This window comes from Actinomycetospora atypica (genome assembly GCF_042653685.1).
GTDB lineage: Bacteria > Actinomycetota > Actinomycetes > Mycobacteriales > Pseudonocardiaceae > Actinomycetospora > Actinomycetospora atypica.
Genome location: NZ_JBHSIV010000008.1, coordinates 1 through 113,159, shown reverse-complemented (window position 1 = coordinate 113,159; position 113,159 = coordinate 1). Strand labels below are relative to the sequence as shown.

Below are 113,159 nucleotides of genomic sequence, written 5' to 3'. Positions count from 1 at the left end.
GCTCTTCCTCGGGCTCGAATCGGTCTCGCTCGGGGTCTTCGTCGCGCTCGACCTCGTGCTGTTCTTCGTCTTCTTCGACGTCTCGATCGTGCTGATGTACTTCGTGATCGCCGGGTGGGGCACGGGGACGCGAGCGCGCAGTGCCCTGCAGTTCTTCCTCTACACCTTCGTCGGCTCGCTGGTGATGCTGCTCGGGTTCCTCTCCCTCGCGGTGGCGGGCCCGCGGATCACCTTCGACATCCCGACGCTCGCGGCCACCGACCCCCTGGCCGGGCGCGGGGTGGCGGGGCTGTTGACGCTCGCGGCGGTCGGGATCGGCCTGGCGATCAAGACCCCGGTGTGGCCGGTGCACACCTGGCTGCCGCCCGCCCACACCGACGCGCCCGCCGCCGGCTCGGCCGTGCTGGCCGCGGTGCTGCTGAAGATGGGCACCTACGGCTTCGTCCGGATCGCGCTGCCGCTGCTGCCCGGCCCGTGGCGCGCCGCGGCGCTGGTGGCGGTGGTCCTCGGCGTGGTCTCGGTGCTCTGGGGCGCCCTGGTGGCGCTGGCCCAGCGCGACCTCAAGCGGATGGTCGCCTACACCTCGGTGAACCACATGGGCTACGTGCTGCTCGCGCTCGGCGCCGCCGGGTTCGTGGGCGCCGGCACGGGGGCCCGCACCCTCGCGGTCACGGGCGCCACCGTGCAGATGGTCAGCCACGGGCTGGTGACCGGGGCGCTGTTCCTGCTCGCCGGGGTGCTGCGCGACCGGGGCGGGACGTCGGAGATCCGGGCCTGGACCGGGGTCGCCGGGCCGATGCCGCGCTGGTCGTGGACCTTCGCCCTCGCCGCCCTCGCCTCGCTGGGCCTGCCCGGGCTCTCCGGCTTCGTCGCCGAGTTCTCCATGCTCACCGGCTCCCTGCCCGCCGTGCCGGTGGCCACCGTGCTCGCCGCGGTCGGCCTCGCCGTCACCGCGGCCCTGTTCCTGCGGGCCCTGCAGACGATGCTCCTGGGCGACCGCCACCTGCCCCGCGCCGCCGACCGGCCCCGGCCCGGGCGCGGCGGGGTGTTCCGCGCCCCGGTCTCGCCCGACCTGCGGGTGGCCGAGACCGCCGCGATCGGCCTGCTGCTGGCGGGGTCGCTGGCGATCGGGATCGCCCCGGCGCTCCTCACGACGACGATCGCCCCCGCGGCGACCACGGTGGTCGAGCTGGTCTCGCGGTGAGTCCCGACGACCTCCTCGCCCTGGCCCCCGAGGCGCTCGTCGCCCTCGGCGCGGTCCTCGGGCTGCTCGCCGGGACGGCCTGTCGCCCCGGCCACGAGTGGCCCGTGCGCGGCATCGGGATCCTCGCGGCGCTCACGGCGGGCGTCGTCGCGCTCCGGGCACCCGGGCCCGGGACCGCGTTCGGCGGGACGTACGCGATCGACGCCGCCACCGTGGCGGTGCGGGTGGTGGTGGCCGGCGCGGTCGTCGTGACGCTCCTGCTCGCGGGGGGTGACCCGTCGCCGCCGGGCACCGGGCGGACCGACACCGCCTTCGCCGTGCTCCTCCAGCTCTCCGCCGTCGGCGCGATGCTGCTCGGCGGCGCGGTCGACCTGCTCCTGCTCGCGGCCGCGTTCCTGCTCGCGGGGCTCCCCCTCGCCGCGCTGGCGGGCCTCGCCCGTGACGGCCGGTCGGCCGAGGCCGCGCTCAAGTACTTCCTGTCCTCGGCGCTGTTCGGGCTCGCCCTGCTCAGCGGGGTGACGATCCTGCTCGGGCTCACGCGGGCCACCTCCTACGCGGCGCTCGCGGGGCTCTCCGGTCCGGCCGCCGCCGTCGCGGTGGTGCTCGTCCTCGCCGGGCTGCTGATGACCCTCGGCGCGGTCCCGGCGCACTTCTGGGTGCCCGACGCCGTCGACGGCACCTCCCCCGTCACCGGGGCCGTGCTGACCACCACCGCGAAGATCGGCGGGCTCGTCGCGGTGTACCGGCTCGTCGTCGCCGTCCCGGGGCTGCCCGGCGAGCTGATCGTGGCCGTCGTCGCCGTGGCGTCGATGACGCTCGGCAACCTGGCGGCGTTCGCCCAGACCTCGTTGCGGCGCCTGCTCGCCTACTCCACCGTCAGCCAGGTCGGCTACCTGCTGGTGCCGATCGCCGTGGTCTCCCGGACGCCGCTGGCCCTGCCGGCCCTGCTCGGCTACCTCGCGGCCTACACCGTCACCAACCTCGCCGTGTTCGCGGTGCTCGCCGCCCGCCCCCACGGCCTCGAGGTCGGCGAGCAGCGCGGGCTGGCCCGGCGCCACCCCGCGCTCGCCGTGGCGCTCGCGGTCGGGCTGCTCGGCCTCGTCGGGACCCCGCCGACCCTCGTGTTCGCCGGGAAGCTCGCCGCCTTCGCCGCCGCCCTCGGCGGCGGGGCCGCCTGGCTCGCGGCCGTGGCCGTGGCGAACTCGGTGGCGAGCCTCTTCTACTACCTGCGCTGGATCGCCCCGGTCTTCACCGCGGGCGACCCCGTGCTGCGCGACCCGGTGGAGCCCCGCGCGCGGGCCGTCGCGGTCGTCCTCGCCGTGGTCTCGGTCGTGGGCACCGTGGCGGTCGCGGCCCTCTAGGAGGCCCTCCGCGCCCGGCTTCTCGGCCGTCCGGGTGGACGCCGGGAGACCGCTCGGCGCGCGGGCCCGAGACCGCCCCGGGCGGCCCTTGACCCTGCCGGAACGCCGTGCCTACAGTCTGCGCCAGTTGGTATATCAGTTGCCGAAGAGGCCCTGGAGCAGGCAGATGTTGATGACGATCGCCCCGGAGGCGCGCCCCCGGCGCTCAACCCTCGACGGGTCGCTGGCCGAGGTCGACCCCGAGGTGCACGCCGCGGTCGCCGCCGAGCTGACCCGGCAGCGCCGGACGCTCGAGATGATCGCGAGCGAGAACTTCGCGCCGCTCGCGGTCATGCAGGCCCAGGGCTCGGTGCTCACCAACAAGTACGCCGAGGGCTACCCGGGCCGGCGCTACTACGGCGGCTGCGAGCACGTCGACGTGGTCGAGCAGCTCGCCATCGACCGGCTCAAGGCCCTCTTCGGCGCGGAGTACGCCAACGTCCAGCCGCACTCCGGCGCCCAGGCCAACGCCGCGGTCATGGCCGCGCTGCTCCAGCCCGGCGACGCGATCCTCGGGCTGGCCCTCGCCCACGGCGGGCACCTCACCCACGGCATGCACCTGAACTTCTCGGGGCGCCTCTACGACGTCGCGGCCTACCACGTCCGCGAGGACGACCACCGGGTCGACATGGCCGAGGTCGAGCGGCTCGCGCACTCCCACCGCCCGAAGCTGATCATCGCGGGCTGGTCGGCCTACCCCCGTCAGCAGGACTTCGCGGAGTTCCGCCGGATCGCCGACGCCGTCGGGGCCTACCTGATGGTGGACATGGCGCACTTCGCGGGACTGGTCGCCGCGGGGCTGCACCCCTCCCCCGTCCCGCACGCCCACGTCGTCACCTCGACCACGCACAAGACCCTCGGCGGCCCCCGCGGCGGCGTCATCCTGGCCACCGCGGACCTCGCCAAGAAGTTCAACTCGAGTGTGTTCCCCGGGCAGCAGGGCGGCCCGCTGGAGCACGTCATCGCGGCCAAGGCGGTGGCCTTCAAGCTCGCCGCCGAGCCCGAGTTCCGTGACCGCCAGGAGCGCACCCTCGCGGGCGCCCGCGTCCTCGCCGAGCGCCTCCTCGCCGAGGACGGCCTCGGCGTGATCTCCGGCGGCACCGACGTCCACCTCGTCCTGGTCGACCTGCGGGCCTCCGAGCTCGACGGCAAGCAGGGCGAGGACCGGCTGCACCGCGTGGGCATCACGGTCAACCGCAACGCGGTGCCCTTCGACCCGCGCCCCCCGATGGTCAGCTCCGGACTGCGGATCGGCACCGCCGCCCTGGCCGCCCGCGGCTTCGGCGTCGCCGAGTTCCGCGCCGTCGCCGACGTCATCGCCCTCGCCCTGCGGCCGGAGGTCACCGACGTCGAGCTCGACGCCCTGGCCGACCGCGTCTCCACCCTCGCCGACCGCTTCCCCCTCTACCCGGAGCTGCAGGCATGAGCACCCCCACCGTCGACGCCCCCGGGGCGCACCTGCCCGAGCACCCCGACTTCCTCTGGCACAACCCCGAGCCGAAGCGCTCCTACGACGTCGTGATCGTCGGCGGCGGCGGCCACGGGCTCGCCACCGCCCACTACCTCGTCAAGAACCACGGCATCACCAACGTCGCGGTGATCGAGAAGGGCTGGCTCGCGGGCGGCAACATGGCCCGCAACACCACGCTGATCCGCTCGAACTACCTGTGGGACGAGTCGGCGGGGATCTACGAGCACTCCCTGAAGCTCTGGGAGGGGCTCGAGGAGGACCTCGGCTACCCGATCCTGTTCAGCCAGCGCGGCGTGCTCAACCTCGCCCACACCGAGCAGGACGTCCGCGACTCGGTGCGCCGCGTCGAGGCCAACAAGCTCAACGGGATCGACGCCGAGTGGCTCGACCCCGACGAGGTCGCGAAGATCTGCCCGATCGTCAACGTCTCGTCCGACATCCGCTACCCGGTGCAGGGCGCGACCTACCAGCCGCGGGCCGGCATCGCCAAGCACGACTACGTGGCCTGGGGCTTCGCCCGCCGCGCCGACGAGGCCGGCGTCGACCTCATCCAGGACTGCGAGGTCACCGGGTTCGTCACCGACGGCGACCGCGTCACCGGGGTCCGCACGACCAAGGGCGACATCGGCTGCGGCACCGTGGCCCTGTGCGCCGCCGGGCACACCTCGGTGCTGCTCGACATGCTCGGCGTGCCCGCGCCGCTGCAGTCGCACCCCCTGCAGGCCCTGGTCTCCGAGCTCCTCGAGCCCGTGCACCCGACGATCGTCATGTCGAACGCCGTGCACGTCTACGTCTCCCAGGCCCACAAGGGCGAGCTGGTCATGGGCGCGGGCGTCGACACCTACAACGGCTACGGCCAGCGCGGGGCGTTCCACATCATCGAGCGCCAGATGGCGGCCGCGGTGGAGCTCTTCCCGGTGTTCGCCCGCGCGCACCTGCTGCGCAGCTGGGCCGGCGTCGTCGACGTCACCCCCGACGCGAGCCCGATCGTCGGCTCCACGCCCTACGCCAACGTCTTCGTGAACTGCGGCTGGGGCACCGGCGGGTTCAAGGCGACGCCGGGACTGGGCTGGTGCATGGCCGACACGGTCGCGAACCAGCGCCCCCACCCCCTGATCGCGCCGTTCGGCCTCGACCGGTTCGTCACCGGGGCCCTCGTCGACGAGCACGGCGCCGCCGCCGTGGCCCACTAGCCCTCGATCACTCGAGCCGGAGAACGCCGTGCAACTCATCGCCTGCCCCTGGTGCGGCCCCCGCGAGGAGATCGAGTTCTCCTACGGCGGCCAGGCCGCCGTCGCCTATCCCGACGACCCGTCGGCGCTGACCGACGAGCAGTGGGCCCACTTCGTGTTCTTCCGCGCCAACCCCAAGGGCGCGTTCGTCGAGCGCTGGTCGCACGCCGCGGGCTGCCGCCGGTGGTTCCGCGCCGTCCGCGACACCCGCACCCACCGCTTCGTCGGGGCCGGCTCGTCCGACAGCACCACGGAGGTGACCCGATGAGCAGGATCGACGGCTACGGCCGCGTCGACCGGACGCGCACGTTCACGATCACCGTCGACGGCGTGGCCTACCCGGCCCACCCCGGCGACACGGTGGCCTCCGTGCTGCTCGCCCACGACACCCACCCGCAGGACTCCAGCGTCAAGTTCGGGCGCCCCCGCGGCATCGGCGGCGCCTGGACCGAGGACCCCACGGGCCTGGTCCAGGTCGAGGAGCCCTTCCCCGAGCCGATGCTGCTCGCGACCACCGTCGAGGCGACCGACGGCCTCGTCGTCCGCGGCGTCAACGGCCAGGGCCGCCTCGCCGAGGTCGCCGACACCGCCCGCTACGACCGCCGGCACACCCACTGCGACGTGCTCGTGGTCGGCGCGGGACCCGCCGGTCTCGTCGCGGCCCGCCGGGCCGCCCGCGCCGGGCAGAGCGTCGTCCTGGTCGACGACCGTCCCGCCGCCGGGGGCACCCTGACCGGCACGGAACGGATCGACGGCCGGCCGGCCCTGGAGTTCGTCGCCGACGTCGTCGCCGAGCTCGCCGCCGACCCGGCGGTGACCCACCTGCAGCGCACCACGGCGTTCGGGCACTACGACGACGGCTTCGTCCTCGCCCTCGAGCGCCGCGAGGGCACAGCTGCAGACTCCGAACCGGCTGCCCACCGCGCCCGCCAGCGGGTGCACCGGATCCGCGCCGCGCACGTCGTGGTCGCCGCCGGCGCCATCGAGCGCCCGATCGTCTTCGAGGACAACGACCGGCCCGGGATCATGCTCGCCTCGGCCGCCCGCGACCACCTGCACCGCTCCGGCGTCCTCGCCGGCCGCGAGGTCGTCGTGTTCACCAGCGACGACGCCGCCTACGCCGCGGCGCTCGACCTGCGCACCGCCGGGGCGTCGGTGCGGGTCCTCGACGCCCGCGCCGAGGTGCCCCCGGGCTGGAGCCGGCGCTGCGCCGAGCAGGGCGTCGAGGTCCACGCCGACACCCGGGTGCACGGCACCCGCGGCGCGCACCGGCTGGAGGCCGTCCTGGTCGGCGACGACCGCCGCGAGCTGGCCTGCGACCTGCTGCTGGTCAGCGGCGGCTGGACCCCCACCGCCCACCTGTTCAGCCACGTCGGCGGGCGCCTGGCCTACGACCCCGAGCTCGGCGCCTTCCGCCCGGCCCGGACCGACACCGCCACGACCGTCGTCGGCGCCGCCAACGGCACCTTCGCCCTCGGGGCGATCCTCCGCGAGGCGGGCGGGCCGGACGCCCCGCACGCCGAGGACGAGGAGATCACCCCGCGGCTGGTGCTGTGGCGCACCGAGGGCGACCCCGACCGGCAGTTCGTCGACCTCCAGCGCGACGCCACCGTCGCCGACATCGCGCGCGCCGTCGGCGCCGGGATGCACTCGGTGGAGCACGTCAAGCGCTACACGACCATCGGGACGGCCCACGACCAGGGCAAGACCTCCGGGGTGATCGCCTCCGGCATCACCGCCGAGCTGCTCGGGCGCCCGGTGCAGGACCTGGGCACCACGACCTTCCGCCCGCCCTACACGCCGGTGGCCTTCGCCGCCCTCGCCGGCCGCGAGCGCGGGGACCTGTTCGACCCCGTGCGCACCACCCCGGTCCACGACTGGCACGTGGACGCCGGCGCCGTGTTCGAGGACGTCGGGCAGTGGAAGCGGGCCCGGCACTACCCGCAGCCCGGGGAGGACATGACCGCCGCGGTGCTGCGCGAGTGCGCGGCGGTCCGCGGTGCGGTCGGGATCATGGACGCCTCGACCCTGGGCAAGATCGACGTCCGCGGCCCGGACGCCGAGGTCCTGCTCGACCGGCTCTACACCAACCTCATGAGCAGCCTGAAGGTCGGGCGCGTGCGCTACGGCGTCATGTGCGGCAACGACGGCATGGTCTTCGACGACGGCACCGTCCTGCGCCTCGCACCGGACCGGTTCCTCGTCACGACGACCACCGGCAACGCCGCGACCGTCCTCGACTGGATGGAGGAGTGGCTGCAGACCGAGTGGCCGGAGCTGCGGGTGCGCTTGACCTCGGTGACCGAGCAGTGGTCGATCTTCGCGGTCGCCGGGCCCCGCTCCCGCGACGTCGTCGGCGCGGTCTTCGCCGACCTCGACGTCTCCAACGACGCCTTCGGGTTCATGACGTGGCAGGACACCGTCCTCGACGGCGTCCCGGTGCGCCTCGCCCGGATCTCGTTCTCCGGGGAGCTCGCCTTCGAGGTGAGCGTCAGCTCCTGGTACGCCCCCGCCCTGTGGGCCCGGCTGATCGAGGCCGGGCAGGCCCACGGCATGACGCCCTACGGCACCGAGACCATGCACGTCCTGCGCGCCGAGAAGGGCTACCCGATCATCGGGCAGGACACCGACGGCACCGTCTCGCCCCACGACCTGGGGATGAGCTGGGCGGTGTCGAAGAAGAAGCCCGACTTCGTCGGGCGCCGCTCGTTCGCCCGGCCGCAGAACCAGGACCCGATGCGCAAGCACCTGGTGTCGCTGCTGCCCACCGACGAGGCCACGAAGCTGCCCGAGGGATCGCAGATCGTGCACTACTGCGAGGACGGCCGGCTGCCGGGCGCCCCGGTCCCGATGCTCGGGCACGTCACCTCCAGCTACCACAGCGCCGCGCTCGCCCGGCCGTTCGCGCTCGCCCTGGTCAAGGGCGGCCGCGACCGCATCGGCGAGGTCGTCCACGTCCCGGTCGGCGACCGGCTCGTCGCCGCCCGCGTCGGCGAGACCGTCCTGGTCGACCCCGAAGGAGCCCGTCGTGACGGCTGAGACCCTGACCCGACGCCACCCGCTCGAGCACCGCCGGGAGGAGCTCGACGCGCTGGGCGACGAGCTCGCCCCCGCGCTGCGCCTCGAGCTCGAGGACCCGGCCGCCGCCGTCGACCTGCGGGTCGACCCGGCCGGCGGGGGTCCCGCCGCCGTCGCCGAGGTGGTGGGCGGTCCCCTGCCGAGCGCCGCCGACACCTGGACCGAGCTGCCCGGCGGGCAGGCGCTCCGACTGGGCCCCGACGAGTGGCTGCTCACCCACACCGCCGCCCGCCCGGAGGACTGGGAGTTCCACGTCGACGAGGCCGCCGCGGCCCACGCCGGGATGGCCGTCGACGTCTCCGCCCAGCGCACCACGGTGCGGCTGCTGGGACCCGCGGCCCGCGAGCTGCTCGCCTCCGGCTGCGCGATCGACCTGCGGCCCGCGTCGTTCGGGCGCGGCCGCTGCGCCCAGACCCTGCTGGGTCAGGCCCCGGTGCTGCTCGTCGCGCACGGCGACGACGACCTGGCGCTGTCCGTCCGCAGCTCCATGGCCGGCTACGTCGTCGACTGGCTCGTCGACGCCGCCCAGGAACTCCGTCCTTCCCACCCCTGACCGACCCGCCCGTCACTGTCGAAAAGAGACGTCATGAGCACCACCCCCCGCGTCGTCGTCATCGGGGCCGGGATCGTCGGCGCCAACCTCGCCGACGAGCTCACCGAACGCGGCTGGACCGACGTCACCGTCCTCGACCAGGGGCCGCTGCCCCTGACCGGCGGGTCGACCTCGCACGCCCCCGGGCTGGTCTTCCAGACCAACGCCTCCCGGACGATGAGCGCATTCGCCTCCTACACCGTGGACAAGTTCCTCGGCCTGGGCGACGTCCTCGGCGGCGGCGACGGCTCCTGGTGCTTCAACCAGGTCGGCGGGCTCGAGGTCGCGACCACCCCGGCCCGCCTCGCCGACCTGCACCGCAAGCAGGGCTGGGCCACCTCGCGGGGCATCCCCGCCGAGGTCGTCGACGTCGACGAGTGCCTGCGCCTGCACCCGCTCCTCGACCCCGCCCACGTGCTCGGCGGGCTCCACACCCCCACCGACGGACTGGCCAAGGCCGCGCGGGCGGTCAGCGCCCTGATGCGCCGCGCCGAGTCGCGCGGCGCCGTCTTCCGCGGCTCGACCCGCGTCACCGGCATCGCCCAGCAGGGTGGCCGGGTCACCGGGGTGCAGACCGACCAGGGCGAGGTCCCCGCCGACGTCGTCGTCTCCTGCGCGGGGTTCTGGGGCCGGGCCATCGGCGACATGGTGGGGATGCGGGTCCCGCTGCTGCCCCTGGCCCACCAGTACGTGTTCACCGGGCAGGTGCCCCAGCTCGTCGGCCGCAACGACGAGCACGTCGAGGCGCGGCTGCCGATCCTGCGCCACCAGGACCAGGACCTCTACTACCGCGAGCACAACGACCGCATCGGCATCGGCTCCTACGCCCACCGGCCGATGCCCGTCTCGCTCGACGAGCTGCCCGACGTCGACGACCGCGAGATGAGCGCCGCCCGGCAGCCCTCGATGCTGCCGTTCACCGAGGAGGACTTCGCGCCCTCCTGGGAGCAGAGCCAGGTGCTGCTGCCCTCGCTGCGCGACACCAAGGTCGACACCGGGTTCAACGGCATCTTCTCCTTCACCCCCGACGGCGGGCCGCTCATCGGCGAGTCGCCCGACGTCGCCGGGTTCTGGATCGCCGAGGCCGTGTGGGTCACCCACTCCGCCGGCGTCGCCCGCAGCGTGGCCCAGCTGCTCACCGAGGGCCGCAGCGAGATCGACCTGCACGGCTGCTCGGTCGCGCGCTTCGACGAGTTCCAGACCGCGGACTCCTACGTCTCGGAGACCTCGCAGCAGAACTTCGTCGAGATCTACGACATCGTGCACCCGCTGCAGCCGCGCCTGTCCCCGCGCGGCGTGCGCACCAGCCCGTTCCACGGGCGGCAGGAGGAGCTCGGCGCGGTCTTCCTCGAGGCCCACGGCTGGGAGCGCCCGCACTGGTTCGAGGCCAACGCCCCCCTGGTCGCCGAGCTGCCCCCCGAGTGGCAGCCGCCGGCCCGCGACCCCTGGGCCGGGATGTTCCACTCCCCCGTCGCCGCCGTCGAGGCCTGGAAGACCCGCACCGCGGTCGCGATGTACGACATGACCCCGCTGACCCGCATCGAGGTCAGCGGGCCCGGGTCGGTCGAGATGCTCGACCGGCTGACCACCGGGAAGATGGACAAGTCGGTCGGGTCGGTGACCTACACCCTGGCCCTCGACGACGCCGGCGGCGTCCGCAGCGACCTCACCGTGGCGCGGCTGGGCCCCGAGCTCTTCCAGGTCGGCGCCAACGGCCGGCTCGACGTCGACCACCTGGAGCGGGCGGCCCGGGAGTACCCCGGGGTGTCCGTCCGCGACGTCACCGGCGGCACGTGCTGCATCGGGGTCTGGGGCCCGCTGGCCCGCGACCTCGTCCAGCCCCTGACCCCGGCCGACCTCTCCCACGAGGGGCTCAAGTACTTCCGGTCCACCCACGCCGAGATCGCGGGCATCCCGGTCACCGCGATGCGGCTGTCCTACGTCGGCGAGCTCGGCTGGGAGATCTACACCAGCGCCGAGCACGGCCGGCGGCTCTGGGACGTGCTGTGGGCGGCCGGGCAGCCGCTCGGCGTCGTCGCCGCCGGGCGCGCCGCGTTCAACAGCCTGCGCCTGGAGAAGGGCTACCGCAGCTGGGGCACCGACATGACCAGCGAGCACACCCCCGCCGAGGCCGGCCTCGGCTTCGCCGTCCGCCCGCAGACCAAGGGCGACTTCGTGGGCCGCGAGGCCCTCGAGCGGGCCGGCACGCCCCGGCGCTCGCTGACCTGCCTCACCGTCGACGACGGCCGCAGCGTCGTGCTCGGCCAGGAGCCCGTCCTCGTCGACGGGCGGCCCGCGGGCTACGTCACCTCCGCCGCGTTCGGCCACACGATCGGCCGCCCGATCGCCTACGCGTGGCTGCCCGCGGGCCTCGAGCCCGGCACCGCCGTGGAGATCGAGTACTTCGGGGCGCCCGTGCGCGCCACCGTCGCGAGCGAGCCGCTGGTCGACCCCGGGATGACCCGCATCCGACGGTGAGCCGGCCTCCCCACGAAAGGCGTCGCGTGCGCAGCGAGACCATCGAGCGGTTCCTGGAGGACCTCGCCACCGGGGCGGCGACGCCGTCCGGCGGCCCCGGGGCGGCGCTGAGCGCCGCCCGGGGGGCGGCCCTGGTGGCGATGGTCGCGCGCCGCAGCGACCGGGCCGGCGACACCGACGTAGTCGCCCGGGCCCGGGACACCTGCGACGGGCTGCGCGAGCTCGCCCTGGAGCTGGCCGAGGCCGACGAGCGGGCGTCGGACGACGTCGCCCGCGCCCGGGCCCTGCCGATGACCACCGAGGCCGAGCAGGACGCCCGGTCCGAGGCCGTCGCGGGAGCGCTCACCGGGGCCGGCCACGTCGCGACCGCGGTGATCGACGTGGCCGACCGGACCCTCGCGGAGGCCGAGGCGCTCCGCACGGTCGGGGACAGCGCCGTGCTCGGGGGCCTCGCGGCCGCCGCCGAGGCTCTGCGCGCCGCCGCGGGCACGGCCCGGGTGGAGGTCGAGCTGACCCTCGCCGGGATCACCGAGCCCGCGGTGCGCGAGGAGCTGCTCGACGCCCTCGACCCCGTCGACGACCTCGTCCTGCGCGCCGCGAAGGTCACCGCCGCCGTGCGGGAGCAGATCGTGCGATGAGCCCCGTGCCGGCCGGGCCCGGGTCAGATGACCGCGCGGACGGCCTTCTCGAACCCGACGACGTGCTGGCGGGCCTTGCGGGCCGCGCCGTCGCCGTCGCCCTCGGCGATGGTGCGCAGCAGGCCGGCGTGCTCCTCGACGTGGGACACGAAGTCGTGCATCCGGTCGAGGAACAGGCAGAAGATGCGGGTGGCGAGGTTGTCGTAGCGCACCAGGGTGTCCTCGAGGTGCGGGTTGGCCGCCGCGCGGTAGACCGACCGGTGCACGCGCAGGTCCCAGCGCATGAGCTCGTCGCGGGTCAGCGCGGGCACGTCGAGCGCCTCCGTGGCGTCGGCCAGCTCGTTCAGCTCGGCCCGGACGGCCGGGCCGGCGCCCTCCGCGGCGCGCCGGGCGGCCAGGGGCTCGAGCTGGACCCGGATCTCGGAGATGTAGGCGAGGTCGGTGATGTCGACCGCCGTGGCGAAGGTGCCGCGCCGGGAGTAGGACACGACCAGCCGGTCGACCTCGAGGCGCTTGAGCGCCTCGCGGACCGGGGTCCGGCCGACCTGCAGCGACTCCACCAGGGCGACCTCGTCGATCGGCGCCATGGGCGGGATGTCCAACATGATCAGCTTGTCCTGGATGGCCGTGTAGGCGCGCTCGGAGAGCGACAGGGGGCCCCGGGAGGTCTGCTCCTGCGGAAGAACGGTCACGGGACGGAGCGTACCTGCTACTCGCGCAGTCTTCTGCATCGTGGTCACGACTGATATATTAACTGCCTCGCACGCTGCCGCGTCGAGTCCGGACCCGGAGCGCTCGGGGGTTCCATGACCATCTCGGTGTTCGACCTGTTCAAGATCGGGATCGGGCCGTCCAGCTCCCACACCGTGGGACCCATGCGTGCGGCCTTCCTGTTCTCCGCCCGCCTGCGCGACTCCGGGGTCCTGCACCGCGTCGACTCCGTGCGCTGCGAGCTCTTCGGCTCGCTCGGCGCCACCGGCCACGGGCACGGCAGCGTGCCGGCCGTGGTGCTGGGCCTCGGCGGGGAGCAGCCGCACCTGGTCGACCCCACCACCACGGGGCCCGTCGTCGCCGAGGTCCGGGCCACCGGCGCGCTCCTGCTCGCCGGCAAGCACACCGTGCGGTTCTCCCCGGACGACGACGTCGTCCTGCACCGCACGCAGAGCCTCCCCTTCCACAGCAACGGCATGGTGTTCACCGCCCGCGACGCCGCGGGGGACGTCGTCGAGCGCCGGGAGTACTACTCGGTCGGCGGCGGGTTCGTGCTCGACGAGGACGAGACCGGCCGGCCGGTGCTGCGCGAGGAGGACGTGCCGGTCCCGCACCCGTTCGCCACCGGGGACGAGCTGGTGCGCATCGCCCGCGCGGCCGGTCCCCGCATCAGCGACGTCGTCCTGGCCAACGAGGCCACCTGGCGCCCCGAGCAGGAGACCCGGGCCCGCCTGCTGCACCTCTGGGCGGTCATGCGGGAGTGCGTCGAGCGCGGGGCGGACACCACCGGCGTGCTCCCGGGCGGCCTGCGGGTGCGCCGCCGCGCCGCCGCCATGCGCACGCGCCTCGCCGAGGACACCGCCGCCCGCGGCGCCACCGACGCCATGGACCACGTCGCCCTCTGGGCGCTGGCGGTCAACGAGGAGAACGCCGCCGGCGGCCGGGTGGTCACCGCGCCCACCAACGGCGCCGCCGGCATCGTCCCCGCGGTCCTGCACTACGCCGCGCTCGTGGTGCCCGGCTTCTCCGACGACGACGTCGTCCGCTTCCTGCTCACCGCGGGTGCGGTCGGAATGCTGTTCAAGCAGAACGCCTCGATCTCCGGCGCCGAGGTCGGGTGCCAGGGCGAGGTCGGCTCGGCGTGCTCCATGGCCGCCGCCGGGCTCGCCGAGCTCCTCGGCGGCACCCCCGAGCAGGTCGAGAACGCCGCCGAGATCGGCATCGAGCACAACCTGGGCCTGACCTGCGACCCGGTCGGCGGCCTCGTCCAGATCCCGTGCATCGAGCGCAACGCCGTCGGCGCGGTCAAGGCCATCACCGCCGCGCGCATCGCCGTCCGCGGCGACGGCACCCACCACGTCTCGCTGGACAAGGCGATCAAGACCATGCGCGAGACCGGGGCCGACATGTCGGTCAAGTACAAGGAGACCGCCCGCGGCGGCCTCGCCCTGAACATCGTCGAATGCTGAACCCCCGAACGCCGCACCGTCGGCCGCTGAGGAGCACCCCGTGACCGGATCGTCGACCCTGACCCTGAGCTGCCCGAACCGCTCGGGCATCGTCCACGCGGTCAGCCGCCATCTCGCCGCCCGCGGCTGCGACATCGTCGAGCACCAGCAGTTCGACGACGCGGCCCGCCACCGGCTGTTCATGCGCACCGAGATCGCGGCGCCGGACGGCGTCGACCCCGGGGACATCGCCGAGGGGTTCGACGAGGTCGCCGCCGCCTTCGACATGGACTACGAGTTCCACCCCGTGCGCGACGTGCGGGTGCTCGTCATGGTCTCGACGCTGGGCCACTGCCTCAACGACCTGATCTTCCGCTGGCGCTCGGGCGGCCTCGGCGCCGAGCTCGTGGGCGTGGTGTCCAACCACGAGACCCTGCGTCCCATGGCCGAGGCCGCCGGCCTGCCCTTCTTCCACCTCCCGGTGACCCCCACGACGAAGGACGAGGCCGAGGCCGCGCTCATGGGCGTCATCGACGAGGTCGACGCCGAGCTCGTCGTCCTGGCCCGCTACATGCAGATCCTCTCCGACCGGACCTGCAGCGCGCTGCGCGGGCGCGCGATCAACATCCACCACTCGTTCCTGCCCGGCTTCAAGGGCGCTAAGCCCTACCACCAGGCCTACGACCGCGGGGTCAAGTTCGTCGGCGCGACCGCGCACTACGTCACCGCGGACCTCGACGAGGGGCCGATCATCGAGCAGGAGGTGATCCGGATCGACCACACCCACGCGCCGCACGCCCTGCAGATGATCGGGCGCGACGCCGAGGCGCTCGCCCTGTCGCGCGCCGTGCGCTGGCACTGCCAGCACCGGGTCCTGCTCCACGGGCACAGCACGGTCGTCTTCCGCTGACCGGACCCCCGGGCCCCGTCAGGGCCCGGGGTAGCCCATCTTGGCCGAGAGCTCGGCCGCGCCCTCCTTGAGCTCGCCGACGATCGCCCGCGCCCGCCGGCGCGGGAGCCGGTAGGCGGGGCCGGTGGCGCTCAGGGCCGAGCCCACGGTGCCGTCGGCGGAGAACACCGGGACGGCCACGGCGTGCATGCCCACCTCCAGCTCCTCGAAGGAGCGGGCGTAGCCCTCGTCGAGCACGCGGGCCAGCTCGACGCGCAGCTCCGGCACCCCGGTGATCGTGTCCTCGGTGAACCGCTCGAGCCGGCGGCGCAGCAGGCGCCGGCGCTCGTCGGGGTCCATCCAGGCCAGCAGGACCTTGCCCGCCGAGCTGGCGTGCAGCGGTGTCCGCCGCCCCACCCAGTTCTCGGAGATGATCGAGGCCGTGCCGTACTCCTGCGCCACGGTGATGCCGACCTCGCCGTCGCTGACCGCGAGGTTGACGGTCTCCCCCAGGCTCTCGGCGAGGCGCTGGCAGACGGGCTGACCGAGCCGGGCGACGTCGAGGCGGCCGGTGGCCGCGGCCGCGAGGCGGACCAACCCGAAGCTCAGGGCGTACTTGCCGCGCTCACCGCGCTGCTCGAGCAGCTGCCGACGCTGCAGCGCCGTGACCAGCCGCGACGCCGTCGACTTGTGGACCCCGAGCTCGTCGGCGATCTCGGTGATCCCCACGTCCCCCCGCTGCGCGACGAGCTCGAGGATGGTGATCGCGCGGTCGACCGACTGGACCGAGCCGACCTTGCCGGCGCCGGTCGGGTTCTCGCTGGGGACGGACATGCTCGGAGGTTCACCTGACGGTCGGGCACGGCCCGGTCCGCGACTGCTGTGGACGTGGGACGTGCTGGGAGGCGGGGACGACGGCGGGGTCGACGCCGGTCGCCACCGTAGAGGCGGGAGCCGGTGGGCTCAGGCGCCGGGCGAGGAGGACGCGTCGGCGTCCATGGCGCCGGCCAGGTCGCGCAGCAGGAACGGCAGCCGGCCGGCGCAGCGGGGGCAGACGCAGGTGCTGCCGTGCACGGCCAGCTCGTCGGCGACGCGGAAGGCCTCGTCGTACCGCGCGGACTCGTCGGTCCGGGGCGTCGCGGGGTCGTCTGCGGCGGCGGTCACGGGGTGCTCCTCGGGCGTGCTCTCGACGGGGGCCGGGACGACGGGCGCCGCGGTGGGCGCCGTGTGCGTCGGGTGCTGCTCGACGCGCTCGCGCACCCAGTCGTGGAACTCGCCGATGTGGTGCTCGCTGGGCACCAGCACGCCGCCGCGGGCGTAGGACCGCGAGCCCATCGAGAGCTGGCAGCGCTCGCAGGCGTCGAAGTCCTGCTGGTTGACCCGGTGGAACAGCTCGACCGAGCGGTCGATGTCGGCGCCGGAGTCGACGACGCCGGGGAGGTAGAGCCAGTCGCAGCGCACGACGGTGCGGTCGGGCCCCAGGGGGAACATGCGGTGGAAGACCACGTGGTCGGGCACGAGGTTGATGAACACCTGCGGGCGGACGGTGATCGCGTAGTAGCGGCGGTCCTGGTCCTCGGCGATCCCGGGGAGGCGCTCGAGCCCCTCGGACCCGTCGACGGTGAACCCGCGGACCTCGTCGCCGAACTCCGCCCCGTGCCCGACGAAGTACTGCGCGGCGAAGCCGTTGGCGAACTCCGGGAGCACCTCGGTCAGCTCGGGGTGGATCGTCGCGCAGTGGTAGCACTCCATGAAGTTCTCGACGATCTGCTTCCAGTTCGCCGCCACGTCGTACTCGATCCGCCGGCCCAGCTTCAGGTCGGCGACCTGGTAGCCGACGATCGCGTCGGGCGAGCCCAGGCGCGCGGCGACGTCGGCGACCACCGTGTCGTCGAACGAGGGCGGCTCCTCGGCCAGGCAGAGCCACACGTAGCCCAGCCACTCGCGGACCGCGACCCGGTTCAGGCCGTACTCGACGCGGTCGACGTCGGGCATGTCCCCGAGGTTGGGCGCGGTGATGAGCTTGCCGTCGAGGCCGTAGGTCCAGGCGTGGTAGGGGCACTGGAAGGACCGGCGGACCGAGCCCTTCTCCTCGGTGCACAGGCGCGCGCCCCGGTGCCGGCAGACGTTGAGGTAGGCGTTCACCGCGCCGTCGCGCCCCCGGGAGACGATCACGCTCTCGCGCCCCACCTGGACGGTCTCGAAGGCGCCGGCCGTCGGGATGTCGGTGGCGAGCACCGCGCAGAACCAGCCGGTCTCGAAGATCCGCTCCTGCTCGGCCGCGAAGATCGCCGGGTCGGTGTAGTACCGCCCCGGGAGCGTCTCCCGCAGGCTCGCCGGGCGCTGCGTCCCGGAGATCGGGGGGACGGACTCGCCTGTGGTCATGATCCGGGCTCCTCGGGATGGCGCGTCGTCGGTCGGGCCGACGGGTCGGGCGCCGGGCTCGCGGAACGGTTCGCGTCCCGCTACTGCTGAGTATGTTGCGAATGAAGCAACTGTGCTCTCATTACGCAACGAAGACGCTCCCCGACCGGCCCGACCCCTGTCAAGAGCTGGGCGGGCGTCGCGGCGGTGAGATCCGTCGGGCTGCGCCCGGCGGGCTCCCGCGTGCGCCCCTTGACAAGCCGACCGCCGTCTTTCACGGTTCGTGTTGCGCATGAAGCAGCCCCTGTGCGCCTGTCGCAACGTCGCGCGTCGTCGCCCACCCGCCCGCGCGGCCCCCGCAGCGAGACGAGGAGCGAGCCCATGGCTCGACCTGCCGGATCCGTCCGACTCCGCGGGGGCCCTCCCCCGCCGCCCCGGGAGGCCGCTCCTCCCGCCACCGACGTGCGTGTCGAGGAGACCCCGTGAAGACCATCGTGATCGTGGGCGGGTCGCTGGCCGGCGTCCGCTCCGCCCAGGCCCTGCGCACGGCGGGCTTCGGGGGCCGCCTGGTGCTGCTCGGCGAGGAGGACCACCGCCCCTACGACCGGCCCCCGCTGTCGAAGGCGTTCCTCGAGGGCCGCCAGGACGAGGCCGACCTCGCGCTGCTCGACGACGACGACCTCGCCGACCTCGACCTGGACCTCCGTCCGGGCACCCGCGCGGAGTCGCTCGACGCCGCGGGCGGCCAGGTCGTGCTCGCCGGCGGCGCCGCGGTCCCGGCCGACGGGGTCGTCGTCGCCACCGGCGGCACCGCCCGCCGCCTGCCCGGGACCGGGGGGATCGAGGGCGTGCACACCCTGCGCACGCTCGACGACGCCCGCGCCCTGCGCGAGGACCTGGGCCGGAACCCGCGGGTGGTGATCATCGGCGCGGGGTTCATCGGCGCCGAGGTCGCGTCCACCTGCCGGGCGCTGGGCCTGGAGGTCACCGTGCTCGACGGTCTCGAGCTCCCCCTCGCCCCCGCGCTCGGGGCGACGATCGCCCGCACCTGCGTCGACCTGCACGCCGAGCACGGCACGACGCTGCACGCGGGCACGGCCGTGGCCGGGCTCGCCACCTCCTCGACCGCCACCGGCCGTCGGGTCACCGGGGTGGAGCTCGGGGACGGGCGCACCCTGCCCGCGGACGTCGTCCTGGTGGGCGTGGGGATCGTCCCGAACACCGCGTGGCTGGAGGGCTCCGGCCTGAAGGTCGACAACGGCGTCGTCACCGACGCCGGGATGGTCACCGACGTCCCCACCGTGGTGGCCGTCGGCGACGTGGCCCGCTGGACCCGCGGCGCGGTGTCCCACCGCCACGAGCACTGGACCAGCGCCGGGGAGCAGGCCGCCGTGGCGGCGGGCAACCTGCTCGCGGGCACGACGACGACCACCGTCGCACCGACCGGCTACGTCTGGTCCGAGCAGTACGGGCGGATGCTCCAGCTCGCGGGCCACCCCTCGCGCGACGACGACGTCGAGGTCGTCCACGGCGCCGTGGCCGACCGCCGGTTCGTCGCCCGGTACACCGACGCGGCCGGCACGACCACCGGGCTGTTCGCGATGGCCGAGCCGAAGATGTTCGCCCGGCTGCGCCGCAGCGAGCTCCCCCGGCCCGGCCGGAGCGCCTGAGCCGACCCCCGGCCCGCCCCCCGGCCCGGCCCGCTCAGGGCCGGGGGTGCTCCAGGTAGACCCCGTCGGGCGAGCGCTCCGGCGGGGGCAGCTCGGCGCTCGAGGCGAGCGGGGCGGCCCCGGCCAGGGGCCGGCCCGCGCTCTCCTCCAGGAACCACACGCTGACCACCCCGACGACACCGGCCGCGACCAGCGCGTACCCGGCCCAGTCGAGGTTCCCCGTGGCCGTGGTGGCCGCGGCGATCGCGGTCGGCGCGGTGCCCGCGAACACCGACACCGCGACGTTGAAGGTCAGGGCCAGCCCGCCGTAGCGCACCAGCGTGGGGAACACCGCGGGCAGCGTCGAGGGCGCGACCGCCGCGAAGCAGACCAGCGCGGCGCCCATGAGCATCAGCCCGCCGAGCTGCCCGACGATGCCCTGGCGCAGCAGCCACACCGAGGGCAGCCCGAACACGATGAGGGCGATGCTCCCGGTCATGAGGACCGGGCGCCGCCCGACGCGGTCGGACAGGCGACCCAGGCTGGTGATCACGGCGAGCATCGAGAGCATCACGACCACCTGCAGGAGCGTCGAGACCGCGGTCCCCGTGCCGGCCTCCCCGTACTCGACGAGGGTGCTGGTCAGATAGGTCGGGACGTAGCTCGTCATCACGTAGTTCGCCACGTTCCAGGCCACGACGAGCCCGCCGGCGACCACCACGCCGCGGCGGTAGCGGACCAGGACGATGCGCAGGGCGCGCCGCAGCGGCATCGTCGACAGGGCCGGCGACCGCTCCATGAGCTGGCGGAACGCCGGGGTGTCCTCGAGGCGCAGCCGCAGGTAGATGCCGGTGATCCCCAGCGGCAGGGCGAGCATGAAGGGCAGGCGCCAGCCCCAGGCGAGCAGGGCGTCGTCGGGAAGGACGGCGATGACCAGGGCGCTGGCCCCCGCCCCCAGCGTGTAGCCGGTCAGGGTGCCGAACTCCAGCCAGCTGCCGAAGAAGCCGCGGCGCCGGTCGGGGGCGTACTCGGCGATGAGGGTCAGGGCGCCGGTGTACTCGCCGCCGGCGGAGAACCCCTGGAGCATCCGGATCGCCAGCACCAGGATCGGGGCGGCGATCCCGATGGCGCCGTGGCTCGGCACCAGCCCCAGCATCAGCGTCGCGGCCGCCATCAGCACGACCGTCACGGACAGGACCTTCGTCCGCCCGATCCGGTCCCCCAGCGGCCCGAAGACGAACCCGCCGAGCGGGCGCATGACGAAGGCTGCGGCGAAGGCCCCCAGCGTGTAGACGGCCGCCCACGGGCCGGCGTCGGGGAAGAAGACCCGGCTGAGCACGGCCCCGGCGAGGTAGGAGTAGAGCCCGAAGTCGTACCACTCGGCGACGTTCCCGATCGCCGCGGCGGCGGCCGCGCGCCGCAGCGTGTGCTCGCCCTCGATCGCGGGCGGCGCCCCGCGCCGACGCCACGGCTGCGCCCGGTCCGTCATGCCCTCACCCCCGAGCCCGCGGCCGAACGGCGGGGTCGCGACCCGAGCAGTGTGGCACCCGGGTCACGGCCCCTCGGTGGGCTGCTCTGACATATCAGTGGCATACCAATAGCGGGAAGCGGTGGCAAGAGTCGGGCGCGTTAACACGGCGTGCACCGCTTGACGAGGAACTCGTGGACAGTCACGCTGTCGTTGCGGATAGCAAGACAGGGCGCGTAGTACGCAACAGGAGTCAGCATGATCTACGTCGGCGAGTTGGCGGACATCCCGGACGGGGAGTCGGCGCGGGTCGAGGGCACGGTGGCGATCGCGGTGTTCAACGTCGAGGGCGAGCTCTACGCCATCGACGACACCTGCACGCACCAGGACGCGTCGCTGTCGGACGGCTGGATCGAGGGCTGCGCGGTCGAGTGCCCGCTGCACGCGGCGTGCTTCGACCTGCGCACCGGTCAGCCCAGCGGCCCGCCGGCGAAGAAGCCGGTCATGACCCACACCGTCACCGTCGAGGACGGGTCGGTCTACGTGCAGGAGTCGGTGCGCGTCGGCGGCCGGGTGCTCGCCCCGGCGGAGTGAGCCCGGGACGTCAGTCGTCGACGAGGTGCTCGATGTCGGCGTTGGGGCCGACGGCGAGGATGACGTCCCCACGCTCCACGACGGTCTCGTTCGTCGCGTAGGTGAACGGACCGTCGCCCTTCTTCACCGCGACGACCGTGACGCCGTGCTTGCTGCGGATCGTCGACTCCGCGAGGGGGACGCCGAGGATCTCCTTCGGCGGGCGGAGCTTGGCCAGGGCGAAGTCGCGGTCGACCTGGAGGTAGTCGAGCACGTTGCCCGAGACGAGGTGGGCCACCCGCTGGCCCATGTCCTTCTCGGGGAACACCACGTGGTGGGCGCCGAGGCGCTCGAGGATCTTCCCGTGGTGGGTGCTGGTGGCCTTGGCCCAGATGTCGGGGACGCCGAGGTCGACGAGCAGCGAGGTCACCAGGATGCTGTCCTCGAGGTGGTCGCCGATGGCGACGACGGCCCGGTGGAACTCGCCCACGCCGAGCTGCTGGAGCGCCTCGATGTCGGTGCAGTCGGCCGTGACCGCCTGGGTCAGCCGGGCCGACAGGCCCTGGACCCGCTTGTCGGAGTTGTCGATCGCCAGCACCTCGGTGCCCTGCTCCTCGAGCGCGACGGCCAGGGCGGACCCGAAGCGTCCGAGGCCGATCACCACCACGGGCTCATGGCCGGTGTCACCCAATGATCGTCCTCTCCTCGGGGCGTCGATAGTGACGGGGCCGGCCGCGCAGCGCCAGCGCGGAAGCCAGCGCCAGCGGTCCGAGCCGGCCCACGAACATCAGCAGGATCAGCAGCATCTGCCCCGCGGGCGGCAGGTTCGCGGTGATGCCGGTGGAGAGCCCGACCGTGCCGAGGGCGGAGAGGACCTCGAAGATCACGCGGTCGAGGTCCTCGTCGGAGAGACCGAGCAGCGCGAAGGTCGACGCCATCGCGAGCCCCACGCCCAGCAGGGCCACGGCGAGGGCCTGGCGCTGGTTCGACACCGGGATGCGGCGCCGGCCGACGTCCACGTCGGGCTCGCCGCGCATCTCGGCCCACAGCACCACGGCCAGCAGGCCGAACGTGGTCACCTTGATGCCCCCGGCGGTGCTGGCGCTCCCGCCGCCGATGAACATCAGCACGTCGGTCGCCAGCCACGTCTCCGGCGTCATGCGGCCCACGTCGACGACGTTGAAGCCGCCGCTGCGCGGCATGACGGCCGAGAAGAAGCCCGTCAGGAGCTTCCCGCCGACACCCATCGGCCCCAGCGTCGCCGGGTTGCCGTACTCGAGGGCGGTCAGCAGCGCGGTGCCGATGACCAGCAGCCCCAGCGAGGTGATCACGGTGATCCGGGTGGTCGTCGACCAGGACCGGGGCCGCCACGACTTCACCAGCTCGAAGATGACGGGGAAGCCCAGGCCGCCCACCACGACGGCCAGCGCGACCGGCACGAGCATCCACGGGTCCCCGACGAAGCCCGCCATCCCCTCGGTGCGCAGCACGAACCCGGCGTTGTTGAACGCCGAGACCGAGAGGAACACGCCCTCCCACAGCGCCTCCCCCACCGGGGCGCCGTAGCCGAGGGCGAGCCGCCCCGCCAGCAGCGCCGCCGTCACCGCCTCCCCCACCACGCTGAACAGCACGACGTTGCGCAGCACCCGGCGGACGTCGCTCGCGTCCAGGTTGCCCGACTGCGCCTGCGCCACCAGCCGGGCCCGCAGCCCCAGCCGGCGCGAGACCAGCACCACCAGCAGGGACGCCACGGTCATGATGCCCAGGCCGCCCACCTGCATGAGCCCGAGGATCACGACGTGACCGAAGGTCGACCAGTGGGTCGCGGTGTCCACGACGACGAGGCCCGTGACGCACAGGGCGGAGGTCGCGGTGAAGACGCTGTCCAGCGCACTCGCGCCGGGCTGCACGTTCGCCGTGGCCATCGGCAGCAGCAGGAGCCCCGACCCCACCGCGATGCCCGCCGCGAACGCCAGGGCGATGATCTGACCGGGGCTGCCCGGACGGGGCGCCTGGCCCCGGGCCCGACGGCGTGTCTTCATCGGCACCTCATACCCGATCCGGACAGAAGAGACGAGGTGATCGTGATGCCGACGGTCGCCGGCGTCGTCGGGACCGCCGTCATCGCCGCCGCCCGGTTCCTGACGACCGCGTCGGCGCGGCTCCCGCGCCTCCACGACTCTCGTCGGGAACTCACGGCCACCGAGCGGACGACGCTCGACGCCGTGTTCCGGGGCGGGCTCGACCTCGACGCGATCACGGTCGTCTCCGGCCGCGCCGGCGTACTCGACCTCAGCCGACGACCCGTCACCCTCGGCACCACGATCTACCTCAGGGGCGCCACGTCGCCCGGGGTGCTGGTCCACGAGGCCGTCCACGTCTGGCAGTACCGCGACCGCGGGGCGCGCTACGTCGTCGACGCCCTCGTCGCGCAGGCCTCCGCGGCGCCCTACGACTGGCGGGCCGCCGGAGCGACGCGGTGGCGCGACCTGGACGTCGAGTGCCAGGCCCAGTTCGTGCAGGACCTCCACGACGGGAGGGTCTCCCCCGCCCATCGGGCCCTGGCCGACGACGCCCTCGCGACCCTGGCCCTGCCACCTCCCCGCCCGTGACAGGCGACCGCCCGCGGTCCGGCGGCTAGCGTCCGGGGCCGTGACCACCGCGTTCGGCGCGCACTTCGACGTCGCCCCCGGCTACCTGAACACACCCTCGATCGGCGTCCCGCCCCGCCACGTCGTCGACGCCGTCCGCGGCTGGGTCGACGACTGGGCGAGCGGCACCGTGGCCGTCCCCGCCATGGACGACCCGGTCGACCGGACCCGCGAGGCCTTCGCCGCCCTGACCGGCTGCCCGGCGGGCGCCGTGGCGATCGGCTCGACGGTCTCGGGCCTGCTCGCCCCGGTGGCCGCGTCCTTCCCGCCCGGCACCCGGGTGCTCGTCGCGGAGGGCGAGTTCACCAGCGTGAGCTTCCCGTTCGCCGCCTGTGGCCATGTCGTCACCGAGGTCCCGCTCGCGACGATCGCCGAGCGCGCCGGTGAGCACGAGGTCGTCGCGGTGTCCGTGGCCCAGTCCGCCGACGGGGCGCTGGTCGACCTCGAGGGCCTGCGGGCGAGCGACGCCGTCGTCGTCCTCGACGCCACCCAGTCGCTCGGCTGGCTGCCGGCCGACCTGTCCTTCGCCGACGTGGTGGTGGCCGGCGGCTACAAGTGGCTGCTCTCCCCGCGCGGGTGCGCCTGGGCCGCGTTCTCCGACCGCGTGCTCGAGCGGATCACGCCGAGCGCCGCGGGCTGGTACGCGGGCGGGGACCGCTGGAGCGCGATCTACGGGCTCCCGCTGCGCCTCGCCCCGACGGCCCGCCGCCTCGACGTCTCCCCCGCGTGGGCCTCGTTCGTCGGCGCGGCGGTCGCCCTGCCGTGGCTGGCCGGCCTCGACCGCGCCGCCGTCCGCGACCACACGGTGGGGCTGGCCGACCGGGTCCGCCGGGAGCTCGACCTGCCGCCGTCGGGGTCCCCGATCGTCTCGATCCCCGGCGACCCGCAAAAGCTGCTCGACGCCGGGGTGCGGTGTGCCGCCCGGGCCGGGGCGACCCGGGTCGGCTTCCACCTCTACAACACCGACGCGGACGCCGATCTCGTGCTGGGCGCGGTCTAGCCCAGCGCCCACCCCACCGGGTCGGCCAGGCGCAGCGCCGACTCCGGGCCCCACGAGCCGGGCTCGTAGGACTCCACCGGCGTCGTCCCGTCGAGGGCGGCGCCGGCCGCGTGCCAGACCTCCTCGAGGCCGTCGGGCCGGGTGAACAGCGAGCGGTCGCCGATGAGGATGTCGTGGATCAGCCGGACGTACGGCGGAAGCGGGTCGCCGCCGGCGTCGTGGAGGTTGATCTGGGTCCACTGCGTCTCGAGGGCCGACTGGCTGCCCGGGACCTCGATGTTCATCGACAGCGCGAGCGCCCCGTCGCCGGAGAGGTCGAAGCAGAGCACGTTGCCGCGGGCCGGGATCTCCGCGCCGGTGCCCGAGGTACCGCTCGCGTGGTACGGGCCGTCGTCGGGGTCGCGCATGACGAGGGTGACCTTCTGGTGGCTCTCGGCCATCATCTTGCCGGTCCGCATGAGGAACGGGACGTCACGCCAGCGCTCGGTGTCGACGAACATCCGGGCGGCCACGAAGGTCTCGGTGTCGGAGTCGTCGGGCACGTCGTCGATGTCGCGGTAGCCGGCGAACTGGCCGCGGACCACGTCGTCGGCCTCGAGGGGCCGGAACGCCTTCACCGCGTCGGCGCGCGCCTGCGCGACGTCGTCGGACCCGAGGCTCTTCGGCGGCTCCATCGCCACCTCGGCCGCCACCTGGAACAGGTGGGTGACGAGCATGTCGAGCACGGCGCCGGTCTCGTCGTAGAACTCGGCGCGGTCGGCGACGTCGAGGGTCTCGGGGACGTCGATCTGCACGGACGCGACGTGGTGGCGGTCCCAGCTCGAGCCGAACAGCCCGTTGGCGAAGCGGAGCGCGCGGAGCTGCTGGGTCGCCTCCTTGCCGAGGAAGTGGTCGATCCGGTAGATCGCCGACTCGTCGTAGACGTCGTGCACGACCTCGTCGAGCGAGTGGAAGCTCTCCAGCGACGTGCCGAACGGCTTCTCGAAGACGATGCGGGAGCGCTCGTCGAGCCCGTGGGCGCCGAGGGCGTTCGTCGTCGGCTCGAAGGCGGTGGGCGGGACGCCGAGGTAGTGCACGCGCTGGACCGACGAGGGGTCGCCGTCGCCCAGCTCCTCCTCGGCCCGCGCCACCGCGTCGACCAGCTCGCCCGGGTCGTCGACGGAGAAGCCGTTGCTCGCGAAGCGCAGCCGCTGCGAGAACTCCTCCCACGGCCCGTCCTCGGGCTTGGGGCCGAACTCGTCGAGCTTCGAGCGCACGTGGTCGCGGAAGTCGTCGTCGGAGAGCTCGCGGCGACCGCTGCCGATCAGCTGCCACGCGGCGGGCAGGAGGTCCTCCTGCGCGAGGCGGTAGAACGCGGGCAGGACCAGCCGGGCCGCGAGGTCGCCACTGGCGCCGAAGAGGACGAAGACGGTGGGGGGCGTGGCTCCGGAATCGGTCACGAACCCTGACTTCCCCCGCCGCGCGACTGCTGACACCTGGCGGGTGCGGCGGCCAGGTCACGCAGCACCGTCATCGCCTCGTCGCGGCGCTCCCACGGCACGAACAGGTGGTCGTGGTGGAACCCGCTCACCGGGTTCACGCTCAGGCCCGCCCCGGCCAGCGCCCCCGTCACGGCGGCGAGGAACCCCACCGCGTCCAGCGACGAGTGCACCTCGAGGGTGATCCACGCGCACGGGTACTCCGCGGGCGCGCCCTCCGGGACCTCGGCCTCGGGCACGACGACGGTCCGCCCCTCGTCCTCCGCGACGGTCACGACCGCGCCCGCCGGCACCGGGGCCTCGTCGGGAAGGCGGCAGAAGAGGTACCGCCCGGGCCGCAGCCGCGGCGACATCCGGGCGATCAGGTCGTCGACGCTCACGTGGGCGGGTGCGGGCGCGGCCCGGTGACGTCGCACGAGTGCGGATGCTCCGTCTCCGGGCGCGCGGGGGTGCGGACCAGCCCGAGGGTGAGCGCGGCCGCCCCCAGCAGCAGGCAGGCCGCGATGACGACGGCGCGGTGGTAGCCCGCGGAGAAGGAGACCGGGTCGGTGTAGTCGGCGCCCGAGATCCCGGAGACCGCCGGGATGACCGCGACGGAGAGCAGCCCGGCCGCGCGGGCCACCGCGTTGTTCACCCCGGAGGCGACCCCGGCGTGGCGGTCGTCCGCGGCGTCGAGCACGGTCGCGGTCAGCGGGGCGACCGTCGCCGAGAGGCCGAGCGCGAACAGGAGGACCGCGGGCAGCACCTCGGTCCAGTACGACGCGTCGGGCCCGATGCGGGTCAGCAGGAGCATGCCGCCCGCGGCCACCACGAGTCCGACCGTCATCGGGATCCGCGGTCCGATCCGCGCCGCCAGGCGTCCCGCGCGGGCCGAGAGCAGCAGCATGACCAGGGTGATCGGCAGCGTCGACACCCCGGCGCCCAGCGGCGAGAAGCCCGCCACCACCTGCAGCTGGAGCACCAGGAGCACGAACAGCACCCCGAGCGCGGCGTACATCAGCAGCGTCACGATGTTCAGCGCGGTGAAGCGGGGGTTGGCGAACAGGTCCGGCGGCACCAGCGGGGAGCGCGAGCGCCGTTCGACGAGCGCGAAGGCGACGAGCGCCGCCAGCCCGACCGCACCGGTCGTCAGGACCGCGGTCGACGCCCCCGCGGACCCGGCCTCGGTGAGCGACCACGTCAGTGCCCCGAGCCCGAGCAGGGCGAGGACGGTCCCGGGGACGTCGAGGTGCTGCACGGCGCGGTCGTCGCGCGACTCGGGCACGTGCCGGACCGCGGCCACCAGGACCACCGCGGCCAGCGGCAGGTTGATCAGGAACACCGCCCGCCAGTTCCACTCCACCAGCCAGCCGCCGATGAACGGACCGACCGCCCCCGCGACGCCCGCGAGCCCCGACCACGCCCCGATCGCCGCCGCCCGGTCGGTGCCGTGGAACGACGCGGAGATCAGGGCCAGCGAGCCCGGGGTGAGCAGGGCGCCTCCGATCCCCTGCAGCGCCCGGGACGCGACGAGCACCTCGATCGACGGGGCGAACCCGCACAGCGCCGACGCCACGGCGAACCACACGACGCCGATCAGGAAGATCCGGCGCCGCCCGAACCGGTCGCCCAGCGAGCCGCCGAGCAGGATGAACCCGGCGAGGGTCAGCGTGTAGGCGTTCACCGTCCACTGCAGGCCGGCGAAGGACGCCCCGAAGTCCGACCCGATCCGCTCCAGCGCGACGTTGACCACCGTCGAGTCGAGCAGCGCGAGCCCCGACCCCAGCACCGTGGTGATCAGCACCCACCGACCGGCCGGGGTGCCCATCCGCAGCGCCGCGGCTCCGCCGTCACCCGTCGCCGCGCTCGCCGTCACGGGGCCCACGCTACGGTCACCGGCATCGTGATCGAACCCCTGGGAGACCTCACCTCCGCCCAGACCCAGGTGGCGCTCGTCGTCCTCGCCGGCCTGGCCGCGCTGCTGGTGGTCGGCCTCGACACCACCTGGCGGATCGCGCGCAGCGTCGTGACGATCGCCCACGAGGGCGGGCACGCGCTCGTCGCGATCGCGTCGGGGCGTCAGCTCACCCGGATCCTGCTGCACTCGGACACGTCCGGGGTCACGGTGTCGAAGGGCCGACCCACCGGTCCGGGCATGGTGGCCACCGCCTTCGCCGGCTACGCCACCCCGCCGCTGCTCGGGCTGGGGGCCGCGGCGCTCGTCGCGGGGGACGCGGTCCCGACGATGCTCGGCCTCGCGATCATGGTGCTGCTCGGCACGCTCGTGCTGATCCGCAACGTCTTCGGGGTGGCCTCGGTGGTGCTGACCGGGGCGGTGGTCACGGTGGTCATCGCCTACGGCTCCCCGACCACGCAGTACTTCTTCGCCTGCTTCGTCACCTGGTTCCTCATCGTCGGCGGCCTGCGGACGGTGGTCGAGGTGCAGCGCAAGCGGGCCCGGCGGTCGTCGCCGACCTCCGACGCCGACCAGATCCAGGCGCTCACGGGCGTCCCGGCGGGCATCGTCGTCGCGATCTTCGGGCTGATCGGGGTGATCTCGCTGATCCTCGCGGGGAACCTGCTGCTCTCCTGGCCGCCGCTCACCTGACCAGCACGCAGTCGGCGCAGGTCCCTCCGCCCGGGACGCCGTAGAACAGGCAGCAGGTGCGGCGCTCGAACCGGATGCCCGTGGGGTGCTCCGGGGCCGGGACGAACTCCCCCAGACCGGCCAGCGGAGGGTTCCCGACGACGGCCGTGGCGAAGTCGCCGGCCCCGGGCCCGGCGTGCGGGCGTTCGGTGAGCAGCACCCGCAGCGCGCCCCCGACCGACGAGGCGACGTTGCCCCAGAGCACCTGGTCGGACACCGAGGCGAGGGCCCCGATGCTCTCCAGGATGGGCCGCAGGCTGCGGTCGATCTCCTGCGCGGCGGTGGCCGCATCGGTGGTCGCCAGCGGCTCGGGCTCGGGCAGCCACAGCGGGGCCGGTCCTCCCGACCAGGGGCGCCAGTGCAGCCGGTCGTGCAGGCGGGGGACGACGCCGTGCAGGGCGGCCGCCCCGAGGACCAGCGCCGTCATCCGGGCCGACACCGACAGGGCGAGCAGCGAGCCCGCGATCCGGCGCTGGATGCCGCCGAGCTGCTCGGCGATCGCGTCGATGCGCGTGTCGAGGACGTCGCCGGGGAGCTCGGCCAGGGGACGCCACGACGGGTCGACCCCCTGCGCCGGCCCGGTGGCGAGGGCGAAGAACCCGCCGAGGGAGTCGACGTCGGCGAGCGCGTCGGCCGTGCTGCTGCTCGGGCGGGACATGGGGTCATGATCCCCGACGACCGGCCGCCCCGGTGTGATCCGTTCGGACCAGGAACTCCGGCGTCGGATGCCCAGGGGTCCACCCGGGTGTACGTCATTCGTTAGGTTCGACGCATGCTCGAGTCCGGTCTGCGCTTCGCCTTCGCGTTCCTGCCGGCGGGCGTGGCCGTCCTCATCGGCCTCGTCATCGCCGTGCAGCGTCGCCGTGTGCTGCCCGAGGTGTCCACGCCGGCGATCTGGGGCCTCGGCCTCCAGCTGCTCGCGATCCTCGTCAGCGCCTCGGTCAACCTGGTCCCGGCCCTGTTCCTGGGCTCGGGGGTCGACACGGCGCTGACCGTGTCGGTGGTCATCGGCATCCTCACGGTGCTCCTGACCGTCATCTCGTGGGTCCTCATCCTCACGGCCCTCTTCCGGCGGCTGCCGGCGCGCAGCGAGGCCCCCACCACGGCGACCCCGGCCCAGCCGTCACCCGCCGTCCCGCGCCGCGTCGGCCCCACTCCGCCCGCCGACGACGCCCCGACCGGCCGGCACGCCCTGCTCGACGAGCGCGGCCAGCAGGTCGTCGCCCAGGAGGGCGTGCGGCTCTACCCGCAGGCCGCCGCGATCGCCGCGGGCCGTGGTGGCGAGGGGTCGGGCCCGTTCCCGGCCGACGGCTCGCGCGTCGAGGAGATGCCGACCGAGGCCGTCCCGGTGGTCGGGCGCGCCTCGACCGGCCCGGACGTCCAGGTGGCCGAGCGCGCCGGCGACGAGGCGGCTGCCGAGGACCGCGGCGCCGAGGAGCGTGCCGTCGACGGGCCCGGTGCCGACGAGCCCGGCGCCGACGAGTCCGGGGTCGAGGCCGATCCGGGGCCCGCCGGGGTCGACGAGGCCGCCGTGGGCGGTACCCCCACCGGGCCGGCTCGCGAGCCGGCCGCCTCCTCCCCCGCAGCGCCCGCCGCCGCCTCCCCCGCAGCGTCGGCCGTTCCGGCCACGGCCGCGCCCGCTGCTGCTGCTCCGGTCGCGTCCCGTCCTGCGGCGGACGCCCCGACGACGCCGGACGAGGGTCCGGCCGGGGTCGACGAGGCCGCGATCGGCGGCACCCCGGTGGAGCCGACCGCCGCCGCGACGGACGACGACGCCTCCACCGAGACGCTCAGCGGGCTCGCGACCGCCGCCTCGGTCCCCGGGCTCGACCCGGCCGCCGACGATCCCGCTCTCGACGACCCGGCCCTCGAGGAGCCTGGCGGCGAGGCCGTCCACCCCGCCGAGGCCACTGGCGAGGCCACCGCGGCCGAGGACGCGCCGCCGGCCGACCCCAGCCCGGTCAGCGTGGACGAGGGCGCCGTCGGCGGGGTCCCCACCGGCGCGTCGGGCCCCGACACGCCCCCGCGGGTCACCGCCCCCGGGAGCCACCCGGCCCCGGCGAGCCACCCCGGGCCCGGCTCCGCGCTGCGGCCCGCCACCCCGGTCCCGGCCTCGGACTCCACGGCCCCGGGCACCACCGCCCCGGACACCACCGCCGACGACGTGGCGCCGACCCCTGGTACCACCGCCTCCACCGCGTTCACCACCCCCGCGGGCGCGCCGACCGACGCGCCGCGGACCTCGTCCCCTGCCGGCTCCGACCTCTTCGCCCCGGCCCGGAGCACCACCACGTCCGACGACCCGTCGGCCGCCTCGGTACCGGGCTGGTTCGAGCCGGTCACCGACGGGCGCGCGGACGCCGAGGAGCCGGCCGTCGAGAGCCGCAACGGTCACGCCACGGAGCGCTGACCTCCGCGGTCGAGGACGCGGCCCACGCCCCTGACCGACCCGACGGCGGTGAGCAGCGTCGCCGGCCCGTCGAGGCCGGAGCACGCCCACACCACGTCGTCCTCGTCGCCGCCCGGGGACTCCTCGGCCGCGGCGTCCGGCCCGACCACCAGCACCGACCCGCTCGACCGCGCTCCCCCGGTCCCGCCGATCCCCGAGAGCGCCGGGTCGGCGCCGTCGAGCATCGTCGTCGTGGCGAGCAGGGTCCGGCCGGCGTAGGTGGCGCGCAGCGTCGACTCGCACCGCCCGCCCCGCTGGCCCGACCGGCCGAGCACCAGCTGCTCGACGACCCGCGCCCTCGCCCCCTCCGCGGCCTCGACCTGCATCGTCGGCGACCACACGGCCCCGTCGCATGCCACGGTCGGTTCGGGTCGCCAGTCGAGTGCGGCGCCCTCCGCGAGGCGCGCCACGACCTCGAAGCTCGCCCCTTCGTCGGGAACCCGCCCCGGCTGGACCACCGTCGCCGCGGCACTGGCGACCGCGAGCCGCTCCCCCGGTCCGAGGTCGAGCTCGAGCCGCAGGTGGTCGCCGCCGAGCGGGCCACCGCCGACGGCCACCACGTGCAGCTGTCGGGGACCGGTCCGGCGCAGTACGACCGGCGGCGCCGACGCCCAGGTCAGCCGCCCGTCGCGCAGGGACACCCGCGCCGTCGAGGTCACCGACCAGACGGGGAGCGCCGTCACGCGTCGACCCGGACCTGGGCCCGCACCCAGTCCACCACCTCCGGGATCGGTGCGGTGCGCACGCTGACCAGCGCGGTCGGGCGCCCCTCGCGCACCCGGGCGGCGTCGGCGGCCATCCGCCCGGTGTCGGCGCCGACCAGCGGGCCGAGGTCGACCTTGTTGATCACCAGCAGGTCCGCACCCGCCACCCCGGGGCCGCCCTTGCGGGGGACGTCGTCGCCGCCGGCGGTGTCGATGACGAAGATCTGTCGGTCGATCAGGCCGTAGCTGAACGTCGCGGTGAGGTTGTCGCCGCCCGACTCGACGAGCACCAGGTCGGGGTCGAAGCGCTCGACGAGGTCCTCGACGGCATCCAGGTTCGCCGTGACGTCGTCGCGGATCGCGGTGTGCGGGCAGCACCCCGTGCGCACCGCGACGATCCGTTCGGCGTCGAGCACGGCCTCCCGCCGCAGGAAGTCGGCGTCCTCGGTCGTGTAGATGTCGTTGGTGACGACCGCGACCGACATCTCGTCGCGCAGCACCCGGCACAGGGCCGCGACGAGGGCGGTCTTGCCGCAGCCGACGGGTCCGCCGATCCCGATGCGCACGGCCCGGCCCGGCTTCTCGGGGTGGTCGTGCGCGCCGCCGCCGAGGTCGAGTTCGTCGAGTCTATGAAGCAAAGAGGGCCCCCTCGGATCGGGCGTGCAGGACGGCGAGCACCTCCGGCAACGGCGTCGTCGCGGTGGGCAGCAGGTGGGGGTCGTGCGCGGTCGCCGCGTCGGTCCCGGCCGCGCAGGCCTTCCCGACGACGAGGGCGTGGCCGGCGAGGGTCCGCGCATGTACCGCGGCGAGGGCGAGCGGGTCGAGTCCGAGGAGCCGCACGGCGGCGGAGCAGACCTGCCCGACGAGGTGGTGGACGGCCAGCGCCGCGGCGTCGGTCGGGTCGCCCCCGGCCGCCCGGGTGGCGACCCCGAGGACGAGCGCCTGGTGCGGGCGGGCGCCGAGCCCGTCGAGCGCGGCGTCCGGCCAGGCGACGCGGACCGTCCGGAGCATGGCCCGGCCCTGCTGGCGGGAGACCTCGCGGAGTGCGGCCACCGGGGTCCGGGCCGACACGGCGTCGTCCCACGGCGCCCAGTCGACCGGGTCGTCCCCCTGGGCGAGCAGCGCGCACGCCGCCGCGGCCGCCGCCGCGGTGACCAGACCCGTCGTCGGGACCCGGGCGGCGAGAAACCCCTCGACATCTGCCGGCGCGCGGACCTGACCACGGCGGACCGCCGCCTCGATGCCGCCCGAGTGGGCGTGCCCGCCGGTCGGCAGCCGCGAGTCGGCGAGGAGCCAGAGCGCGGGAGCGGGCACCGGGCCAGCCTAGGGGCGGCGTGTTACAGGCGGCCGGTGAAGGTGGCCGCGTCGAGGACGAAGCCCGGGCGGACGTCGACCTGGAGGTCGCCCGACTGCACCGGCGAGCTGAACGCGAGCGTGTAGCTGGTGCTCTTCCCCGGCTGGACCGAGGTGTTCGGCGCTCCGCTGATCTTCTTGGGGATGTCGAAGATCTGGGAGGCCTCCTGGCCGTCGACCGACGCGCTGACCGTGCTGAGGTTGGGCTGGAAGACCTCGTTGGTGCCGTTCTGGATGGTGATCTTGACCTGGAACGACTTCACCCCGTCCACACCGGCGGCCGACGCCGAGGGCGTGAAGGCGGTCGGCGGGGACACCGTCACCTGCAGGCCGTTCGGGTACGAGATCGGCGCCCCGAACGCGGCCGTGTTGCCCGCGGCGGGTGCCTCGGTGGATCCCGACGGGGCCGCGCCCGGCGTTCCGGCGACCGGCTGCAGGTCGCTCACCGCGTTGCTGAAGGCGGCCAGATAGACGATGCAGATGATCAGTCCGAGAACCGACACGGCGATGCCGGCGATCGACATGCCGCGTCCACCGTGTCGCCCGGACCGGATGAGGCCGACGACCGAGAGGATCAGGCCGATGATCACCAGCGGCCAGGCGATCACCCCGATGAAGGGGATGAACGAGAGGATCAGGCCGATCAGCCCGACGACGAAGCCACCCGTCGCCAACCCGTTGCTGCCCGTGGGCTGCGCCGGCGCCGGCGTCGGGCTGCTCGGCGGTGCGACCCCGGTTCCCGCCGGCGCTCCGTAGCCCTGCTGGCCGTAGCCGCCCTGCTGCTGGCCGTACCCCTGCTGGCCCTGCAGGCCGTAGCCCTGCTGGCCCTGCTGGCTGTAGCCGCCCGGCTGCTGGCCGTACTGGCCGTAGCCCTGCTCCTGGCCGTAGCCGCCCTGCTGCCCGTAGGGCTGCTGCCCGTAGCCCTGGTCGCCGTACTGGCCGTACCCCTGCTGACCCGGCTGGCCGTAGCCCTGCTGGCCGTAGCCGCTCTGCGGCTGGCCATAGGCCTGCTGCTGGCCGTACTCGCCCTGCTGGCCGTACTGCCCGTAGCCCGGCTGCTGGCCGTAGCCCTGCTGCTGGCCGTATCCCTGCTGCCCTGCCGGCGACGGCTCCCACGCGGCACCCTCGCCCGGCTGCGACGCACCGTGCCGACCGTTCGACGAGTCCTGTGAATCCGCCATCGCCATCCCCCTCGACCCCCGACCCCGCCCGAGATCCGGTCGGAGTGCGAGCAGGCTAAAGGATGAAGGAAGGGAGGGCAGCACGGTCGAATGCCCTGGGCCGAACGGACCCAAGAAGCCTGAGCGCTCCGCCCTCCGGGCGGGCGGCTCACGGTCCGGCGCGGCTGGTGTAGGTGTGCCCGGTGGGGGTGGTGGTCTCGACGGTGTGCGGCTGGTCGCCGAGCCCGTCGTGGATCACCCGGTGCCGCCAGCCGGGTAGTTCCTTGACCTGGTTGCCGCGCGCGCATTCCGCTCGCGCGTTGACCAGGCTGGTGGGTCCGTCGTCGCGGGCGGGGCGGATGTGGTCGCGGTGGCGCCGCGGGGCGTCGCAGTAGGGGTCCCGGCAGCGCCCGTGGTCCCGGATGTCGATCAGCGTGGCGAGGAGCCCGTCGAAGAACCGCTGCTTGGACTCGCCGCCGACGATGCACCCGGTCTTCGGGTGGGCGAACAGCCGCCGCCACCACGTCGTCGCGGTGGTGGTGGCCAGGATGTCGGCGATGATGTCCGCTGGCAGCGGCCCGTGCCCGACCAACTCACCCGGGGTGTCGCTCTCGGGGTCGAGCAGGGCGTCGATCGGCAGCACGATCTCGAGTTCCACGGTGACGTCGGTGGCGCGGGCCTGGCCGGTGAGGCGTTCGACGAGGGTGTCGGCGACGATCTGGTCGCGGGTCCGGTCCCCGGCCTCACCGGTGGCGATCAGGGAGTCGGCGTGCTTTCGCAGCGCGGCGAGGCAGGCGACGCCCTGCTCGACCGGGAGCAGCCCGGACAGGACGCTCATGGTGTCCGGCGCCGGGCGCAGCGTCACGCGGCGGTCCTTCCGCGCGGTCCGCCCACGATTCACATATCCGGCCCGGTCGACCTCGTAGGCGGTCTTCTTGACCGTGGCCTCGGCCTCCCGGCGCCCCTGCCCCTCCAACTCGGCGTCCGCGAGCTGTTTGTCGACCAGGCGACGCTGTTCGGGTTCGAGGTGGCTGGTCTGCGCGACGACGTGTTCGGCGAGCTGTTCGCTGATCCGCCCCGCCGCCAACAAGCCGCGCGTGTTCGGCAGGTCTTCGGCCAGGGTGCGGGCGACCCCGAGGCGGCGGGAGCCGACGTGCGGGGAGACGTGCGCGGCGAGCCCGATCTGGTCGCCGATACCTCGACCGATGGCGCGCGGGTCGAGCTGTCCGGCGGCGACCTGCGCGGCCTGGAGTTCGACCTGGCTGCGGGCGAAGGTGACCATGGCGGTGTGCTGGGCGGCGGCGGCGACGGCGCCGCGGAGGCGTTCGAGGGTGGCGATCTGGTCGACGAGGGCGACGCCGCCGTCGGCGACGGGGTCGGTGGGGAGGTCGGCGAGGTCGGCGAGGTCGGCGAGGCGCGCGAGGAGGGCGGTCAGCTCGTCGCTGACCGCCTCACCCACCGCATCATTCGAACCCATGTTCGAAGGATAGCGGGACCCCCTGACAGTCACGGCCGCAATGCCCGAACCCAGCCGCAGCATCGTCGGGAGGCTCGGGCCAGCGATGCCGATCCGACCACGCATCGGCGGCATGGTCCGGCCACTCGCGGCATCCGCTGGAGCCGAACCACGGCGATCGTCGGGAACGAGCACCTCAGCCGAACAGCGAGGGCGCTCCGACCCCCTCGAGGTCCAGCAGCGCGCGCTTGCGCTCCATGCCGCCGCCGTAGCCGGTCAGGGACCCGTTCGCCCCCACCACCCGGTGGCACGGCACGACGATGCTGACCGGGTTCTTGCCGTTCGCGAGCCCCACCGCACGCACGGCGGTCGGCGACCCGATCGCCACCGCCAGCTCGCCGTAGGTGCAGGTGCCGCCGTAGGGGATCTCGCGCAGGGCTGCCCACACCCGCTGCTGGAACTCGGTGCCCCGCAGGGCCACCTCGACGGTGAACTCCCGCAACGACCCCTCGAAGTACGCGACCAGCTCCTCCCGTGCGGCGGGGACGGCGTCGTCGACCCGCTCCCCCAGCGCCTCGGCGGCGGGCCCGTGCCGGTGCTCGGTCATGTAGAGCCCGGACAGCACCCCGTCGTCGGCCCGCAGGGTCAGCGGCCCCAGCGGGCTGTCCATCACCGAGTGCGTCACGGCCATGGGGACAGTGTCCTCGCTAGAACAAGAAGTACCGCTGCGCCATGGGCAGTTCGCGGACCGGGTCGGGGTCGACCACGGAGCCATCGATGCGCACCGTGAACGTCTCGGGGTCGACCCGGATGTCGGGCGTCGCCGAGTTCTGCGGCATGTCCGCCTTGCCGATGTCGCGGGGCGACCGGACCGGCACGAACCGCCGGGACGCGTGGACCGCGCCGGCCAGGCCGTCGTCGAGGGCCGCCTGCGGTGCGAAGTACACCGAGGTCGCGGCCGGCGAGGACCCGAAGGCGCCGAACATCGGGCGCGACAGCTCGGGCTGCGGCGTGGGGATCGAGGCGTTCGCGTCGCCCATCCGCCCCCAGGCGATCACGCCGCCCTTGAGGACGACGTTCGGGCGCACCCCGAAGAACGCCGGGTCCCACAGGACGAGGTCGGCGAGCTTGCCGACCTCGACCGACCCCACCTCCCCGTCGAGCCCGTGCGCGACCGCCGGGCAGATCGTGTACTTCGCGACGTAGCGCCGGGCCCGGTCGTTGTCGTCGCCGGAAGCCTGCACCCCGCTCAGTCCCGTGACCCGGCGCTTGGCCGCGTGCGCCGTCTGCCAGGTCCGCAGCACCACCTCGCCGACCCGGCCCATCGCCTGCGAGTCGGAGCCGATCATCGAGATGGCGCCGAGGTCGTGCAGCAGGTCCTCCGCCGCGATCGTCGAGGCCCGGATCCGTGACTCCGCGAACGCCAGGTCCTCGGGAATCGAGGGCGAGAGGTGGTGGCAGACCATCAGCATGTCGAGGTGCTCGTCGACGGTGTTGACGGTGTGCGGGCGGGTCGGGTTGGTCGACGAGGGCAGCACGTGCGGCTGCCCGGCGACCGTGATGATGTCGGGCGCGTGCCCGCCCCCGGCGCCCTCCGTGTGATAGGCGTGGATCGAGCGGCCGGCGATCGCGGCGAGGGTCGAGTCGACGTAGCCGGCCTCGTTGAGCGTGTCGGTGTGCAGGGCGACCTGCACCCCGGTCTCGTCCGCGACCCGCAGGGCGGCGTCGATCGCGGCCGGGGTCGCGCCCCAGTCCTCGTGCACCTTGAAGCCCGAGGCACCGGCCAGCACCTGCTCGCGCAGCGCCGCCTCGCCCACGGTGTTGCCCTTGCCGAGCAGCGAGAAGTTCATCGGGAAGCCGTCGAGCGCCTCGAACATCCGCGCGAGCCACCAGGCCCCGGGGGTCACCGTCGTCGCCTTGGTGCCCTCGGCCGGGCCGGTGCCGCCGGCGATCATCGTCGTGACCCCGGAGCCGATCGCCTCGGGGATCTGCTGCGGGCTGATGAGGTGGACGTGGCAGTCGACCGCACCGGCCGTGAGGATCAGCCCGTTGCCGGCGAGGATCTCCGTCGAGGGCCCGATGACGAGCTCGGGGGTGACGCCGTCCATCGTGTCGGGGTTGCCGGCCTTGCCCAGCGCGACGATGCGTCCGTCGCGCACGCCGACGTCGGCCTTCACCACGCCCCAGTGGTCGAGCACGAGGGCGCCGGTGATCACGAGGTCGGCGGTCCCCTCGGCGCGGGTCGCGCGCGACTGGCCCAACGACTCGCGGATCACCTTGCCGCCGCCGAACACCGCCTCGTCGCCGCCCCGGGGCCCGCGCGAGCGGTCCTCCTCGACCCGGATCGTCAGGTCGGTGTCGGCGAGCCGCACGCGGTCGCCGGTCGTCGGGCCGAACAGCGCGGCGTACCGGTCGCGCCCCACGCTCCAGCCGGAACCCGAACTTCCCGACGATGCCCCGGCCGGGTCGGGCACGTCGAGGCGGATGCCGGGTACGGAGCCCCGGCCGCCGAGGGCGACCAGCTGGACGTCCTTCTCCATCCCGGGCTCGAAGCGCACCGAGGTGCCCGCCTGGATGGCGAGGCGCATGCCGGTGGCGGTCCCGCGGTCGAAGTCGAGCGCGGCGTTGGCGGCCGCGAAGTGCATGTGCGAGCCGACCTGGATCGGCCGGTCGCCCGTGTTGGTCACCGTCAGGGTGACGACGGCGGCGCCCTCCCCCGCGACGACGTCCCCGTCGCCGGGGAGGATCGCGCCCGGACCGGTCACGGGATCGGTCACTGGATCGGCTCGTGGACGGTGACGAGCTTCGTGCCGTCGGGGAACGTCGCCTCGACCGCCACGCTCGGCAGCATCTCGGGGATGCCCTCCATGACGTCGTCCCGGGTCAGCACGTGCTGCCCGCCCTCCATCAGCTCGGCGACGCTGCGGCCGTCGCGGGCGCCCTCGAGGATCCAGGAGCTCAGCAGCGCCACGGCCTCGGGGTGGTTGAGCCGGAGCCCACGACCGCGGCGCTCCCTCGCGAGGTTGGCCGCCACGTGCAGCAGCAGCTTCTCCTGTTCGTGCGGCGACAGCAGCATCGTCGGGAAGGCTCCTTCGGCTTCGCCTCGTGAGTGCCCTGTCGGCGTGGTCCGTGGCTGGGACAGCACGCCGACAGGGCATTCACATGTCGGGGACGAACCTATGACGCGGGCAGGACGTGGTCCCCGCTGCGGTCGGTCGACAGACACAGCGAGCAGACGTAGCCCTCGCCGGTGCCCGACGCGGTCATGTCGGGTCGCTCGAAGTCCTGCGCGCACACCTGGCACGGCAGGGTCTCCCCCGACGGGTTGCCGTGCTCGTCGTGCATCGGGACGTCGATGCCGTCGTCGGGACGTCGCAGGTAGTACTTCCCCTTCGTCGCGACGGCGAGGATCGGCGGCAGGACCAGGGCGAGCCCGATCGCGACCAGCGGCGAGTACGAGGCCAGCGTGTCGCCGAGCACCCCGAAGAACGCGAGGATCGAGACGCCGGCCGCGAGGACCATCGAGCCGAAGCCGACCGGGTTCACCGCGTAGAGCATCCCGCGGCGGAACTCGGGCTCCTTCGGGGAGATGCCCAGCAGGTACTTGTTGATCGCGATGTCCGAGGCCACCACGACGACCCACGCCATGCCGCAGTTCGCGTAGAAGCCGAGGATCGTGTTCAGGAAGTCGAACATGTTCGCTTCCATGAGGATCAGCGCGATCGCCAGGTTCACGCCGAGGAACACCAGGCGCCCCGGGTAGTGCTTCGTGACGCGGGTGTAGGAGTTCGTCCACGCCAGCGACCCGGAATAGGCGTTCGTGACGTTGATCTTGATCTGGCTGATGACGACGAGGATCACGGCCAGGGTGAGCGCGAGCCACGCCGGCATGATGTTCGTGTAGATCTCCAGGAACTGGCGGACCGGCTCGTTGGCGAATCCCGAGGCCCCGGTGACGTTCGCCAGCAGGTAGACGGCGAGGAAGAGCCCGACGACCTGCTTGGCGGCGCCGAAGATCACCCAGCCCGGGCCGGCGAGGACCGTCGCGGTCCACCAGCGCCGCGAGTTCTCGGGCGTCTTCGGTGGCATGAACCGCAGGTAGTCGATCTGCTCGGCGATCTGCGCGATCAGCGAGAGGCAGACCCCCGCCGCGAGCATCACCGACCCGAGGCTCGGGGTGCCCGCGCCCTCCTCGCCCTGGTAGGCGAAGAACGTCGAGACCGATTCGGGGTGGCTGATCAGCAGGTAGACGAACGGCAGCACCATGAGGACGAGCCAGAGCGGGGTCGTCCAGAGCTGCAGCTTGGACAGCACGCTCATCCCGTAGATCACGAGCGGGAAGATGATGACCGTCGAGACCGCGTAGCCGATCCAGAGCGGGATTCCGAGGCCGAGCTCGAGGCCCTGCGCCATGATCGAGCCCTCGAGCGCGAAGAAGATGAACGTGAACGTCGCGAAGATGACGTTCGTGACCACCGAGCCGTAGTAGCCGAAGCCGCTGCCGCGGGTGATGAGGTCGAGGTCGAGGTTGTACCGCGCCGCGTAGTAGGCGAGCGGGAAGCCCGACAGGAAGATGACGACCGCGAACACCGCGATTCCCCAGAGCGCGTTCACGGTGCCGTAGGAGATGCCGATGTTGGCGCCGATGGCGAAGTCGGCGAGATAGGCGATCCCGCCGAGCGCGGAGGTCGCGACGACGCCGGTGGACCACTTCCGATAGCTGCGCGGGGCGAACCGCAGCGTGTAGTCCTCGAGCGTCTCAGCCGACTTGGAAGATCTACCAGCCTTGCTCGGCGAGGTCACCGCCGGCTGCTGCACGTCCTGTGACACGCGCGGTCCCTCCCGCTGCTCGACCCGCCCCGGACGGGCGGTTCGGCGGAAGTCTGACCTCGCGGCGAGTGACGGCGTTTGCCGCGGTGTGACCTCTGCGTTAAGTGTTCCCGGCCGAGGTGGCCGACCTCGCGGAGCGGGGTACCGGCGGCGGCGCGCAGTGCTCCTCGTGGTCGGCGTGCTCGGCGGTCTCGATCTGCAGGGTGGAGTGCTCCAGCCCGAAACGGTCGCGCAGCGCCAACGCCGCCCGGTCGAGGACGCCGCCGCCGTCGACGCGGCCCTCGCAGTGCGGCGTCGCGTCGTCGGCCACCACGAGGTGCGCGGAGGCCGCGGGCACCCGGTCGGAGATGACCCAGACGTGCAGGTCGTGCACCTCCCGGACGCCCGGCACCTCCAGCAGCGCCGCCCGCACCTCCTCGACGTCCACCCCGGGCGGCGCGCCCTCGAGCAGCACGTGCGCGGTGGCCCGCAGCAGCGAGACGGTGCGCGGGACGAGGATCGCGACGATCACCAGCGAGGCGACGACGTCGGCGTAGGGCCACCCGGTCAGCAGCAGGACGCCGGCCGCGAGCATGACCGCCACCGACCCGAGCGCGTCCCCGAGCACGTGCAGCGCGGCGCCGCGGACGTTCATCGACCCGCTCCCGCCGGAGAGCACGGCGAGGGACACCAGGTTCCCGACGAGGCCGATGGCACCGAAGACGAGCAGGGTGGTCCCGGGGATGTCGGGGGGACTCACCGCGAAGAGCCGCTCGACCGCCTCCACCGCGACCCACACGGTCACCGCGAGCAGCGCGAGCGCGTTCACCGCCGCACCGAGCACCTCGCTGCGCCCGAGCCCGAAGGTGCGCCGGGCGCTCGGCGGACGCTGCGCGAGCCGGGCGGCGACGACCGCCGTGACGAGGGCGGCGACGTCGGTGACCTGGTGGCCGAGGTCGGCGAGCAGGGACAACGAGCCGGTGATCCACGCCCCGAGCGCCCCGCTGACGAGGACCGCCGCGGTGATGACCAGGGCGATCGTCAGGCGGCGCCCGTCGGCTCCGGCCCCGTTCGCGTGGCCGGAGTGACCGCCGTGCCCGTGCCCGTGATCGTGGCCGCCGTGCCCCATGGCCGCAGAATACATGCAGACATACGCATGAGAAGCCGTCCGGGCCGCTGTCCCGGGGAGACCTGCCCCACCGGGGTCGTACCCGATCGGGAATTCGTCCATCACCCTTTCGTGACCGCGTCGTTACTTGCCGTGTGACTGCGCCGCGGTCGCGTACGGACGCCGGGGGAAGGACGACGCACCGAATGGGTAAGCACAGGATCAGCCTGGGACGACGAGGAGTGGCCGCTCTGGCCGCCGCCGGCGCCATCGTGATCGGCGGCACCACCGTCGCGATGATCGGGACCGGGAGCGCCGCCGAGCCGCTCGACATCCTGGCGGTCAGCAGCCCCACGAACACGATCGTCCTGCCCGACCTCGCGCCGTTTAAGGACAACGGCACCCGCGAGGGCGGCAAGGCGGAGGTGTCCGACGAGGTCGGCGCGCCGACCGGCGGCGGTAAGGCAGCGCTCCGTCTCTCCACTCCTGGCGCGAACGACAAGGCCAGCTACGTCGCTCCCGTCTCTGCAGCGGCTACCTCGCTCGCCGCGTGGATTCCGACCGCGGCCTACTCCGCCTACAAGCTCGCGGGTGGCGACGCCAACCAGTTCCCGAGCCTGCAGCTCACGGTCGACCCCAACGGCGCCGCTGCGGGTGGGTTCTCGACCCTCACCTACGAACCGATCTACAACACCGCCACCGACAGCACCACGGCCGGTCAGTGGAACCGCTACGCGGCGGGCAAGGGCAACTGGTGCTCGACGCGCGCCATTCCGGGCGTGATCGAGGAGTCGCAGCGCTCCTGCTCGAACGGCGGGGCCAAGCCGCTGTCCGACTACGTCGCGGCGGCGCCCGACCTCGTCGTCACCGGCGTCGTCATCAACCAGGGCAGCGGCAACCCGGGCCTGGAGTCCGCTGTCGACCTCGTGACGACGCCGGACACGACCTACGACTTCGAGCTGACGAAGCCGGTCGTGGTGGTCCCGCCGGTCGACACCACGACGACGCCCCCGACCACCAAGCCGGGCAACGGCAACGGCGGGAACAACGGCGGCCACCCGGGCAACGGGAACGGCGGTCAGAACGGGAACGGCAACGGGAACCACCCGGGTAACGGGAACGGTGGCCACCCGGGCAACAACAACGGCAACAACGGCAACTGGGGCGGGAACGGCCACTGCGGCTGCTAGTCCCTCGATGACGTCACCGGTCCCCAGTGCTGGGGAGCGGCGACGTCGTCGTGTCCGGCCTCGAGGGGACGGACGGATCAGGGCGACGGCAGCGCGATCGTCGGGCCGAACGCCAGGACCGCCCGCTGGTGGTGGGTCGCGACCGGGCGATAGGCGTGCCCGTCGAGCACGAACTCGCTGATCGGCCCCTCGGGATCGACGATCACGTAGTGCGCGATCCCGACCTCGGCGTACTCGGCGAGCTTCGCCACCCGGTCGGTCCGTCGGGTGCCGGGCGACAGGACCTCCAGGACGGCCACGACGTCCCCGGCCACGGCACGGGCTCGCTCCGGGACGAGGGACACCGGGACGACCACGAGGTCGGGCACCCGGACCGTCGCCGGCCCTCCACCTCCCCCGTCGTCCACCACCAGTTCGACCTCGGGCAGCGCCGTGAGCCCCTCGGCGAGGTGGTCGCGCAGCTGGCGGCACAGCTCGAACACGATGTCCTGGTGTCGGAACACGGGGCGTGGGCTGACGACCATCACCCCCTCCACGAGCTCGTACCGCGCGGAGTCGTCCTCGGGCAGCGCCTCCCACTCCGCCAGGTCGAGCAGGTGGTCGGGCGGACGTGAGGGCCAGGCCCGGCCGGCAGCGGTCATGGTCATCACCCCCTTCGACGTGGCGGATCGTCCCACGGTTCCCACGACCCGGGCGCCACGTGCACATCGGGCATGATCGGCCGACGACCGGGTCCGGCGGCGGCATGCCCCGGGGGTCCCGGGAGCGAGTGCCGCTGACGTCCGCCTCGGCTCAGCGCGAAGATCTCGTCGGGCGGAGCGGACCGATCGGTCCCCGCCCCACGTCGCTCCGAGCGACGAGAGCTTCGTCGCGGTGAGTGCACGGCCGGCGAGGACATGCGGCCAGTGCGAAATTCGGACGAGCGGATCGGTGAACCGTCGTAGCGTCCCCGGCGTGGACGTCTCGTTCCGGCCCGTCACCGCCGACGACTTCGGTCTGATCGGCCGGTGGCTCGCCCAGCCCCACGTGGCCCGGTGGTGGGCGCACGAGTGGAGCCCGGAGGCCGTCGAGCGCGACTTCGGGCCCACGCTGCGCGGGGAGGAGCCCGCCGAGGACCTCGTCGCGGACCTCGGGGACCGGCCGATCGGGCTCTGTCAGCGCTCCTTCTGGCACGCCTACCCCGAGGAGGTCGAGGAGTTCGCCCCGTACCTCGACGTCCCGCGCGACGCGATGACGATCGACTACCTGATCGGCGATCCCGACGACGTCGGCCACGGCCTCGGCACCGCGCTCGTCCGGGCCCTCGCCGCCGACACCTTCGCCGCCCACCCCGACTGCGGCGTGATCCTCGTGCCCGTCCTCACCGGGAACCCGGCCTCGTGGCGGGCCCTCGAGAAGGCCGGGTTCCACTTCGTCGGGGAGGCCCTGGCCGCTCCCGACAACCCGATCGACCCGCCGGACCACCGCGTCTACCGCCTCGACCGTCCGGCGAGCACACACCCGGAGCGGAGCCGAACGTAGAGTGCGCCGGTGCCCGAGAACCCCTGGCTCTCCGTCACCGGTGGCACCGCCGGACCGGGGTACGCCGCGCGCTTCGACGAGCTGGCCGCCGAGGGCGCCGACCTGCACGGCGAGGCCCGCCGCGTCCACGAACTCCTCGCCGGCGAGCCGTCCGACGTGCTCGACGCCGGGTGCGGCACCGGCCGGGTCGGGATCCACCTCGCGGAGCTGGGCCACCGGGTGGTCGGGGTGGACCTCGACGCGTCCATGCTCGACGAGGCCCGCCGCCGGGCGCCCGGCATCGAGTGGCACCTGCGCGACCTCGCGACCCTCGACCTGGGCCGCCGCTACGACCTCGTCGTCGGCGCGGGCAACATCTGGCCGCTGCTGACGCCGGGCACCCACGCCCGGGTCCTCGCCCGCCTCGCCGCCCACCTGCGGCCGGGGGGCCTGCTCGTCCTGGGGTTCGGGCTCGACGACGAGCACCTGCCCTTCGAGCAGGCCGACCACGACCCCGTCCCCGATCTCGTCGCCTACGACACGGCCGCCGTCGGCGCCGGCCTCACCCTGCTCACGCGGACCGCCGACTGGGAGGGCGTCGAGCCTTTCGCCGGCGGCGGCTACGCGGTGAGCGTCCACACGCGTAGGAGCTGCACTCCGTGAACGGCTTCGCCCTGCTGGTCGTCCTCGTCGTCTCGCTGGTGGTGACGGCCCTCGCCGACCGCTTCCGGGTGTCGGCGCCGCTGCTGCTCGTCGTCGTGGGCCTCGGGCTGTCCTACGTCCCGGGCATCCCGAACGTGCCGCTCGACCCCGACCTCGTCCTGTTCCTCGTCCTCCCGCCGCTGCTCTACTCCGCGGCCCTGGAGTCCTCGGCGCTACGCATCCGGGAGAACCTCAACCGCATCGGCCAGCTCGCGTTCGGCCTGGTGATCTTCACGACGATCGTCGTCGGTCTCGTTGCGTGGTGGGTCGTGCCGGGGCTGCCGCTGGCGAGCGCGCTCGTGCTGGGCGCGGTCGTCGCCCCGCCCGACGCGGTCGCCGCCGCCTCGATCGGGCGCCGCCTGGGCCTGCCCCGCCGGATGATGACGATCATCGAGGGCGAGAGCCTGCTCAACGACGCGACCGCCCTGACCCTCTTCCGGGTCCTCCTGGCCGTGGCGCTCGGCACCGGTGCCTCGCTGCTGGACGGCGTCGGCGAGTTCCTGCTGGCGGCGGTCGGCGGGATCCTCGTCGGGGCGGCCGTCGGCTGGGTGATCCACCGGGTGCGGCTGCGGCTCGGTGACTCCTCGCTGGAGAGCGCGGTCGGCCTCGTCGTGCCGTTCGCGATCTACCTGCTCGCCGAGGAGTTCCACGCGAGCGGCGTGCTCGCCGTCGTCATCGCCGGGCTCTACCTCGGGCACAAGTCGACCGAGGGCGGGTTCGCCACCCGCATCCAGGACCAGGCCGTGTGGAAGGCCCTCGACCGGCTGCTCGAGGCGCTGGTGTTCGCGCTGATCGGGCTGCAGCTCTCCGTGGTCGTCGCCGACCTGCGGATCTCCTTCGGCGTGGTCGTGGTGTCGTCCCTCGCGGTGCTCGCCGCGACGATCCTCGCGCGGTTCGTCTTCATGTTCCCGACGATCTACCTGCCGCGGCTGCTGCCGAAGGTGCGGGCCCGTGGTCCCGCCCTGCCCTGGCAGGTGCCGACCGTGCTGTCGTGGGCGGGGATGCGGGGCGTGGTCACGCTCGCGGCCGCCTTCACGATCGACCCCGCGATGCCGGGACGCGACATCGTGCTGTTCCTCGCCTTCGTCGTGACCGTGGGGACCCTGCTCGTCCAGGGCCTGTCCCTGCCCTGGGTGATCCGGCGGCTGAACGTCTACGACCGGGGCGCGCAGAACGACGTCCTGCAGGAGGCGGCCGCGAAGCAGGCGGCGGCCGAGACGGCGCTGGCCCGGCTCGAGGAGCTCACCGGCACCGACGACCGCACCCCCGACCACATCACCTCCCAGCTGCGCACCTGGGCCGAGCAGCGCTCCAACGGCGCGTGGGAGCGGCTCGGGCGGTCCGACGCGGAGATCGGCGAGGCGCCGTCGGTGGCCTTCGTCCGCCTGCGCCGGGCGATGCTCGACGCCGAGCGGCAGACCTTCGTCCGCTTCCGCGACATGGGCCGGCTCGAGGAGGCCCGGATGCGCGACCTCCTGCGCGAGCTCGACTTCGAGGAGGCCATGCTCGACCGGTAGGCGTCGTGGCAGGCTCCGCGTGTGGATCCCCTGCTCGCGAGCCTGCGGGCCGCCGTCGCCGCGGCGCCCGAGGACTCGACGCTGCGCCTGCACCTCGCCGGGCTCCTCCTCGACGCCGGAGAGCACACCGAGGCCGTCGGGCACGTCGCGGCCGTCCTCGGCCGCGAGCCCGGCCACGCGGAGGCCGGCGCCCTGATGGCCCGGGCGCTGAACCCGGCCCCACCTCCCGAGGCCCCGACGACGCCCCCCGCGTTCGACTGGGCCGCCGCGGAGGCCGAGGTCGGGGACGTCGTCGGGCCCCGCTTCGCACCCGAGGGCGAGGGGGATGCCGAGCCGATCGCGGTGGGCCCGCCGCGCGGGGGCGGCCGGTTCGCGGTGGAGCGCCCCGACCTGCGCCTCGCCGACGTCGGCGGCATGGACGCGGTGAAGAAGCGCCTGGAGGCGGCGTTCCTCGCGCCACTGCGCAACGAGAAGCTGCGCGCGCTCTACGGCAAGAGCCTGCGCGGTGGCCTGCTGCTCTACGGGCCGCCCGGGTGCGGCAAGACGTTCTTCGCCCGGGCGCTCGCCGGGGAGCTGGGCGCGAGCTTCCTCGCCGTCGGCATCCACGACGTGCTCGAGATGTGGGCCGGGAACTCCGAGCGCAACATGCACGACGTCTTCCTCGCCGCCCGCGCCGCGGCGCCGTGCATCCTGTTCTTCGACGAGCTCGACGGCATCGCCCAGAAGCGCTCCGCGGTGACCGGCGGCGTGCTGCGCCAGGTGATCACCCAGATGCTCTCCGAGCTCGACGGGGTGTCCGCGGGCAACGAGGGCGTGTTCGTCCTCGCGGCGAGCAACATGCCCTGGGACGTCGACCCGGCGCTGCGCCGGCCCGGGCGCTTCGACCGCACGGTGCTCGTCGTGCCCCCCGACGACGAGGCCCGCCGCGCGATCCTCGACCTGCACCTGCGGGAGCGGCCGGTGGAGAACGTGAAGCTGCGGACGCTCGCGGCCCGGACCGAGGGGTTCTCCGGGGCCGACCTCGCGCACCTCTGCGAGGTGGCCACCGAACGCGCCCTGCTCGACTCGGTGTCGACCGGCACGGCCCGCATGATCACCCAGGACGACCTGCTCGCGGCGGCGGCCGAGCTGCGCCCCTCCATCGGGCCGTGGTTCACCACCGCCCGCCAGGTGGCGCTGTACGCCAACACCGACGGCACCTACGACGAGCTCGCGACGTACATGAAGAAGCACAAGCTGCTGTGAGCCCGGAGGGTTCGGCCCGGCACCGGGCGGGCGCGCTCGTCGACGCGAAGCAGTACCGGCTCGCCCGCGTGGAGATCGGCCGGGCCCTCGCCGAGGACCCCGACGACGGCGCCGCGTTCCACGTCCTCGCCCTGCTCGAGGGGCGGGAGCACCGGTTCGACGAGGCGCTGGCGGCCCTCGACCGGGCCGCCGCCCTGGGGGTCGCGCCGACCTCGACCCTGCCCACCCGGATGAACACGCTCTACCGCGCGCGCCGGTTCCCGGAGGCGGTGGCGACCGCGGAGGAGCTGCTGCGCCACGACCCGCAGCAGCTGCAGGCGCACATCATGCTCGCCCAGATGCTCGGCGGGGAGGGTCGCGCCGACTACCACCGCGCGCGGTGGCACGCCGAGCAGGCGGTGGCCCTCGCCCCGGAGTCCGACCACGCCCACTACGCGCTCGGCCAGGTCCTCTCCTCCACCCACGGGCGCCGGGGCGCGCGGGCCGCGCTCCCCCACCTGCAGCAGGCCGTGCAACTCAGGCCGGACGACCCCGCGAACCTCAACGCCCTCGGCGTCGTGGACCTCGCGCTCGGGCGCAGCCGCCCGGCCCTGCGCTCCTTCGCCGACGCCCTCGCCCTCGACCCGTCGCTCGAGCCCGCCGCGTTCAACGTCCCCCTGGCGATGTGGGGGCTCCTCCGCCGCGCGGGCCTCGTCGTGACCCTGTTGTTCCTCGCGTCCGGGATCGTCGGGGTGGCGATCTCGCCGCAGCGCCGGCCCCCGTCCCCGGGGGCCGGCTGGCCCGTCCACGTGCTCGCCGTGCTCGTCGCCCTCGCCGTCGTGGGCCTCGTCGTGACATGGCTGGTGCGGGCGGTGCCCCCGTCGGTCCGGCCCGCCGCGACCCGGGCGTGGCGGCGCGACCCCGTGCTGCTCCCGTTGGTGGCCTCGAGCGCGCTCCAGGTCCTCGGCGCGGTCGTCATGCTGGCCGTGCCGCTGCCCGACGGGGTGCAGGTGCCGCCGTCGATCCTCCTGGGGCTCGTCGTGCGGTACACAGCGACGGTCGTCAGCCGACGGCGGGCGATGCGCTACGGACGGGACCGCCAGGCGGAGCGGGCGGAGGTGTGGCGGCCCGGCCCGGTCAGGTCGTGACCACGGGGTTCCGGGGGCTCGCCGCCACCTCGCCCGGCGCCGTGTCGGGGACGAAGAGCTGCCAGTCGCCGCTGACCATCGTCGGGTGGTCGACCACGCGCGCGCCGTCGGCGTAGTACGTCGCCCCCAGCACCATGCGCGACCGGGTGGTCGCGTTGGCGCCCGCCGTGTGGAAGCACAGGGTCGAGTGGAAGCTGACGTCGCCGAGGGCGAACGGCTCCTCGTGCACCGCCACCCCAGCGTCGCGCAGGCCCTCGGCGACCCGGCGGTCGTAGGACGTCCCGATCTTGTCGAACGGCAGGTCGGCCACGAGGCGCCAGGTGTCCATGCCGCGCGCGAAGGCCAGCGGCCCCATCGCGAGCGGCACCGGCTGCAGCGGCATCCACGTCGAGATCACGTCGTGCGAGGCCAGCGGGAAGTGGTGGGCGTCGTGGTGCCACGGCGTGCGGCCCGCGCCGGGCTCCTTGCACAGCGCGCTGTCGTGGTAGAGCCGCAGGGTCTCCACCTCGAGCAGCGCGGCGCAAACCCCCGCGATCCGGGGCGAGAGCACGGCCGCGGAGACCAGCGGGTCCTCGAGCCAGAGCATCTCGCGGGCCCGCAGGGCGGTGCCTCCGGTGGTGGCGAGCAGGTCGGCGAGGCGGCGGCGCAGCAGCTCCGCCGCGCCCGGGGACACGACCCGGGGCAGCACGACGAAGCCGTCGGCGGCGAAGGACTCCACCGCGCCCGCGGGGAGGTCGTAGGGCTCGGCGAGCTCGGCGACCACCGCGTCCTCGGTCGGGAGGCTGCCGAGCTCGACGGCGGGGACGTCGACCAGGGAGGTGGGCGCCTCGTCGGCGGCGAGGGACATGTACCAGTCCCACCACTGCCCGTTGTCGCCGTCCCAGGCGGGCGCGACGTCGTCGGCCTCGCCGGCCGCGGTCGTCGCGCTGAGGTGCGGGTTCACGCGGGGATCTCCCACGTGATGACGTCGACGACCTGGGAGAAGCGGTACCCGTCCTCGCCGGTGCAGCCGGAGAGGTAGGCGCCCACGGCCCCCTCGTCCTCCATCCGCTCCAGGGGCACGGAGTCGTCGAAGACGCAGCGCTGCAGGAAGCCCTCGACCACGGCCCGGTCGGGGTGCCCGACGTCGTAGCGCAGCGTCGTCACCTCGGGCATCACCCCGGCGTCCGTGAGCGCGTGACGGACCTGCGCGGCCGTGGTGAACGGCGCGCCGTCGGCACCGAAGGTGGTGCGGAAGGCCTCGGCGAAGCGCAGGTAGTGCGAGGCGGAGGTGGCGTGCACGATCGCGCCGAAGGCCCCCGGACGCTGCGCGGCGACCATGCGCGCGATCCCGGCACCGATCTCCGACGGCGGGACGGCGTAGAGCGCGTGGGTGGCCCAGGCGACGTCGAAGCCGCCGACGTCGGAGGCCAGGTCCTGGATGCGGACCTCGTGCTCGGCGTGCACCGTGAAGGGCGGGCCGAGCACCGAGCGGGCCTCGGCGATCGAGAACGCCGAGGGGTCGAGCAGGTCGATCTCCACCCGGGTGTCCCCCACCGCCTCGGCGAGGCCCCGGCGCATCAGCTCCGCGGGGAACTTGCCGCTGCCGCAGGCGACGTCGAGCACCCGGGCCCGGCCGTCGGTGGCGTGTCCGCGGAGGTCGGCGGCCCAGTCGCGGGCGGCGACCATCTGCCGGTAGTCCTCGGTGGCCAGGGCGTAGAAGGACTCCATCTCCGCCCGGCCGTCCTCCGCCCAGTGGACGAGGCTGCGTTGTTCGGTGCTGACCTGCTGGGGCATGGGGCGACGGCCTCCGTTGCACCCCGTGGAACCGCGACCGGCAGCGGGCTGCACCGGCCGGGACGGGGCTTTCCGAACAGAACCACGCCCCGCCCGGCCCGGCAGCGCGAACCCGTGCTCAGACCTCCTTGACGACCTCCTGGAACTGCATGTCGACCCCGGCCTGGGCGAAGTTCCCGAGGTCGGCGACCGCCGCCTGCCCCTCCGCGGAGCTCAACGACGCCTCCGCCGCCTCCTTGGAGTCCCAGTCGAGGACTGCGATCAGGGCGTGCGCCGACCCGCCGCCCTCGCCCGCCTCGCACGGGCCCCAGGTGAACGAGCGCAGGTCGGGCAGCTTCGCCGCGAGCTTGGCGTGGGTGTCGCGGTAGTGCGCCACGAAGGCGTCGCGGTCGTCCGGGTGGTGGTAGGTGGCGGTGAGGCGGTACATCGGCGGACCTCCGGTGCTCGTGGGTGACGTCCGCCTCAGTCAACCCCGCGCCGGGCTCCGGCGGGAAGGTCCGCGCCGGAGCCGGGAGACCGCGCGGACCGTGAGCGGGTCGATCACGAGCAGGAGCAACGCCCAGTAGTTCACGGCGGGGACGATCAGGACGAGCAGGAAGGCCAGGGCCATGTCGACGGTCGCGGCGACGACCCCGTCGACGAAGTCGTCGGGCGGCCCGCTCCCGTCGCCGTCGGCGATGCCGAGGCGGTACATGGTCAGGGCCATCGCCGTGAGGGCGCCGCTGCAGAGCGCGAGGACCCCGATGTAGCTCCGGACGATCACGGGGTCGGGGCCGTAGGACGCCACGAACTGGGTGAGGAACGGCAGGACCACGATCGTCAGGACCCAGAACAGGTTCACCCACACCAGTCGCGGGGTGAGGCGCCCGACGTGGCCGAAGAGCCGGTGGTGCACCACCCAGAACCGGGCGATCACGACGAAGCTCAGCAGGAAGCTCCCGAAGACCGGGAGGTTGCCGGTGACCACCTCGAGCGCCGGCTTCTCCGACGCGCCCCGCTCGGGGACGAGCTCGGTGAGCGGCAGGACGAGCAGCGTCAGCGCGATGGCGACGGAGGCGTCGACGAACGCCACCATGCGGCCGGGCCCGGGGAGCCGTTCGGAGTCCGACGGCGCACCGGGCGCGGTCACAGCAGGTCCCCGACGTGCCCCGTCTCGTTCACCGACCGCACGCGGACCCGGCCGCTGCGCGAGATCAGCACGCGGCTGATGCCGACGTGGTCGAGCGGGAAGGTGAGCGGGCGGGCGAGCCCCAGCTCGAGCGCGAGGAAGGTGTTGATCACGCCGGCGTGGCAGACGACCATCACCGACTCGCGCCCGGTGTCGCGGTGGCGCTCGACGATGCGGTCGAACGCGCCGCGGATCCGGGTGGTGAAGGCGCCGACGTCGACGTACTCGGGCAGGAAGCCCTCCTGGATGCGCGTCCACTCGGGGTCGTCGGACCCCAGCCGCTCGTGGACCGGGCGGTAGGAGGCCTGCCCGGAGTCGAACTCGGCGAGGTCGGGGTCGACGGTCGCGGTGAGCTCGAGCGCATCGGTCACGGGGGCGGCCGTCTCCTGCGCGCGCCGCATGCCCGAGACCACCACCTCGAGGACCTTCTCGTCGGTGTGGTTGGCGGCCCACCAGCCGAGGGCGGAGGCCTGGACGCGGCCCTTGGAGGAGAGCCCGGGGTCGGCGGGGGCGCCGTCGGGGCCCGCGTCGGCGGAGAGCGGTTCGCCGTGGCGGACGAGGAGGAGCTGCACGTCAGGACGCCGGCACGGAGGTGCCGTGACCGGCCGCGGTGAGGCCCTCGCGGATGCGCCGCGCGGCGTCGTCCATCTCCCCCGGATCGGGGTCGGTAGCGGCCTTGGAGAAGTCGAAGGCCTCCAGCCCCCAGGCGGGGTGGACGTGCACGTGCAGGTGCGGGACCTCGAAGCCGGCGATCATGAGCGCGACCCGCGGCGGCTGCCAGACGTCGCGGACGACGGTGCCGATGGCGCGGGCCGTGGCCATCGCGTGCTCGAAGAGCCCGTGTGGGGCGTCGATCCACTGGTCAATCTCCTCGCGCGGCACCACGAGGGTGTGCCCGGGCCCGAGCGGATTGATCGAGAGGAACCCGACCACCTGGTCGTCCGCCCACACGAACCGCCCGGGGATCTCGCCGTTGATGATCTTCGTGAAGACGGTCGCCACGTCGCGCAGCCTAACGACCGGGCGGCGTCGGGGGTCACCGGTAGCGTTGTCGCCGAGCAGTTCCGTCGCGTGAGGAGAATCGATGCAGCCCTGGCCGGGCACGTCCTACCCGCTGGGTGCCACCTACGACGGAGCGGGTACCAACTTCGCGCTGTTCAGTGAGGTGGCCTCGTCGGTCACACTGTGTCTCTTCGACGACGACGGCGCGGAGCACCGCGTGCCGCTCCCCGAGCGGGACGGCTTCGTCTGGCACGGCTACCTGCCCGGGGTGGTGCCCGGGCAGCGGTACGGCTACCGCGTCGACGGGCCGCACGATCCCGCGTCCGGGCAGCGGTGCAACCCGCACAAGCTGCTGATCGACCCGTACGCGAAGTCGATCGACGGCAGCCTCGGGCAGACCTACGCCTGGGACGAGTCGCTGTTCGACTACCACTTCGACGACCCCGACGAGGTCAACCACGACGACTCGGCGCAGCACGTGCCGAAGGCCGTCGTCATCAACCCGTTCTTCGACTGGCACGACGACCGCCCGCCGCGGACGCCGTACCACGAGACCGTGATCTACGAGGCCCACGTCAAGGGCCTCACCTACCTCCACCCCGAGATCCCGGAGGAGATGCGCGGCACGTACTCGGCGGTGGCGCACCCCGCCACGGTCTCGCACCTGCAGCGCCTCGGGATCACCGCGATCGAGCTCATGCCGGTGCATCAGTTCGTGCACGACGACGCCCTGGTCCAGCGCGAGCTGCGCAACTACTGGGGCTACAACACGATCGCCTTCTTCGCGCCGCACTTCGGCTACGCGAGCACCGGCCCCACGGGGTCGACCGCGCCGGGCGCGCAGGTGCAGGAGTTCAAGGCGATGGTGCGCGACCTCCACGCCGCGGGCATCGAGGTGATCCTCGACGTGGTCTACAACCACACCGCCGAGGGCAACCACCAGGGCCCGACGCTGTCGATGCGCGGCGCCGACAACCAGGCGTACTACCGCCTCGTCGAGGGCGACGAGCGGTACTACATGGACTACACCGGCACCGGCAACTCGCTGAACGTCCGCCAGCCGCACACCCTGCAGCTGATCATGGACTCGCTGCGGTACTGGGCCACCGAGATGCACGTCGACGGCTTCCGCTTCGACCTCGCGTCCACCCTCGCCCGCGAGTTCTACGACGTCGACCGGCTGTCCACGTTCTTCGACCTCGTGCAGCAGGACCCGGTGATCTCGCAGGTCAAGCTGATCGCCGAGCCGTGGGACGTCGGCCCGGGCGGCTACCAGGTGGGCAACTTCCCGCCGGGGTGGACGGAGTGGAACGGCAAGTACCGCGACACCGTCCGCGACTTCTGGCGGGGCACGTCCGGCACGCTGGGCGAGTTCGCCTCGCGGCTGACCGGCTCGAGCGACCTCTACCAGGACGACGGCCGCCGGCCCTACGCGTCGATCAACTTCGTCACGGCGCACGACGGCTTCACCCTGAACGACCTCGTCTCCTACAACGAGAAGCACAACGAGGCCAACGGCGAGGGCGGCAACGACGGCGCCGACGACAACAACTCGTGGAACTGCGGCGTCGAGGGCCCCACCGACGACGAGGCCGTGCTCGTGCTGCGGCAGCGCCAGCGGCGCAACTTCCTGGCCACCCTGTTCCTGTCGCAGGGCGTGCCGATGCTGCTGCACGGCGACGAGATGGGCCGCACCCAGTACGGCAACAACAACGGCTACTGCCAGGACTCCGAGATCTCCTGGATGGAGTGGTCGCCGGAGAAGTCCGACTCCGAGCTGATGCTCTACACCTCCGCGGTCTCCGCCCTGCGGGCGGCGCACCCGGTGTTCCGACGCCGCCGCTTCTTCAGCGGCCGGGAGATCCGCCCGGCGGCGCCCGGCTCGTCCGACGAGCCGCAGCGCGACATCGCCTGGTTCACCTCCACCGGCGAGGAGATGGGCGACGACGACTGGGAGAGCGGGGCCGCCGTGGTCACCGTCTTCCTCAACGGCGAGGGCATCCCCGAGTCCGACCAGCGCGGCCAGCGCGTGGTCGACGACTCGTTCCTGCTGGTCTTCAACGCCCACCACGAGGACGTCGAGGTGACCGTGCCGGGCGCCGGGCTCTCCGAGCGGTGGGCCACGGTGCTCGACACCGTCGACGGCACGGTGGTCGTCGGCTCGGCGCGGACCACGGCCGTCACCACCATCGACCCGCTGCCCGAGGACATCGCCACCCTCGCCGGCGGCGACACCGTCACCGTCACCTCCCGCTCGATGCTGCTCCTGCAGCGCATGGAGGCCGACGCGTGAGCCGCCTGCCCTCCTCCACCTACCGGCTCCAGCTCTCGCCGGAGCAGGACTTCGCGGCGGCCACCGACCTCGTCGGCTACCTGTCCGACCTCGGGGCCGGGGCGCTGTACTGCTCCCCGCTGCTGCAGCCCTCCCCCGGCTCGATGCACGGCTACGACGTGGTCGACCCGACGCGCGCCAACGACGAGCTGGGGGGCGAGAGCGGGCGCACGTCGCTCGTCGCGGCGCTGCGCGAGGCCGGTCTCCGGGCGCTGATCGACCTGGTGCCCAACCACATGGGCGTGGCCGTCCCGGCGGCGAACCCGTCGTGGTGGTCGCTGCTGCAGCTCGGCCCGGAGTCGCCGTACGCCTCCTGGTACGACGCCGACCTGTCGGTGCCGATCCTGATCCCGGTGCTCGGCTCGCCCGACGACGTCGCCTCGTTGACCCTGTCCGACGACCGCGACGAGCTGCACTACTACGAGCACCGGTTCCCGGTGGCGCCGGGCACGGCCGACGGCACGCCGCAGGAGGTCCACGAGCGCCAGCACTACCGGCTGGTGGACTGGCGGCGCGGCAACGCCGAGCTCACCTACCGCCGGTTCTTCGACGTCTCCGACCTCGCCGCGGTGCGGGTCGACGACCCGGAGGTGTTCGACGCGACCCACGCCGAGGTGCTGCGCTGGGTCGCGGCCGACCCCGACGTGGTCAGCGGCCTGCGGATCGACCACCCCGACGGCCTGACCGCCCCGGGCGCCTACCTGCGGCGGCTGCGCGAGCGGCTCGGCGAGGACGCCTGGCTGCTCGTCGAGAAGATCGCCTCCCTGCGCCCCGACGGCACCAGCGAGGCGCTGCCCGCGTCCTGGCCCGCCGACGGCACCACGGGCTACGAGGCCCTGCGTGAGGTGTGCGGGCTGTTCGTCGACCCCCGGGGCGAGTCGCTGATCGACCAGATCGCGGCCGAGCACACCGGGACGCGCGAGCGCCTCTCGATCGCCGAGCACACCGCGAAGCGCCTGGTCACCGACGAGATCCTGGTGGCCGAGGTGCGGCGGATCGCGGCCCTGGTGCCGAGCGGAGACGGAGCGCAGCGGAGCTCGACCACGACGGACGGCGAGGAGTCCGAGGACGTGGTGCGGGACGCCGTGTCGGAGCTGCTCGCGGCCTACCCGGTGTACCGGTCCTACCTGCCGGAGGGCCGCGCCGACCTCGAGCTGGCGGTCGACACCGCGTGCACCGCCCGCCCCGACCTGGCCCCGGCCGTGCGCCGGATCCGGGCGGCGATGCTCGCCGACCCCGACGGGGCCCTGACCCTGCGCGTCGAGCAGACCAGCGGGATGGTCACCGCGAAGGGCGTCGAGGACACCACCTTCTACCGGTGGAACCGCTTCGTCGCCCTCAACGAGGTCGGCGGGGCGCCCGACCGGTTCGGGGTGACGCCCTCGGAGTTCCACGCGGCGGCGGCGCGGCGCGACGCCTCGACGCCCGGGGCGATGACGACGCTGTCGACCCACGACACGAAGCGCTCTGAGGACGTGCGGGCCCGGCTCGCGGTGCTGTCCGAGCTGACGGCGGAGTGGGGCGCGTTCCTGCGCAAGCTCACCGAGCGCCACCCGCTACCCTCCCCCTCGCTGGAGCTGCTGGCCTGGCAGTCGGTGATCGGCGCGTGGCCGCTCACCGAGGAGCGGCTCGGCGGGTACCTGACGAAGGCCTCGAAGGAGGCCAAGCTCGTCACCTCCCACGTCGACGCCGTGGCCGAGGTCGACGAGGCCATCGCCGCGTGGCCCGCCGCGGTGCTCGGCTCGGCGGAGACCGTCGCCGACATCGAGACGTTCGTGGCCCAGCTCGACGGGCACGGCCGCTCGAACGCCCTCGGCCAGAAGCTGATGCAGGTCGCCGGGCCCGGCGTGCCGGACGTCTACCAGGGCACCGAGCTCTTCGAGTACTCCCTGGTCGACCCCGACAACCGCCGGCCGGTCGAGTTCGGCCGGCGCCGGGAGCTGCTGGCCCGGATCGACGGCGGGTGGCTGCCCGACGCCGACGACCCCGACGGGGCGACGAAGCTGCTGGTCACCGCGGCGGCCCTGCGGCTGCGGCGCTTCCGTCCCGAGCTCTTCTGGGGCTACACCCCGCTGGCGGCGTCGGGTCCCGCCGCCGAGCACGCCGTCGCCTTCAGCCGGGGCGGCGCCGGGGGCCGCGAGCGCCTGGTCGCGGTCGCCACCCGGCTGCCGGTCGGGCTGGAGGCCCAGGGCGGCTGGGGCGACACCGTGCTCCCCCTGCCCGGCGGCGCGGCCGACTGGACGGACGTGGTGACCGGCTCCCCGGTCGACGGGTCCGCCCCGGCGCTGTCGACGTTGCTCGCGCGCTACCCGGTCGCGCTGCTGGTGCGCCCGGCCTAGGGGTGCCGGAGGCCCGCGAGCACTGATCCGTGTCCGGGCACGGACTAGTGCTCACGGGGCCCCCGCCACCTCAGCGGCACCACCCGGCGGGGCGGGTCGACGGGGCGGAGGACCTCGGTCTCGGGGTCGGGGTTGGGGTCGGGATCGGCCGACCGGTGGCGCCCGGGAGGAGCGATCGCCTCCGTGACGGCCTCGTCGTACGGGCTGGACGCAGGCGTGGGCCCCCGCCGGGCCGGCAGGGGCAGCTCACCGGTCATGACCCGGATGGCCTCGTCGGGGACCTTCCCGCGCTCGGCGACCGGCACGGCCACCCGCCGCTGGTCGGAGACGCGGTAGAGCAGTGCCCAGACGATCGCGACCAGCGAGATCAGCGGGACCACCAGGGTCCACCAGGTGGTCCCGGCGAACGACACGTTGAGCACGGCGTGGGCCACGGTCACCGGCCAGCACAGGTACGACGTCCAGTGCACCCAGAACCACACGCGCCGCGACACCCGCTTGCGGAGCACCGACGTCAGGATGATCGCGAGGACCACGTCGGTCGCCACGGTGCCCAGGGCCGCGCCGATCGGGTTGTAGAGCGCGATACCGGGCACGAACACGTCGACGACGCGCAGGTGCACGTAGTCGGTGACCAGGATCGTCACCACGTGCAGCGCGATGAACACGACCGTGATCAGCGACAGGTTGCGGTGCAGCGCCACGAGGACGAACCGCGGGAGCCCCAGCTCGGCGTTCTTCACCACCGAGGTGTTGTGCAGGATCCCCAGGACGATGACGAGGCTGAGCAGCAGCAGCGCCATGGCGCCGAGGGCCCGCGAGACGAACCAGAGTTGGAGCACCCCGTCACCGCGTGAACGGCGTGTACACGAGGGGGCCCTCCTGCGGGGGCACGTACTGGTACTCCAGCGGGGTGACGCGGGGGACGTCGGGCGCGGTGGCCGTGCCGGAGATGGCCGCCTGCAGCCCGACCGTCAGGGCCGCGGCGATGGCCGTGATCCAGGCGGTGGTCTCGACGATCATCCGCTTGTTCGTCTCGTGCTGCGCCTTCCTGCGGGAGCCCGTATCCGCACCCACCGCACCCGACGTCGCCACGCCCCCCAGGATGCCGGATGAAGCGGGCGTGAGATCACCCGCCGTCGACGAGAACCTCGCGCAGGGGGCGCGGGTCCCGGCCGGTCACCCGGGCCACGACGTCGGTGACCCGGTCCTCGGCGCCCGCGGCGATCAACGAGTCGAGGCCGGCCAGCATCTCCGAGAGCGGCCGCGGTAGGCCGGACGCCACGAGGTGCTCGACGAAGGCCTCCCCCGGCACCGACCGGTGGGTCACCGGATGCCCGACGACCTCCGCCGCCACCGCACACGCCTCGGTGTAGCCGAGCGCCTCGGGCCCGGTGATCACCAGCTCTCCCGGGGCCTTCCCGACGAGGGCCGCCGCGGCCACGGCGGCGATGTCACCGGCGTCGACGAAGGGGACCCGGCCCTCCCCCGTCGCCGTGACCACCTGTCCCGCCCGGACCCCCGCGGCCACCGGGTGGTCCCCGACGAAGATCTGGGCGAACCAGCTCGGACGCAGCACCGTCCACTCGGGCGCCTCCCGGACCAGGGTCGCGAGCCCGCCGAACCCCCACGACGAGGGCTCCACGAGCGACGAGGACAGCAGCACCACCCGACGCAGCCCGCGGTCGAGCGCGCGGGTGAGCACCGGCTCCACCGCGGTCAGCGGGTCGGGCTCCTCCATCGGCGCGACGAGGTAGAGCGCCTCGGCACCGTCGAGGACGGCGTCGTGCGTCGGGTCGGTCCAGTCGAAGCGGGCGGCCCCGGAGCGCGAGGCCCGGCGGACGTCGATCCCCTCGGCCTCGAGCAGCGCCGCGACCCGGCGGCCGGTGGTCCCGGTCGCGCCCGTCACCACGGTCACCATGCCTTGCCGTCCCGACCGGTCGCGGGGAGGGCCGCGGGGTTCCAGTAGTCGCGGTAGGACGTGATGCCGTCCGGGCCCACCGTGATCACCGCGATGTAGCGCATCTCGTAGGGCTCCCCGGTCGGCACCACGTCGCCGGCCACGGCGAACTCGGCCACCACGGTGCCGGGGTCGTCCGTCCCGTGCAGCCGCCGGTCGACGACCCGCCGGGGCGCCAGCACCGTGTTGTAGCCCGCCACGTACTCGGCCACCGCGTCCCGCCCCTCGAGGTGGGTGGGCGCCCCCGTGGGCGCGAACGGGAAGTCCATCGTCCCGTCCGGTGCCCACTCCGCGGCGAACCCCGCCATGTCGTGGTCGAGCAGCCGCTCCAGCAGCCGGTCGATCGTCCTGCGCGTCCCCTCGTCCATCGAACGTCTCCTCCACGTCGATACGGTCCCGTCCCGACGAACGCTACACGACGTCGGGACCGACCCGTCCCGACGCTAAGGTGGGCCCATGACACGGGAACCCGCCGGCGCGGCCGTCCTGCGACCGGACCTCACCGACGCGGTGTTGGACGCCGTCCTGCAGGAGTTCGCCGAGGTCGGCTACGGGCGCCTGTCGATGCAGCGGGTGGCGACGCGGGCCGGGGTCGGCAAGAGCGCGCTGTACCGGCGCTGGCCCGGCAAGGAGGAGATGGTGGCCGACGCGATGGCGCGTCTCGGCGTGCCCGAGGACCCGCCGCCCGACACCGGCTCGCTGCGCGGCGACCTGCGCGCGCTCGGGGAGGACATGCGGGCCTGGCTGACGACGCCGGCCGTCCGCCCCGTCACCTCCGACCTGCTCGCGGAGCTGGCTCGCAGCCCCGGGCTCGCGGAGGTGTTCCGATCGGCCCTCGCCGGACCGCGGCGCCGTCGGGCCCGGGCGGTGCTGGACGCCGCCGTGCGCCGCGGCGAGGTCCCCGACGACGAGATCCTGCTCGACCTCGTCGTCGACGTGCTGGGCAGCGCGCCCTACTGGCGGATGACGGTCCTCGGCGAGGAGGTCGACGACGGCTACCTCGACCGGCTCGCCGGCCTCCTCGCCCAGGGGCTCGCGGTCTAGCCCAGCAGGGTGGCGTCGGCCGGCGAGAGCCGGTCGGTGATCGTGTTCTTCTGGTGCCAGTAGGGGTAGAGCAGCGGCGTCGCCGAGACCTCGTCGAGGCGGCGCATCTCGTCGTCGGTGAGCGCGAGGTCGGCGGCGGCGAGGTTGTCGGCCAGCTGCTCCTCGGTGCGGGCCCCGACCACGAGCGAGGTCACCCCGGGCTTGTGCAGCAGCCAGGCGTTCGCCACCTGGGCGACCGACACGCCGTGGGCCTCCCCGACCTCGGCGGCGACCTCGACGATGTCGTAGAGGCGCTCCTGGTCGTGCACCGGCGGCTCGGACCACTCGCCGAGGTGGCGCGAGGTCTCCGGGGAGTCCTGGCCGCGGCGGAACTTGCCCGAGAGCAGGCCGCCGGCGATCGGGCTCCAGACGAGGATGCCGAGCCCCTGGTCGATCGAGACCGGGACCAGCTCGTTCTCGGCCTCGCGCGCCTGCAGCGTGTAGTGGATCTGCTGGGACACGAAGCGCTGGTACTCGTCGCGCTCGGAGACCCCCAGCGCCTTCATGATGTGCCAGGCGGAGTAGTTCGAGCAGCCGATGTAGCGGATCTTGCCCTTGCTGACGAGCGTGTCGAGGGCCTCGAGGGTCTCCTCCAGCGGCGTCTGACCGTCCCAGCCGTGCATCTGGTAGAGGTCGATGTGCTGCACGTCGAGGCGCCGCAGGCTGTCCTCGACGCTGCGCACGATGCGCTGGCGGGAGGCGCCGCCGTCGTTGGGCCCGTCGCCCATCGGGAACCGCATCTTCGTCGCCAGCAGGACGTCGTCGCGGTGGTTCTTGGTGGCCTGCCCGACGATCTCCTCCGACTGCCCCGCCGAGTACATGTCGGCGGTGTCGACGAGGTTGACCCCGTGGTCGACGCACATGTCGATCTGGCGGGTGGCGCCCTCGACGTCGGTGGTGCCGAGCTGGGAGAACATGCCCCGACCACCGAAGGTCATGGTGCCCATGGTCATCGTCGAGACCTTCAGTCCCGACCGTCCGAGTTGCCTGTACTCCATGACGGCCGGATGCCCGCCCGGGGAGACCCCCGAACGGGCATCCGGGCCCGGTCACCGCCGGGTCAGGTCCGGCCGGACCGCCAGCAGCAGGCCGAGCACCCCGTAGCCGAGGACGAAGTGGGCGCCGGCCACGAGCTCGCCGACCGTCTGGCTCAGCAGCGCCATCGACCCCATCGCGACGAACACCCACGTCTCGGCGACCACCGGCCACGCCCGCAGCGCCCCGCGCCAGCGCCCGGCCACCGCGACCTTCACGCCGATGACCGCCATGCCGAGCATCGACAGCGGCCAGAACGGGTCGAGGACGGTCGCGACGGTGCCCCACTCCCCGCCCGCCGCGGGCAGCGTGAAGGCGGACTGGACGGTGGCGATCCCGAGGACGACCGCCTCGACGACGAGCATCGTGCGGGCGAGCCGCGTGGTCCCGGTGGCCCCCGTCCGCCACATCGCGGCCAGCAGGCAGAACACCCCGAGCTGGAAGACCAGCCCGGTCGCGTCGATCACGAAGCCGCCGGCCAGACCGACCGCCCGGGCCATGAAGGCGATCCCGTAGATGACCGCGCCGACGGCGAGCCCGACGCCGAGCAGCCGCAGCGGGCGCGACGAGGCCGTCGGTGGCGGGGCCACCGGGTGCGGGGCGACGTCGGTGCGGGCCGGGGGCGCGGTGTGGCGGGTGACGGTGTGGTGGGTGACGGCGGGGCGGGACGAGATGCTCATGGCGGGCTCCTGGGGGAATCGGGCTGCGGTGTCGGTCACGGCGAGAAGCCTGCGGCCGATCCGTCCCGGCGCGGCAGGGCCGACGATCCCGAGTCCGGTCCCGACGATGTCCCGGGTCGACGGGACATCGCCGGGGACATCCGGCCCTCGCCCCCTGGCCGTCTGACCTGCGACGATCGCGGGGTGACGGACGTGGCGACGGCGCGGGTGGCGGACGTCGCGCCCCACCGCGCCGCCCCGTCCCGCGTCCTCCTCCCCGCCCTGGTCGCGGGGATCGCGGTCGTGGTGTTCGCCGGCGTCGTCGTGCTCGAGGTCCTCGCGCGCGACCTGCGGTCCCCGGCGGACGCCGGGCTCGACGACGCCTGGCTGAGCGGCCTCGTCGGGCTCGCCCTGACGATCTCCGGCGCGGCGGTGCTGCGCGTCCGCCCCCGCCACCCGGTGGCCTGGGTGCTCGTCGTGGCCGGACTCGGGTGGAGCCTCACCGCGCTCGCCGTGCCGTGGACCCTGCTCGCCATCGACGCCGGGTCGCTGACGAGCGCCGGGATCGCCTACCGGATCCTCGCCCGGTACGGCGCCTTCCTGCTGCTGGGGCTCCCCCTCGTCCTCCTGCTCTACCCCGACGGCCACCTCCCCCGGCCCCGTGGCTGGCGGGTCGCTGCGCTGGTGAGCCTGGCCAGCACCGCGGTGCTCCCGGTGACCCTGCTGGTCGTCCCGTCGGCGGAGATCTACGCGCGCGGCGGACCCCCGGTCGACCCGGTGCTCCTGGCGCTGCCCCTCGACCCGATGACGTTCGCGATGCCGTACTGGCCGCAGGTGCTCGCCGTCGGGTCGGCGCTCCTGCCGGTCAGCATCGTCGTGCCGTTCGCGGTGGTCGTCGGGCGCTACCGGCGCGCCGCGGCCGTCCCCGACGGCCCGAAGTCGGACGGTGCGGACGTGCGGCGGCTGCGGATGCGGTGGCTGTTGTGGGTGGGGCTCGTCGACCTCCTGGCCACCGGCTCGGCCCTGGCCCTGCCGGAGCCGGTGCGCAGCTGGGTGTTCTACGGGGCGATCTGCCTGACGGGCGCCGTCGTGGCGCTGGCCCTCGCCCGGGACCGCCTCGACGCCGTCGACCGGCTGCTGCCCGCGACCGTGCTCACCGGGCTGCTCGCCGTCGGGGTGGTGGCCGTCGACCTCGTCGTGCTCCTGGTGGCGGGCGCGGTCCTCGGCGACCGGGACTCGGCACTTCTCGCGGTCGCGGTCGTCGCGGTGGCCTACACCCCGCTGCGGACGCGGCTGTGGACCCTGTCGCGGCGCCTCGTCCGCGGGACGCGCGACGATCCCGAGGGGACCGTCGCGACGCTGGCGGGGCGGTTGGAGTCGGCGGCGGCCCCCGACGCCCAGCTCGCCGCGCTGGCCCGCACCGTGAGCGAGGCCTTCCGGCTGCCGGGCGTGCGGGTCGAGGTCGACCGGGCCGACGGGGCCCGCGCGACGGTGGAGCACGGCCGGCCGGGCACCGGCGTCGTCGAACTGCCCCTGCGCTACCGCGACGAGGCCATCGGGCGGGTCGCCCTGCCCGCGCGGGCGTTCGGGGCGCTCTCGGCCCGTGACCAGCAACTGCTCGCCGACCTGTTGCGCCAGGCCGCGGCGGCGGCGCGGGCGGGCGCGCTCGGGGCGTCGCTGCAGCGGGCACGGGAACAGATCGTCACCGCCCGGGAGGAGGAGCGCCGGCGGCTGCGCCGGGACCTGCACGACTCCGTGGGCCCGGCGCTCGGGGCGGTCACGCTGCGGATCGAGACCGCCCGCGAGCTCGCGCCGCTCGACCCGGCCGCGGCGGACGGGATGCTCCGGGCCGCCACCGACGACGTGACGGCGCTGCTCGGCGACGTCCGCCGGCTCGTGCACGACCTGCGCCCGCCCGCCCTCGACGAGCTGGGCCTGCTCGGCGCCCTGCGCGCCCGCGCCCGGGGGCTCTCCGGCGACGGGTTGGAGATCACCGTGCGCGGCGACGACCCCGGGGCGCTGGGCGCCGCGGTGGAGGTGGCGGCGTTCCACATCGTGTCCGAGGCCCTCACCAACGTCGTCCGCCACGCCGGCGCGACGACGGCCGACGTGCTCGTCGAACGGGAGCCGGGCACGCTCGTCGTGACGGTCACCGACGACGGCCGCGGCATCGACCCGACGCGGGCGGCCGGGGTGGGGAGCCGGTCGCTGCGGGAGCGCTCGGCCGAGCTCGGGGGCTCGACGACCGTGTCCTGCCCGGCGGGCGGGGGCACCGTGGTGCGGGCCGAGCTGCCGTGCGAGGAGGAGGGGCGATGACGAGGGTGCTGCTCGCCGACGACCACCCGGTCTACCTGGAGGGGCTGGCCGCGCTGCTGACGGCGACGGGCCCGGCCACCGGGATCGAGGTGGTGGGGACCGCCGCCGACGGGGAGCAGGCCGTGGCCCGCGCGGCCGAGCTGGCGCCGGACGTCGTCGTGATGGACGTCCGGATGCCGGTCCTCGACGGGATCGCGGCCACGCGGCAGGTCCTCGAGGGCGCGCCGGGCACCGGGGTGGTGGTGCTGACGATGAGCGAGGAGGACGAGACCGTCTTCGCGGCGATGCGCGCCGGGGCCCGCGGCTACCTGCTCAAGGGCGCGACCCGCCCGGAGATCACGAACGCGATCGCCACCGTGGCCGCGGGCGGCGCGGTGTTCGGGCCCGCCATCGCCCGGCGGGTGGCGGAGTTCCTCACGCCGCGGCCCGCGGCGGGCGGCCCCGCGTTCCCGGAGCTGACCGCCCGCGAGCGGGAGGTGCTCGACCTCGTCGCGGCGGGGCGCGCGAACCCCCAGATCGCGGCCGCGCTGTACCTGTCGCCGAAGACGGTCCGCAACGTCGTCTCGGCGATCTTCGCGAAGCTGCACGTGGCCGACCGCGCCGAGGCGATCGTGCGGGCCCGGGAGGCCGGGCTCGGGCGGGTCAGCCCGGGGAGCCCTCCGGGGCCACCCCGCTGAGGCGCAGCACCCGCGCGGCCGGGCCCGAGTCGGGCAGCCGGAGCACGGCTCCCCGGTCGACCGAGTCGAGCAGCAGGCCGACGCCGGCGCTCGCGAGGTGCCCGACCCCGGTGACGTCGAGGGTCCACCGCGGGGCCCGCACGCCCACGAGCCGCCGGCCCGCCTCGGTGGCGCCCGCGAGGTCGAGGTCGCCGCGCACCGTGACGGCGGGGCCGTCGGCCGTCTCGGCGATGTCCACGGTCACCTCGCTGCCCTCGGGGCCCGCGTCGCGCTCGGCCTCGTGGACCCGGACCGAACCGCGCCGCGCCGGGGGCACCGTGAACGACACCGAGGTGCCCGCCGCGGCGCGGTCGACGACCACGTCGGAGGCGAGCGCCCGAATCATCGTGAGCCCGCGGCCGCGGTGGCCCGGGTCGGCCGGGACCGTCCGCCACGTGCCCCGGTCGCCGACCTCCACCGAGACGCCGCCGTCGGCGCGGGCGGCGAGCGCCGTCGTGACCTCGGAGCCCTCGTCGGGGACGGGCCCGTAGGCGTGCTCGACCGCGTTGGTGGCGGCCTCGCCGAGGGCGAGCTGCAGGTCCTCGAGGACGTCCTCGTCGACGCCGGCCGCGCCGGCCCAGGTGCGCACGGCGCGGCGCAGGACGCCGAGCTGCACCGGGTCGGCCGGGAAGCGCTGGCGCAGCGGCGCGGGGACGAGGCGCACCACCACCACGGCGACGTCGTCGATCGCCTCGGCGGGGGCGAGCTCCGCGAGCAGGGTGGACGCCATCGGCTCGGGGGCGGCGCCGTCGCAGGCCGCGGCCACCTCCACCAGCCGGTCGAGGCCCTCGTCGAGCGACTCGCCGCGGCGCTCCACCAGGCCGTCGGTGTAGAGGACGAGGTTGCTGCCCGGGTCGATCGTGATGGTCGACTCGGTCCGGGGGCGCCGGCTGGCCGCGGCGAGCCCGAGCAGCGGGCCGTGGCCCGCCGGGTCGGTGAGCAGCACGGGGCGCCCGGGGTCCTTCGCGTCGACGAACAGCGCGGGGAGGTGGCCGGCGCGGGCCCAGCGCACCTCGCCGCCGACGGTGTCGACGAGCAGGCAGATCGCGGTGGAGGCCCGCGCGCCCGGGACGCGGGACACGAGCCCGTCGAGCAGGTCGAGCGCCGGCCCGGGGCCGTGCCCGGCGAGCAGGTAGCCCGACAGGGCGGTACGGAGCTGGCCCATGACGGCCGCCGCGGCGGTGCCCTGCCCGACGACGTCCCCGACGACGACCGCGATGTGGGTCTCGTCGACCTCCACGACGTCGTACCAGTCGCCGCCGGCCGAGGTGCCGACCGCACCGGGCAGGTAGCGCACCGCGACCGGGAGCCGTTCGATCTCGGGCAGCGCCTGCGGGAGCAGCGAGCGCTGCAGGGTCTGGGCGATCTCGTGCTCGGCCCGGTAGAGCCGCGCCCGGTCGAGGGCCACGGCGCACGGCTCGACCATCGCCTGCAGGGTGGTGCGCTCGCCCTCGTCGAGCCGCCCGCGGCTGGAGAAGCCCACGCCGAGGGCGCCGACGACCCGGCCGGCCACGAGCAGCGGGAGGGCCACGGCCTTGGTGAGCCCGCGCTCGCGCAGCAGCGCGACGAGGTCGGCGGGCTGGGCGTCGGGGGCCTCCCCCGGCTCGGGCTCGTGGACCCAGATGGAGCGCTCGTCGCGGACCGCGCGGGTGACGATCGAGTCGGTCCGGACCTCCAGGAGGTCGCCGGACGACCGCGGGCTCAGCCCGATGGTGCCGCGCCCGAGGACCGACAGGGACCGGGAGGCGTCGTCGTACTCGTAGACCGCGATCTCGGCGTCGTCGCCGAGGAGCTGCTCGATGTTGGCGGCCGCGACCCGAGCGACCTCGAAGGGCGTCGCCGCCGCGGAGAACGCCGCCGTCGCCCGGTGCACGAGGCCGAGGCGCTGCGCGGCGGTCCGCTCCTCGGCGTAGAGCAGGGCGTTGTCCAGGGCGGGCACCGTGCGGGCCACGACCTCGTCGACGAGCGCCCGGTCGTCGTCGGACCAGGGCGCGGAGGCGGGGTCGCGCTCGAGGACCAGCACCGCGAGCGTCCGGTCGCGGACCGTCAGCGGGCGTCGCAGGCGGTGCGGGCCCTCCGTCGCCGCGCCCGCCGCCCGGGCGTCCTGCACGGTGACCTGGTCGGCGAGGCGCGCATCGCGCATCACCCGCACGAGCTCGCGCAGCCGCCCCTGCACCGTGGTCGAGGCGTCCATCGCCGCGCCCACCTCGGCGAACAGGCGGGCCCGGTCGGCGTCGCGGAGCCGCACGTGGACGTCCACGGCGCTGCCGACCCAGCCCGACGGGTGCCCGTCGGCCGACGGGACCGGCACGCACTGCTCGACGCACCGGTGGTAGGTGCCGTCGACGTGGCGGAGCCGGAACTCCGCCTCCCAGCCGCGGCCGAGCCGGTGCCCGCGTTCGCGGAGCACCTCGTAGGCCCGGCGGTCGTCGGGATGCAGGCCCTCGGTCCAGCCGTTGCCGAGCTCGGAGGCCGGGTCGCGGCCGGTGAAGCGGCTCCACCCGGCGTTGAGGAACACCCGGCGGCCCTCCTCGTCGGCCACCCAGATCATCGCGGGCGCGAGGTCGGCCACCGCGGTGAACCGGGCCTCGGCCTCCCGGCGGGCGCGGCCGAGCTGCAGGTGGGCCTGCACCCGGGCCTGGAGCTCGCCGGGCGCGAACGGCTTGACCAGGTAGTCGTCGGCCTGGGCGGCGAGGCCCTCGACCGCGGCCTCCTCGCCCGCGCGCGCCGAGAGCAGCAGGACCGGCACCCGCGCGGTCCGCGGGTCGGCCCGCAGCGCGGCCAGCAGCTCCAGGCCGCTGCGCCCGGGCATCATGACGTCGGAGACGACCATGTCGGGCGGGTCGTTCGTCGCCGACTCCAGCGCGGCGTCGCCGTCGGCGGCCGTGGTGACCACGCAGCGCGGGGCGAGCAGCCGCGTGATGTAGGCCCGCATGTCGGCGTTGTCGTCGACGACGAGCACGCGCCCGGCGGGGTCCTCGGGCACGGGGACCGCCGCGGGCGTCGGGGCGGCCGGCACCCAGCGCGACGCCTCCTCGGCGATCCCGTGGATGTCGTGCGCGGGACCGACGGGCGGCAGCTCGGGCAGGTCGAGGTCGGGGGCCAGCGGCATCGACACCGTGAAGGTGGTGCCCACGCCGGGCTCGCTCTCGACGCCCACCTGCCCGTCGTGCCGGACGACCAGCTCGTGGACCAGGGCGAGCCCGATCCCGCTGCCCTCGGCCGACCGCGCCCAGCCGCCCTCGACGCGGTGGAAGCGGTCGAAGAGCCGCGGCAGCTCGCCGGCGGCGATGCCGACGCCGGTGTCGGAGACCGTGAGCACCGCGCGCCGGCCCTCGCGGCGCAGGCGGACCTCGACCCGGCCCGCGCGGGTGTACTTCAGGGCGTTCGCGACGAGGTTGAGCAGCACCCGCTCCCAGGCGTCGCGCGCGATCGCGACCGGCACGGCCTCGTCGGGCCCCTCGACCACGTACTCGAGCCCGCCGCGCTGCATGGCCGAGGCCACCATCGCCGCCACCTCGACGGTCAGCTCGCCGAGGTCGACCGCCACCCGCCGCGGCTCCGCCCCGCCCGCCTGCAGCCGGGACACCTCGAGGAGGTCCCCGACGAGCCGGGTCAGGCGCTGGGTGTTCCGGGCGACGACCTCGAGCTCACGGCGCCACCGGGCCACGTCGTCACCCGCGTCGGTCGACATCTCCGACAGGAGGCCGTCGACCGGCCCGGCGATCAGGGTCAGCGGGGTGCGCAGCTCGTGGCTCGCGTCGGCGAAGAACCGCACCCGGGCCGCGTCGAGCTCGGCGAGGGCCTCCGCCCGCCGCCGCTCGGACTCCGCGGCCCGCGCGTCGAGCAGCCCGGCCCCCACCTGGCCGCCGAGCAGGTCGACGAAGTCGCGGTAGTGCTCGTCGAAGGCGAGGTAGCGCGACAGGCCCACCACGAGCACGCCGAGCAGGCCGCCGCCCGAGCCGGCGGGCGGCAGCAGGGGGACGAGCGCGACACGGTCGCAGTCGGGCGGGACGGCGTCCTCGCCGGGACCGGCGACCGGCACGTCGACCACCGTGACGCCGCGCGCCGCCGCGTCGAGCGACCACACCCCGGTGCCGTCGAGGGGGACGACGGCCGGTGCGGCCGCCCCGCCGGGCCGGGTGCCCACGGCCGCCGCGAGGTGGGCGCGGTCGCCCGTGTCCTCGTCGGTGAGGTAGAGCAGGCCGAACGGCACGTCCCGGCCGTCGCGGTCGAGCACCGCGCGCAGGGAGGTCGCGACGTCGGGGACCGAGCGCGCCGAGCTGACGGCCGCGGCGAGGTCGCGCAGGAAGGACATGCGGCGCTGCGCGAGCACCTGTCCGGTGGTCTCGGTGACGACGCACAGCAGCCCGCGGACCTGCGCGTCGGCGTCGGCCAGGGGGCTGTAGGAGAAGGTGTGGAAGCTCTCCTCGGGCCAGCCGTTGCGCACGACGAAGAGCTGCAGGTCCTCGTCCCAGGTCGACTCGCCGCGGTCGAGCACCGCGCGGACCTGCGGGGTCACCTGCTCCCAGACCTCGGCCCACACCTCGCTCGCGGGCCGGCCGAGTGCCCAGGGGTGCTTGCCGCGCAGCGTGTCGCGCCGGTACGCGTCGTTGTAGAACATCGTCTGCTCGGGGCCCCACGACATCCACATCGAGAACCGCGACGTGAGCAGCATGCGGACGTAGTCGCGGAGGGCCTGGGGCCACTCCGCGGGCGCGCCGAGCGGGGTCGAGGCCCAGTCGACGTCGCGCATGTCGCGAGCGACGTCACTGTCCGCGACGAGGGGTCCGGCGAACGGGGTGTCCGCTCCCGCCCCGGCGGTCCCTGTCATCCGTGTCGAGCCTCCGTGGGTGTCGCGGGAACGGTACCCGTCCCCATCCTGATCGGCGCCCTCGCGGCGGAGTGAGGGATCATCTCGTGCCATGCAGGGTGTGGGTGTGGACGGGTCCTTCTCGGTGTGGGCCCCGGAGGCGGGCTCGGTCGACGTGGTCGTCGGCGGGACCGCCCGGGCGATGGCGCGCGACGAGGGGGGCTGGTGGTCGGCGCACGTCGACGGGGCCGGGCACGGCACCGACTACGCGTACGCCCTCGACGGCGCCGACCCGTTGCCCGACCCGCGGTCGCGGTGGCAGCCCCAGGGGGTGCACGCGGCGTCGCGGGTGTGGGACCCGTCGGTGTCCGGGGACCTCCTCGACGACCGCTGGACCGGCCGGGCGCTGCCCGGGGCCGTCATCTACGAGCTGCACGTCGGCACCTTCACCCCCGGCGGCACCTTCGACGCCGCGGTCGACCGCCTCGACCACCTGGTCGACCTCGGCGTCACCCTGGTCGAGGTCCTGCCGGTCAACGCCTTCGACGGCACCCGCGGCTGGGGCTACGACGGCGTGCTCTGGGGCGCGGTCACCGAGAACTACGGCGGCCCCGACGCCTTCCGCCGCTTCGTCGCCGCCTGCCACGAGCGCGGGCTGGGCGTGGTCCTCGACGTCGTCTACAACCACCTCGGCCCGTCGGGGGCCTATCTCGACCGGTTCGGGCCCTACTTCTCCGGCGCCAACGACTGGGGGTCGGCGCTCAACCTCGACGGACCCGGCTCGGACACCGTGCGCGGCTACATCCTCGACAACGTCGCGCAGTGGTTCACGCTCTTCGGCGTCGACGCCCTGCGCCTCGACGCCGTGCACGCCCTGCACGACGAGCGGGCCACGCACCTGCTCGAGGAGATGGCGGTCCTCGCCGACCGGCTCGCCGCCGCGCTCGGGCGCCCCTGCACGCTGATCGCCGAGTCCGACCTCAACGACCCGCGCCTGGTCACCCCCCGCGAGGCCGGCGGCTACGGGCTCGACGCGCAGTGGTGCGACGACATCCACCACGCGCTGCACTCGACGCTGACCGGCGAGACCCAGGGCTACTACGTCGACTTCGGCGAGCTCGAGACCCTCGGGGCGGTCCTGCGCGAGGCCTACGTGCACGCCGGCACGTGGTCGACGTTCCGCGGCCGGACCCACGGGCGCCCCGTCGACCTGGCGCGTACCCCCGGGTACCGCTTCCTGGCCTACCTGCAGGACCACGACCAGGTCGGCAACCGCGCCGGCGGCGACCGCCTGTCGGCCTCCCTCTCCCCCGGCCTGCTCGCCTGCGGGGCGGCCCTCGTCTTCTGCTCCCCCTTCACCCCGATGATCTTCATGGGCGAGGAGTGGGGCGCGTCGACGCCCTGGGCGTTCTTCGTCGGGTTCGACGACCCGGGGCTGCAGGACGCGGTCCGCGACGGCCGTCGCCGGGAGTTCGCGGAGCACGGCTGGGGCTCCGACGACGTCCCCGACCCCACCGACATCGCCACCTTCGAGCGCTCACGCCTGAACTGGGGCGAGGTCGAGGAGGGGCAGCACGCCTGGCTGCTCGAGGTCTACCGCTCGCTCGCCGCCCTGCGCCGCGCCGAGCCCGAGCTCGCCGACCCCCGCCTCGACCGGGTGCACTGCGACGTCGACGCCGGGGCGCGCACGCTCGTGCTGACCCGCGGCACGCTGCGCCTGGTGGTCAACCTGTCGGCCGTCGAGGTGACCGTCCCGCTCGACGGGGCCTCGGAGGTCGTCTGGACCCCCGGCGAGGTGGGGCTCTCCGAGGCCGCCGTGGTGTTGGGCCCGGAGTCGTGCGCGATCGTGAGGTGACTCCGTCCTGTGAGCACTAATCCGTGTCCACGGACGGATCAGTGCTCACGAGCGCGTCGCGCACCCCGTCCAGCGCTGCCGGGTCGACGATGCTCGTGGTGTCGCCGGGCTCGCGGCCGCTGGCGAGGTCGAGCAGCAGCCGGCGCATGATCTTGCCCGAGCGGGTCTTCGGCAGCACCGGGACGACGTGGACCTGCTTCGGGCGGGCGACCGGCCCGAGCTCGCGGGTGACGTGGGCGCGCAGGTCGGCGCTCAGGTCCTCGTCGCCGGTCGCCTCGCCCCGGAGCACGACGAACGCGACGATGGCCTGGCCGGTCGTGGCGTCGGGGGCGCCGATCACCCCGGCCTCCCCCACCCGCGGGTGGCTGACCAGCGCCGACTCGAGCTCGATCGAGCTCAGCCGGTGGCCGGAGACGTTCATGACGTCGTCGACCCGGCCCTGGAGCCAGACGAAACCGTCGGCGTCGATGCGGGCGCCGTCGCCGGCGGTGTACCAGCCCTGCTCGCGGAACGTCGCGAAGTAGGAGTCGACGTAGCGGTCGGGGTCGCCCCACACCGTCCGGGCCTGCGCGGGCCACGGCCGGTCGACGACGAGCAGGCCGCCCTCGTCGGGATCGGCCTCCGTGCCGTCCTCGCGCACGACGGTCACGCTGATCCCCGGCAGGGCCCTCGTGGCCGAGCCGGGCTTGAGCGGCTGGGCGCCCGGCAGCGGCGCGACCATCGCCGCCCCGGTCTCGGACTGCCACCACGTGTCGACGATCGGGCACCGGCCGCCGCCCACGTGCTCGTGCAGCCAGCGCCACGCCTCCGGGTTGATCGCCTCGCCGACGCTGCCGAGCAGCCGCAGCCGGGAGAGGTCGTGCCCCTCGAGGATCCCCGTCCCCCAGGTCATGAACGTCCGGACGAGCGTCGGCGCCGTGTAGTAGACGGTGACCCCGTACTTCGCGAGGATCTCGAAGTGCCGGCCGCGGTGCGGGGTGTCCGGGGTCCCCTCGTAGAGGACCTGGGTCACGCCGTTGGCGAGCGGGCCGTAGACCTCGTAGGTGTGCGCGGTGACCCACGCGAGGTCGGCCTGGCACCAGTAGACGTCGTCGTCGCGGTGGTCGAAGCACGCCCACGCGGTCCACGCGGTCTGGGTGAGGTAGCCGCCCATGGTGTGCACGAGCCCCTTGGGCCTCCCGGTGGTCCCCGAGGTGTAGATCAGGAAGAGCGGGGTCTCGGCGTCGAAGGCCTCGGCGTCGTGCTCGCCCGGCTGCTCCGCGGTGATCTCGTGCCACCAGACGTCGCGGCCCGCGGTCCACGGCACGTCCTGCCCGGTCCGCCGCACGACGAGCACGTGCTCGACGTCGCTGCCCTCGACCGCCAGGTCGGCGTTCTCCTTGACCGGCACGGCCTTCCCGCGCCGGTACTGCCCGTCGGTGGTGACGACGACCTTCGCGCGCCCGTCGGCCACGCGGAAGCGCAGCGCCTCGGCCGAGAACCCGCCGAAGACCATCGAGTGCACGGCGCCGATCCGGGCGCAGGCGAGCATGACGACGACGGTCTCCACCAGCACCGGCAGGTACACCACGACGACGTCGCCGCGGCCCACCCCCAGCGCGGTCAGCGCGTGGGCGGCCTGCGCGACGCGGACCTGCAGGTCGGCGTAGGTGACCGCGACCTCGTCGCCGGGCTCGCCCTCCCAGTAGAGCGCGACCTTCTCCCCGCGCCCGGCGTCGACGTGCCGGTCGACGCAGTTCACGGTGACGTTGAGCCGGCCGTCGGCGAACCATGTGACGAACGGGTGCTCGCCGCCGTCGTAGCCCACCGTCGGCTCCCGCTCCCAGCGCAGGTCGCGCGCCCGGGCCAGCCAGAACGCGTCGAGGTCGGCGTCGGCCTCGGCGCGCAGCCGCTCCGCGTCGGCGGCGGTGACGTTCGCGTCCCGCGCGAGGTCGGCGGGCGGGTGGTACAGCTCGTCGGTCACGGGATCGAGCCTGCCGGGAGTGTCAGCACTGCGGCCATGCTGACGCTCGACGTCACAATCGGGGCAGGTATCCGGCCGGCCGTGATCTAGTCGGTGGGCCCGTCGATCAGCTCGTCGAGGGTGACGAACAGCGGCTCGCCCCGCTCGGCGGCCCGGGCGCTGGCCCGCCGCGCCGCGGCCGCGATCCGGCCCAGCTCGTCGACCGACACCACCCGGGTCTGGACGAGCTCGCCGTCGTCGTCGGTCAGAGTCACCGCCACGAGCCCGGTCCCGGGCTCCTCGGAGAACGACAGCCCCATGTGCCCGACCCTATCCGCCCCCGGAGCACGATGACCCCGTGACGACGACGTGTCCGGGGCGGTCCGACGGCGTCGTCACGCTGCGCCCGCCCGTTCCCGACGATGCCGCGGCGCTGCACGCCGGGGAGGACGACGAGCTCGTCCGGTGGCTCACCGGGGGCCCCGGCTCCCCCGCCCTGGCGCAGCGCTGGGTCGCCGATGCGGCCGCCGACTGGCACGGCGACTGGTACGCCCCGGGCGCGTCGCTCGCGTGGGCGCTGTGCGACGCCGTCACCGGCGAGCTGGCGGGGACCGTCGAGGTCCAGCTGGCCGCGCCCGACCTCGCCCCCGGGCAGGCCAACCTCTCCTACGGGGTGTTCCCCCGCCACCGCGGCCGGGGGTTAGCCGCCCGCGGGGTCGAGCTGGTGCTGCCCTGGCTCGCCGCGAACACCGCCACGACGCTGGCCGTCATCCGCGTCGACCCCGCCAACCTGCCCTCGATGCGGGTCCCCGAGGCCGCCGGGTTCCGCCGGGCCGGACGGTCGCGGCGACCGGGCGGGCCGCGCCTGGCGCGGTTCGTCCGTCCCGTCGACCCCTGGGCGCTCAGGCCCTGAGCGCCGCGCCCAGTCGGTCGAGCGCCTCGGACAGCACGGGCCGCGCCATGGCCAGGTTGAACCGCATCCCGCCGGGCGACCCGCACGCGGCCCCGTCGGTCAGCACCACGCCCGCCTCCCGGGCGAGGTACGCGGCGGGCGGCTCGTCGAGGTCGAGCCCCGTGCCGTCGAGCCACGCCAGGTAGGTGCCCTCGGGGACGGTGACGCCGAGCCCGGGCAGGTCGGCGTCCCGCAGGAGGGCGCGGTTCCCGTCGAGGTAGTCGAGCACCTCGTCGAGCCACTCCCGGCCGTGGGTGTAGGCCGCGGTGGAGGCCAGCACCCCGGGCGTCGCGGTCCCGTGCTCGGGGAGGTAGCCGACCTCCGCCCAGCGCTCGGCGCTCGCCGCGTCGGACAGGACCACCTGCCCGCACTTGAGGCCGGGCAGGTTCCACGCCTTGGACGCCGACGTGGCCGTGACGGTGTGCGCGGCGGCCACCTCCGAGGTCGCCGCGTAGGGCCGGTGCACCCGCCCGTCGAACGTGAGCGGCGCGTGGATCTCGTCGGCGAACACCCGCGCGCCGTGCCGGTCGACCAGGGCGGTGACCGCGGCGAGCTCGGCCTCGGTGAGCACCCGGCCGGTGGGGTTGTGGGGGTTGGTCAGCACCAGCAGCTTCGACCCGGTGGCGGTGAACGCGGCGTCGAGGGCGTCGAGGTCGAGCGCCCACCGGCTCGAGGGTCCGGAGGCGGGGGCCATCGGCACCGGCACGAGCTCGCGGCCGAGCCGCCCCGGCACCGTCAGGAAGGGCATGTAGGCGGGGGTCGGCAGCAGCACCGGGGTGCCGGGCGGGGTGAAGTGCTCGATGGTCGCGACGAAGGCGGTCATCACGTCGGGCACCGGCCGCACGCGCTCCGGGTCGACCGACCAGCCGAAGCGGTCGGACCAGAACGAGGAGAACGCGTCGGCCAGGTCGGCCACCCAGGCGTCGGAGAGGTAGCCGAAGCGGTTCTGCACCACGCTGTCGCGCACGGCGTCGGCCACGGCGTCGGACGGCGGGAAGTCCATCTCGGCGACGAACGCGCCGATCAGGCCCCGCCCGTGGGCGTCGAGGCCCGGCCGCGACCACTTCCACGAGCCGCCGGCCCGCATGGCGTCGGCGGTGAGGGCGTCGAAGCGGTGCTGGTGGGTCTGGGCGGGCACCTAGCGAGTGTCCTCGCCGAGGCGGTGCACGCGCAGCAGGTTGGTCTTGCCGGCCTGCCCGGGCGGGGAGCCGGCGACGATCACGACGAGCTCACCCGGCGCGAACCGGCCGATCTGCAGGATCGAGGCGTCGACGCGGGCGATCATCGCGTCGGTGGTCTCCTCCCATGGCACGAGGAAGGTCTCGATGCCCCAGGAGAGCGAGAGCTGCGAGCGGATCGCGGGCACCGGGGTGAAGGCGAGCACCGGCAGGCGGGTGTGCAGCCGCGCGAGCCGCCGCACCGTGTCGCCGGAGCGGGTGAAGGCGACGAGGGCGCGGGCGTTGAGGCGCTCGCCGATGTCGCGGGCCGCCGTGGTCACGACGCCGCGCTGGGTGCGGGGCACGTGCTGGATCGCCGGCACCGACGCGGGGCCGACCTCGACCGCCTCGACGATCCGGGACATCGTCTGGACCGTCTCGATGGGGTAGTCGCCCACCGAGGTCTCGCCGGAGAGCATCACCGCGTCGGCGCCGTCGAGCACCGCGTTCGCGACGTCCGAGGCCTCCGCCCGGGTGGGCCGGAAGTTGTGGATCATCGACTCGAGCATCTGCGTCGCGACGATCACCGGCTTCGCGTTCTCCCGCGCGATCTGCACCGCGCGCTTCTGCACCAGCGGCACGTCCTCGAGGGCCAGCTCCACGCCGAGGTCGCCGCGGGCGACCATGATCGCGTCGAACGCCAGGACGATGGCCTCGAGCGCGTCGACCGCCTCGGGCTTCTCGATCTTCGCGATCACCGGCAGGCGGCACTCGTACTCGTCCATGATCTTGTGGACGAGCTCGGCGTCGGCCGGCGAGCGGACGAAGGACAGCGCGATCATGTCGACCCGGAGCCCCAGGGCGAACCGCAGGTCGGCCTCGTCCTTCTCGCTCATCGCGGGCACGGACACCGCGGTGCCGGGCAACGAGATGCCCTTGTTGTCCGAGACGCGGCCGCCCTCGACCACGCGGCAGACGACGTCGCGGCCCTCGACCTCGGTGACCTCGAGCGCGACGTTGCCGTCGTCGACGAGCAGCGACTCGCCGGCGCGCACGTCGTCGGCCAGGCCCTGGTACGTGGTGGACACCCGGTCGTGCGTGCCGGCGACGTCCTCGGTGGTGATCCGGACGGTCTCGCCGGTCGCCCACATCTGCGGCCCCTCGGCGAAGCGGCCCAGGCGGATCTTCGGGCCCTGCAGGTCGGCGAGGATGCCGACCGCGCGCCCCTCGGCGTCGGCCGCCGCGCGCACGTGCTCGTAGACCCGCTGGTGCTGGGCGTGCTCCCCGTGCGAGAAGTTGAGGCGCGCGACGTCCATCCCGGCCCGGACGAGGGCCCGGATCCGCTCCGGGGACGACGTCGACGGACCCAGGGTGCAGACGATCTTCGCGCGACGAGTCACGTCGCCCAGCGTACTCCGCTTCTGCACCGATCCAGAAGACAGGGCCGCCCCCGGGACGTCGTGGCAGGTCAACCGGCCCCCCTCCCCGGTACGGGGCTACGGTGGCGCGATGACGGCGCAGCGTGAGCGGCCCGCGGGCGGCACCCGCGGCCCCGACCCCGGCGCGGCCGCTCCCGAGCAGGCGCTCGCCGACGACGGCACCCGTCCCACCGGGGGCTCCCGGTGGGTCATCCCCTACGGACTCGACGTGGCCGCGGGCATCGCCTGGCGCATCCTGCTGATCGTCGCCGCGGCCGCCGTGGTGATCTACCTGGCCGACACCCTCGCCGTCGTGCTGGTGCCGGTCGTCCTCGCGGTGATCGCGGCGTCGCTGCTCGCGCCCGAGGCGCACCTCATGAGCTCGCGGATCCGGTGGATGCCGCACGCCATCGCCACGGCCATCGTCATCGTCGGCGGGCTCGCGATCGTCGGGGGCGTGCTCACCGGCGTCGTGTACGCGTTCATCTCCGGGCTCCCCCAGCTCACCAGCCAGGTCACCGGCGGGTTCGTCGAGATCCAGAACTGGGTGCGCACGGGCCCCCTCGGGCTGAACAACCAGCAGTTCACGCAGATCGGCGACCAGTTCCTCACCAGCCTGCAGGAGAGCCAGTCGACGATCGCGGCGAGCGCGCTCGGCGCGGTGGGGACCGTCGGGGAGCTGCTGACCGAGGGCCTGCTCGCGCTGTTCACCCTGATCTTCCTCATCCACGACGGCCCCGCGATCTGGCGCTTCCTCCTGCGCGGGGTGCCGGGCCGGGTCCGCGACCGCGCGGACGTCGCCGGGCGGCGCGCCTTCGCCTCGCTCGTCGGCTACACCCGGGCGATCATCGTCGTCGCGTTCATCGACGCCGTCACCGCCGGCCTCGGGCTCTGGCTGATCGGGGTGCCCCTCGCGGTCCCGCTCGCGGCCCTGATCTTCTTCGGGGCCTTCATCCCCACCCTCGGCGCCGTGATCTCCGGCGTGGTCGCGGCCCTCGTCGCGCTCGTGAGCGGCGGGATCACCGACGCGCTGCTCGTCGTCCTGCTGCTGCTCGCCGTGCAGAACCTCGAGGGCTACATCCTCCAGCCGCTGTTCCTCGGCAAGTCGATCAAGCTGCACCCGCTGGCCGTCGTGCTGCCGATCTCGTGCGGCCTCGTCGTCGCGGGGATCCCGGGGGCGCTGCTCGCGGTGCCGCTGGTGACCGTCCTCGACAACGGCCTCCGCTCGCTCACCCGCGAGTCCGACGGCGTCATCGACCCCGCCCGGGTCAACCCGCTCGACCCCCGCTCCGCGCGCCCGGAGTTCGCCGACCCCAAGGTGAACGTGGTCCCCGAGGACGCCTAAGTCGCCTAGGTCGCCGACGGGAACACCGGCGCCCGCTTCTCCCGCAGGGCCGCGACCCCCTCGACCACGTCGGGGCCGAGGAAGCAGAGCATCTCGTAGGCGGCCGAGGCGTCGAAGGTGGGACCGGCCGTCCTCAGCCAGTGGTTGAGCGACTTCTTCGTCAGCCGGATCGCCTGCTGCGAGCCGGTGGCCAGCACGTCGGCCACCCGCAGGGCCTCGTCGAGGACCTCCTCGCGCGGGAGGGCCTTCGCCACCATCCCGAGGCGCTCCGCCTCCGCGCCGGTGAGCATCTCCCCGGTCAGCAGGTAGTAGCGCGCCTTCGCCATCCCGGCGAGCAGCGGCCAGATGATGGCGGCGTGGTCGCCGGCGGAGACGCCGAGCTTCACGTGGCCGTCGCCCAGCTTCGCGTCCTGCGCGGCGATCGCGATGTCGGCGAGCAGTGCCACCACCACCCCGGCGCCCACCGCGACGCCGTTGATCGCCGAGACGATCGGCTTCTCGCAGTCGATGATGTTGTAGACGAGCTCGGACATCTCCTTGAGCATGTGCGAGACCCGCTCGTGGTCGCCCGCCATGCGCTCGACCATCCCGAGGTCGCCGCCCGCGGAGAACGCCCTGCCGGCCCCCGTCACCACGGCGACCCGCACCGAGGGGTCGGCCGCGACGTCGCGCCACACCCGCGCGAGCTCGCCGTGGAGCACCTCGTCGGTGGCGTTGTACTTCTCCGGGTTGTTGATCGTGATCAGCAGGACGCCGTTCTCGCGGCGGTCGAAGAGCAGCTGCTGGTAGTCCTCGAACACGGATCTCCTCGTCAGACGGTCTCGAAGCGGCCGGCGGCGACATCCTCGGCCGCCTGCTCGGTGGCGCGGTAGTGAATCTTCTTCCCGGTCGCGGTCAGCGGCAGCGCGTCGACGAAGCGGTAGGCCCGGGGCCGCTTGTAGCGGGACAGCATCGGGTGGTCGCGGCAGTGGGCCTCGCAGGCGGCGGCCGTGAGCGAGGGGTCGGCCCGCACCACGTAGGCCACCACGCGCCGGCCCCAGCGTTCGTCGGGCACGCCGACCACCAGGGAGTCGGCGACACCCTCGAGCTCGTTGAGCGCCTCCTCCACCTGCACCGGGTGCACGTTCTCGCCGCCGGAGACGAGCATGTCGTCGGCGCGCCCGACGATCGTCACGTACTCCCCCGCGTCCCACGTGGCGAGGTCGCCGAGGTGAATCCACCCGTCACCCGCGAACTTGGCGGCCTCCTGGTCGGGCGAGTTCACGTAGGCGTAGCCGGCCTTCGGCGAGCGGACGATCACCTCGCCGACGGTCGCGGCGTCCCGAGCCACGGCATCGTCGGGACCGCCGCCGACCTCGACGACGCGGACGTCGTCGTCGGTGCACGCCCGGCCCGCCGCGCCGGCGTGGTCGGGGAGGTCGGCGGGGCGCAGGAAGGTGTTCCAGAACGACTCGGTGGTGCCGTAGCCGTTGAAGATCCGCTCGGTGAGCACCGACTGGTAGCGCAGGCACGCCTCCCGCTCCAGCGGCGCGCCCATCGTCACGATCCCCCGCAGCGTGCCGAGGTCGCGCGGGCGGCGCTCCTGGGCCACGGCGAGCATCGCGAGGTTGGTCGGCGCACCGACGAGGTAGGTCAGCCCGCGCTGCTCCACGAGGTCGAGGCACTGCTCGGGGTCGAACGCGCGCAGCGGCACCACCTGGGCTCCCACGTAGAACGCCGGGTTGGGCCCGCCGGAGTAGAGCCCGCCGCGGTGGAACCAGGGCGTCATGTTCAGCGTGACGTCCTCGGGCCCGAGCGGGAAGTGCATCAGCACGTCGTGGGCCGAGAACACCTCGACGAGGCTGTTCAGCGGCACGCCCTTCGGCATCCCCGTGGTGCCCGAGGTGTAGAGCCGGGTGGTCTCGTCGTACACCGTGGCCGCGGGCTCCGGGACCGCCGTGCCCGCGGGGAGCAGCTCGGTCAGCGCCTCCCCCGGTCCCAGGGCGATCACGACGTCGGGCCGGTGCGGGCTCCGTCGCAGGGCGTCGGTGACCGTCTCCTGCAGGGCCGCGTCGTACACGAACACCCGGGGCTCGCTGTCGGCGAGGACGTGGGCGACCTCGCCGGCGGCGAGCCGGAAGTTGATCGGCGACCCGACCGCGCCGCAGGCCTGGGTCGCGAGGTAGAGCTGCGCGAAGGCCGGGGAGTTGTAGAGCTGGTAGGTGACGACGTCGCCGGGGCGGACCCCGACGGCCACGAGCCCGGCGGCGAGCCGGTCGACGTCGGCGGCGAGCTCGCCGTAGGTCCAGGCCGCGCCGGTCGTCGGGTCGGTGATCGCGGTGTGTCCCGCGTAGCGGCCCGCGGTGCGGCGGAAGCCCCCCAGGTAGGTGAACGAGCGCTCGAAGTACGCCCGGTACGCGGACGCGTCGTAGGTGTAGCTCATGACATCGACAGCCCGCCGCTGACGCTCACGGTCTGCCCGGTGATGAACCCGGCGTCGTCGGAGGCGAGGAAGGCGACCAGCGGCGCGAGGTCGGTCGGCTGCCCGAGCCGGCGCATCGGGATCGCCTTGACCAGGGCGTCGCGCAGCTTGTCGTTGCCCTCGACCACGGACGCGAACAGGGCCGTGTCGGTGGGCCCGGGGCAGACGCAGTTGGCGCGCACCGAGTACCGCGCCATCTCGCGGGCGATCGTCTTGGTGAACGCGATGACGCCGCCCTTGGCCGCGGAGTAGACCGCCTCGCCGCTGGAGCCCACCCGGCCGGCGTCGGAGGCGAGGTTGACCACCGAGCCCCGGCCCTGCTCCGCCATCCCCGGCAGCACGGCGTGGCAGGTGTTCAGGACGCCGTAGAGGTTGATCCCGACGATGCGGTCCCACGTCGCCGGGTCGGAGGAGACGAACGGGCCGACCACGTCGTAGCCCGCGTTGTTGACCAGGACGTCGATGCGCCCGTGCTCGGAGCGCACCCGGGCGACCATCGCGTCGACCGACGCCCGGTCGCTCACGTCGGCGGCGATCCCGAGACCGCCCACCGCGGCCGCGGTGTCCTTCGCGGTCGCCTCGTCGAGGTCGGTCGCGACGACCGTCGCGCCCTCGGCGGCCAGGGTCTCGGCGATCGCGCGGCCGATCCCCCGGCCCGCGCCGGTGACGATGGCGATGTCGCCGTCCAGTCGTCCCATCAGGTCTCCTTCTCCTACGGTGCGAGGGCGCGTCCGACGCGCTGCCGGGCGATGACGAGCTTCATGATCTGGGCGGTGCCGTCGCCGATCTGGAGTCCGAGGACGTCCCGCATCCGCTGGTCGAACGGCTTCTCCGCGCGGTAGCCGTACTGGCCGTGCAGCAGCAGGCACTGCGTGATCGCCTCGTGCGCGGTCTTCGGGGCCCACCACTTGCACATCGCCGCCTGCGCGGTGTGCGGGCGGCCGGTGTCCTTGCGCCACAGCGTCTCCAGGCACAGCAGCCGCGCCGCCGACAGCAGCGTCTCCGCCTCCGCCAGCGGGAAGGCCACGCCCTGCTGGGCCGAGAGCGGCTTGTCGAACGCCTCGCGCCCGGACACGTACTCCCACGTCTCGTCGACCGACTGCTCGGCCGCCCCGAGGCACTGCAGGCCGATGAGCGCCCGGCTGAAGTCGAAGCCCTGCATCACCTGCGAGAAGCCGCGGCCGACCTCGCCGAGCAGGTTCTCCGCCGGGACCCGCACCCCGTCGAGGTGCACGGCGCCGCGGTTCACGGCGGTGGTGCCGACGTCGGGGTAGGGCTCGCGGGTGACCCCGGGGACGTCGAGCGGGACGAGGAACGCGGAGATGTCCTTCCCCCGGGCCGTGGTCTCCCCGGTGCGGGCGAAGACGACGACCGCGGCCGCCTCGGCCGCGAAGGACAGCGACTTGACGCCGTGGAGCACCCAGCCCCCGTCGTCGGGAACGGCGGTCAGGCGTGGCATCCCGGCGTCGGACCCGCCGTGCGGCTCGGTAAGGCCGATCCCGACGATCTCCTCGCCCGCGCAGATGCGCGGGACCCACGTCCGGGCGAGCTCGGGGGTCGCGCTCGTGGCGAGGATCTGCCCGACGAGCGAGCCCACGACCTGCAGGTAGGCGACGTTGATGTCGCCCCGCCCGATCTCCTCGCAGACCAGGCCCGTGGTGACGCGGTCGGTGCCGCGCCCGCCGAGCCCCACCGGCAGCTCCGGGGCGAGGAGCCCGCGGGCGCCGAGCTCGCGGCGCAGCTCCGGCCCGATGCGGCCCGCCCGCTCGCGGTCGGCGTAGCCGGGCAGGAGGTCGCGCCGGGCGACGTCGCGCGCCGCGTCGCGGAACGACCGCTGCTCCTCGGTGAGCTCGAACTCCATCGGGGCCTCCGTTCCGGCTCCTGACGACCGTGCCGAAGTTCGACCCGCGGGTCAAGAGATGACCCGTCGGTTACGCTGCTCCCCGTGGGCCGGGTCCAGCGCAAGCGCGACGAGCGGGTGCGCCGCATCGTCGCGGCGGCCGCGGAGGTCTTCGGCGAGCGCGGCTACGAGGCGGCGAACCTCGAGGACGTGGCCGAGCGGCTCGACGTCACCAAGGGCTCGCTCTACTACTACTTCGCCGGCAAGGACGAGCTGGCCACCGCGGCGGTCGAGACCCTCGGGACCGACTGGACCGAGCGCCTGGAGAAGCTCGACACCCCGGGCGGCGCGGCGGAACGGCTCCGGGCGCTGCTGCGCGAGCACATCGCGATCGCGGTCCGCGAGTACCCCGCGGCGCTGCGGCTCTTCCTCGTGCCCGACTCCTGGCCCGACGACCTGCGCGCCCGCATCCGCGAGCTCCGCCGGCGCCACGACCTCGTGTTCCGCCGCGTGGTGCGCGAGGGCGTCGCGGCGGGCGAGTTCGCGGTGGTCGACGAGGACGCCGCCCTGCAGGCCCTGCACGCGTCGATGAGCCAGGCCCCGCTGTGGTGCTCGCACCTCGCCGGGGACGCCCAGGACCGGGCGATGGACCACCTGGCCGACACCCTGATGAAGCTCGTCGCCCCGGACTAGCCGGCGGAGGTCACCCGGTACACGTCGTAGACGCCCTCGACGTTGCGGACCACCTTGAGCACGTAGCCGAGGTGCTTCGGGTCGCCCATCTCGAAGCTGAACCGGCTCACGGCCACGCGGTCGCGCGACGTGGTCACCGACGCCGAGAGGATGTTGACCTTCTCGTCGGCGAGGGCCTTCGTGATGTCGGAGAGCAGGCGGTGGCGGTCGAGCGCCTCCACCTGGATCGCGACGAGGAAGACCGCGGTCGACGACGAGGCCCAGCTGACGTCGAGGAGGCGCTCGGGCTCGGAGCGCAGGTCGTCGGCGTTGGTGCAGTCGGTGCGGTGCACGCTGACCCCGCCGCCCCGGGTGACGAACCCGAGGATCTCGTCGCCCGGCACCGGGGTGCAGCAGCGGGCGAGCTTGATCCACAGGTCGGCCGCGTCGTCGCCCGCGACGTCGTTGACCACCACGCCGACGTCGCCGGTGCCGCGGCGGCGCTGCACCGTCGAGGGCGTGGCGCGGTCGGCCAGCTCGTCCTCGTTCTGCTCCACCCCGCCGAGCAGGGCGACGAGGCGCTGCACGACGTGGCGGGCCGAGACGTGGTGCTCGCCCACGGCCGCGTAGAGCGCGGAGACGTCGGCGTAGCGCAGCTCGCGGGCCAGCGCGCCGATCGAGTCGGCCGAGACCAGGCGCTGCAGCGGCAGGCCGGTGCGCCGCGCCTCGCGGGTGATCGAGTCCTTGCCCTCCTCGATCGCCTCCTCGCGGCGCTCCTTGGCGAACCACTGCTTGATCTTCTGCTTCGCCCGCGGCGAGGAGACGAACCCGAGCCAGTCGCGCGACGGCCCGGCCCCCTCGGCCTTCGAGGTGAAGATCTCGACGACCTCGCCGTTCTCCAGCTGGCGCTCCAACGCCACGAGCCGGCCGTTCACCCGCGACCCGATGCACTTGTTGCCGACCTCGGTGTGCACCGCGTAGGCGAAGTCCACCGGCGTCGAGCCGTGCGGCAGCGTGATCACGTCGCCCTTGGGCGTGAAGACGAAGATCTCGCGGGTGGCGAGGTCGTAGCGCAGCGACTCGAGGAACTCCCCCGGGTCGGCCGCCTCCCGCTGCCAGTCGAGGAGCTGGCGCATCCAGGCCATCTCGTCGAGCTCGAGCCCGCCGTTGGCCGCGGCGACGCCCTTCGTCTCCTTGTACCGCCAGTGCGCGGCGATGCCGTACTCGGCGGTGCGGTGCATCTCGTGGGTGCGGATCTGCACCTCGAGGGGCTGCCCGTCGGGGCCGATCACCGTGGTGTGCAGCGACTGGTAGACGCTGAACCGGGGCTGGGCGATGTAGTCCTTGAACCGGCCCGGCATCGGCTGCCACAGCGCGTGGACCATCCCCATCGCGGCGTAGCAGTCGCGCACGTCCTCGACGAGGATGCGCACGCCCACCAGGTCGTGGATGTCGTCGAAGTCCTTACCCTTGACGATCATCTTCTGGTAGATCGAGTAGTAGTGCTTCGGGCGGCCGAGCACCTCGGCCTTCACCCGCGCGGCCTCGAGCTGCCCCGAGACCTCGTCGATCACCGAGCGCAGGTAGGTGTCGCGGCTCGGCGCGCGGTCGGCGACCAGCCGGACGATCTCGTCGTAGCGCTTGGGGTGCAGGATCGCGAACGCGAGGTCCTCGAGCTCCCACTTGACCGTCGACATCCCGAGCCGGTGGGCCAGCGGCGCGAGCACCTCGAGGGTCTCGCGCGCCTTCTTGGCCTGCTTCTCCGGCTTGAGGAAGCGCATGGTGCGCATGTTGTGCAGCCGGTCGGACAGCTTGATGACGAGCACCCGAGGGTCGCGCGCCATCGCGACGACCATCTTGCGGATCGTCTCGGCCTCCGCCGCGGCCCCGAGCTGGACCTTGTCGAGCTTCGTCACCCCGTCGACGAGGTGGGCGACCTCGGCCCCGAAGTCGGCCGCGAGGCGCTCGAGGGAGTAGTCGGTGTCCTCGACGGTGTCGTGCAGCAGCGCCGCCACCAGCGTGGTGGTGTCCATGCCCAGCTCGGCGAGGATCGTCGCGACGGCGAGCGGGTGGGTGATGTACGGGTCGCCCGACTTGCGCATCTGGCCCTCGTGGAAGGCCTCCGCGGTGTCGTACGCGCGCTGCAGGATCGCCAGGTCGGCGCTCGGGTGCAGCTCGCGGTGCACCGTGGCGAGCGGCTCGAGGACGGGCTTCACCGGGCCCGGGCGCTGCGCGGTGATCCGGCGGGCGATGCGGGCGCGGACCCGGCGGGTGGCCGAGCGCGGCCGTCCGGCGGCGCCGACCGTCTCCAGCCGGGCGGCCTCGCGCGGCTCGCTCGACCCGACGGTGGGCAGCGCGCCCGCGCCGTCAGCGTCCTCGGTGGCCACCGCGGTGTCGGCGGCGGGCTCCAGGTCCTGGCTCACGGGCGAGCACCTCCAGCCGTACAGGATCGCGACGGGGTCGTCCGACCGCCGGGAACGAACCCGCTCCCGGAATCATTCAAGAGTAGGTCACCGACCCCCGGCACGTCCGCCGCCTGCAGGACCCGGGGGCCGACCGGTCCCCCGGCGTCGTCGGCCCGTCGGCGAGCGGCCGTTCACCGCCGTCGCAGCACCACACGATGATCGACACTGCCTCTCGCCCGCCCGGCGTGCGGCGCGTGACCGGCCGCCGCGACGACGAGCTGCCAGGCCCCGGTTCCGGGGCCGACCGGCACCGCGAACCCGCCGTCCTCCCCCGCCCGCGTCCGGCCCAGCTGCCGGCCGTTGCCGTCGACCACTGTGACGACGGCCGTGAGCCCGCGGCCGTCGGCGTCGGTCACCCGGCCGGTCACCCGCTCGCCGGGCCCGTCGTCGGTGGGGGCGGGCTCGGCGTCGGGGTCGATCTCGTGCAGCGCCACGAGGGCCCCGTGCAGGGTCGCGAGCTCGCCGAGCAGGCCGCCGCTCTCGTCGGCCGCCGGCCGGTGCCGGTGCTCGCCCGGCCCGTGGCCGTCGGCGAGGGCGTCCACCAGCCCGCGCACGGCACGCACCGCGGCGCCCACCCGCTCGTGGCGGACCTCCGGGTCGGACCGGCGGGTCCGCTCGTAGTCCGCGGCGGCCTCGACGACCGCCCGGACCCGCACGGCGCAGCGCACCCAGGCGGCGAGCCGGTGCGCGAGGACGGGGCGGCGGCGCGCGGCGCCGGGGACGAGCCCGAGCGAGAGGGGCACGCCGATCACGGCGAGCTGGTGGATCGCGGCGTCGAGACTGCGGGCCCGGGCGGGCAGGTCGGGCGGGTCGTCGGGCCGGTCCTCGCCGTGGACCACGGCGGCGACGTCGACGAGGGCGGCCCGCAGCTCCTCGGCCAGCCGGGCGCGGGCGGCCTGCTCCGCGCGCGCCGCCGACGTCGGCAGGAAGGACACCGCGACGATGCCGCCGATCGCCGCCCCGATCGCGGTCTCCCCCACCCGCAGCGCGAGCAGCCCGTCGCTGTAGGTCCCGAGCATCTCGTAGAGCTCCGCGACGATGATCGTCACGGCGAGGGCGAGCGAGGTGTAGGAGACCCGGAACAGGTAGAAGCCCAGGAACAGGGCGACCAGGATGACCGCGAGCGACACGGCGGTGGAGTCGCCGAGGAGCGGGACGACGAGCAGCGCGACGACGACGCCCACCACGGTCCCGGCCGTGCGCTGCACCGCCTTGCGGATCGTCTCCGCGGCCGTCGCCGTGCCGGTGAAGGCGAGGAAGCAGGCGAGCACGGCCCAGTACCAGCGCTGGCCCGACACCGCGTCGCCGAGCGCGATCGCGAGGCCGCCCGCGAGCGCGATCTGGAAGGCCTGACGGGTGGTCAGCAGCATCCGGCCCGGGCGTCGCCCGCCGGTGCCCGGGGTGCCCTCGACCTCCGGGGCGACCATCGGGCCGACCGTCACCGCGCTGCCCGGCAGGAAGCCCGCGAAGAGCTCCGCCCCGGGCACGAAGGGCCGTGGCTCGGCCGAGGTGTCCGCCCCGGCCCGGGGCCGGCCCTCGCGGTCGTCGTCGAGCACCGCGCGGAGCCCGGCGAGGGCGGCGGCCGTCCCGCCCGCGGTGCCGGGTGCGGCGTCGAGGGTCCGGGCGAGCGCCGCCTCCACCCGGATCACTGCCGCGCGGACGTCGGCCGCGCGGGCGGGGTCGGCGAGGGAGCGCGGGATCGCGAGCTGGCCGTCGATCAGCACCGCGGCCTCGTTGACCCGCAGCGTCGCGCGGTCGCTCGCCGCCCGGACGTCCTGGGCGCGGCGCCACGGCGCGCGCAGCGCGGGGCGGGCGTGCTCGGCCTCGGCGATGCGGACCCGCGCCGCGAACGTGTCGACCATGCGGCGCAGCCGGCGGGCGGGCCGCTGGGGCGCCAGCACCAGGGCGACGACCAGCAGGACCACGGTCGTCGTCGCGACGGACGCCACCACCACCGGCAGCTGGGAGAACCCGAGCTGCAGGAACAGGGCGATGAAGTAGCCCATCCACGCGACCATCCCGCAGGCGAACGCGCGCGGCCCGAAGCGCCGCACCCACACCACCACGAACATGACCACGACGAAGAGGCCCAGCGAGAGCACGCGGTGCCGGTCGACGAGCGTGCTCAGGCCGATCCCGACGAGCATCGCCACCGGCAGGCAGAGCTGCGTCACCACCCGGCCCCGCGTGGTGGGGTCGGAGGCGGTGAAGGTCGTCATCATCGTGAGGACCGCGCCGAGCACCAGCACGACGACGGCCGCGGTCCCCTGGGCGCCGAGGGTGCCGGCGAGCAGGGCGGACACCGCGAGCGAGACCGCGAGCGACGCCGCGGCGCGGGTGGCGAGGGCGAGCCGCACGTGGCCCGGGTCCGAGGCGAGGACCCGGTCGACCCAGGAGACGCCCGGGACGGCGGTCGCGCGCGCCGTCGGTCCGTCGGGCCCGTCCGCCCCGGTCGTGGGCCGGGGGCCGGTCGCCGTGCTCGTCATCGCCCTCCTCCGCCTCGACCCGTGATGTTAGCTGTGCGAACCATCAGGTGGGCCGGGCGGGCGGCGGGTGTGGGCGATGTCCCGCTCGGGTTTCAGCGAGCGAGCAGCGCGTGCAGGGGACGCCGCCCCAGCCGTTCGCGACCCGCGAGGGCCGGCAGCTCGAGCACGACGGCCAGGGCGGCCACGTGGGCGCCGCACCCCTCGACGAGCTCGCACGCCGCGGCCGCGGTCCCGCCGGTGGCGAGCACGTCGTCGACGAGGAGCGCCCGCGTGCCGGGCGTGAGCACCCCGGTAGGCAGCTCGAGCGTGGCCGAGCCGTACTCGAGGTCGTAGGAGCGGGACGCCGCCACGGCCGGGAGCTTCCCCTCCTTGCGGACCGGCACGATCCCGAGGCCGAGGGCCTGGGCCACGGCCGCCCCGAGCAGGAAGCCCCGGGCCTCGATCCCGACCACGACGTCGACCTCGGCGCGGGGGGCCGCGGCGCTCAGCAGCCGGGTGGTGGCCGCGAGCCCCTCGGCGTCGGCGAGCACCGTGGTGAGGTCCCAGAACCGGATGCCCGGCTTCGGGAAGTCCTCGACCGCGCGCATCAGGCCCTCGATCACGGCCAGGTCGGCGCCGGACGCCGTCACCGGCGGCGCTTCCCGCCCGGCCGGCCGGACTTCCCCGCCGGGCGCGCGCCGGGCCGGGGCGAGGTGGCGCTGCGCGAGGTCGCGGTGCGCGGCGACTCGGAGCCGGCCCGGCCCGGCGCCGCGGCGGCAGCCGCGACGGCGCGGGTGTCGAGCACGTCGGTCCGCTCGCCCGGCGTCGCGCCGTCGGAGCCCGTCGCCCCGCGACGGGCGTTCTTCTCCCGGCGCGCGTGCACCCGCTGGGCCTGCTGGACCCAGACCCGGTCGCGCATCGCGAGGTCGACCACGATCGGCGTGGCCAGCAGCACCGAGGACGCCGCGCCGATGATCGTGCCGACGAGCTGGACCAGGGCGAGGTCGCCCAGCACCCCGACGCCGAGCAGGACCACGCCCACCACGAACAGGCCGATCAGCGGGAGCGCGGCGATCAGCGACGTGTTCAGCGAGCGCATGAGGGTCTGGTTGACCGCGAGGTTGGCGGCCTCGGCGTAGGTGCGCCGCGTGACCCCCGCCAGCCCGCGGGTGTTCTCCCGGACCTTGTCGAACACCACGACGGTGTCGTAGAGCGAGAACCCGAGGATCGTCAGCAGGCCGATGACGGTCGCGGGCGACACCTCGAAGCCGATGAGCGAGTAGACGCCCGCGGTGATGATGATGTCGTTGGCGAGGGCGATCAGGGCCGCGAGCGCCATCCGGCGCTCGAAGTAGAACGCCAGGTAGACCGAGACGAGCACCAGGAACACGACGAGGGCGATGAGGGCCTGGCGGGTGATCTCCCCGCCCCAGCTCGCGCTCACCGCGCTGTCGCTCACCGCGTTCTGGTCGGGCCGGCCGCTCGCGTCGAGGGGCTGGAAGCGGTCGAACAGCGCCTGGCGCAGCGCGACGACCTCGCCCTGCGACAGCCGGTCGGACTTGATGAGGATCGTCGAGGTGTCGCCGGCCCCGGCGGTCTGCACGGCCTCCGCGGGGCGCCCGACCGACCGGTCGAACACCTCCTGGACCTGGCTGGTCTCCGCGACCCCGGTGGCCCCGCGGGCCGGGAACTGCACCGAGGTGCCGCCCTCGAAGTCGATCGAGAAGTTGAAGCCGCGCAGGATCATCGAGAGCAGGCAGACGACCACCATCGCGGCGAACACCGCGTACCAGGTCCTCGAGCGGCCGACGATGTCGATCCCGCCGTTGCCCTCGTAGAGCGCGTCGAGCCGGCCGCGCTTCTGCCCCCGGCGCGGGGACTGCTGCCCCGGGGCCTCGTCGGGCCCGCCGTCGGTGTCGTCGGGCCCGGCGTCGTCGAGGGCGTCGTCGGGCACGCGGTCGTCCTCGACCGGCTCCGGGTCGCGGCCCGGGCGGCCTCCTGCGCGGGTCATCGGGTACCTCCGCGGCCGGAGCCGCTGCGCGTGGTCGAGCGGTCGGTGGAACTGCGGGAGCCGGTGCCGCGCCGGGACCCCGCCGGCCGCGCCCCGACCCGCGGGGTGGTGCCGGTGCCCGAGCGGGGGCCCGACCCGGACTGGTTGGCCACCTTGCCGAGCCCCGACCAGGCCGGGCTGGCGAAGAGTTTCGAGTTCGACGCCAGGGAGAGCAGCGGGTGGGTCACCAGGAACACGACGATGAGGTCGAGGATTGTCGACATGCCGAGCGTGAAGGCGAACCCGCGCACCTGGCCGACGGCGAGGACGTAGAGGACGACCGCGGCGAGGAAGCTGACCGCGTCGCCGGAGAGGATCGTCCGGCGGGCCCGCGTCCACCCGCGCGGCACGGCCGAGCGGAAGCTCCGGCCCTCGCGCATCTCGTCCTTGATCCGTTCGAAGAAGATCACGAACGAGTCGGCCGTGATGCCGATCGCGACGATGAACCCGGCGACGCCGGCGAGGTCGAGCGTGAAGCCGATGCTGCGGCCCAGCAGCACGAGCACCGCGTAGACGATCAGTCCCGAGAGGACCAGCGACAGGATCGTCAGGACCCCGAGCGCCCGGTAGTAGAACAGCGAGTAGACGAACACCAGGACCAGGCCGATGACGCCGGCGATCAGCCCCGCCTGCAGCGACGCGAGCCCGAGGGTCGCCGAGATCGTCTGGGCGTCGGAGGTGTCGAACGACAGCGGCAGCGAGCCGTAGCGCAGCACGTTCGCGAGGTCCTGCGCGGAGGCCTGGTTGAAGTTGCCGCTGACCTGCGAGTTCCCGGCGGGCTGGGCCGCCTGGATGGTGGGTGCCGAGACGACCTGCGAGTCGAGCGCGAAGGCGACGGCCTGCCCGATGTTCGAGCCCGTGTACTGCGCCCAGATGGCCGCGCCCGCGGACTTGAAGGTCACGTCGATGACGTAGCCGGCGCCCTGCGGGTTCGGCGACGCGGTGGCTCCGGCGACCTCGGTGCCCGAGAGGATCGACGGCCCGAGGACGTACTTGGCGGTGCCGTCGCGCTGGCAGGCGACCAGGGGCTGCGTCGGGTCGTCGTACCCGCGCAGCGGGTCGTCCGCCTGGCAGTTCAGCGCCAGGAGCGCCTGGGCCTGGACGGCCGGGTCGGTGCTCTGGCGGGTCTGCTTGGCCTGGGCGATCGCCGCGGCGAGCCGCGGGTCCTGCGACGTGCCGGCGCCGGCGAGCGCGCCCGCGGGCGGTGCGGGCGGCGTCGGCTCCTGGACCGGGAGGCGCACGGCCTGCCCGGCCGGGGCCTGGCCGGGGGTGGCGGCGCCGGCGCCGCCGCCGGTCTGGCCGGGCTGACCCTGCTGACCGGGCTGCTGGCCGGGCTGGCCCGGCTGGCCCGCCGCGGCGGGCGGGGTGGCCGCGACCGGCCCCTGCACGACGGGCCGGAAGTAGAGCCGGGCCGTCTGGCCCAGGCTGCGGGCCTGGTCGCCCGACGTGCCCGGCACCGTGATGACGAGGTTGTTGCCGTTCTGCACGACCTCCGCGCCCGAGACGCCGAGCCCGTTCACGCGCTGCTCGATGATCTGCCGCGCCAGGTTCAGCTGGTCGGGCGTCGGGGCCGCGCCGGTCTCGGTGCGGGCCGTCAGCGTGACCTGCGTGCCGCCCTGGAGGTCGATCCCGAGCTTCGGGGTGGGCGAGCCGTCACCGGTGAGGAACACCAGGCCGTACAGGACCACCACGATGGCCACGAAGAAGGCCAGGTAGCGCCCGGGCCGGAACCGGACGGTGGGAGGGGCCACGCTGCGAACTCCAGATCAGGTGGGGATCGGACCTGGTCGCAGGGTAGGACGCCCCACCGACGGCCACCGCACCCGGCCCGTGGCGGACGGCGGGACGCCGTCCGCTACACGGACCCGTGTCGCTCAGGTGGTGCGCGACTCGCCGGTGGTCGTCGAGCCGGCCGACACGCCGTCGCCGGTGGGCGAGGCGGTGGGGTCGGAGAACGACGAGCCGCCGGAGCGGGGCGCGTCCTTCGGCTCGGCGGCCGGGGTGGCCACGGGGGACGCGGTCGGCGCCGCCGGGGTGGCGGCCGGCTCGAGGGCGTCGTCGTGCTCGTCGTCGGCGAGCGGCGCCACGGTCTCGTCGACCTCGCTCGAGAGCTTCTCACGCACGGCGGCGCGCAGCCACGTGGTGATCACCTCGGGGGCGATCTCGATGTCGAGGGTGCGCTCGTCGTCGGTGTCGACGACGGTGCCGCTGATGCCGCTGGTCATGAGGACGACGTCGCCGACCTGGATGGCGTTCTGGAGGTTCTCCTGCGCCTGCGCCTGCTTCTTACGCTGGCGGTTGGAGAAGAAGATCATGCCGATCATGAAGATGATCAGCAGCGGGAAGAGGAGGTCCATCTCGCTCCGTTCGGATCGGTGCGATCCGACCGACCGCGGGGGCGCGATCCGTCGTCCGTACTCACACTGCTCGCTGTCGAGTCTGCCAGTTCAGCCGAACAGTGTCGGCGGGCCATGCTCATCGGTTTCGTCCCCGACGTCCGGTTCGGGCGGCGACTCCCCCAGGTGGCGCCACGCCGCGGGGGTCGCGACCCGGCCGCGCGGGGTCCGCGCGAGCATCCCGGCGCGCACCAGGTAGGGCTCGCAGACCTCCTCGACGGTGCCCGGCTCCTCGCCCACCGCCACCGCGAGCGTGGACACCCCCACGGGTCCGCCGCCGAAGGAGCGCACGAGTGCCCCGAGCACGGCGCGGTCGAGCCGGTCGAGCCCCAGCTCGTCGACGTCGTACACGGCCAGGGCGGCCCGGGCGACGTCGCGCGTGACGCGGCCGTCGGCGCGCACCTCGGCGTAGTCGCGCACCCGGCGCAGCAGCCGGTTCGCGATGCGGGGCGTCCCCCGGGAGCGGCGGGCGATCTCGCGTCCCCCGTCGGGCACGAGATCGACCTCGAGGATGGCCGCGCTGCGCGCCACGACGAGCTCGAGGTCCTCGGGCTCGTAGAACTCCATGTGGCCGGTGAAACCGAACCGGTCGCGCAGCGGGCCGGTGAGCGACCCGGCGCGCGTGGTGGCCCCGACCAGCGTGAACGGCGCGACGTCGAGCGGGATCGAGGTGGCCCCCGGGCCCTTCCCGACGATGATGTCGACCCGGAAGTCCTCCATCGCGAGGTAGAGCATCTCCTCGGCGGGACGCGCCATGCGGTGGATCTCGTCGATGAACAGCACGTCGCCCTCGACGAGGTTCGACAGCATCGCCGCGAGGTCGCCGGCCCGCTCCAGCGCGGGCCCGCTGGTGATCCGCACGCCGCTGCCGAGCTCGGTGCCGATGATCATGGCGAGGCTCGTCTTGCCGAGCCCGGGCGGGCCGGAGAGCAGCACGTGGTCGGGCGGGCGGCCGCGGCGCAGCGCGCCCTGCAGCACGAGGTCGAGCTGCTCGCGCACCCGCGGCTGCCCGATGAACTCGGCGAGGCGGGCGGGCCGGAGCCGGTTCTCCAGGTCGGACTCGCCGACCTCCGAGGTGGCCGCGAGGGCCCGCTCGAGGTCGGCGGAGAGCTCGTCGCCGCTCACGGCCGTCCCCCGTCGGAGCTCGTGCCCGTCACCGGTTCGGCCCCAGGCGGTGCAGCGCGGCCCGCAGCACGGCCGACGGGCCGGCCGTGTCACCGAGGGCGCCGACGGTCTCGTCCACGGCCTTCTCCGCGGGCTTCGCGGCGAACCCCAGCCCGACGAGGGCCTCCACCACCTGCTCGCGCATCGTGCCGCTCGCGACGACCGACGGCGCCTGCTCCTCCTCGGCGGCCGACGGCGTCGACTCCGGCGGGGCCACCTTGTCGCGCAGCTCCACCACCAGGCGCTCCGCGCCCTTGCGCCCGATGCCCGGGACGCTCATCAGGGTGGTCAGGTTGCCGTCGGCCAGCGCGCGGGACAACGACGCCGGGTCGAGCACCGCGAGCGTGGCCAGGGCGAGCCGCGGCCCCACGCCCGTCACCGTCTGCAGGAGCCCGAAGAGCTCGCGTTCGGCGGCGTCGGCGAACCCGAACAGCGTCAGGGAGTCCTCGCGGACGACGAGGGCGGTCTCGAGGCGCGCGCTCTGCCCGCGCCGGAGCCCGGCGAGCGTGTTCGGCGTCGCCTGCACGGCCATGCCCACGCCGCCCACCTCGACCACGGCGTGGTCGAGCCCGACCGACAGGACCTCCCCGCGCACCGACGAGATCATCGCCGCTCCTCCCACCCCGACCGCCGTCCGCGGACCATCACGCCCGACGACGAACACCTGTTCGACGTCGGCACCGTACCGGGCACCCCCGACGGCCTCGCCGCACGCCACGCCGGGGGCCGACACGCCTCACGCGCCCGGAGGACGAGGGCGGGCGTCAGACCCGCGGGAGCCGCCGCGCCGTGCGTCCCGCGGCCGCGACCTTCGCCGCGTGCACCCGCGTCAGCTCGGCGGCACGGGCCTCGGCCGCCGCCATCCGCGCCATCATCGGCGCCCGCCAGCAGTGGCAGACGGCGAGCGCGAGGGCGTCGGCGGCGTCGGCCGGCCTCGGGGGCGTGTCGAGCGCGAGGATGCGGGTCACCATGGCGGTCACCTGTGCCTTGTCCGCGCGGCCCGACCCCGTCACCGCGGCCTTGACCTCGGACGGGGTGTGGAAGAAGACGGGCAGTCCGGCGCGTGCGGCCACCAGCGCGACGACGCCGCCGGCCTGCGCGGTCCCGATCACCGAGCGCACGTTGTGCTGGCTGAACACCCGTTCCACCGCGACGACGTCGGGGCGGTGCTCGGCGATCCAGGCCTCGACGGCGTCGGCGATCGCGGCGAGCCGCGCGGCCACCTCGTCGTCGGGCGGCGTCCGGACGACGTCGACGGCGAGCGCCCGCACCTCACGACCGGCGCGGCCCTCGACCATCCCGAGGCCGCAGCGCGTCAGCCCGGGGTCCACACCCAGCACCCGCATGGCCGGTCACGCTACCCACGCCCACCCCGCGGCCGGTGAGGCGACGCGCCCGCCGCCCCCCGGACGTGATGAGGTCGGCCCATGACCGACGATCCCGAGGCCCGACCGCCCTTCCCGCCCTTCGACGCCGAGGGCGCCGCGGCGAAGGTGCGTGCCGCCGAGAACGGCTGGAACACCCGCGACCCGCAGAAGGTCGCGCTCGCCTACACCGTCGACACCGAGTGGCGGAACCGCGACCGGTGGGTCCGCGGCCGCGACGAGGTGGTCGAGTTCCTCACCGCGAAGTGGGAACGCGAACTCGACTACGCCCTGCGCAAGTCGCTCTGGGCGTTCGCCGGCAACCGCATCGCGGTCCGCTTCCAGTACGAGTGCCGCGACGCCGACGGGCAGTGGTGGCGCTGCTACGGCAACGAGAACTGGGAGTTCGCCGAGAACGGGCTGATGCGCCGGCGGGAGGCGAGCATCAACGACCTGCGCATCGACGAGGCCGACCGGCGCATCCTCGGCCCGCGCGCCGAGGGCGAGGAGACCGACATCCCGATCTGACCCCACCCCGGAGGAGGGCTCAGCGCAGCGCCCACTCCGGGACGTCCCGGGCGCGCTCCGACCGGGCGGCCACGGGCCCCGGGTCGCCGTGCCGGAACGTCACGCTGATCCGCGGGCCGGCGCCCGGCTCCTTCGGCACCGTGTGCTGCCACTCGTGCTGGCACCGGCCGCCCATCACCAGCAGGTCACCGCCGCAGACGGTGAGCCAGCGCGTGCCCCCGCCGCGCCCCCGCCCCGCCCGGTCGTCCGCCGCGAGCGAGCGCAGCCCGAAGCGCCGCGGCGCCCCGAGCGACACGATCGCGACCACCGGCTCCGGGTGCACGAACCGCACCCGGTCGCCGTGCCAGGCCACCGAGTCGGCCCCGTCGCGGTAGAAGTTGGCCGACACCCGGTCGAACCGCTCGCCGTAGTGACCGGCGAGCTCGGCCGCGAGGTGCCCGCTCGGGGCCGGCGCGTCGTCGAGCGCCCACCCGCAGGTCAGCCGCGGCTCGACGATCTCCTGGGTGAACATGCGGCGGTGCCGCTGGTTCCACGCCACCCCGCCCACCAGCTCGTCGAACCAGACGTCGGCGCCGCGCAGCCAGCCCGGCACGACGTCGACCCACGAGCGGTCGTCGAGCCACGTGCGGTGGCCGCCGAGCCAGGACACCTCACCGGTCGGCGCGTCCCCGGCCGTGGGGAGGTCGAACAGGGAAGGAGTGAACACCGCCGTCATGCCGTACAGTCGAACACATGTTCGAACGCCGGGCCAGTCACCGGGCGGGGGTGCGGAGCGGGCCGCCGGAGGGTACCGAGCGGGACATGAGCGCCCGGCACGTCGTCGTCCACGGCACCGTCCAAGGGGTCTTCTTCCGCGCGAGCGCCGAGTCCGAGGCCGACCGGCTGGGAGTGACCGGCTGGGTCCGCAACCGCTCCGACGGGACCGTCGAGATGCTCGTCGAAGGCGACGACGCGGCCGTCGAGCGGATGGTCGCGTGGGCGCGCCGGGGACCCGAGCGGGCGGAGGTCACCGGGGTCGACGTCGAGGAGCACCCGGGCGAGGGCCACGACGACTTCGCCCAGCGATGAGGCCACCGGATGCCTGACCTGCCGCGGACCGACCGGCGCGCCGTCCGGGCCTGGCGCGCCCGGCGCCACTTCCTGCACGGCGACCCCGCCGGCGCACCCGAGGAGGTCGCCCGGCGCCTCCTCGGCGTGCAGGCCCAGGTCACCTCGGCCGCCGAGCAGGCGGTGGCGGTGCGCGGTCCGGGGCCCGGGGAGGTCCGCGAGGCCCTGCGCCGCGGGTCGCTGGTGCGCACGTGGGCCGCGCGCGGCACCCTGCACCTGCTCGAGGCCGGTCAGGCGCCCGACGTCCTCGCCCTGCTCGCGGCCGCGCGCACCTGGGAGAAGGGCGCGTGGCAGCGGGAGTTCGCCACGAGCACGGAGATCGGGCGCCTCGGCGAGCTGGTCACCGAGCTGCTGCCGGGCCGCACGCTCACCCGCGACGAGCTCGTCGCCGAGCTGGCGGCCCACGTCGACGACCACCTCACCGCGAAGCTCTCCTCGGGCTGGGGCACGCTCCTCAAACCCCTGGCCTGGCAGGGGCTGCTGGTCAACGGCGCCCCGCGCGGGGGCCGGCCGACCTTCGCCGCCCCCGCCGACGTCGTCGCGGGCTGGGACGGGCTCCCCGGTCCCGACGAGGCCGCGCCCCGGGTCGTCGAGGCCTACCTCGGCGCGTACGGCCCCGCCTCCCCCGCGACGTTCGACGAGTGGCTGCTCCGGGGCGCCACCGCCCGGGCCACCCTGCGCCGCTGGTTCGCCGAGCTCACCGACGCCGGCACGCTGTCCCCGGTCGAGGTGCACGACCCCGACGGCCCGACCGTCACCCTCCACGCGCGCACGCACGACCTCGAGGCGCTGTGCGGCCCCGCGCCCGGACCGCCCGGGGACGAGGTGCGTCTGCTGCCCGCGTTCGACCAGTGGATCCTCGGTCCCGGCACGAAGGACCCCCACGTCGTGCCCGCCGCCCACCGCCGGGACGTCAGCCGGGCGGCCGGCTGGATCGCGCCCGTCGTGCTCCGCGACGCCCGGGTGGTGGGGATCTGGGAGGCCGGCCCGGAGGGCCCGGCGGTCACGCTGTTCGCGGGCGAACCCGCCCTGCCCGCCGCGGCCCTCGACGCCGAACGGGACCGGTGGCGCGCGATCGAGGCCGCCCGGACCGGGACCCGGGACGCGACGCCTCCGGTCGGCGGGAACGATTGATCGACACCCGGGAGGGGGTACTCCCCCGGCGAGCGGATCGACGACGATCCGAGACCCACTCCGAGAGGGGACCGCATGAGCACCTCCGACAAGGCCGAGAACAAGGGCGAAGAGCTCAAGGGCAAGGTCAAGGAGTCGGCCGGCAGCGCGGTCGGGAACGAGTCCCTCGAGGCCGAGGGCAAGGCCGACCAGTCCAAGAGCAGCATCAAGCAGGCCGGCGAGAAGGTGAAGGACGCCTTCAAGTCCTGACACCCTGCCGAGCACGACGGCGCCCGTGGCCATCCGGCCCGGGCGCCGTCGTCGTTCCGGGGGTCGGAGCTCCTCACCGATCGTCACCGCACGGGACGACTCCAGGTAGACCGAACTGTCCGAAGCAGCCACACCATAGGTCCGTTCGGGTGACGCCGCCGCAGCTGCGGCGCGAATCCGGGGAACGGCCCGCTACTGTCCGTTCGTGAGCGACCTGGAGTCCCCCTCCACCCCTCGGGACGTGGTGGTGCTGGGCGCCGGGATCATCGGGCTGACGAGTGCCGTCGCTCTCGCCGAGGCCGGGCACCAGGTGACGCTGTGGACCGCCGACGACCCCGCCGACACCACCTCCGCGCGGTCGGCGGGCGTCTGGTCGCCCATCCCCCAGGCCCCGCTCGACACCACCATCGCGTGGGCCTCCCGGACGATGCGGGCGTTCTGCGACCTGAGCGGCCGGCCCGGCTCCGGCGTCTCGATGCTCGAGGGCCTGACCCTCGACGCCACCGACCTCGGCGACCTCCTCCCCGCGCTGAGCCGCCTGTCCCCCGACCTGCGCCCCGCGACCCCGGACGAGCTGCCCGAGGGCTTCGCCCACGGCCGGCGCTACCGGGTCCCGGTGGTCGACATGGAGCATTACGTCCCGTGGATGCTCGACCGCCTCGAGGCACAGGGCGGGAAGGTGCGCCTGCAGCGGGTGGACTCGCTCGACGAGGCACTCGCGATGGCACCCGTCGTCGTGAACGCCACCGGGCTCGCGGCCCGCGACCTCGCCGGTGACCCCACGGTGCGCCCGCTGTTCTGCCAGTACGTGGTCACCGACAACCCGGGGCTCGACCGCGTCCTCGTGGACGCCTCCCGGGGCGGCCAGTGGGTGTCGGTGATCCCGCACCACGACCGGGTGCACCTCGGCGGGGCCCGCGTGGGCGGCCGGACCGACCCGCGACCCGACCGGGAGCTGGCCTCCGACGTGCTGCGCTGGTGCCGCGAGATCGAGCCGCGCCTGCGGAACGCGCGGACGATCCGCGTCGACACCGGGCTGCTCCCTACCCGCCCGACGATGCGCGTGGAGGCCGAGGCCCGGCGCGACGGCCTCGTCGTGCACGCCTACGGCCACGCGACCGGGGGCATCACCGTCAGCTGGGGTGCGGCCGCCGACGTGGTCCGGCTCGTCGCGGCCGGCTGAGGAGAGCCCTCAGAACGGCCGGCGGCCCGACGCCCGCGCCGGCGGCTCCGCCTCGCCCCGCGCCCGGCGCGCCGCGCCCCGCAGGACCTCGACGAGCCGGTCGCCGTTGCGACGGCCGGTCACGGGGTCGAGCCGGTCGTGCACGAGGGGGTTCGGGTGCGGGGCGCGCGACACCGTCGGGGTGCCGAGCTGCCACGGCAGCCCCGCCCGCCGCGCGAGGACGTCCCACGCCTTCGCCGCCGGAGCGCCGAGCAGCACCACCTCCGCCGGCGGCGCCCCGAGGAGGTCGAGGAACTCGCCGAGCCGCGGCTTCGCCCGCACCACCTCGGTGGGGAGCCGTCGCGGCGGGTCGTGGTTCGGGTTGGCGATCCACCACGGGACCAGGTGCCAGTGCAGCGTCACCTCGTGCTCCAGGCCGGCCCGGTCCGCCGCGCGGTAGAGGTTGGCCGACACGGCGTCGTTCGCGTACCGGCTGACGAACCCGCACCCGTCCTCGGCGTCGGCGGCGGGCTCGTGGAGCAGGAGCAGCACCCGGGCCCCCGACGAGGCCGCCGTCGGGTCGACGTAGGGCACGTTCTCCATCGTCGTGTCCCGCAGGCGGTCGACCCAGCGGTTGAGCCGCCCGTGCCACCCGTCGTGGCGGCGGGCCCACCAGTACGCGTGCCGGTCCGGGTCGAGCTCCCGGCTCAGCAGCTCACCCCGGCGCTGCGCGAGCCGGTTCCACACGACGGTGCCCACACGCCCCACCCTAGGTAGGCCACGATGGGGACCGCAGCCGACGAGGGGAGCTGGGGTGGCCGACCTCCTCGTCCTGCGCCTGCACCGGGGACCCGACCATCCCGGCGAGCTCGACGCCGGCGGGCTCGTCGCGCTCGTCGGCGCCCTGCAACGGCTCACGACCCGGATCGCCCGCCACCTGGTGCACCAGGCGCGGCCCGGGCGCAGCGCCGGCGTCGTCGAACGCGCCGCCCGCGTCCGGCTCGTCGGGTTCACCGCCGACGGCGCGGCGACCGCGCTGCGGTTCGCGGTCGGCGAGGACGACGTGCTCGGCGAGGGCCTCGAGCACGAGGTCGTCGACGCGCTGTCCGAGCTGGTCCGGGGCCTGTGGAACGAGGAACCGCCGGCCTGGACCTCCGCCCTCCTGGGCGACGCCTGCGTCGAGCTGCTCGACGCGCTCGTCCGGACCGCCCGCACCTGCACCTTCGGCGGCGACCGGTTCCGCGAGGCGAGCTTCGCCCCCGCCGGTCTCTCCCGCGACCGGTGGCCCCGCACCGACGGTCCCCGCTCCTACGGGGCGACGGCCTCGATCCGCGGTCGGCTCGACCGGGTCGACCTCCGTCGCCGGGTGCTCCGCGTCCTCGACGAGACCGGGGCCGACGTCGTGGTCGAGAGCCTCGTGACCGCGTACGACTCCGACGCCGACCCGGTTCGCGACGCCGCGCGCCTGCTCGGCAGCGAGGTCGTCGTCACCGGTCCGGCCAGCCGCGGGGCAGGCGGCCTGCGGCTGCGCGGGGCGACGATCCGGCCGGCCTGACCTCCGTCGGCCTCCCGGGAATTTCCCGGAACCGATCGGGGCCGGGCGCAGTCCAAGGGCGTGACGGCACCCGTTCCCCCTGGAGGTCCCCATGAGACGCGCCGCGCTGCCCGCCCCACCCCTCGACGGGCTCGGGGCGAGCCGCTTCCCCCTGCCGCTTCCCGGATGGGACGGCGTCGACGTCACCGCCCGCGTCCCCCGGGCGACGACCGCCGGGCTGCGCCGCCGCCGGGTCGGCGAGACCGGCACGCTCGCCCTCGCGATCGCCGACCGCGAGGTCCGGCCCTGCTTCGTCGGCGCCGACCGCTGGCGCACCGATGAGCAGGGCCGGCTCGACGCGCGCGGCACCCTCGGGCGCGGCCGCGAGGACGACCCGCTCTGCCTGCCGGGCACGCTGGAGGTCGTCGGGCGCTCCTGGCCCCTGCTCGACGGCGTCGACGCCCGCCCCGGCAGCCGCATCGAGCTGGCCGGGTTCCTCGTCGTCGCGGAGGACGGGCCCGCACCGGTGCGCGCCACCGTGGTCGCCCTCGCCCGCACCTGGACGATCCGCGCCTGGCGCTCCTACGTCCCCCGCGGCGACGGCCTCGTCGCGGTCGCGCTGCCCGCCCTCCCCGAGCCCGACGACGCCGACCCCGCCGCCTTCCACGTCGTCGACCTGGCACCGCGGTGAGGAGGCCCGCGAGGACGTCCCGACGACGCCCGGTGCGGGTCGCGGGCGCCCCCCGGCACGCGGACGCCGTGCCGACCGGACCGCCGCCCGGCCGGCCGGGGTCGGAGCTCGCCGTCCAGCTGCCGCGGACCTTCCTCGACGGCCGGGGGCTGCTCCGGTTCGCGGTCGGGGACGAGATCGAGGTCGCCCCCGCGCTCTTCGTCTCCGAGTACCTCCCGACGAGCGGCGCCGACGGCTGGACGCACGACGAGATCGGGATCGTGCGGGCCCAGGGCTCGGTGCTCACCTCGATCGGCGAGGACACGACCGGGATCGGGCCCGTCAGCGTCCTCGACGCCGACGGCCGCCTCTTCCCGCTCTTCTGGGCCTCGACGCCGCCCGGGGAGGGTCACGTGGCGATCGGGGGCGCCCTGTACCTCGATCCCGACCTGGCGCCGGGGACCGAGCTCGGGGAGCTCGTGGCCCTGTGCCGCGAGCGCTACCGGGTCACCTCGATCCGGGTGTCGTCCCGGCTGACGTGGCAGCCGGGACCGCCCGTCGAGCTCTCCGCGGTCCCCGAGGACGTCCCGCCCGACACGGTCCTCGTCGCCGGGCTCCTCCCGGTCGGGGTCGTCGACACGGACCGTCCCCCGACGTCCGGCTGATCGCGGTCACCGGGACACGAGGGTCCACCCGGTGTGCGACGCGGGCCCGCCGTCGCAGGGCAGGACCGACCAGGCCTCCGGGGTCCACCGGAAGATCGCGTCCTGTCCCCACCGGGCGGCGAGGGCGACGGCCTCCTCGTCGGAGAGCCCCGTGACCAGCACGCTCCGCTCCCGGTGCGAGCCGTCGTCCGCGCCGGCCTCCGCGTCCCACCGGTGGGTGCCCGCCGGGAGCTCCGCGACCAGCGCCCGCTGCCGGCGCTCGTTCTCCCGCGGGCCCGGCCGCTCGGCGCCGGGGTTCTCCGCGGTCAGGACGTGGGCAGGGACGCCGAACGGGAAGCGGCCGGTGGTGGCGCCGGTGTCGTCGGGCCGGACCTCCATCAGCAGCCGGCCCCGCCCGTCGCGCACCCGCAGGCGCGCCCGCCGGTACCCCGCGAACCGGTCGTCCCGTGTCTCCACCGTCCCGATCCTGGTGCCGCCGGGTGGTCCAGGTCCTTCCGGGTGGGTGGTAGGGGTTTCCTTGACGTGATCGCCGTCACTCGATCAAGCTCGGAGGTCCGGAGCCGAAGGGGGCGGGGTGGGTGATCACGAAGGATCGGGTCGTGAACGTGCTCGGGGTGTCGGGCGCGATCTTCTGCCTCGTCATGATCCTGGCCGGACCGGGCCAGGCCGAGGAGGACGACGACCGCGCCCCGGCGGCCGGGCCGTCGACCAGCCAGGTCGCGCCGGCCCCCGCGGCGCCCGGCGCCCCGGTGCAGTCCCAGCCCGCCCCGCAGCCCGCCCCACAGCCCGCCGATGACGACGACGGGGACGACGACGACGGCTGAGCGACACTGCTGCCGTGCCCTCGCTCGAGGAACTCGTCCACCGCGTGCTCGACGGCGCGCCGGCCACCCCGGCCTCCGCCGCCGACCGCGCGGTGTTCGCCGAGCGGGCCGCCGACGTCCCCGCGTTCGTGGTCGACGAGCTGCTCACGCTCTACGCCCTGCACGACGGGCTGACCGACGAGACGGGCCTCGGGTTCCACCCCTGCGCCGACCCGGTGATCTTCGAGTGGTGGGCGTCCGGCGAGCTGTGGCTCAGCCAGCGCCACCTCTACACGGTGCGATGGACCGCGGAGCACGGGTACTCGCGCGGCGACGCGGTCGACGTCCTGTTCTCCCCCGACGACGCGTTCGCCTCCCTCACCGACCTCCTCGCCGCCGCCCTGGAGTGACGGCTCAGGGCTCGCGGTGGTCGGTGGCGACGCCGTCCCCGCTCGCGAGGTCGACGATCCCCGGGCTCGCCTCGGGCGACCACACATCCGGTGCGGCCGGAGCCGGGACGGGTCCGAGCCCGCCCTCGAGGGCGACGCAGAACCACCCGCCCGGCCCGGTGAGCAGTCGGAACTGCTCGTGGACGCGGACCGGGTCGCCGTCCGACAGCGGAAGCGCCCGGTGGTGCTCCGCGACGACCTCGCCGTCCTCCTCGACGTAGCGCACGGTGACCCGGCCGCCGGACGCCATCACCACCACGCCGTCGCGCCAGCCCCACGGGCTCTCCCCGGCGAGACGGGCGCGGATCGGATGCGTGCGGTGCCCGTCGCCGAGGTTCCGGCAGGTCGCGGGGTCGGGGCACGAGGTCACGGTCGGGTCGGCCATCGTCGTCCCCCTCGTCGCACGGTCCGGAGATGCACGGTAGGGCAGCGGTCCGACAGCCCTCGGTCCACCATGATCATGACTTCGTGAGCGCGTCGCACCGACTCTTGCGCGTGTCGCTCACGAGGTCGTGATCATGGTCGGGCCCCCACGTCGACCGGTACACCAGGCAGGCCGGACGAGCGGAGGACCGGCCCCACGTGCTGGTGATCAGCGGCCCGGCGTGACCTCGACGACGGGGTCCGCCACGCCGTGCACCACCGCCGGCGACCCCCGGACCACCCGGCGGGCCCGCTTGTTCTCGTACATCGCCGCGTCGGCCTCCGCGCAGGCCACGGCGAACCCGGCGTCGACCCGGAACGGCGCGACCCCCACCGAGCACGACACCCCGGCGTCGAGCAGCGCCGCCTGCAGCCGGTCGGCGAGCCGCTCCGCGTCGTCGGGGCCCACCGGGGCGACCAGCCCGAACTCGTCCCCGCCGAGCCGCGCCACGGGGTCGCCCGCGCGCAGCATCCTGTGCAGCACCGAGCCGGTCGTCCGGAGGTGGCGGTCGCCGGCGTCGTGGCCCTCGGTGTCGTTGAGGTGCTTGAGCCCGTCGAGGTCGAACATCACCACGCTCGCCGGGTCGCCGAAGCGGCGGAACCGGTCCTCCTCGCGGACCAGCCAGCGCTCCCAGCCCCGGCGGTTGAGCAGCCCGGTCAGCGCGTCGGTCTCGGCCTCGGTCATCGCCCGTTCCAGTTCGCGCGCGGTCTCCACGGCCGCGCCGTCGGCCGCGAGGACGCTCGAGAGGAGGCTCGACAGCAGGTCGAGCAGGGCCTCGTGGCGCAGGAAGGACTCCGGCAGGGGGTCGGGGTTCAGCCCGAGGACGGTGCCGAAGAGGGTGCCGTCGCGGTTCACCACCGGGGTGCCGACGTACGCCCCGATCCGCACGTCCTGGGCCGCGTGGTCGTCGACGGCCGCCGTCAGGCCCTCGACGAGGCCCGTGTCGGCGACGACCCGCGGCGTGGTGCCCAGGGCCATCGTCCGGCACAGCGACGACGACCACGCGATCTGCAGGCCCGGCGCGATCCCGTACGCGGAGTCGGCCGTCACGAGCATGGTCTGCCGGTTCCCGGTCACCCGGGAGACCGCCCACGCGCCCATCGGCACCGACCCGGCCAGGTAGTCGACGACCATGCGGCAGGCCTCGTCGAACGCCTTCGGCAGTCGCATGCCGACCTGCACCGAGGTCTCCTCGTCGTCGCCCGTCGACGTCCCTCCTACCACGGCCACCGCCACGGCCCGGCCCGTCGGGGCGCAGGTCACCCCGTGGGGGTCACCGTCCCGGGTGGGACCCCTTCCGTGCCCGCTTGTCCGAGTACATGGCGGCGTCGGCCTCGGCGACCGCCTGGGAGAACCCGGCCGCGACGTCGAACGGGGCGACCCCGACCGAGCACGGCGTGCCCGCCTCGTCGAGGACGGCCTGCAGCCGGCGGACCAGCGGCCCGGCGTGGTCGGGCGCGACGGTGGCGACCATCGCGAACTCGTCGCCGCCGAGCCGGGCGAGCGGGTCGCCGTGCCGGGTGGCCCCGCGCAGGGTGTCGGCGGCGCGGCGCAGGTAGCGGTCGCCCGCGTCGTGGCCCTCGGTGTCGTTGACCCGCTTGAGCCCGTCGAGATCCATCATGACGACGCAGGCCGGGTCACCGAAGCGACGGAACCGGTCCTCCTCGCGGGCGAGCCACCGCTCCCAGCCGCGCCGGTTGAGCAGCCCGGTCAGCGCGTCGGTCTCGGCCTCGGACACCGCCCGCTCGAGCTCGCGCTCGGAGTCCACGGCGGCGGTGTCGGCCTCGAGAACGCTCGAGAGCAGGCTCGAAAGAAGGTCGAGCAGGCCCTCGTGGGCGGTGTAGCCCTCGTCGAGCGGGGCCGGGTGGAGCCCGATCACGGTGCCGAAGAGTTCACCGTCGGGGTAGACGATCGGGGTGCCGACGTAGCCGCGGATGTCGAGCTCGAGCTCGTGCGCGGCCTTCAGCGCGGGCGCGAGAGCGGCGTGCGCCGAGGTGTCGGGCACGATCCGCGGCGTCTCCCCGGAGACCATCGTCCGGCACATCGCCTCCGACCAGCGCCCGCCGACCCCCGGGGCGATACCCAGCCCGGAGTCCTTCGCGACGAGCACCGTCTGGCGTCCGCCGGCCACGCGCGTCACCGCCCACGCGTCCAGGGGGACCGCCTCGGCGAGGTAGTCGACCACCATGAGGCAGGCCTGGTCGAAGGCCCGGGGCGGCGCGAGCTCCGGGTCGACGTCGACCGCCTGGTCCTGGCTCCCGTTCACCGTTCCCCCTGATCACCGCCGGTGCGACCCCCGTCGCCCATTGTTACCCAACCGCCCGGGCGCGTATGGCTCAGGGCGGCGTCGCCAGCCGGAGGTGGATCACCGGATAGGGGGATCCGTCCCCGTCGACCTCGTCGCGGCCGGTCTCGACGAAGCCGCGGCGCCGGTACCACGCGCGGGCGGCGGGATTCTGCTCGTTGACGTCGAGCGTGAGGATCGGGTGGTGCGCCGCGGCGTCGGCGAGCAGGGCCGTGCCCGCGCCGGTCCCGTGCACCGCCGGGTCGACGAACAGCATGTCGATCTCGCCGCCGCTCCCGGCGAGGAACCCGACCACCTCGTCGTCGGGACCCGTCGCCACCCGCACCGCCGCCCTCGGCAGGGCGGCGCGCACCTGTCCCTCGTACCCGTCGACCGCCTCGGCGGTGAGGAAGTGGTGCGTCGCCTCGACCGCGCGCCGCCAGATCCCGACGAGAACCTCGCGGTCGTCCTCGACCGCATCCCGGATGAACACTCTTGACCCTCACGCGACGTCAGGCACCAACGTCTCCCATCATGACCGGGATGACGGAGACGGCGCTCACCGTGGGCCAGGTGGCCGAGCGCTTCGCGGTGACCGTGCGGACCCTGCACCACTACGACGAGGTCGGCCTGTTGCGGCCCACCCGCCGCAGCGCCGCCGGGTACCGCGTGTACACCGACGCCGACATCACCCGCCTGCAGCACATCGTCGTGTACCGACGGCTCGGGTTCGCCCTCGAGGACATCGCCGTCCTCCTCGACGACCCCGCCGCCGACCTCGGAGCACACCTGCGGCGGCAGCGGGACACGGTCATGACCCGGCTGGACGAGATGCGCGACCTCGTCACGGCCATCGACCGAGCCCTGGAGGCGGAAGTGGACGGGATCCAGCTGACCCGCGAGGAGCGCAGGGAGCTCTTCGGTGACGATTTCAAGGACGAGTACCAGCAGGAGGCGCAGGAGCGCTGGGGCGACACCGCGGCGTGGCGGCAGTCGCAGGAGCGCACCACGCGCTACACGAAGGACGACTGGATCGCGATCAAGGCCGAGGCCGACGAGGTCAACGCCGAGTTCGTCGCGGCGAAGCGGGCCGGGGAGCCGGCCACGTCGGAGCGGGCGGTCGCCGCCGCCGCGGCGCACGGCCGGCACATCGACGAGCGGTTCTACGACCTCTCCCCCGAGATGCACCGCAACCTCGCGGAGCTCTACGTCACCGACGAGCGCTTCGCGAAGACCTACGACGACCTCGAGCCCGGCCTCGCGCAGTACGTGCACGACGCCATCGCGGCGTACCGGGGCGAGCGGAGCGACGGGGATGGATAAGCGGGCGGAGTGACCCCGGGCCGTCGTCGGGAAGGATCCTTCCCGACGACGGCCGGCCTCCCGGTCAGACGGTGATGACGACCTTCCCGCACATGTGGCCGTCAGCGACCATGTCGTGGGCGCGCTGGAGGTTCTCGGCGGTGAGGCCGTCGAGCCGCTCGGAGATCGTCGTGCGGACCGTGCCCTTCTCGACGAGCTCGGCGGTCCGGTCGAGGAGCTCGTGCTGGGCGACCATGTCGGCGGGCTCGAAGAGCGGGCGCGTGAACATGAGTTCCCAGTGCAGGCTCTGCGACTTGTCCTTCAGCGGCAGCGTCTCCAGGCCCTCGGGCTCGTCGATCGCGACGATCTGCCCGCCGGTGTTCATCACCTGCGCGTAGGTCTCGATCATGCCCTCGGTGAAGGGCGAGAAGACGAGGTCGACGCCGTCGGGAGCGGCCTCGGCGAGGGTCCCGAGGAGGTCGTGGTGGTCGGCGAGGGCCAGCGCGCCCATCGCCGTCGCCCACTGCCGGGACTCCTCGCGCGAGGCGGTCCCGACCACGGTGAGCCCGGTCAGCGCCCGCGCGAACTGGATCACCATCGACCCGACGCCGCCGGCGGCGCCCATCACGAGCAGCGTGCCGGTGTCGTCGGACCGGACCCGGAACCGGTCGAACAGCGACTCCCACGCGGTGATCGCGGTGAGCGGGAGCGCGGCCGCCTCGGCCCAGTCGAGCGTGGCGGGCTTGCGCCCGACGATGCGCTCGTCGACCACGTGGAGCTCGGCGTTCGTGCCCGGCCGGGCGATCGACCCGGCGTAGTAGACCTCGTCGCCGGCCGCGAACAGCGTGACCTCGTCGCCCACGGCCCGCACGACCCCGGCGGCGTCGTAGCCGAGGACCTTCGGCTCGTCCCCGGGGTCGGACCCGTGGACCTTGGTGTCGACCGGGTTGACCGAGACCGCCCGGACCTCGACGAGCAGGTCGCGGGGGCCGGGCGTCGGGTCGGGCAGGTCGATCTCGGAGAACGGTCCGGCGGCGGAGTGGTAGGCGATGGCCTTCATGGGGGTGCGGTACCCGCATGTGAGCACTCATCCGTGCCGGGACACGGATTCAGTGCTCACATGCGTCAGCTCCTCGCCCAGCGGCCGAGCACCATCAGCGTCTTGGTCCCGACGACGGCCCCGGCCCGCCGGAGCCGGTCGATGACGTCCTGCAGGTGGGCGATGTCGCGGACCCGGACCTGCACGAGGGCGTCGGGGTCGCCGGCGATCGTGTAGACGGCCTGCACCTCGCGCACGGTCGACGCGGTCTCGACGATGTCCCCGACCGGGGTGGTGCCGGCGTAGCGCACCTCGCAGAACGCCTCCACCCCGAGCCCGAGCTTCGCCGGGTCGACCGTCGCGGTGAACCCGGTGATCACCCCGACCTCCCGCAGGCGGTCGACGCGGCGCTTGGTCGCCGCCACGGACAGCCCGACGCGCGGGGCCATGTCGGCGAAGGTGCGCCGGCCGTCCTCCTGGAGCAGGGCGAGGAGACGGCGGTCGACGTCGTCCACCTCGGGCAGAGCGGTCACGCCGCACAACGTAACGGTCGATCTCCTCCGGAAGGCCCGAGTCCGTTGCGTCGAGGTCGGGCATTCCGTGCGTTCTGTTGCTGCGGCCGACGACGGCCGGTGAGATGTGGGCGTCCACCCCCGGCCCAGGAGGTCCCCGCGTGTCGACCACGATGCCCGCCCCCGCCGAGTCCGAGGCAGCCGACCTGGAGTCGCTGCGCGCGGTGGAGAAGCGGGTGCTGTGGCTCGCGTCCGCCATCGTCGACCACGCGAACCGGGTGCGCCCGAACCCCGGCGGGCTGAAGGTCGGCGGGCACCAGGCGTCGTCGGCGTCGATCACGACGATCATGACGGCGCTGTGGTTCGGGGCGCTGCGCCCGGAGGACCGGGTGTCGGTCAAGCCGCACGCCTCGCCGGTGCTGCACGCGATCAACCACCTGCTCGGCCGGCTCGACGCGCGGTACCTGACCACGCTGCGGGAGAAGGGCGGGCTGCAGTCCTACCCGTCGCGCTCGAAGGACCCCGACCCGGTCGACTACTCGACGGGCTCGGTCGGGATCGGGGCCACGGCCCCGATCTGGGGCGCGATCGCGCGCCGGTACGCCCACGGCCTGGGCACCCGCGCCGGGACGGGCCGGCAGTTCTCGCTGGTCGGCGACGCCGAGCTCGACGAGGGCGCGGTGTGGGAGGCGGTGCTCGACCCGCTGGTCCGCGAGCTCGGCGAGGTCACCTGGGTGGTCGACTTCAACCGCCAGTCCCTCGACCGCGTCGTCCCCGACATCTCGGTCACCCGCCTGCACGGGCTCTTCGAGGCCGCGGGCTGGCAGGTCATCACGGTCAAGTACGGGCGCCTGCTCAACGACCTCTACGCCCGCGAGGGCGGGGAGGCGCTGCGGCGGCGCATCGACTCGATGTCGAACCCCGAGTACCAGCGGCTGCTGCGCTGCAGCGCCGCGGAGCTGCGCGAGCGGGTGCCGGGCGAGGGCACGCCGGAGCACCCCGACGATCCCGAGCAGATCGCGGCCCTGCTGCGGACGATCGACGACGACGCCGTGCACGCCGCGATCCGCAACCTCGGCGGGCACGACCTCGGCGCCCTGCTCGACGCCTACGACCACATCGACGACTCCCGCCCGACGGTGATCTTCGCCTACACCGTCAAGGGCTACGGGCTGGCCACCCAGGGCCACCCGCAGAACCACTCGACGCTGCTCAACGAGGCCCAGATGCGGGAGCTCGCGGCGGACATGGACGCCGACCTCGACGACCCGTGGCGCCCGCTGCCCCCCGACTCCGCCGCGGCGGCCCTGTGCGCCGACACCGCCCGCCGCCTCGACCGACCGCAGGACCAGGGGCCCGGCACCCCCGTCCCGGCCGTGCCCGCCGACGCCGGGCGCACCCCGACCGGCACCGGCACCACCCAGCAGGCCCTCGGCCGGGCCCTGCTCGACCTCACCCGCGAGGCGCCCGACGCGGCGCGGCGCGTGGTCACCGTGTCCCCCGACGTCGCGTCCTCGACCAACCTCGGGGGCTGGCTCAACAAGGTCGGCTCCTGGTCACCCCGCGAGCGCCGCGACTGGTTCGCCGACGACGCCGAGACGATCCTGCACTGGCGCGAGCGCCCCACCGGCCGGCACATCGAGCTCGGCATCGCCGAGACCAACCTCGTCGGGCTGCTCGGCGAGCTCGGCGCCACCTGGTCGCGCTGGGGCGAACCGCTGCTGCCGATCGGGGTGCTCTACGACCCGTTCGTCTCCCGCGCCCTCGAGCCCTGGGCCTTCGGCATGTACGCGGGCGGGCAGTCGATCCTCGTCGGGACCCCGTCCGGGGTGTCGCTCGCGCCGGAGGGCGGGGCGCACCAGTCGATCACCACCCCGTCGATCGGGCTCGAGCAGCCCGGCTGCACCGCCTTCGAGCCGGCGTTCGCGGTCGAGGTGACGTGGTGCCTGCTCGACGGGCTGGGCCGCCTCGGGCGCCCCGACGGCTCGTCGACCTACCTGCGCCTGTCCACCGCGCCGGTCGACCAGTCCCTCGCCGACGTGCCGGCCGACCCCGCCGCCCGCGAGCGTCGTCGGACCCAGGTGGTCGGCGGCGGCTACCTGCTGCACCGGGCCGCGACGCACCCGCGCGTGACGATCGCGGCGATGGGCGCCACCGTGCCCGCCGCCCTCGCCGCCGCCGAGCGGCTCGCCGCGATGGACGTGCCCGCCGACGTCGTCGTCGTGACCAGCGCCGACCTGCTCTTCCGCGCCCTGCAGGGCGGCGACCGGCGCGTGCTCGACGGCGCCCTCCCCGCCGGGCGGGCGGCCCCGCTGGTGACCGTGCTCGACGGCCACCCGCACACGCTGGCGTTCCTCGCCGGGGTGCACCGGACCCCGGCCCGCCACCTCGGCGTGACCAGCTTCGGGCAGTCGTCGGACCTCGCGAGCGCCTACGCGATCCACGGCATCGACGCCGACGGGATCGTCACGGCGGGCCTGGAGGTGGCTGACGCCCTGTGAGCAGTAATCCGTGTCGGGACACGGACTAGTGCTCACGGGGCCGCAGGCCACCCCCTACAGCGGCCCCACCGACGTCACCGTCAGCTGCGGCTTCCCGATCGTCCCGGAGCAGGCCTTGCCGGCCCGCGGGAGCGTGGCCGCCGCCGTCGTCCCCGGCGCGCGGACCCGCAGGCCCGTCGTGGCCACCGCCTGGCAGTTCTTCGCGTCGAACTCGGACACGGGGACGATCTTCAGCGTCACGGACGCCGATCCGCCGGGCGCGAGGGTCGACACGGCACCGCGGGCGCCGGCCTTCGACGCCGGCTTCCCGACGGCCTTCTTCCCCGCGTACCACCGCACCGCGGGGAAACCCTGCAGCGTGCAGGCGACGTCGCCGCGGTTGGTGAACACGACGCGGACCGTGGCACCCGCTCCCGCGATCGAGGACACGACGCTGCGGCACGGCGCGGGCGTCGGCGGGGCCGGGGGCGCGCCCGGGGCGGGAGCGGGTGCCGGCTGCTCGGGCACCGGGGCGTCGCCGCCGTCCGCGTCGTCGGCCACGACGGGGTCGGCGGCGGCGGGCGACGCGGGGTCGGCAGCCGGGACGGTGGGGTCGGGGGCGACCTCGGAGGCGGGGGCCGGCAGGGGCGCCGGAGCCACGGCGACCGGGGCGGCGGGCAGGGGCTGCGGGGCCGCCACGGGCAGCGGCGAGTCGTTCCCGGTGAGGACGACCCCGCCGACGACTCCCCCGGCCAGCACCAGGACGGCCGCGGCGGCCAGCAGGCCGCGCCGCAGGGCCGCG

General features: G+C 74.4%; 104 protein-coding genes and 1 pseudogene (1 of these 105 running past the window's edge). 44 read left to right on the top strand and 61 right to left on the bottom strand.

Features of this window, described 5'->3' with window-relative positions; translation table 11 throughout:
* From ACFPBZ_RS09990 to ACFPBZ_RS09950, 9 genes are all read left to right on the top strand, one after another.
* Positions 1-1,204: the 3' portion of a complex I subunit 4 family protein gene (locus ACFPBZ_RS09990; protein ID WP_378035993.1), read on the top strand. It extends 332 nt beyond the left edge of the window; only the last 1,204 of its 1,536 coding nucleotides appear in the window; its start codon lies beyond the left edge, outside the window; the stop codon is at positions 1,202-1,204.
* Positions 1,201-2,565, top strand: coding sequence for an NADH-quinone oxidoreductase subunit N (locus ACFPBZ_RS09985; RefSeq protein WP_378035887.1), 1,365 nt, complete (start codon positions 1,201-1,203; stop codon positions 2,563-2,565). Before ACFPBZ_RS09990 ends, ACFPBZ_RS09985 begins: the two co-directional genes overlap by 4 nt.
* A gap of 172 nt (positions 2,566-2,737) precedes the next feature.
* Positions 2,738-4,030 (top strand): serine hydroxymethyltransferase, encoded by a 1,293-nt coding sequence (gene glyA, locus ACFPBZ_RS09980; RefSeq protein ID WP_378035886.1) that lies wholly within the window; start codon positions 2,738-2,740, stop codon positions 4,028-4,030.
* A complete protein-coding gene (locus ACFPBZ_RS09975) occupies positions 4,027-5,268 on the top strand; it encodes a sarcosine oxidase subunit beta family protein (RefSeq protein ID WP_378035885.1) in 1,242 nt (413 codons plus the stop codon). The genes glyA and ACFPBZ_RS09975 overlap by 4 nt, the downstream gene beginning before the upstream one ends.
* Before the next feature lie 28 nt (positions 5,269-5,296).
* Positions 5,297-5,575: a sarcosine oxidase subunit delta gene (locus tag ACFPBZ_RS09970; RefSeq protein WP_378035884.1), complete on the top strand. Its 279-nt coding sequence runs from the start codon at positions 5,297-5,299 to the stop codon at positions 5,573-5,575.
* Positions 5,572-8,346, top strand: coding sequence for an FAD-dependent oxidoreductase (locus ACFPBZ_RS09965; RefSeq protein ID WP_378035883.1), 2,775 nt, complete (start codon positions 5,572-5,574; stop codon positions 8,344-8,346). Before ACFPBZ_RS09970 ends, ACFPBZ_RS09965 begins: the two co-directional genes overlap by 4 nt.
* A complete protein-coding gene (locus tag ACFPBZ_RS09960; protein ID WP_378035882.1) occupies positions 8,336-8,938 on the top strand; it encodes a sarcosine oxidase subunit gamma in 603 nt (200 codons plus the stop codon). The genes ACFPBZ_RS09965 and ACFPBZ_RS09960 overlap by 11 nt, the downstream gene beginning before the upstream one ends.
* 33 nt (positions 8,939-8,971) lie before the next feature.
* Positions 8,972-11,455 carry a GcvT family protein gene (locus ACFPBZ_RS09955; RefSeq protein WP_378035881.1) on the top strand — a complete coding sequence of 828 codons (2,484 nt, stop codon included), beginning with the start codon at positions 8,972-8,974 and terminating at the stop codon, positions 11,453-11,455.
* Between the two features lie 26 nt (positions 11,456-11,481).
* Complete coding sequence (locus ACFPBZ_RS09950; protein WP_378035880.1) at positions 11,482-12,093, top strand: cyclodeaminase/cyclohydrolase family protein; 612 nt, start codon at positions 11,482-11,484, stop codon at positions 12,091-12,093.
* 23 nt (positions 12,094-12,116) lie between these two features.
* On the opposite strand, the gene ACFPBZ_RS09945 is transcribed toward ACFPBZ_RS09950, so the two are convergent.
* Complete coding sequence (locus tag ACFPBZ_RS09945; RefSeq protein ID WP_378035879.1) at positions 12,117-12,785, bottom strand: GntR family transcriptional regulator; 669 nt, start codon at positions 12,783-12,785, stop codon at positions 12,117-12,119.
* A gap of 114 nt (positions 12,786-12,899) precedes the next feature.
* On the opposite strand from ACFPBZ_RS09945, the gene ACFPBZ_RS09940 reads away from it, so the two are divergent.
* Together ACFPBZ_RS09940 and purU are read left to right on the top strand one after the other, a co-directional pair.
* The gene (locus tag ACFPBZ_RS09940) at positions 12,900-14,273 is read left to right on the top strand and encodes an L-serine ammonia-lyase (protein WP_378035878.1); all 1,374 of its coding nucleotides are present in this window, start codon (positions 12,900-12,902) and stop codon (positions 14,271-14,273) included.
* A 40-nt stretch (positions 14,274-14,313) separates the two neighbouring features.
* Positions 14,314-15,162, top strand: coding sequence for a formyltetrahydrofolate deformylase (gene purU / locus ACFPBZ_RS09935; RefSeq protein ID WP_378035877.1), 849 nt, complete (start codon positions 14,314-14,316; stop codon positions 15,160-15,162).
* Between the two features lie 18 nt (positions 15,163-15,180).
* Here the strand turns inward: purU and ACFPBZ_RS09930 are convergent, their stop codons facing one another.
* Entirely contained in the window at positions 15,181-15,975 is a 795-nt protein-coding gene (locus tag ACFPBZ_RS09930) for an IclR family transcriptional regulator (RefSeq protein WP_378035876.1), read from the bottom strand.
* 411 nt (positions 15,976-16,386) lie between these two features.
* Positions 16,387-17,526, bottom strand: a pseudogene (locus tag ACFPBZ_RS09925) (aromatic ring-hydroxylating oxygenase subunit alpha); the annotation flags it as partial.
* Between the two features lie 461 nt (positions 17,527-17,987).
* Here ACFPBZ_RS09925 and ACFPBZ_RS09920 point away from each other — a divergent pair.
* Positions 17,988-19,175, top strand: a complete 1,188-nt coding sequence (locus tag ACFPBZ_RS09920; protein WP_378035875.1) for an NAD(P)/FAD-dependent oxidoreductase — start codon at positions 17,988-17,990, stop codon at positions 19,173-19,175.
* A 34-nt stretch (positions 19,176-19,209) separates the two neighbouring features.
* Here the strand turns inward: ACFPBZ_RS09920 and ACFPBZ_RS09915 are convergent, their stop codons facing one another.
* Positions 19,210-20,643 carry an MFS transporter gene (locus tag ACFPBZ_RS09915; RefSeq protein ID WP_378035874.1) on the bottom strand — a complete coding sequence of 478 codons (1,434 nt, stop codon included), beginning with the start codon at positions 20,641-20,643 and terminating at the stop codon, positions 19,210-19,212.
* Positions 20,644-20,880: 237 nt separating this feature from the next.
* On the opposite strand from ACFPBZ_RS09915, the gene ACFPBZ_RS09910 reads away from it, so the two are divergent.
* Positions 20,881-21,216, top strand: a complete 336-nt coding sequence (locus ACFPBZ_RS09910) for a bifunctional 3-phenylpropionate/cinnamic acid dioxygenase ferredoxin subunit (RefSeq protein WP_378035873.1) — start codon at positions 20,881-20,883, stop codon at positions 21,214-21,216.
* A 10-nt stretch (positions 21,217-21,226) separates the two neighbouring features.
* On the opposite strand, the gene ACFPBZ_RS09905 is transcribed toward ACFPBZ_RS09910, so the two are convergent.
* Both ACFPBZ_RS09905 and ACFPBZ_RS09900 read right to left on the bottom strand, forming a co-directional pair.
* Positions 21,227-21,886 carry a potassium channel family protein gene (locus tag ACFPBZ_RS09905; RefSeq protein WP_378035872.1) on the bottom strand — a complete coding sequence of 220 codons (660 nt, stop codon included), beginning with the start codon at positions 21,884-21,886 and terminating at the stop codon, positions 21,227-21,229.
* Positions 21,879-23,237, bottom strand: a complete 1,359-nt coding sequence (locus tag ACFPBZ_RS09900) for a TrkH family potassium uptake protein (protein ID WP_378035871.1) — start codon at positions 23,235-23,237, stop codon at positions 21,879-21,881. The genes ACFPBZ_RS09905 and ACFPBZ_RS09900 overlap by 8 nt, the downstream gene beginning before the upstream one ends.
* Positions 23,238-23,282: 45 nt before the next feature.
* On the opposite strand from ACFPBZ_RS09900, the gene ACFPBZ_RS09895 reads away from it, so the two are divergent.
* Complete coding sequence (locus tag ACFPBZ_RS09895; RefSeq protein WP_378035870.1) at positions 23,283-23,807, top strand: hypothetical protein; 525 nt, start codon at positions 23,283-23,285, stop codon at positions 23,805-23,807.
* 40 nt (positions 23,808-23,847) lie between these two features.
* A complete protein-coding gene (locus tag ACFPBZ_RS09890; protein ID WP_378035869.1) occupies positions 23,848-24,846 on the top strand; it encodes an aminotransferase class V-fold PLP-dependent enzyme in 999 nt (332 codons plus the stop codon).
* Here the strand turns inward: ACFPBZ_RS09890 and ACFPBZ_RS09885 are convergent.
* Genes ACFPBZ_RS09885 through ACFPBZ_RS09875 form a run of 3 tightly spaced genes read right to left on the bottom strand, consistent with a single transcriptional unit; the run spans position 24,843 to position 28,131 of the window.
* Positions 24,843-26,285 (bottom strand): glucose-6-phosphate dehydrogenase, encoded by a 1,443-nt coding sequence (locus ACFPBZ_RS09885; RefSeq protein ID WP_378035868.1) that lies wholly within the window; start codon positions 26,283-26,285, stop codon positions 24,843-24,845. The genes ACFPBZ_RS09890 and ACFPBZ_RS09885 overlap by 4 nt on opposite strands.
* Positions 26,282-26,704, bottom strand: a complete 423-nt coding sequence (locus ACFPBZ_RS09880) for an ACT domain-containing protein (RefSeq protein ID WP_378035867.1) — start codon at positions 26,702-26,704, stop codon at positions 26,282-26,284. The genes ACFPBZ_RS09885 and ACFPBZ_RS09880 overlap by 4 nt, the downstream gene beginning before the upstream one ends.
* The gene (locus ACFPBZ_RS09875) at positions 26,701-28,131 is read right to left on the bottom strand and encodes an MFS transporter (protein ID WP_378035992.1); all 1,431 of its coding nucleotides are present in this window, start codon (positions 28,129-28,131) and stop codon (positions 26,701-26,703) included. The genes ACFPBZ_RS09880 and ACFPBZ_RS09875 overlap by 4 nt, the downstream gene beginning before the upstream one ends.
* A gap of 75 nt (positions 28,132-28,206) precedes the next feature.
* Here ACFPBZ_RS09875 and ACFPBZ_RS09870 point away from each other — a divergent pair, with 75 nt between their 5' ends.
* The gene (locus ACFPBZ_RS09870; RefSeq protein WP_378035866.1) at positions 28,207-28,911 is read left to right on the top strand and encodes a M50 family metallopeptidase; all 705 of its coding nucleotides are present in this window, start codon (positions 28,207-28,209) and stop codon (positions 28,909-28,911) included.
* Here ACFPBZ_RS09870 and ACFPBZ_RS09865 read toward each other — a convergent pair.
* Positions 28,904-29,608: a (2Fe-2S)-binding protein gene (locus tag ACFPBZ_RS09865; protein WP_378035865.1), complete on the bottom strand. Its 705-nt coding sequence runs from the start codon at positions 29,606-29,608 to the stop codon at positions 28,904-28,906. The two genes, ACFPBZ_RS09870 and ACFPBZ_RS09865, sit on opposite strands and share 8 nt — an antisense overlap.
* Positions 29,609-29,722: 114 nt before the next feature.
* Here ACFPBZ_RS09865 and ACFPBZ_RS09860 point away from each other — a divergent pair, with 114 nt between their 5' ends.
* Complete coding sequence (locus ACFPBZ_RS09860) at positions 29,723-31,360, top strand: hypothetical protein (RefSeq protein ID WP_378035864.1); 1,638 nt, start codon at positions 29,723-29,725, stop codon at positions 31,358-31,360.
* On the opposite strand, the gene ACFPBZ_RS09855 is transcribed toward ACFPBZ_RS09860, so the two are convergent.
* The 10 genes from ACFPBZ_RS09855 to ACFPBZ_RS09810 form a co-directional block, all read right to left on the bottom strand.
* Entirely contained in the window at positions 31,342-32,082 is a 741-nt protein-coding gene (locus tag ACFPBZ_RS09855) for an urease accessory protein UreD (protein ID WP_378035863.1), read from the bottom strand. The genes ACFPBZ_RS09860 and ACFPBZ_RS09855 overlap by 19 nt on opposite strands.
* Positions 32,079-32,741 carry an urease accessory protein UreG gene (gene ureG, locus ACFPBZ_RS09850; RefSeq protein WP_378035862.1) on the bottom strand — a complete coding sequence of 221 codons (663 nt, stop codon included), beginning with the start codon at positions 32,739-32,741 and terminating at the stop codon, positions 32,079-32,081. Before ureG ends, ACFPBZ_RS09855 begins: the two co-directional genes overlap by 4 nt.
* The gene (locus tag ACFPBZ_RS09845) at positions 32,731-33,417 is read right to left on the bottom strand and encodes an urease accessory protein UreF (RefSeq protein WP_378035861.1); all 687 of its coding nucleotides are present in this window, start codon (positions 33,415-33,417) and stop codon (positions 32,731-32,733) included. The genes ureG and ACFPBZ_RS09845 overlap by 11 nt, the downstream gene beginning before the upstream one ends.
* A gap of 23 nt (positions 33,418-33,440) precedes the next feature.
* Positions 33,441-34,637, bottom strand: a complete 1,197-nt coding sequence (locus tag ACFPBZ_RS09840; RefSeq protein WP_378035860.1) for a DUF4190 domain-containing protein — start codon at positions 34,635-34,637, stop codon at positions 33,441-33,443.
* A gap of 148 nt (positions 34,638-34,785) precedes the next feature.
* On the bottom strand, positions 34,786-36,093 hold the full coding sequence (locus tag ACFPBZ_RS09835) for a DUF222 domain-containing protein (protein ID WP_378035859.1): 1,308 nt from the start codon (positions 36,091-36,093) through the stop codon (positions 34,786-34,788).
* 175 nt (positions 36,094-36,268) lie between these two features.
* Entirely contained in the window at positions 36,269-36,763 is a 495-nt protein-coding gene (locus tag ACFPBZ_RS09830) for a methylated-DNA--[protein]-cysteine S-methyltransferase (protein WP_378035858.1), read from the bottom strand.
* A 16-nt stretch (positions 36,764-36,779) separates the two neighbouring features.
* Positions 36,780-38,849 (bottom strand): urease subunit alpha, encoded by a 2,070-nt coding sequence (locus ACFPBZ_RS09825; protein ID WP_378035857.1) that lies wholly within the window; start codon positions 38,847-38,849, stop codon positions 36,780-36,782.
* Positions 38,846-39,148, bottom strand: coding sequence for an urease subunit gamma (locus ACFPBZ_RS09820; protein WP_378035856.1), 303 nt, complete (start codon positions 39,146-39,148; stop codon positions 38,846-38,848). The genes ACFPBZ_RS09825 and ACFPBZ_RS09820 overlap by 4 nt, the downstream gene beginning before the upstream one ends.
* A 101-nt stretch (positions 39,149-39,249) precedes the next feature.
* Positions 39,250-40,902 carry a purine-cytosine permease family protein gene (locus ACFPBZ_RS09815; protein WP_378035855.1) on the bottom strand — a complete coding sequence of 551 codons (1,653 nt, stop codon included), beginning with the start codon at positions 40,900-40,902 and terminating at the stop codon, positions 39,250-39,252.
* Positions 40,903-41,002: 100 nt separating this feature from the next.
* Positions 41,003-42,010, bottom strand: a complete 1,008-nt coding sequence (locus tag ACFPBZ_RS09810) for a cation diffusion facilitator family transporter (RefSeq protein WP_378035854.1) — start codon at positions 42,008-42,010, stop codon at positions 41,003-41,005.
* A 185-nt stretch (positions 42,011-42,195) separates the two neighbouring features.
* On the opposite strand from ACFPBZ_RS09810, the gene ACFPBZ_RS09805 reads away from it, so the two are divergent.
* The gene (locus ACFPBZ_RS09805; protein WP_378035853.1) at positions 42,196-43,179 is read left to right on the top strand and encodes a hypothetical protein; all 984 of its coding nucleotides are present in this window, start codon (positions 42,196-42,198) and stop codon (positions 43,177-43,179) included.
* Positions 43,180-43,256: 77 nt separating this feature from the next.
* Here the strand turns inward: ACFPBZ_RS09805 and ACFPBZ_RS09800 are convergent, their stop codons facing one another.
* Complete coding sequence (locus tag ACFPBZ_RS09800; protein ID WP_378035852.1) at positions 43,257-43,820, bottom strand: Uma2 family endonuclease; 564 nt, start codon at positions 43,818-43,820, stop codon at positions 43,257-43,259.
* A 313-nt stretch (positions 43,821-44,133) separates the two neighbouring features.
* Here ACFPBZ_RS09800 and ACFPBZ_RS09795 point away from each other — a divergent pair, with 313 nt between their 5' ends.
* Genes ACFPBZ_RS09795 through ACFPBZ_RS09775 form a run of 5 tightly spaced genes read left to right on the top strand, consistent with a single transcriptional unit; the run spans position 44,134 to position 49,270 of the window.
* A complete protein-coding gene (locus ACFPBZ_RS09795; protein ID WP_378035851.1) occupies positions 44,134-44,700 on the top strand; it encodes a GNAT family N-acetyltransferase in 567 nt (188 codons plus the stop codon).
* A 9-nt stretch (positions 44,701-44,709) separates the two neighbouring features.
* Positions 44,710-45,342, top strand: coding sequence for a class I SAM-dependent DNA methyltransferase (locus ACFPBZ_RS09790; RefSeq protein ID WP_378035850.1), 633 nt, complete (start codon positions 44,710-44,712; stop codon positions 45,340-45,342).
* Entirely contained in the window at positions 45,339-46,898 is a 1,560-nt protein-coding gene (locus ACFPBZ_RS09785) for a Na+/H+ antiporter (RefSeq protein WP_378035849.1), read from the top strand. The genes ACFPBZ_RS09790 and ACFPBZ_RS09785 overlap by 4 nt, the downstream gene beginning before the upstream one ends.
* 21 nt (positions 46,899-46,919) lie before the next feature.
* Positions 46,920-48,143: an ATP-binding protein gene (locus tag ACFPBZ_RS09780; protein ID WP_378035848.1), complete on the top strand. Its 1,224-nt coding sequence runs from the start codon at positions 46,920-46,922 to the stop codon at positions 48,141-48,143.
* Entirely contained in the window at positions 48,140-49,270 is a 1,131-nt protein-coding gene (locus ACFPBZ_RS09775) for a tetratricopeptide repeat protein (protein ID WP_378035847.1), read from the top strand. The genes ACFPBZ_RS09780 and ACFPBZ_RS09775 overlap by 4 nt, the downstream gene beginning before the upstream one ends.
* Here the strand turns inward: ACFPBZ_RS09775 and ACFPBZ_RS09770 are convergent.
* The 6 genes from ACFPBZ_RS09770 to ACFPBZ_RS09745 all read right to left on the bottom strand — a co-directional run bounded on the left by ACFPBZ_RS09770 (position 49,260) and on the right by ACFPBZ_RS09745 (position 53,216).
* Positions 49,260-50,213: a phytanoyl-CoA dioxygenase family protein gene (locus ACFPBZ_RS09770; protein ID WP_378035846.1), complete on the bottom strand. Its 954-nt coding sequence runs from the start codon at positions 50,211-50,213 to the stop codon at positions 49,260-49,262. The two genes, ACFPBZ_RS09775 and ACFPBZ_RS09770, sit on opposite strands and share 11 nt — an antisense overlap.
* The gene (locus tag ACFPBZ_RS09765; protein ID WP_378035845.1) at positions 50,210-51,046 is read right to left on the bottom strand and encodes a class I SAM-dependent methyltransferase; all 837 of its coding nucleotides are present in this window, start codon (positions 51,044-51,046) and stop codon (positions 50,210-50,212) included. The genes ACFPBZ_RS09770 and ACFPBZ_RS09765 overlap by 4 nt, the downstream gene beginning before the upstream one ends.
* Positions 51,047-51,164: 118 nt before the next feature.
* Positions 51,165-51,473, bottom strand: a complete 309-nt coding sequence (locus tag ACFPBZ_RS09760) for an EthD family reductase (protein WP_378035844.1) — start codon at positions 51,471-51,473, stop codon at positions 51,165-51,167.
* Positions 51,474-51,512: 39 nt separating this feature from the next.
* The gene (locus tag ACFPBZ_RS09755) at positions 51,513-52,175 is read right to left on the bottom strand and encodes a TMEM175 family protein (protein WP_378035843.1); all 663 of its coding nucleotides are present in this window, start codon (positions 52,173-52,175) and stop codon (positions 51,513-51,515) included.
* Positions 52,172-52,786, bottom strand: coding sequence for a histidine phosphatase family protein (locus tag ACFPBZ_RS09750; protein ID WP_378035842.1), 615 nt, complete (start codon positions 52,784-52,786; stop codon positions 52,172-52,174). The genes ACFPBZ_RS09755 and ACFPBZ_RS09750 overlap by 4 nt, the downstream gene beginning before the upstream one ends.
* 1 nt (position 52,787) lies before the next feature.
* Positions 52,788-53,216, bottom strand: coding sequence for an HIT family protein (locus ACFPBZ_RS09745; protein ID WP_378035841.1), 429 nt, complete (start codon positions 53,214-53,216; stop codon positions 52,788-52,790).
* An 82-nt stretch (positions 53,217-53,298) separates the two neighbouring features.
* On the opposite strand from ACFPBZ_RS09745, the gene glgX reads away from it, so the two are divergent.
* Complete coding sequence (gene glgX / locus ACFPBZ_RS09740) at positions 53,299-55,509, top strand: glycogen debranching protein GlgX (protein ID WP_378035840.1); 2,211 nt, start codon at positions 53,299-53,301, stop codon at positions 55,507-55,509.
* Positions 55,506-57,887: a malto-oligosyltrehalose synthase gene (treY, locus tag ACFPBZ_RS09735; RefSeq protein WP_378035839.1), complete on the top strand. Its 2,382-nt coding sequence runs from the start codon at positions 55,506-55,508 to the stop codon at positions 57,885-57,887. The genes glgX and treY overlap by 4 nt, the downstream gene beginning before the upstream one ends.
* 44 nt (positions 57,888-57,931) lie before the next feature.
* Here treY and ACFPBZ_RS09730 read toward each other — a convergent pair whose 3' ends face one another.
* The 4 genes from ACFPBZ_RS09730 to ACFPBZ_RS09715 are packed head-to-tail and all read right to left on the bottom strand — an operon-like array spanning position 57,932 to position 60,215.
* Positions 57,932-58,729 carry a ferric reductase-like transmembrane domain-containing protein gene (locus ACFPBZ_RS09730; protein WP_378035838.1) on the bottom strand — a complete coding sequence of 266 codons (798 nt, stop codon included), beginning with the start codon at positions 58,727-58,729 and terminating at the stop codon, positions 57,932-57,934.
* A gap of 4 nt (positions 58,730-58,733) precedes the next feature.
* Entirely contained in the window at positions 58,734-58,982 is a 249-nt protein-coding gene (locus tag ACFPBZ_RS09725; RefSeq protein WP_378035837.1) for a hypothetical protein, read from the bottom strand.
* 34 nt (positions 58,983-59,016) lie between these two features.
* A complete protein-coding gene (locus ACFPBZ_RS09720) occupies positions 59,017-59,808 on the bottom strand; it encodes a Rossmann-fold NAD(P)-binding domain-containing protein (protein ID WP_378035836.1) in 792 nt (263 codons plus the stop codon).
* The gene (locus tag ACFPBZ_RS09715; RefSeq protein WP_378035835.1) at positions 59,802-60,215 is read right to left on the bottom strand and encodes a nuclear transport factor 2 family protein; all 414 of its coding nucleotides are present in this window, start codon (positions 60,213-60,215) and stop codon (positions 59,802-59,804) included. The genes ACFPBZ_RS09720 and ACFPBZ_RS09715 overlap by 7 nt, the downstream gene beginning before the upstream one ends.
* An 88-nt stretch (positions 60,216-60,303) precedes the next feature.
* On the opposite strand from ACFPBZ_RS09715, the gene ACFPBZ_RS09710 reads away from it, so the two are divergent.
* A complete protein-coding gene (locus ACFPBZ_RS09710) occupies positions 60,304-60,891 on the top strand; it encodes a TetR/AcrR family transcriptional regulator (protein ID WP_378035834.1) in 588 nt (195 codons plus the stop codon).
* Here ACFPBZ_RS09710 and ACFPBZ_RS09705 read toward each other — a convergent pair.
* Both ACFPBZ_RS09705 and ACFPBZ_RS09700 read right to left on the bottom strand, forming a co-directional pair.
* Positions 60,888-61,883, bottom strand: a complete 996-nt coding sequence (locus tag ACFPBZ_RS09705; protein WP_378035833.1) for an aldo/keto reductase — start codon at positions 61,881-61,883, stop codon at positions 60,888-60,890. The genes ACFPBZ_RS09710 and ACFPBZ_RS09705 overlap by 4 nt on opposite strands.
* Before the next feature lie 96 nt (positions 61,884-61,979).
* Positions 61,980-62,645, bottom strand: coding sequence for a hypothetical protein (locus ACFPBZ_RS09700; RefSeq protein WP_378035832.1), 666 nt, complete (start codon positions 62,643-62,645; stop codon positions 61,980-61,982).
* A 183-nt stretch (positions 62,646-62,828) separates the two neighbouring features.
* Here ACFPBZ_RS09700 and ACFPBZ_RS09695 point away from each other — a divergent pair, with 183 nt between their 5' ends.
* Both ACFPBZ_RS09695 and ACFPBZ_RS09690 read left to right on the top strand, forming a co-directional pair.
* Positions 62,829-64,940, top strand: a complete 2,112-nt coding sequence (locus ACFPBZ_RS09695; protein ID WP_378035831.1) for a sensor histidine kinase — start codon at positions 62,829-62,831, stop codon at positions 64,938-64,940.
* On the top strand, positions 64,937-65,617 hold the full coding sequence (locus ACFPBZ_RS09690; protein ID WP_378035830.1) for a response regulator transcription factor: 681 nt from the start codon (positions 64,937-64,939) through the stop codon (positions 65,615-65,617). Before ACFPBZ_RS09695 ends, ACFPBZ_RS09690 begins: the two co-directional genes overlap by 4 nt.
* On the opposite strand, the gene ACFPBZ_RS09685 is transcribed toward ACFPBZ_RS09690, so the two are convergent.
* On the bottom strand, positions 65,583-70,490 hold the full coding sequence (locus tag ACFPBZ_RS09685) for a SpoIIE family protein phosphatase (protein ID WP_378035829.1): 4,908 nt from the start codon (positions 70,488-70,490) through the stop codon (positions 65,583-65,585). The two genes, ACFPBZ_RS09690 and ACFPBZ_RS09685, sit on opposite strands and share 35 nt — an antisense overlap.
* 91 nt (positions 70,491-70,581) lie before the next feature.
* Here ACFPBZ_RS09685 and treZ point away from each other — a divergent pair, with 91 nt between their 5' ends.
* Positions 70,582-72,324 carry a malto-oligosyltrehalose trehalohydrolase gene (treZ, locus tag ACFPBZ_RS09680; RefSeq protein ID WP_378035828.1) on the top strand — a complete coding sequence of 581 codons (1,743 nt, stop codon included), beginning with the start codon at positions 70,582-70,584 and terminating at the stop codon, positions 72,322-72,324.
* A gap of 16 nt (positions 72,325-72,340) precedes the next feature.
* On the opposite strand, the gene acs is transcribed toward treZ, so the two are convergent.
* Both acs and ACFPBZ_RS09670 read right to left on the bottom strand, forming a co-directional pair.
* Positions 72,341-74,287 carry an acetate--CoA ligase gene (gene acs / locus ACFPBZ_RS09675; RefSeq protein ID WP_378035827.1) on the bottom strand — a complete coding sequence of 649 codons (1,947 nt, stop codon included), beginning with the start codon at positions 74,285-74,287 and terminating at the stop codon, positions 72,341-72,343.
* 86 nt (positions 74,288-74,373) lie between these two features.
* Positions 74,374-74,586 (bottom strand): hypothetical protein, encoded by a 213-nt coding sequence (locus tag ACFPBZ_RS09670; protein ID WP_378035826.1) that lies wholly within the window; start codon positions 74,584-74,586, stop codon positions 74,374-74,376.
* A gap of 38 nt (positions 74,587-74,624) precedes the next feature.
* Here ACFPBZ_RS09670 and ACFPBZ_RS09665 point away from each other — a divergent pair, with 38 nt between their 5' ends.
* Entirely contained in the window at positions 74,625-75,179 is a 555-nt protein-coding gene (locus tag ACFPBZ_RS09665) for a GNAT family N-acetyltransferase (RefSeq protein WP_378035825.1), read from the top strand.
* Here the strand turns inward: ACFPBZ_RS09665 and ACFPBZ_RS09660 are convergent.
* Together ACFPBZ_RS09660 and pyk are read right to left on the bottom strand one after the other, a co-directional pair.
* Positions 75,169-76,356 (bottom strand): MalY/PatB family protein, encoded by a 1,188-nt coding sequence (locus tag ACFPBZ_RS09660; protein WP_378035824.1) that lies wholly within the window; start codon positions 76,354-76,356, stop codon positions 75,169-75,171. The two genes, ACFPBZ_RS09665 and ACFPBZ_RS09660, sit on opposite strands and share 11 nt — an antisense overlap.
* The gene (gene pyk / locus ACFPBZ_RS09655) at positions 76,357-77,775 is read right to left on the bottom strand and encodes a pyruvate kinase (protein WP_378035823.1); all 1,419 of its coding nucleotides are present in this window, start codon (positions 77,773-77,775) and stop codon (positions 76,357-76,359) included.
* A 109-nt stretch (positions 77,776-77,884) separates the two neighbouring features.
* On the opposite strand from pyk, the gene ACFPBZ_RS09650 reads away from it, so the two are divergent.
* Positions 77,885-79,138 (top strand): AI-2E family transporter, encoded by a 1,254-nt coding sequence (locus ACFPBZ_RS09650; RefSeq protein ID WP_378035822.1) that lies wholly within the window; start codon positions 77,885-77,887, stop codon positions 79,136-79,138.
* A 5-nt stretch (positions 79,139-79,143) separates the two neighbouring features.
* Here ACFPBZ_RS09650 and ACFPBZ_RS09645 read toward each other — a convergent pair whose 3' ends face one another.
* The 4 genes from ACFPBZ_RS09645 to ACFPBZ_RS09630 are packed head-to-tail and all read right to left on the bottom strand — an operon-like array spanning position 79,144 to position 83,460.
* Positions 79,144-79,938 (bottom strand): enoyl-CoA hydratase/isomerase family protein, encoded by a 795-nt coding sequence (locus ACFPBZ_RS09645; protein ID WP_378035821.1) that lies wholly within the window; start codon positions 79,936-79,938, stop codon positions 79,144-79,146.
* 11 nt (positions 79,939-79,949) lie between these two features.
* Positions 79,950-81,560, bottom strand: coding sequence for a class I adenylate-forming enzyme family protein (locus ACFPBZ_RS09640; RefSeq protein WP_378035820.1), 1,611 nt, complete (start codon positions 81,558-81,560; stop codon positions 79,950-79,952).
* Entirely contained in the window at positions 81,557-82,297 is a 741-nt protein-coding gene (locus tag ACFPBZ_RS09635) for an SDR family NAD(P)-dependent oxidoreductase (protein ID WP_378035819.1), read from the bottom strand. Before ACFPBZ_RS09635 ends, ACFPBZ_RS09640 begins: the two co-directional genes overlap by 4 nt.
* Positions 82,298-82,311: 14 nt before the next feature.
* The gene (locus tag ACFPBZ_RS09630; RefSeq protein ID WP_378035818.1) at positions 82,312-83,460 is read right to left on the bottom strand and encodes an acyl-CoA dehydrogenase family protein; all 1,149 of its coding nucleotides are present in this window, start codon (positions 83,458-83,460) and stop codon (positions 82,312-82,314) included.
* Between the two features lie 84 nt (positions 83,461-83,544).
* On the opposite strand from ACFPBZ_RS09630, the gene ACFPBZ_RS09625 reads away from it, so the two are divergent.
* A complete protein-coding gene (locus ACFPBZ_RS09625) occupies positions 83,545-84,132 on the top strand; it encodes a TetR/AcrR family transcriptional regulator (protein ID WP_378035817.1) in 588 nt (195 codons plus the stop codon).
* Here ACFPBZ_RS09625 and ACFPBZ_RS09620 read toward each other — a convergent pair.
* The 9 genes from ACFPBZ_RS09620 to ruvC form a co-directional block, all read right to left on the bottom strand.
* A complete protein-coding gene (locus ACFPBZ_RS09620; protein WP_378035991.1) occupies positions 84,129-86,423 on the bottom strand; it encodes a RelA/SpoT family protein in 2,295 nt (764 codons plus the stop codon). The two genes, ACFPBZ_RS09625 and ACFPBZ_RS09620, sit on opposite strands and share 4 nt — an antisense overlap.
* Positions 86,424-86,707: 284 nt before the next feature.
* Positions 86,708-89,062, bottom strand: a complete 2,355-nt coding sequence (locus ACFPBZ_RS09615; RefSeq protein ID WP_378035816.1) for an FUSC family protein — start codon at positions 89,060-89,062, stop codon at positions 86,708-86,710.
* Positions 89,063-89,154: 92 nt separating this feature from the next.
* Positions 89,155-89,691: an adenine phosphoribosyltransferase gene (locus ACFPBZ_RS09610; RefSeq protein ID WP_378035815.1), complete on the bottom strand. Its 537-nt coding sequence runs from the start codon at positions 89,689-89,691 to the stop codon at positions 89,155-89,157.
* On the bottom strand, positions 89,688-91,052 hold the full coding sequence (gene secF, locus ACFPBZ_RS09605; RefSeq protein ID WP_378035814.1) for a protein translocase subunit SecF: 1,365 nt from the start codon (positions 91,050-91,052) through the stop codon (positions 89,688-89,690). Before secF ends, ACFPBZ_RS09610 begins: the two co-directional genes overlap by 4 nt.
* Positions 91,049-92,842: a protein translocase subunit SecD gene (secD, locus tag ACFPBZ_RS09600; RefSeq protein WP_378035813.1), complete on the bottom strand. Its 1,794-nt coding sequence runs from the start codon at positions 92,840-92,842 to the stop codon at positions 91,049-91,051. Before secD ends, secF begins: the two co-directional genes overlap by 4 nt.
* 123 nt (positions 92,843-92,965) lie before the next feature.
* Positions 92,966-93,448 carry a preprotein translocase subunit YajC gene (gene yajC / locus ACFPBZ_RS09595; protein ID WP_378035812.1) on the bottom strand — a complete coding sequence of 161 codons (483 nt, stop codon included), beginning with the start codon at positions 93,446-93,448 and terminating at the stop codon, positions 92,966-92,968.
* A gap of 90 nt (positions 93,449-93,538) precedes the next feature.
* A complete protein-coding gene (ruvB, locus tag ACFPBZ_RS09590; RefSeq protein ID WP_378035811.1) occupies positions 93,539-94,612 on the bottom strand; it encodes a Holliday junction branch migration DNA helicase RuvB in 1,074 nt (357 codons plus the stop codon).
* A gap of 28 nt (positions 94,613-94,640) precedes the next feature.
* Positions 94,641-95,258: a Holliday junction branch migration protein RuvA gene (gene ruvA, locus ACFPBZ_RS09585; protein ID WP_378035810.1), complete on the bottom strand. Its 618-nt coding sequence runs from the start codon at positions 95,256-95,258 to the stop codon at positions 94,641-94,643.
* A 157-nt stretch (positions 95,259-95,415) separates the two neighbouring features.
* The gene (ruvC, locus tag ACFPBZ_RS09580) at positions 95,416-95,997 is read right to left on the bottom strand and encodes a crossover junction endodeoxyribonuclease RuvC (RefSeq protein ID WP_378035809.1); all 582 of its coding nucleotides are present in this window, start codon (positions 95,995-95,997) and stop codon (positions 95,416-95,418) included.
* An 81-nt stretch (positions 95,998-96,078) separates the two neighbouring features.
* Between ruvC and ACFPBZ_RS09575 the strand changes: the two genes are divergently transcribed.
* Positions 96,079-96,543, top strand: coding sequence for a nuclear transport factor 2 family protein (locus ACFPBZ_RS09575; protein WP_378035808.1), 465 nt, complete (start codon positions 96,079-96,081; stop codon positions 96,541-96,543).
* A 19-nt stretch (positions 96,544-96,562) separates the two neighbouring features.
* Here ACFPBZ_RS09575 and ACFPBZ_RS09570 read toward each other — a convergent pair whose 3' ends face one another.
* The gene (locus tag ACFPBZ_RS09570) at positions 96,563-97,258 is read right to left on the bottom strand and encodes an alpha-ketoglutarate-dependent dioxygenase AlkB (RefSeq protein ID WP_378035807.1); all 696 of its coding nucleotides are present in this window, start codon (positions 97,256-97,258) and stop codon (positions 96,563-96,565) included.
* Positions 97,259-97,344: 86 nt separating this feature from the next.
* Here ACFPBZ_RS09570 and ACFPBZ_RS09565 point away from each other — a divergent pair, with 86 nt between their 5' ends.
* The 4 genes from ACFPBZ_RS09565 (at position 97,345) to ACFPBZ_RS09550 (ending at position 100,216) form a co-directional block, all read left to right on the top strand.
* Positions 97,345-97,611 carry an acylphosphatase gene (locus ACFPBZ_RS09565; RefSeq protein ID WP_378035806.1) on the top strand — a complete coding sequence of 89 codons (267 nt, stop codon included), beginning with the start codon at positions 97,345-97,347 and terminating at the stop codon, positions 97,609-97,611.
* Between the two features lie 9 nt (positions 97,612-97,620).
* Positions 97,621-98,784, top strand: coding sequence for a winged helix DNA-binding domain-containing protein (locus ACFPBZ_RS09560; protein ID WP_378035805.1), 1,164 nt, complete (start codon positions 97,621-97,623; stop codon positions 98,782-98,784).
* A gap of 75 nt (positions 98,785-98,859) precedes the next feature.
* On the top strand, positions 98,860-99,033 hold the full coding sequence (locus ACFPBZ_RS09555) for a CsbD family protein (RefSeq protein ID WP_378035804.1): 174 nt from the start codon (positions 98,860-98,862) through the stop codon (positions 99,031-99,033).
* 205 nt (positions 99,034-99,238) lie between these two features.
* On the top strand, positions 99,239-100,216 hold the full coding sequence (locus ACFPBZ_RS09550) for an FAD-dependent oxidoreductase (RefSeq protein WP_378035803.1): 978 nt from the start codon (positions 99,239-99,241) through the stop codon (positions 100,214-100,216).
* A gap of 9 nt (positions 100,217-100,225) precedes the next feature.
* Here the strand turns inward: ACFPBZ_RS09550 and ACFPBZ_RS09545 are convergent, their stop codons facing one another.
* Entirely contained in the window at positions 100,226-100,954 is a 729-nt protein-coding gene (locus ACFPBZ_RS09545; RefSeq protein ID WP_378035802.1) for a uracil-DNA glycosylase family protein, read from the bottom strand.
* A gap of 55 nt (positions 100,955-101,009) precedes the next feature.
* Between ACFPBZ_RS09545 and ACFPBZ_RS09540 the strand changes: the two genes are divergently transcribed.
* The 3 genes from ACFPBZ_RS09540 to ACFPBZ_RS09530 all read left to right on the top strand — a co-directional run bounded on the left by ACFPBZ_RS09540 (position 101,010) and on the right by ACFPBZ_RS09530 (position 103,064).
* Entirely contained in the window at positions 101,010-101,750 is a 741-nt protein-coding gene (locus ACFPBZ_RS09540; protein ID WP_378035801.1) for a hypothetical protein, read from the top strand.
* Between the two features lie 91 nt (positions 101,751-101,841).
* Positions 101,842-102,420 (top strand): hypothetical protein, encoded by a 579-nt coding sequence (locus ACFPBZ_RS09535; protein WP_378035800.1) that lies wholly within the window; start codon positions 101,842-101,844, stop codon positions 102,418-102,420.
* 68 nt (positions 102,421-102,488) lie between these two features.
* On the top strand, positions 102,489-103,064 hold the full coding sequence (locus ACFPBZ_RS09530) for a hypothetical protein (RefSeq protein WP_378035799.1): 576 nt from the start codon (positions 102,489-102,491) through the stop codon (positions 103,062-103,064).
* Between the two features lie 6 nt (positions 103,065-103,070).
* Here the strand turns inward: ACFPBZ_RS09530 and ACFPBZ_RS09525 are convergent, their stop codons facing one another.
* Positions 103,071-103,520 carry a DUF3293 domain-containing protein gene (locus ACFPBZ_RS09525; RefSeq protein WP_378035798.1) on the bottom strand — a complete coding sequence of 150 codons (450 nt, stop codon included), beginning with the start codon at positions 103,518-103,520 and terminating at the stop codon, positions 103,071-103,073.
* A gap of 143 nt (positions 103,521-103,663) precedes the next feature.
* Between ACFPBZ_RS09525 and ACFPBZ_RS09520 the strand changes: the two genes are divergently transcribed.
* Positions 103,664-103,888, top strand: coding sequence for a hypothetical protein (locus ACFPBZ_RS09520; RefSeq protein ID WP_378035797.1), 225 nt, complete (start codon positions 103,664-103,666; stop codon positions 103,886-103,888).
* Positions 103,889-103,902: 14 nt separating this feature from the next.
* Positions 103,903-104,277, top strand: coding sequence for a hypothetical protein (locus ACFPBZ_RS09515; RefSeq protein ID WP_378035796.1), 375 nt, complete (start codon positions 103,903-103,905; stop codon positions 104,275-104,277).
* Positions 104,278-104,281: 4 nt separating this feature from the next.
* Here ACFPBZ_RS09515 and ACFPBZ_RS09510 read toward each other — a convergent pair whose 3' ends face one another.
* The 4 genes from ACFPBZ_RS09510 to ACFPBZ_RS09495 form a co-directional block, all read right to left on the bottom strand.
* Complete coding sequence (locus ACFPBZ_RS09510; protein ID WP_378035795.1) at positions 104,282-104,701, bottom strand: hypothetical protein; 420 nt, start codon at positions 104,699-104,701, stop codon at positions 104,282-104,284.
* Between the two features lie 207 nt (positions 104,702-104,908).
* A complete protein-coding gene (locus ACFPBZ_RS09505; protein WP_378035794.1) occupies positions 104,909-106,003 on the bottom strand; it encodes a GGDEF domain-containing protein in 1,095 nt (364 codons plus the stop codon).
* A gap of 10 nt (positions 106,004-106,013) precedes the next feature.
* On the bottom strand, positions 106,014-107,006 hold the full coding sequence (locus ACFPBZ_RS09500; RefSeq protein WP_378035793.1) for a sensor domain-containing diguanylate cyclase: 993 nt from the start codon (positions 107,004-107,006) through the stop codon (positions 106,014-106,016).
* A 70-nt stretch (positions 107,007-107,076) separates the two neighbouring features.
* Complete coding sequence (locus ACFPBZ_RS09495; RefSeq protein ID WP_378035792.1) at positions 107,077-107,517, bottom strand: acetyltransferase; 441 nt, start codon at positions 107,515-107,517, stop codon at positions 107,077-107,079.
* 50 nt (positions 107,518-107,567) lie between these two features.
* Between ACFPBZ_RS09495 and ACFPBZ_RS09490 the strand changes: the two genes are divergently transcribed.
* Complete coding sequence (locus ACFPBZ_RS09490; RefSeq protein ID WP_378035791.1) at positions 107,568-108,347, top strand: MerR family transcriptional regulator; 780 nt, start codon at positions 107,568-107,570, stop codon at positions 108,345-108,347.
* Positions 108,348-108,411: 64 nt separating this feature from the next.
* On the opposite strand, the gene ACFPBZ_RS09485 is transcribed toward ACFPBZ_RS09490, so the two are convergent.
* A complete protein-coding gene (locus tag ACFPBZ_RS09485) occupies positions 108,412-109,386 on the bottom strand; it encodes a zinc-binding alcohol dehydrogenase family protein (protein WP_378035790.1) in 975 nt (324 codons plus the stop codon).
* A 65-nt stretch (positions 109,387-109,451) separates the two neighbouring features.
* On the bottom strand, positions 109,452-109,889 hold the full coding sequence (locus tag ACFPBZ_RS09480) for an Lrp/AsnC family transcriptional regulator (RefSeq protein ID WP_378035990.1): 438 nt from the start codon (positions 109,887-109,889) through the stop codon (positions 109,452-109,454).
* Between the two features lie 161 nt (positions 109,890-110,050).
* Between ACFPBZ_RS09480 and ACFPBZ_RS09475 the strand changes: the two genes are divergently transcribed.
* On the top strand, positions 110,051-112,378 hold the full coding sequence (locus ACFPBZ_RS09475) for a transketolase-like TK C-terminal-containing protein (protein ID WP_378035989.1): 2,328 nt from the start codon (positions 110,051-110,053) through the stop codon (positions 112,376-112,378).
* A 54-nt stretch (positions 112,379-112,432) separates the two neighbouring features.
* Here the strand turns inward: ACFPBZ_RS09475 and ACFPBZ_RS09470 are convergent.
* A partial coding sequence (locus ACFPBZ_RS09470) for a DUF4232 domain-containing protein (RefSeq protein WP_378035789.1) occupies positions 112,433-113,159 on the bottom strand: 727 nt, incomplete at its 5' end.

Coding starts and splice junctions, on each gene's coding strand:
- glgX (WP_378035840.1), top strand. CDS start 53,299: ATGCAGCCCTGGCCGGGCACGTCCTACCCGCTGGGTGCCACCTACGAC.
- ACFPBZ_RS09715 (WP_378035835.1), bottom strand. CDS start 60,215: ATGGACGAGGGGACGCGCAGGACGATCGACCGGCTGCTGGAGCGGCTG.
- secF (WP_378035814.1), bottom strand. CDS start 91,052: ATGACCCGCGCAGGAGGCCGCCCGGGCCGCGACCCGGAGCCGGTCGAG.
- ACFPBZ_RS09720 (WP_378035836.1), bottom strand. CDS start 59,808: ATGGTGACCGTGGTGACGGGCGCGACCGGGACCACCGGCCGCCGGGTC.
- ACFPBZ_RS09650 (WP_378035822.1), top strand. CDS start 77,885: ATGACGGCGCAGCGTGAGCGGCCCGCGGGCGGCACCCGCGGCCCCGAC.
- ACFPBZ_RS09900 (WP_378035871.1), bottom strand. CDS start 23,237: ATGAAGACACGCCGTCGGGCCCGGGGCCAGGCGCCCCGTCCGGGCAGC.
- yajC (WP_378035812.1), bottom strand. CDS start 93,448: ATGGACCTCCTCTTCCCGCTGCTGATCATCTTCATGATCGGCATGATC.
- ACFPBZ_RS09805 (WP_378035853.1), top strand. CDS start 42,196: ATGGGTAAGCACAGGATCAGCCTGGGACGACGAGGAGTGGCCGCTCTG.
- ACFPBZ_RS09535 (WP_378035800.1), top strand. CDS start 101,842: ATGAGACGCGCCGCGCTGCCCGCCCCACCCCTCGACGGGCTCGGGGCG.
- ACFPBZ_RS09830 (WP_378035858.1), bottom strand. CDS start 36,763: ATGGCCGTGACGCACTCGGTGATGGACAGCCCGCTGGGGCCGCTGACC.
- ACFPBZ_RS09940 (WP_378035878.1), top strand. CDS start 12,900: ATGACCATCTCGGTGTTCGACCTGTTCAAGATCGGGATCGGGCCGTCC.
- ACFPBZ_RS09860 (WP_378035864.1), top strand. CDS start 29,723: ATGCTCGAGTCCGGTCTGCGCTTCGCCTTCGCGTTCCTGCCGGCGGGC.
- ruvC (WP_378035809.1), bottom strand. CDS start 95,997: ATGCGGGTGCTGGGTGTGGACCCCGGGCTGACGCGCTGCGGCCTCGGG.
- ACFPBZ_RS09700 (WP_378035832.1), bottom strand. CDS start 62,645: ATGAGCATCTCGTCCCGCCCCGCCGTCACCCACCACACCGTCACCCGC.
- ACFPBZ_RS09865 (WP_378035865.1), bottom strand. CDS start 29,608: ATGTCCCGCCCGAGCAGCAGCACGGCCGACGCGCTCGCCGACGTCGAC.
- ACFPBZ_RS09875 (WP_378035992.1), bottom strand. CDS start 28,131: ATGGGCACCCCGGCCGGTCGGTGGGTGCTGATCACCACGGTGCTGGGG.
- ACFPBZ_RS09955 (WP_378035881.1), top strand. CDS start 8,972: ATGAGCACCACCCCCCGCGTCGTCGTCATCGGGGCCGGGATCGTCGGC.
- ACFPBZ_RS09705 (WP_378035833.1), bottom strand. CDS start 61,883: ATGACCATGGGCACCATGACCTTCGGTGGTCGGGGCATGTTCTCCCAG.
- ACFPBZ_RS09575 (WP_378035808.1), top strand. CDS start 96,079: ATGACCGACGATCCCGAGGCCCGACCGCCCTTCCCGCCCTTCGACGCC.
- ACFPBZ_RS09565 (WP_378035806.1), top strand. CDS start 97,345: ATGAGCGCCCGGCACGTCGTCGTCCACGGCACCGTCCAAGGGGTCTTC.
- ACFPBZ_RS09840 (WP_378035860.1), bottom strand. CDS start 34,637: ATGGCGGATTCACAGGACTCGTCGAACGGTCGGCACGGTGCGTCGCAG.
- ACFPBZ_RS09930 (WP_378035876.1), bottom strand. CDS start 15,975: ATGTCCGTCCCCAGCGAGAACCCGACCGGCGCCGGCAAGGTCGGCTCG.
- ACFPBZ_RS09630 (WP_378035818.1), bottom strand. CDS start 83,460: ATGGAGTTCGAGCTCACCGAGGAGCAGCGGTCGTTCCGCGACGCGGCG.
- ACFPBZ_RS09810 (WP_378035854.1), bottom strand. CDS start 42,010: ATGGGGCACGGCGGCCACGATCACGGGCACGGGCACGGCGGTCACTCC.
- ACFPBZ_RS09485 (WP_378035790.1), bottom strand. CDS start 109,386: ATGAAGGCCATCGCCTACCACTCCGCCGCCGGACCGTTCTCCGAGATC.
- ACFPBZ_RS09555 (WP_378035804.1), top strand. CDS start 98,860: ATGAGCACCTCCGACAAGGCCGAGAACAAGGGCGAAGAGCTCAAGGGC.
- ACFPBZ_RS09760 (WP_378035844.1), bottom strand. CDS start 51,473: ATGTACCGCCTCACCGCCACCTACCACCACCCGGACGACCGCGACGCC.
- ACFPBZ_RS09640 (WP_378035820.1), bottom strand. CDS start 81,560: ATGAGCTACACCTACGACGCGTCCGCGTACCGGGCGTACTTCGAGCGC.
- ACFPBZ_RS09835 (WP_378035859.1), bottom strand. CDS start 36,093: ATGGGTTCGAATGATGCGGTGGGTGAGGCGGTCAGCGACGAGCTGACC.
- ACFPBZ_RS09670 (WP_378035826.1), bottom strand. CDS start 74,586: ATGGGGCTGTCGTTCTCCGAGGAGCCCGGGACCGGGCTCGTGGCGGTG.
- glyA (WP_378035886.1), top strand. CDS start 2,738: ATGACGATCGCCCCGGAGGCGCGCCCCCGGCGCTCAACCCTCGACGGG.
- ACFPBZ_RS09690 (WP_378035830.1), top strand. CDS start 64,937: ATGACGAGGGTGCTGCTCGCCGACGACCACCCGGTCTACCTGGAGGGG.
- ACFPBZ_RS09570 (WP_378035807.1), bottom strand. CDS start 97,258: ATGACGGCGGTGTTCACTCCTTCCCTGTTCGACCTCCCCACGGCCGGG.
- ACFPBZ_RS09965 (WP_378035883.1), top strand. CDS start 5,572: ATGAGCAGGATCGACGGCTACGGCCGCGTCGACCGGACGCGCACGTTC.
- ACFPBZ_RS09710 (WP_378035834.1), top strand. CDS start 60,304: ATGACACGGGAACCCGCCGGCGCGGCCGTCCTGCGACCGGACCTCACC.
- ACFPBZ_RS09975 (WP_378035885.1), top strand. CDS start 4,027: ATGAGCACCCCCACCGTCGACGCCCCCGGGGCGCACCTGCCCGAGCAC.
- ACFPBZ_RS09635 (WP_378035819.1), bottom strand. CDS start 82,297: ATGGGACGACTGGACGGCGACATCGCCATCGTCACCGGCGCGGGCCGG.
- treZ (WP_378035828.1), top strand. CDS start 70,582: ATGCAGGGTGTGGGTGTGGACGGGTCCTTCTCGGTGTGGGCCCCGGAG.
- ACFPBZ_RS09800 (WP_378035852.1), bottom strand. CDS start 43,820: ATGACCGCTGCCGGCCGGGCCTGGCCCTCACGTCCGCCCGACCACCTG.
- ACFPBZ_RS09895 (WP_378035870.1), top strand. CDS start 23,283: ATGCCGACGGTCGCCGGCGTCGTCGGGACCGCCGTCATCGCCGCCGCC.
- ACFPBZ_RS09475 (WP_378035989.1), top strand. CDS start 110,051: ATGCCCGCCCCCGCCGAGTCCGAGGCAGCCGACCTGGAGTCGCTGCGC.
- ACFPBZ_RS09820 (WP_378035856.1), bottom strand. CDS start 39,148: ATGCTGCTGTCGCCGCACGAACAGGAGAAGCTGCTGCTGCACGTGGCG.
- ACFPBZ_RS09765 (WP_378035845.1), bottom strand. CDS start 51,046: ATGCCCCAGCAGGTCAGCACCGAACAACGCAGCCTCGTCCACTGGGCG.
- ACFPBZ_RS09915 (WP_378035874.1), bottom strand. CDS start 20,643: ATGACGGACCGGGCGCAGCCGTGGCGTCGGCGCGGGGCGCCGCCCGCG.
- ACFPBZ_RS09910 (WP_378035873.1), top strand. CDS start 20,881: ATGATCTACGTCGGCGAGTTGGCGGACATCCCGGACGGGGAGTCGGCG.
- ruvA (WP_378035810.1), bottom strand. CDS start 95,258: ATGATCTCGTCGGTGCGCGGGGAGGTCCTGTCGGTCGGGCTCGACCAC.
- ACFPBZ_RS09685 (WP_378035829.1), bottom strand. CDS start 70,490: ATGACAGGGACCGCCGGGGCGGGAGCGGACACCCCGTTCGCCGGACCC.
- ACFPBZ_RS09560 (WP_378035805.1), top strand. CDS start 97,621: ATGCCTGACCTGCCGCGGACCGACCGGCGCGCCGTCCGGGCCTGGCGC.
- ACFPBZ_RS09615 (WP_378035816.1), bottom strand. CDS start 89,062: ATGACGAGCACGGCGACCGGCCCCCGGCCCACGACCGGGGCGGACGGG.
- ACFPBZ_RS09490 (WP_378035791.1), top strand. CDS start 107,568: ATGACGGAGACGGCGCTCACCGTGGGCCAGGTGGCCGAGCGCTTCGCG.
- ACFPBZ_RS09510 (WP_378035795.1), bottom strand. CDS start 104,701: ATGGCCGACCCGACCGTGACCTCGTGCCCCGACCCCGCGACCTGCCGG.